107 protein-coding genes and 8 pseudogenes (1 of these 115 only partly in view) are annotated in these 112,732 nt (G+C 70.3%); 36 read left to right on the forward strand and 79 right to left on the reverse strand.

The features are described 5' to 3' along the window. Positions 1–285: 285 nt before the first annotated feature. Together AC4IHM_RS07115 and AC4IHM_RS07120 are read right to left on the reverse strand one after the other, a co-directional pair. The gene (locus AC4IHM_RS07115) at positions 286–606 is read right to left on the reverse strand and encodes a hypothetical protein (protein ID WP_490866241.1); all 321 of its coding nucleotides are present in this window, start codon (positions 604–606) and stop codon (positions 286–288) included. After that, positions 570–851 carry a hypothetical protein gene (locus AC4IHM_RS07120; protein WP_490866242.1) on the reverse strand — a complete coding sequence of 94 codons (282 nt, stop codon included), beginning with the start codon at positions 849–851 and terminating at the stop codon, positions 570–572. Before AC4IHM_RS07120 ends, AC4IHM_RS07115 begins: the two co-directional genes overlap by 37 nt. A 331-nt stretch (positions 852–1,182) precedes the next feature. On the opposite strand from AC4IHM_RS07120, the gene AC4IHM_RS07125 reads away from it, so the two are divergent. The 3 genes from AC4IHM_RS07125 to AC4IHM_RS07135 all read left to right on the forward strand — a co-directional run bounded on the left by AC4IHM_RS07125 (position 1,183) and on the right by AC4IHM_RS07135 (position 6,830). Next, the gene (locus tag AC4IHM_RS07125; RefSeq protein WP_490866243.1) at positions 1,183–3,123 is read left to right on the forward strand and encodes an ATP-binding cassette domain-containing protein; all 1,941 of its coding nucleotides are present in this window, start codon (positions 1,183–1,185) and stop codon (positions 3,121–3,123) included. Between the two features lie 47 nt (positions 3,124–3,170). Next, positions 3,171–5,891, forward strand: coding sequence for an NUDIX domain-containing protein (locus AC4IHM_RS07130; RefSeq protein ID WP_490866244.1), 2,721 nt, complete (start codon positions 3,171–3,173; stop codon positions 5,889–5,891). A 267-nt stretch (positions 5,892–6,158) separates the two neighbouring features. Then, positions 6,159–6,830, forward strand: coding sequence for a response regulator transcription factor (locus AC4IHM_RS07135; RefSeq protein WP_490866245.1), 672 nt, complete (start codon positions 6,159–6,161; stop codon positions 6,828–6,830). Between the two features lie 63 nt (positions 6,831–6,893). Here the strand turns inward: AC4IHM_RS07135 and AC4IHM_RS07140 are convergent, their stop codons facing one another. From AC4IHM_RS07140 to fabD, 16 genes and pseudogenes are all read right to left on the reverse strand, one after another. Beyond that, positions 6,894–7,475: an NADPH-dependent FMN reductase gene (locus tag AC4IHM_RS07140; RefSeq protein WP_490866246.1), complete on the reverse strand. Its 582-nt coding sequence runs from the start codon at positions 7,473–7,475 to the stop codon at positions 6,894–6,896. Positions 7,476–7,570: 95 nt separating this feature from the next. Beyond that, positions 7,571–8,509 carry an alpha/beta fold hydrolase gene (locus tag AC4IHM_RS07145; RefSeq protein WP_490866247.1) on the reverse strand — a complete coding sequence of 313 codons (939 nt, stop codon included), beginning with the start codon at positions 8,507–8,509 and terminating at the stop codon, positions 7,571–7,573. Positions 8,510–8,547: 38 nt separating this feature from the next. Then, positions 8,548–8,706, reverse strand: coding sequence for a hypothetical protein (locus tag AC4IHM_RS07150; protein WP_490866248.1), 159 nt, complete (start codon positions 8,704–8,706; stop codon positions 8,548–8,550). Between the two features lie 23 nt (positions 8,707–8,729). Continuing rightward, positions 8,730–8,972: an acyl-CoA carboxylase subunit epsilon gene (locus tag AC4IHM_RS07155; protein WP_490866249.1), complete on the reverse strand. Its 243-nt coding sequence runs from the start codon at positions 8,970–8,972 to the stop codon at positions 8,730–8,732. Positions 8,973–9,025: 53 nt separating this feature from the next. Then, a pseudogene (locus AC4IHM_RS07160) lies at positions 9,026–10,616 on the reverse strand (acyl-CoA carboxylase subunit beta). A gap of 65 nt (positions 10,617–10,681) precedes the next feature. Then, the gene (locus AC4IHM_RS07165) at positions 10,682–12,160 is read right to left on the reverse strand and encodes an MFS transporter (protein WP_490866250.1); all 1,479 of its coding nucleotides are present in this window, start codon (positions 12,158–12,160) and stop codon (positions 10,682–10,684) included. A 49-nt stretch (positions 12,161–12,209) separates the two neighbouring features. Next, positions 12,210–14,543 carry an SDR family oxidoreductase gene (locus AC4IHM_RS07170; RefSeq protein ID WP_490866251.1) on the reverse strand — a complete coding sequence of 778 codons (2,334 nt, stop codon included), beginning with the start codon at positions 14,541–14,543 and terminating at the stop codon, positions 12,210–12,212. 2 nt (positions 14,544–14,545) lie between these two features. Further along, positions 14,546–15,481, reverse strand: a complete 936-nt coding sequence (locus AC4IHM_RS07175) for an aromatase/cyclase (RefSeq protein ID WP_490866252.1) — start codon at positions 15,479–15,481, stop codon at positions 14,546–14,548. 36 nt (positions 15,482–15,517) lie between these two features. Next, complete coding sequence (fabG, locus tag AC4IHM_RS07180; RefSeq protein WP_490866253.1) at positions 15,518–16,303, reverse strand: 3-oxoacyl-ACP reductase FabG; 786 nt, start codon at positions 16,301–16,303, stop codon at positions 15,518–15,520. A gap of 40 nt (positions 16,304–16,343) precedes the next feature. Next, positions 16,344–16,604, reverse strand: coding sequence for an acyl carrier protein (locus AC4IHM_RS07185; protein ID WP_490866254.1), 261 nt, complete (start codon positions 16,602–16,604; stop codon positions 16,344–16,346). A gap of 53 nt (positions 16,605–16,657) precedes the next feature. Next, positions 16,658–17,869, reverse strand: coding sequence for a ketosynthase chain-length factor (locus AC4IHM_RS07190; RefSeq protein WP_490866255.1), 1,212 nt, complete (start codon positions 17,867–17,869; stop codon positions 16,658–16,660). After that, positions 17,866–19,137 (reverse strand): beta-ketoacyl-[acyl-carrier-protein] synthase family protein, encoded by a 1,272-nt coding sequence (locus AC4IHM_RS07195; protein WP_490866256.1) that lies wholly within the window; start codon positions 19,135–19,137, stop codon positions 17,866–17,868. Before AC4IHM_RS07195 ends, AC4IHM_RS07190 begins: the two co-directional genes overlap by 4 nt. After that, positions 19,134–19,463, reverse strand: coding sequence for a TcmI family type II polyketide cyclase (locus tag AC4IHM_RS07200; RefSeq protein WP_490866257.1), 330 nt, complete (start codon positions 19,461–19,463; stop codon positions 19,134–19,136). The genes AC4IHM_RS07195 and AC4IHM_RS07200 overlap by 4 nt, the downstream gene beginning before the upstream one ends. Before the next feature lie 78 nt (positions 19,464–19,541). Beyond that, positions 19,542–21,011: an FAD-dependent monooxygenase gene (locus AC4IHM_RS07205; protein ID WP_490866258.1), complete on the reverse strand. Its 1,470-nt coding sequence runs from the start codon at positions 21,009–21,011 to the stop codon at positions 19,542–19,544. A 233-nt stretch (positions 21,012–21,244) separates the two neighbouring features. Then, a complete protein-coding gene (locus tag AC4IHM_RS07210; RefSeq protein ID WP_490870781.1) occupies positions 21,245–23,023 on the reverse strand; it encodes an acetyl/propionyl/methylcrotonyl-CoA carboxylase subunit alpha in 1,779 nt (592 codons plus the stop codon). A 151-nt stretch (positions 23,024–23,174) separates the two neighbouring features. After that, the gene (gene fabD / locus AC4IHM_RS07215; protein WP_490866259.1) at positions 23,175–24,167 is read right to left on the reverse strand and encodes an ACP S-malonyltransferase; all 993 of its coding nucleotides are present in this window, start codon (positions 24,165–24,167) and stop codon (positions 23,175–23,177) included. Between the two features lie 376 nt (positions 24,168–24,543). On the opposite strand from fabD, the gene AC4IHM_RS07220 reads away from it, so the two are divergent. Continuing rightward, entirely contained in the window at positions 24,544–25,272 is a 729-nt protein-coding gene (locus AC4IHM_RS07220) for a response regulator transcription factor (RefSeq protein WP_490866260.1), read from the forward strand. Between the two features lie 111 nt (positions 25,273–25,383). On the opposite strand, the gene AC4IHM_RS07225 is transcribed toward AC4IHM_RS07220, so the two are convergent. Further along, positions 25,384–25,812 carry a winged helix-turn-helix transcriptional regulator gene (locus AC4IHM_RS07225; protein ID WP_490866261.1) on the reverse strand — a complete coding sequence of 143 codons (429 nt, stop codon included), beginning with the start codon at positions 25,810–25,812 and terminating at the stop codon, positions 25,384–25,386. A 62-nt stretch (positions 25,813–25,874) separates the two neighbouring features. On the opposite strand from AC4IHM_RS07225, the gene AC4IHM_RS07230 reads away from it, so the two are divergent. Continuing rightward, the gene (locus AC4IHM_RS07230; protein WP_490866262.1) at positions 25,875–26,531 is read left to right on the forward strand and encodes a DsbA family oxidoreductase; all 657 of its coding nucleotides are present in this window, start codon (positions 25,875–25,877) and stop codon (positions 26,529–26,531) included. 26 nt (positions 26,532–26,557) lie between these two features. Here the strand turns inward: AC4IHM_RS07230 and AC4IHM_RS07235 are convergent, their stop codons facing one another. From AC4IHM_RS07235 to AC4IHM_RS07275, 9 genes and pseudogenes are all read right to left on the reverse strand, one after another. Continuing rightward, positions 26,558–27,691, reverse strand: coding sequence for a nucleotide disphospho-sugar-binding domain-containing protein (locus AC4IHM_RS07235; RefSeq protein ID WP_490866263.1), 1,134 nt, complete (start codon positions 27,689–27,691; stop codon positions 26,558–26,560). A gap of 72 nt (positions 27,692–27,763) precedes the next feature. Further along, positions 27,764–28,279: a MarR family winged helix-turn-helix transcriptional regulator gene (locus AC4IHM_RS07240; protein ID WP_490866264.1), complete on the reverse strand. Its 516-nt coding sequence runs from the start codon at positions 28,277–28,279 to the stop codon at positions 27,764–27,766. Between the two features lie 36 nt (positions 28,280–28,315). Then, positions 28,316–29,326 (reverse strand): Gfo/Idh/MocA family protein, encoded by a 1,011-nt coding sequence (locus tag AC4IHM_RS07245; protein ID WP_490866265.1) that lies wholly within the window; start codon positions 29,324–29,326, stop codon positions 28,316–28,318. Beyond that, positions 29,314–30,724 (reverse strand): annotated as a pseudogene (locus AC4IHM_RS07250) (NDP-hexose 2,3-dehydratase family protein). The gene AC4IHM_RS07245 and the pseudogene AC4IHM_RS07250 overlap by 13 nt, the downstream one beginning before the upstream one ends. Then, a complete protein-coding gene (rfbB, locus tag AC4IHM_RS07255; RefSeq protein WP_490866266.1) occupies positions 30,721–31,701 on the reverse strand; it encodes a dTDP-glucose 4,6-dehydratase in 981 nt (326 codons plus the stop codon). Before rfbB (AC4IHM_RS07255) ends, AC4IHM_RS07250 begins: the two are co-directional and overlap by 4 nt. After that, positions 31,698–32,765 carry a glucose-1-phosphate thymidylyltransferase gene (locus tag AC4IHM_RS07260; protein WP_490866267.1) on the reverse strand — a complete coding sequence of 356 codons (1,068 nt, stop codon included), beginning with the start codon at positions 32,763–32,765 and terminating at the stop codon, positions 31,698–31,700. Before AC4IHM_RS07260 ends, rfbB (AC4IHM_RS07255) begins: the two co-directional genes overlap by 4 nt. A gap of 340 nt (positions 32,766–33,105) precedes the next feature. Next, entirely contained in the window at positions 33,106–34,077 is a 972-nt protein-coding gene (locus AC4IHM_RS07265) for a zinc-binding dehydrogenase (RefSeq protein WP_490866268.1), read from the reverse strand. A gap of 52 nt (positions 34,078–34,129) precedes the next feature. Beyond that, on the reverse strand, positions 34,130–34,678 hold the full coding sequence (locus AC4IHM_RS07270) for a nuclear transport factor 2 family protein (protein ID WP_490866269.1): 549 nt from the start codon (positions 34,676–34,678) through the stop codon (positions 34,130–34,132). Between the two features lie 126 nt (positions 34,679–34,804). Beyond that, positions 34,805–36,358, reverse strand: a complete 1,554-nt coding sequence (locus tag AC4IHM_RS07275; protein WP_490866270.1) for an MFS transporter — start codon at positions 36,356–36,358, stop codon at positions 34,805–34,807. A gap of 138 nt (positions 36,359–36,496) precedes the next feature. Between AC4IHM_RS07275 and AC4IHM_RS07280 the strand changes: the two genes are divergently transcribed. Next, positions 36,497–37,204 (forward strand): TetR/AcrR family transcriptional regulator, encoded by a 708-nt coding sequence (locus AC4IHM_RS07280; protein WP_490866271.1) that lies wholly within the window; start codon positions 36,497–36,499, stop codon positions 37,202–37,204. An 87-nt stretch (positions 37,205–37,291) separates the two neighbouring features. On the opposite strand, the gene AC4IHM_RS07285 is transcribed toward AC4IHM_RS07280, so the two are convergent. Next, on the reverse strand, positions 37,292–37,417 hold the full coding sequence (locus AC4IHM_RS07285; protein ID WP_490871016.1) for a hypothetical protein: 126 nt from the start codon (positions 37,415–37,417) through the stop codon (positions 37,292–37,294). Between the two features lie 79 nt (positions 37,418–37,496). After that, a pseudogene (locus tag AC4IHM_RS07290) lies at positions 37,497–37,787 on the reverse strand (VOC family protein); the annotation flags it as partial. 1,090 nt (positions 37,788–38,877) lie between these two features. Here AC4IHM_RS07290 and AC4IHM_RS07295 point away from each other — a divergent pair. The 8 genes and pseudogenes from AC4IHM_RS07295 to AC4IHM_RS07330 all read left to right on the forward strand — a co-directional run. Further along, the gene (locus tag AC4IHM_RS07295) at positions 38,878–39,120 is read left to right on the forward strand and encodes a helix-turn-helix domain-containing protein (RefSeq protein ID WP_490866272.1); all 243 of its coding nucleotides are present in this window, start codon (positions 38,878–38,880) and stop codon (positions 39,118–39,120) included. A 160-nt stretch (positions 39,121–39,280) separates the two neighbouring features. Further along, complete coding sequence (locus tag AC4IHM_RS07300; protein ID WP_490866273.1) at positions 39,281–39,514, forward strand: hypothetical protein; 234 nt, start codon at positions 39,281–39,283, stop codon at positions 39,512–39,514. A gap of 108 nt (positions 39,515–39,622) precedes the next feature. After that, entirely contained in the window at positions 39,623–40,339 is a 717-nt protein-coding gene (locus AC4IHM_RS07305; protein ID WP_490866274.1) for an ATP-binding cassette domain-containing protein, read from the forward strand. Beyond that, the gene (locus AC4IHM_RS07310) at positions 40,336–41,868 is read left to right on the forward strand and encodes a hypothetical protein (RefSeq protein WP_490866275.1); all 1,533 of its coding nucleotides are present in this window, start codon (positions 40,336–40,338) and stop codon (positions 41,866–41,868) included. The genes AC4IHM_RS07305 and AC4IHM_RS07310 overlap by 4 nt, the downstream gene beginning before the upstream one ends. Beyond that, positions 41,849–42,085: a hypothetical protein gene (locus tag AC4IHM_RS07315; RefSeq protein WP_490866276.1), complete on the forward strand. Its 237-nt coding sequence runs from the start codon at positions 41,849–41,851 to the stop codon at positions 42,083–42,085. The genes AC4IHM_RS07310 and AC4IHM_RS07315 overlap by 20 nt, the downstream gene beginning before the upstream one ends. Positions 42,086–42,113: 28 nt before the next feature. Further along, entirely contained in the window at positions 42,114–42,587 is a 474-nt protein-coding gene (locus AC4IHM_RS07320) for a hypothetical protein (protein ID WP_490866277.1), read from the forward strand. 227 nt (positions 42,588–42,814) lie between these two features. Beyond that, a pseudogene (locus tag AC4IHM_RS07325) lies at positions 42,815–43,207 on the forward strand (MDR/zinc-dependent alcohol dehydrogenase-like family protein); the annotation flags it as partial. A 184-nt stretch (positions 43,208–43,391) separates the two neighbouring features. Beyond that, a pseudogene (locus AC4IHM_RS07330) lies at positions 43,392–43,505 on the forward strand (IS5/IS1182 family transposase); the annotation flags it as partial. Between the two features lie 96 nt (positions 43,506–43,601). On the opposite strand, the gene AC4IHM_RS07335 reads toward AC4IHM_RS07330, so the two are convergent. The 5 genes from AC4IHM_RS07335 to AC4IHM_RS07355 all read right to left on the reverse strand — a co-directional run bounded on the left by AC4IHM_RS07335 (position 43,602) and on the right by AC4IHM_RS07355 (position 52,860). Continuing rightward, positions 43,602–44,036 carry a VOC family protein gene (locus tag AC4IHM_RS07335; RefSeq protein ID WP_490866278.1) on the reverse strand — a complete coding sequence of 145 codons (435 nt, stop codon included), beginning with the start codon at positions 44,034–44,036 and terminating at the stop codon, positions 43,602–43,604. A 237-nt stretch (positions 44,037–44,273) separates the two neighbouring features. Further along, positions 44,274–50,291, reverse strand: a complete 6,018-nt coding sequence (locus tag AC4IHM_RS07340; protein WP_490866279.1) for a hypothetical protein — start codon at positions 50,289–50,291, stop codon at positions 44,274–44,276. Positions 50,292–50,610: 319 nt separating this feature from the next. Then, positions 50,611–51,243, reverse strand: coding sequence for a hypothetical protein (locus AC4IHM_RS07345; RefSeq protein ID WP_490866280.1), 633 nt, complete (start codon positions 51,241–51,243; stop codon positions 50,611–50,613). A gap of 377 nt (positions 51,244–51,620) precedes the next feature. After that, complete coding sequence (locus AC4IHM_RS07350; RefSeq protein WP_490866281.1) at positions 51,621–52,235, reverse strand: hypothetical protein; 615 nt, start codon at positions 52,233–52,235, stop codon at positions 51,621–51,623. Positions 52,236–52,239: 4 nt separating this feature from the next. Then, on the reverse strand, positions 52,240–52,860 hold the full coding sequence (locus AC4IHM_RS07355) for a hypothetical protein (RefSeq protein ID WP_490866282.1): 621 nt from the start codon (positions 52,858–52,860) through the stop codon (positions 52,240–52,242). Between the two features lie 403 nt (positions 52,861–53,263). Between AC4IHM_RS07355 and AC4IHM_RS07360 the strand changes: the two genes are divergently transcribed. Both AC4IHM_RS07360 and AC4IHM_RS07365 read left to right on the forward strand, forming a co-directional pair. Continuing rightward, positions 53,264–53,677, forward strand: a complete 414-nt coding sequence (locus AC4IHM_RS07360; protein WP_490866283.1) for a hypothetical protein — start codon at positions 53,264–53,266, stop codon at positions 53,675–53,677. A gap of 63 nt (positions 53,678–53,740) precedes the next feature. Continuing rightward, a protein-coding gene (locus AC4IHM_RS07365) for an IS3 family transposase (protein WP_490866284.1) occupies positions 53,741–54,885 on the forward strand; the annotation gives its coding sequence in 2 pieces (ribosomal slippage) (positions 53,741–54,002 and positions 54,002–54,885; 1,146 coding nt in all). 98 nt (positions 54,886–54,983) lie between these two features. Here the strand turns inward: AC4IHM_RS07365 and AC4IHM_RS07370 are convergent. Next, positions 54,984–55,700 (reverse strand): DUF4839 domain-containing protein, encoded by a 717-nt coding sequence (locus tag AC4IHM_RS07370; RefSeq protein WP_490866285.1) that lies wholly within the window; start codon positions 55,698–55,700, stop codon positions 54,984–54,986. A 691-nt stretch (positions 55,701–56,391) separates the two neighbouring features. On the opposite strand from AC4IHM_RS07370, the gene AC4IHM_RS07375 reads away from it, so the two are divergent. From AC4IHM_RS07375 to AC4IHM_RS07415, 9 genes and pseudogenes are all read left to right on the forward strand, one after another. Then, the gene (locus tag AC4IHM_RS07375; RefSeq protein WP_490866286.1) at positions 56,392–57,180 is read left to right on the forward strand and encodes a hypothetical protein; all 789 of its coding nucleotides are present in this window, start codon (positions 56,392–56,394) and stop codon (positions 57,178–57,180) included. After that, a complete protein-coding gene (locus AC4IHM_RS07380; protein WP_490866287.1) occupies positions 57,086–57,325 on the forward strand; it encodes a BBE domain-containing protein in 240 nt (79 codons plus the stop codon). Before AC4IHM_RS07375 ends, AC4IHM_RS07380 begins: the two co-directional genes overlap by 95 nt. A gap of 141 nt (positions 57,326–57,466) precedes the next feature. Further along, positions 57,467–57,997: pseudogene (locus AC4IHM_RS07385) on the forward strand (MFS transporter); the annotation flags it as partial. A 241-nt stretch (positions 57,998–58,238) separates the two neighbouring features. After that, positions 58,239–58,796, forward strand: coding sequence for a hypothetical protein (locus AC4IHM_RS07390; protein WP_490866288.1), 558 nt, complete (start codon positions 58,239–58,241; stop codon positions 58,794–58,796). A gap of 96 nt (positions 58,797–58,892) precedes the next feature. Continuing rightward, positions 58,893–59,654 carry an SDR family NAD(P)-dependent oxidoreductase gene (locus AC4IHM_RS07395; RefSeq protein WP_490866289.1) on the forward strand — a complete coding sequence of 254 codons (762 nt, stop codon included), beginning with the start codon at positions 58,893–58,895 and terminating at the stop codon, positions 59,652–59,654. A gap of 232 nt (positions 59,655–59,886) precedes the next feature. Continuing rightward, the gene (locus AC4IHM_RS07400; RefSeq protein ID WP_490866290.1) at positions 59,887–60,042 is read left to right on the forward strand and encodes a hypothetical protein; all 156 of its coding nucleotides are present in this window, start codon (positions 59,887–59,889) and stop codon (positions 60,040–60,042) included. 8 nt (positions 60,043–60,050) lie between these two features. Beyond that, positions 60,051–60,179, forward strand: coding sequence for a 3-deoxy-7-phosphoheptulonate synthase (locus AC4IHM_RS07405; protein WP_490866291.1), 129 nt, complete (start codon positions 60,051–60,053; stop codon positions 60,177–60,179). Beyond that, positions 60,173–60,469, forward strand: a complete 297-nt coding sequence (locus AC4IHM_RS07410) for a 3-deoxy-7-phosphoheptulonate synthase (RefSeq protein WP_490866292.1) — start codon at positions 60,173–60,175, stop codon at positions 60,467–60,469. The genes AC4IHM_RS07405 and AC4IHM_RS07410 overlap by 7 nt, the downstream gene beginning before the upstream one ends. A 165-nt stretch (positions 60,470–60,634) precedes the next feature. After that, a complete protein-coding gene (locus AC4IHM_RS07415; RefSeq protein WP_490866293.1) occupies positions 60,635–60,814 on the forward strand; it encodes a hypothetical protein in 180 nt (59 codons plus the stop codon). A gap of 667 nt (positions 60,815–61,481) precedes the next feature. Here AC4IHM_RS07415 and AC4IHM_RS07420 read toward each other — a convergent pair. From AC4IHM_RS07420 to AC4IHM_RS07520, 21 genes are all read right to left on the reverse strand, one after another. Next, the gene (locus AC4IHM_RS07420; RefSeq protein ID WP_490866294.1) at positions 61,482–61,793 is read right to left on the reverse strand and encodes a hypothetical protein; all 312 of its coding nucleotides are present in this window, start codon (positions 61,791–61,793) and stop codon (positions 61,482–61,484) included. A gap of 745 nt (positions 61,794–62,538) precedes the next feature. Continuing rightward, positions 62,539–63,765: a cytochrome P450 family protein gene (locus tag AC4IHM_RS07425; RefSeq protein WP_490866295.1), complete on the reverse strand. Its 1,227-nt coding sequence runs from the start codon at positions 63,763–63,765 to the stop codon at positions 62,539–62,541. Positions 63,766–63,784: 19 nt separating this feature from the next. Beyond that, positions 63,785–64,978, reverse strand: coding sequence for a hypothetical protein (locus tag AC4IHM_RS07430; protein WP_490866296.1), 1,194 nt, complete (start codon positions 64,976–64,978; stop codon positions 63,785–63,787). Beyond that, entirely contained in the window at positions 64,975–65,601 is a 627-nt protein-coding gene (locus tag AC4IHM_RS07435; RefSeq protein ID WP_490866297.1) for a dTDP-4-dehydrorhamnose 3,5-epimerase family protein, read from the reverse strand. The genes AC4IHM_RS07430 and AC4IHM_RS07435 overlap by 4 nt, the downstream gene beginning before the upstream one ends. Beyond that, on the reverse strand, positions 65,561–66,463 hold the full coding sequence (rfbD, locus tag AC4IHM_RS07440; RefSeq protein ID WP_490866298.1) for a dTDP-4-dehydrorhamnose reductase: 903 nt from the start codon (positions 66,461–66,463) through the stop codon (positions 65,561–65,563). The genes AC4IHM_RS07435 and rfbD overlap by 41 nt, the downstream gene beginning before the upstream one ends. Beyond that, complete coding sequence (gene rfbB, locus AC4IHM_RS07445) at positions 66,460–67,437, reverse strand: dTDP-glucose 4,6-dehydratase (protein WP_490866299.1); 978 nt, start codon at positions 67,435–67,437, stop codon at positions 66,460–66,462. The genes rfbD and rfbB (AC4IHM_RS07445) overlap by 4 nt, the downstream gene beginning before the upstream one ends. Further along, positions 67,434–68,504, reverse strand: a complete 1,071-nt coding sequence (locus AC4IHM_RS07450; protein ID WP_161255728.1) for a glucose-1-phosphate thymidylyltransferase — start codon at positions 68,502–68,504, stop codon at positions 67,434–67,436. Before AC4IHM_RS07450 ends, rfbB (AC4IHM_RS07445) begins: the two co-directional genes overlap by 4 nt. Beyond that, positions 68,501–69,958: a hypothetical protein gene (locus AC4IHM_RS07455; RefSeq protein ID WP_490866300.1), complete on the reverse strand. Its 1,458-nt coding sequence runs from the start codon at positions 69,956–69,958 to the stop codon at positions 68,501–68,503. The genes AC4IHM_RS07450 and AC4IHM_RS07455 overlap by 4 nt, the downstream gene beginning before the upstream one ends. Continuing rightward, a complete protein-coding gene (locus AC4IHM_RS07460) occupies positions 69,955–70,956 on the reverse strand; it encodes an LLM class flavin-dependent oxidoreductase (protein WP_490866301.1) in 1,002 nt (333 codons plus the stop codon). The genes AC4IHM_RS07455 and AC4IHM_RS07460 overlap by 4 nt, the downstream gene beginning before the upstream one ends. Further along, on the reverse strand, positions 70,949–71,812 hold the full coding sequence (locus AC4IHM_RS07465) for a phytanoyl-CoA dioxygenase family protein (protein WP_490866302.1): 864 nt from the start codon (positions 71,810–71,812) through the stop codon (positions 70,949–70,951). Before AC4IHM_RS07465 ends, AC4IHM_RS07460 begins: the two co-directional genes overlap by 8 nt. Before the next feature lie 5 nt (positions 71,813–71,817). Continuing rightward, complete coding sequence (locus tag AC4IHM_RS07470; protein WP_490866303.1) at positions 71,818–73,476, reverse strand: nucleotide disphospho-sugar-binding domain-containing protein; 1,659 nt, start codon at positions 73,474–73,476, stop codon at positions 71,818–71,820. After that, positions 73,473–74,303: a methyltransferase domain-containing protein gene (locus AC4IHM_RS07475; protein ID WP_490866304.1), complete on the reverse strand. Its 831-nt coding sequence runs from the start codon at positions 74,301–74,303 to the stop codon at positions 73,473–73,475. Before AC4IHM_RS07475 ends, AC4IHM_RS07470 begins: the two co-directional genes overlap by 4 nt. 7 nt (positions 74,304–74,310) lie before the next feature. Next, positions 74,311–75,387 (reverse strand): quinone oxidoreductase family protein, encoded by a 1,077-nt coding sequence (locus AC4IHM_RS07480; RefSeq protein WP_490866305.1) that lies wholly within the window; start codon positions 75,385–75,387, stop codon positions 74,311–74,313. Between the two features lie 11 nt (positions 75,388–75,398). Further along, the gene (locus AC4IHM_RS07485; RefSeq protein WP_490866306.1) at positions 75,399–76,328 is read right to left on the reverse strand and encodes a 3-oxoacyl-ACP synthase III family protein; all 930 of its coding nucleotides are present in this window, start codon (positions 76,326–76,328) and stop codon (positions 75,399–75,401) included. Next, complete coding sequence (locus tag AC4IHM_RS07490; protein WP_490866307.1) at positions 76,325–76,780, reverse strand: ester cyclase; 456 nt, start codon at positions 76,778–76,780, stop codon at positions 76,325–76,327. Before AC4IHM_RS07490 ends, AC4IHM_RS07485 begins: the two co-directional genes overlap by 4 nt. Next, positions 76,777–77,358: a GNAT family N-acetyltransferase gene (locus AC4IHM_RS07495; protein WP_490866308.1), complete on the reverse strand. Its 582-nt coding sequence runs from the start codon at positions 77,356–77,358 to the stop codon at positions 76,777–76,779. The genes AC4IHM_RS07490 and AC4IHM_RS07495 overlap by 4 nt, the downstream gene beginning before the upstream one ends. Beyond that, entirely contained in the window at positions 77,294–77,983 is a 690-nt protein-coding gene (locus AC4IHM_RS07500; RefSeq protein WP_490866309.1) for a flavoprotein, read from the reverse strand. Before AC4IHM_RS07500 ends, AC4IHM_RS07495 begins: the two co-directional genes overlap by 65 nt. Continuing rightward, positions 77,980–78,876 (reverse strand): T3SS effector HopA1 family protein, encoded by an 897-nt coding sequence (locus AC4IHM_RS07505; RefSeq protein ID WP_490866310.1) that lies wholly within the window; start codon positions 78,874–78,876, stop codon positions 77,980–77,982. Before AC4IHM_RS07505 ends, AC4IHM_RS07500 begins: the two co-directional genes overlap by 4 nt. Positions 78,877–78,898: 22 nt before the next feature. After that, positions 78,899–79,741, reverse strand: a complete 843-nt coding sequence (locus AC4IHM_RS07510) for a phosphotransferase (RefSeq protein WP_490866311.1) — start codon at positions 79,739–79,741, stop codon at positions 78,899–78,901. Positions 79,742–79,954: 213 nt separating this feature from the next. Further along, entirely contained in the window at positions 79,955–80,104 is a 150-nt protein-coding gene (locus tag AC4IHM_RS07515; protein WP_161255683.1) for a hypothetical protein, read from the reverse strand. Between the two features lie 532 nt (positions 80,105–80,636). Further along, positions 80,637–81,164 carry a GntR family transcriptional regulator gene (locus tag AC4IHM_RS07520; RefSeq protein WP_490866312.1) on the reverse strand — a complete coding sequence of 176 codons (528 nt, stop codon included), beginning with the start codon at positions 81,162–81,164 and terminating at the stop codon, positions 80,637–80,639. Positions 81,165–81,729: 565 nt separating this feature from the next. Here AC4IHM_RS07520 and AC4IHM_RS07525 point away from each other — a divergent pair. From AC4IHM_RS07525 to AC4IHM_RS07540, 4 genes are all read left to right on the forward strand, one after another. Further along, positions 81,730–82,191: a helix-turn-helix domain-containing protein gene (locus AC4IHM_RS07525; protein WP_161251675.1), complete on the forward strand. Its 462-nt coding sequence runs from the start codon at positions 81,730–81,732 to the stop codon at positions 82,189–82,191. A gap of 220 nt (positions 82,192–82,411) precedes the next feature. Next, positions 82,412–82,801, forward strand: a complete 390-nt coding sequence (locus AC4IHM_RS07530; protein ID WP_237533472.1) for a hypothetical protein — start codon at positions 82,412–82,414, stop codon at positions 82,799–82,801. Further along, positions 82,792–83,955, forward strand: a complete 1,164-nt coding sequence (locus tag AC4IHM_RS07535) for an MAB_1171c family putative transporter (protein WP_490866313.1) — start codon at positions 82,792–82,794, stop codon at positions 83,953–83,955. The genes AC4IHM_RS07530 and AC4IHM_RS07535 overlap by 10 nt, the downstream gene beginning before the upstream one ends. Before the next feature lie 6 nt (positions 83,956–83,961). Beyond that, complete coding sequence (locus tag AC4IHM_RS07540; RefSeq protein ID WP_490866314.1) at positions 83,962–85,197, forward strand: amidohydrolase family protein; 1,236 nt, start codon at positions 83,962–83,964, stop codon at positions 85,195–85,197. 50 nt (positions 85,198–85,247) lie between these two features. Here AC4IHM_RS07540 and AC4IHM_RS07545 read toward each other — a convergent pair whose 3' ends face one another. From AC4IHM_RS07545 to AC4IHM_RS07580, 8 genes and pseudogenes are all read right to left on the reverse strand, one after another. Beyond that, on the reverse strand, positions 85,248–86,012 hold the full coding sequence (locus tag AC4IHM_RS07545) for an SDR family NAD(P)-dependent oxidoreductase (RefSeq protein ID WP_324942362.1): 765 nt from the start codon (positions 86,010–86,012) through the stop codon (positions 85,248–85,250). A gap of 491 nt (positions 86,013–86,503) precedes the next feature. Continuing rightward, the gene (locus AC4IHM_RS07550; protein ID WP_490866315.1) at positions 86,504–86,956 is read right to left on the reverse strand and encodes a hypothetical protein; all 453 of its coding nucleotides are present in this window, start codon (positions 86,954–86,956) and stop codon (positions 86,504–86,506) included. A 3-nt stretch (positions 86,957–86,959) separates the two neighbouring features. Then, positions 86,960–87,136: a hypothetical protein gene (locus tag AC4IHM_RS07555; protein ID WP_490866316.1), complete on the reverse strand. Its 177-nt coding sequence runs from the start codon at positions 87,134–87,136 to the stop codon at positions 86,960–86,962. 490 nt (positions 87,137–87,626) lie between these two features. Continuing rightward, positions 87,627–88,310, reverse strand: coding sequence for a hypothetical protein (locus AC4IHM_RS07560; RefSeq protein WP_490866317.1), 684 nt, complete (start codon positions 88,308–88,310; stop codon positions 87,627–87,629). A gap of 25 nt (positions 88,311–88,335) precedes the next feature. Beyond that, a pseudogene (locus tag AC4IHM_RS07565) lies at positions 88,336–88,979 on the reverse strand (hypothetical protein); the annotation flags it as partial. Between the two features lie 113 nt (positions 88,980–89,092). Further along, entirely contained in the window at positions 89,093–89,671 is a 579-nt protein-coding gene (locus AC4IHM_RS07570) for a helix-turn-helix domain-containing protein (protein ID WP_490866318.1), read from the reverse strand. 467 nt (positions 89,672–90,138) lie between these two features. Next, positions 90,139–91,503 carry a class I SAM-dependent RNA methyltransferase gene (locus AC4IHM_RS07575; protein ID WP_490866319.1) on the reverse strand — a complete coding sequence of 455 codons (1,365 nt, stop codon included), beginning with the start codon at positions 91,501–91,503 and terminating at the stop codon, positions 90,139–90,141. 79 nt (positions 91,504–91,582) lie between these two features. After that, on the reverse strand, positions 91,583–93,646 hold the full coding sequence (locus AC4IHM_RS07580; RefSeq protein WP_490866320.1) for an APC family permease: 2,064 nt from the start codon (positions 93,644–93,646) through the stop codon (positions 91,583–91,585). Between the two features lie 572 nt (positions 93,647–94,218). Between AC4IHM_RS07580 and AC4IHM_RS07585 the strand changes: the two genes are divergently transcribed. Together AC4IHM_RS07585 and AC4IHM_RS07590 are read left to right on the forward strand one after the other, a co-directional pair. After that, positions 94,219–94,890 carry a potassium channel family protein gene (locus AC4IHM_RS07585; protein WP_490866321.1) on the forward strand — a complete coding sequence of 224 codons (672 nt, stop codon included), beginning with the start codon at positions 94,219–94,221 and terminating at the stop codon, positions 94,888–94,890. Further along, positions 94,890–95,567, forward strand: coding sequence for a potassium channel family protein (locus tag AC4IHM_RS07590; protein WP_490866322.1), 678 nt, complete (start codon positions 94,890–94,892; stop codon positions 95,565–95,567). The genes AC4IHM_RS07585 and AC4IHM_RS07590 overlap by 1 nt, the downstream gene beginning before the upstream one ends. A 126-nt stretch (positions 95,568–95,693) precedes the next feature. On the opposite strand, the gene AC4IHM_RS07595 is transcribed toward AC4IHM_RS07590, so the two are convergent. The 7 genes and pseudogenes from AC4IHM_RS07595 to AC4IHM_RS07625 all read right to left on the reverse strand — a co-directional run bounded on the left by AC4IHM_RS07595 (position 95,694) and on the right by AC4IHM_RS07625 (position 100,269). Beyond that, positions 95,694–96,560 carry a DUF3159 domain-containing protein gene (locus AC4IHM_RS07595; protein ID WP_490866323.1) on the reverse strand — a complete coding sequence of 289 codons (867 nt, stop codon included), beginning with the start codon at positions 96,558–96,560 and terminating at the stop codon, positions 95,694–95,696. A 3-nt stretch (positions 96,561–96,563) separates the two neighbouring features. Beyond that, on the reverse strand, positions 96,564–96,962 hold the full coding sequence (locus tag AC4IHM_RS07600) for an OB-fold nucleic acid binding domain-containing protein (RefSeq protein ID WP_490866324.1): 399 nt from the start codon (positions 96,960–96,962) through the stop codon (positions 96,564–96,566). An 81-nt stretch (positions 96,963–97,043) separates the two neighbouring features. Continuing rightward, the gene (locus AC4IHM_RS07605) at positions 97,044–97,754 is read right to left on the reverse strand and encodes a response regulator (protein WP_490866325.1); all 711 of its coding nucleotides are present in this window, start codon (positions 97,752–97,754) and stop codon (positions 97,044–97,046) included. Between the two features lie 227 nt (positions 97,755–97,981). After that, a pseudogene (locus tag AC4IHM_RS07610) lies at positions 97,982–98,203 on the reverse strand (histidine kinase); the annotation flags it as partial. 151 nt (positions 98,204–98,354) lie between these two features. Further along, positions 98,355–99,113: a DUF3710 domain-containing protein gene (locus tag AC4IHM_RS07615; protein WP_490866326.1), complete on the reverse strand. Its 759-nt coding sequence runs from the start codon at positions 99,111–99,113 to the stop codon at positions 98,355–98,357. Then, positions 99,110–99,688 carry a dUTP diphosphatase gene (gene dut, locus AC4IHM_RS07620; protein WP_490866327.1) on the reverse strand — a complete coding sequence of 193 codons (579 nt, stop codon included), beginning with the start codon at positions 99,686–99,688 and terminating at the stop codon, positions 99,110–99,112. Before dut ends, AC4IHM_RS07615 begins: the two co-directional genes overlap by 4 nt. Further along, positions 99,685–100,269 (reverse strand): PaaI family thioesterase, encoded by a 585-nt coding sequence (locus AC4IHM_RS07625; protein WP_490866328.1) that lies wholly within the window; start codon positions 100,267–100,269, stop codon positions 99,685–99,687. The genes dut and AC4IHM_RS07625 overlap by 4 nt, the downstream gene beginning before the upstream one ends. A 57-nt stretch (positions 100,270–100,326) precedes the next feature. Here AC4IHM_RS07625 and AC4IHM_RS07630 point away from each other — a divergent pair, with 57 nt between their 5' ends. Beyond that, positions 100,327–100,791, forward strand: a complete 465-nt coding sequence (locus tag AC4IHM_RS07630) for a DUF3093 domain-containing protein (RefSeq protein ID WP_490866329.1) — start codon at positions 100,327–100,329, stop codon at positions 100,789–100,791. 22 nt (positions 100,792–100,813) lie between these two features. Here AC4IHM_RS07630 and AC4IHM_RS07635 read toward each other — a convergent pair whose 3' ends face one another. The 4 genes from AC4IHM_RS07635 to AC4IHM_RS07650 all read right to left on the reverse strand — a co-directional run bounded on the left by AC4IHM_RS07635 (position 100,814) and on the right by AC4IHM_RS07650 (position 104,396). Continuing rightward, complete coding sequence (locus AC4IHM_RS07635) at positions 100,814–101,776, reverse strand: hypothetical protein (RefSeq protein ID WP_490866330.1); 963 nt, start codon at positions 101,774–101,776, stop codon at positions 100,814–100,816. A 13-nt stretch (positions 101,777–101,789) separates the two neighbouring features. Continuing rightward, entirely contained in the window at positions 101,790–102,086 is a 297-nt protein-coding gene (locus AC4IHM_RS07640) for a DUF4193 domain-containing protein (RefSeq protein ID WP_003993510.1), read from the reverse strand. 405 nt (positions 102,087–102,491) lie between these two features. After that, complete coding sequence (locus AC4IHM_RS07645; protein ID WP_490866331.1) at positions 102,492–103,736, reverse strand: sensor histidine kinase; 1,245 nt, start codon at positions 103,734–103,736, stop codon at positions 102,492–102,494. A 6-nt stretch (positions 103,737–103,742) separates the two neighbouring features. After that, complete coding sequence (locus AC4IHM_RS07650) at positions 103,743–104,396, reverse strand: response regulator transcription factor (RefSeq protein ID WP_365258727.1); 654 nt, start codon at positions 104,394–104,396, stop codon at positions 103,743–103,745. Positions 104,397–104,845: 449 nt separating this feature from the next. On the opposite strand from AC4IHM_RS07650, the gene AC4IHM_RS07655 reads away from it, so the two are divergent. Continuing rightward, positions 104,846–105,019, forward strand: a complete 174-nt coding sequence (locus AC4IHM_RS07655) for a hypothetical protein (protein ID WP_279564697.1) — start codon at positions 104,846–104,848, stop codon at positions 105,017–105,019. 862 nt (positions 105,020–105,881) lie between these two features. Here the strand turns inward: AC4IHM_RS07655 and AC4IHM_RS07660 are convergent. Together AC4IHM_RS07660 and AC4IHM_RS07665 are read right to left on the reverse strand one after the other, a co-directional pair. Next, entirely contained in the window at positions 105,882–106,700 is an 819-nt protein-coding gene (locus AC4IHM_RS07660) for an inositol monophosphatase family protein (RefSeq protein WP_490866332.1), read from the reverse strand. 8 nt (positions 106,701–106,708) lie between these two features. Continuing rightward, a complete protein-coding gene (locus AC4IHM_RS07665; RefSeq protein WP_490866333.1) occupies positions 106,709–107,836 on the reverse strand; it encodes a ferrochelatase in 1,128 nt (375 codons plus the stop codon). Between the two features lie 152 nt (positions 107,837–107,988). Here AC4IHM_RS07665 and AC4IHM_RS07670 point away from each other — a divergent pair, with 152 nt between their 5' ends. Then, positions 107,989–109,245 carry an MFS transporter gene (locus AC4IHM_RS07670; RefSeq protein ID WP_490866334.1) on the forward strand — a complete coding sequence of 419 codons (1,257 nt, stop codon included), beginning with the start codon at positions 107,989–107,991 and terminating at the stop codon, positions 109,243–109,245. Beyond that, positions 109,187–110,524: a D-arabinono-1,4-lactone oxidase gene (locus tag AC4IHM_RS07675; protein WP_490866335.1), complete on the forward strand. Its 1,338-nt coding sequence runs from the start codon at positions 109,187–109,189 to the stop codon at positions 110,522–110,524. The genes AC4IHM_RS07670 and AC4IHM_RS07675 overlap by 59 nt, the downstream gene beginning before the upstream one ends. Here AC4IHM_RS07675 and AC4IHM_RS07680 read toward each other — a convergent pair. Continuing rightward, positions 110,448–111,278 carry a hypothetical protein gene (locus AC4IHM_RS07680; RefSeq protein ID WP_490866336.1) on the reverse strand — a complete coding sequence of 277 codons (831 nt, stop codon included), beginning with the start codon at positions 111,276–111,278 and terminating at the stop codon, positions 110,448–110,450. The two genes, AC4IHM_RS07675 and AC4IHM_RS07680, sit on opposite strands and share 77 nt — an antisense overlap. Before the next feature lie 472 nt (positions 111,279–111,750). On the opposite strand from AC4IHM_RS07680, the gene sepH reads away from it, so the two are divergent. Beyond that, positions 111,751–112,732: the 5' portion of a septation protein SepH gene (gene sepH / locus AC4IHM_RS07685; RefSeq protein ID WP_490866337.1), read on the forward strand. The gene runs 62 nt beyond the window's last position; 982 of the gene's 1,044 nt are visible here — the first part of the coding sequence; it begins with the start codon at positions 111,751–111,753; the stop codon falls past the right edge of the window.

The raw sequence follows: 112,732 nt of genomic DNA on the forward strand, positions 1-112,732 counted from the left end.
GCCCAGGGGCGGCGAAGGTCCGTACAGATGTAGACGTGGCTGCCCCACTCGCCGGAACCCCACCACCAGTCAATGCTGTGAGCGCTCACAGCGGTGGGTACCCCGGTTCCGTGGCCGGGTTCGTTGAGTGCGCCGGCCTCGCCGTGGTCGGCCGCGAAGATCACCGCGTTGGCGCACTGCTCGGGCGGGGCGGGAGTGCGGCCACCCGTCGAGCCCGGCGGCTCCGGCCGCCAGTAGACACACGTACAGGCCGCCCGGGTAGTACACCCACCTGCGCACCGGTGTTCACCGCGAACAGCACGGCGTACGAGGTCGGCCGGACCGCCACAGGAGCCGTAGACCCGCCGCCCACAGCACCGTCATCGCCAAGCAGGACATGCCGAGTTGCCCCGCGATCCAGGTGGGGATGTTCGCCGGACCTCCGTTCTCCCCGTTCAGCGCCCGGGGCATCTCGTGCATCGCCCGGCCGAGCCGCGCCTGCCACCACAGGTCGGGCAGCATGAGCAGCACGGCTGTCGCGGCGCCCGCGAACAGTCGGCGGTCGGCCGCGAGGTGGTTGGATTCCGCGCCTACGCCGACCAGCGCTCCCGCGAGGCGAGCGACCACCGCGTGTCGCCGGTGCGGCCGATCGGTACGACCACGAGCGCGATCGGCGCCCACGCCAGTACCTCGTACGAGGTGGTGTTGGCGACGTGCGCGCCGCCCAGCAGCACGGGCATGGTGGCGGTCGCGACCGCCGCGAGGGATTGGACCCGCCGAGTGCCGCCGAACTCCCGCGCAGTCATCGCGCCCACCACCACCGCGCCCGCGGCGACCAACGCGGGCCACAGCCTCAGCCCCGCCTCCGACACACCGAACCGGGACGGCGCACACGGCTCCTGGACCGCTCGTACGAACGGCCCCGGGGCGGACCTCCCCGGCTTCGGGTCGCTTCCGGCGTGACACCGCGGGTTCACTCCGGCGGTGTCACGGACCAGTGTTTGGCGGTATAGGCGTTTCGGCCATTTCCTGCCCGCGGCCGCTCCAAGCAGGACCAGGGATCCCGCGCCCGCCGAGTTCCCTGACGCAGGAAACAGCGGGCTCCCCAGCACGACCGAAGCACGACCGAATGACGTGTGTTCGATATCGCAGCCATGTCGTTAGGCCTCACGACTCTGCCGCAGCGACCGTCCAGGGGGAACGATGACCTCGGCCATTGAGCAGGACCAGCCGCCGCAACCGCCAAAGGGGACCGCGCCGGACGAGGAACGGCAGGAGGCCGGTGTTCGAGGGGAGGAATACCTCTACCGCGACGAGTCGAGGCTCCGGGCCGGCTCGCTGCTGACCTCCCGCACCATGGCGCGGCGCCTGCCCGCGCTCGTGCGGCGCTCGGTGCGGATGGCCTGGCGCGTGGACCGCGGCGCGACCATCGGCCTGCTGGTGTGCCAGATCGGGACCGGGGTCCTGGCGGCCCTCGGCCTCCTGGCCGTCACGGGCACGATCACCGCGCTGATCTCCTCGGGCGACATCACCGAGCGGCTGTGGGACGCCGCCCCGCAACTGGCCGTGATCGCCGCCGCCACCGGCCTGCGCGCGCTGCTGGGCATCACCGTGGTCTGGCTGACCGGCCGTCTGCGCCCGGTGCTCGGCCGGGCGGCGGAGCTGACGATGATCGAGGCCGCGCTCGGCGCGGAACTGGCCGCCAACAACAAGCCCGGCTACAACGACGCCTACGACATCGCCGACCGCGGCGCACAGGTCACCCCCGACCTTGTCGAAGAGGCGCAGGACGTCCTCGCGGCTACCGCCACGCTCTCGGCCGGCGCCGCCGTCCTGACCGTCCTGCACCCCCTGCTCCTTCCCCTTCTCTTCCTCGCCTGCCTGCCGCAGGCCGCCGCCTACGTGCGCTCCGCACGCGTGATCTACCTCGCCGGGCTTGAGACCTCCGGGCGGCGCAGGATGTTGGGCAAGCTGCGTTGGCACATGGCCTACCAGGAGTCCAGTGAGGAGATGCGCGCCTGCCTGGCCGGCCCCTTCCTGATCGGCCGGTACCGGCGGCTGGCCGCCTCGGTCAACGCCGCCGAACGCAAGGCCGCGACCACCGGTGCCTGGATGGGGCTGGCCGGAGCCGTGGCCGGCGGGATCGCCTCGGCCGCGGTGTGGGCGGCGCTGCTGTGGCTCCTGGCCTCCGGGCGGTTGAGCCTGGCGGCGGGCGGCGGCGCCGTCTTCGCCCTCCAGACCGCCACCGGTTCGGTGCGCGGCATCATCAACGGCGGGGCCCGCCTGGTGCGCACCGGCTGGTACGTGCAGGACTGGCAGAACTTCCTCGACAACGCCCACGGCCAGGCCATGACCGACTCCCGCGGCACCGCGCCCGTGACCGCGCCCCCGGAGCGCTTCGAGGTCCGTGACGTCACCTACCGCTACGACGGCGCCCCGAAGGACAGCCTGAGCAACGTCTCCCTGCACGTGCGGCGCGGGGAGATCGTGGCGCTGGTCGGGGAGAACGGCTCCGGCAAGACGACCCTCTCGCGCCTGCTGTGCGGGCTGCTGCTGCCCACCGCGGGCGACGTGGCCTGGGACCACGCCTCCACCGCGGACCTGGACCCGTGGGGGGCGTGGGGGCATGTCGCGCTGGTGCCGCAGAAGTTCACGTACCTGCCGCTGACCATGCGCGACAACATCACGTTCGGGCAGGGCGACACCGGCGACGCGGCCCTGCTCGCCGCATGCGAGGCGTCCGGCGCCGCGGAGCTGCTGCCGGGCCTCCGCTCCGGCCTGAACACCCTGCTGACCAGCGAGTGGTTCGGCGGACAGCAGCTCTCCGGCGGGCAGTGGCAACGCCTGGTCCTCACCCGCGCCTTCCACCGGCAGGCGGCGCTGCTGGTGATGGACGAACCCACGGCCGCCCTCGACGCCCGCGCCGAGCACCGCATCTTCGCCGGCCTGCGCGAACTGGCCAAGGACCGCGCCGTCCTGCTGATCACCCACCGCCTCACCAACGTGGCCGTCGCCGACCGGATCGTGGTCCTGGACGAAGGGCGGATCGTCCAGGAGGGCACCTACACCCAACTCACCCAGGAGCCGGGCCTCTTCCGGACCCTGTGGGAACTGCAACGCCGGATGAGCGGCGACACCCCTTGATCACGCCCCTCGACTCCTCCCGCTCCGCCTACCAACGAGGTAACCCCATGCCGTTGCCGTACGACCACATCCGCACCACCGTCGAGACCTACTCCGCTCGCCACCCCGACGAGAGCGAGCGGCTCGGCGGCCTCCTGGACGCCCTCGGCCGTCCCACCGACATCACCAGCCGCTCCACCTTCACCGGGCACGTGACCTGCGGCGCGATCGTCGTCGACCCGCTCGGCCGCGTCCTGCACGTGCTGCACCTGACGAGTGGGAAGGTCCTCGCCCCCGGCGGACACACCGAGCCCGCCGACGAGTCCCTGGCAGGGGCGGCGCTGCGGGAGTTGCACGAGGAGACCGGGATCCCGCCCCGGGCCGTGGTGCCGTGGCCCGGCTACGAGACCGTGCCGTTCGACATCGACATCCACGACGTTGACGCCCACCCGGGCAAAGGCGAACCCGGCCACCAGCACTTCGACTTCCGCTTCCTCTTCCGCCTGCGCACCGCGACCGAGGCGCCGGTGGTGTTGCAGGAAGAAGAGGTCGGCGGCATCGAATGGCGGCCCATGGACAGGGTGACCTCCCCCTGCCTGCGCGAGAAGCTGCTCAAACTCCCGCCGGAGACCGAACCGGAGACCGTCAACGCCTCCGCCCTGATCCACAACGACCGCGGCGAGTACCTGCTCCACCTGCGCGACCACTTCCCCGGCCGGATCTGGGAGCCGGGCATGTGGTCCCTGCTGGGCGGCGGCCGAGAGCCCCAGGACGCCACCCTGGAACACACCGTGCGGCGCGAACTGGCCGAGGAGGCCGGCCTCCACATCGCCGACCTGACCCCGTTCGGCACCGAGGAGGCGACCGACGACGCCGGCAGGACCGTGCCCATCGCCGTCTACGCCGGCCGGTGGAACGGCGACCCGCGTGAACTCCACCTGACGGAAGGGGTGATGCTGGCCTGGTTCGCCCCCGCCGACCTCCACCGCCTGCGTATCGCGGACACCACCGGCGACCTCGTACGGCGCCACGCCGCCGGCACCGCGCCGTACGACGAGCGCCGCCCGCCCACACCGCACGGCACCGTCCCCAACATCATCGGCGTCCACCTCTACCTGGAGCGGCCCGACGGGACGGTGCTGCTCGGGCTGCGCCACCCCGACTCCACGTTCGCGCCCTCCACCTGGCACGTCCTGGCCGGCCACTGCGAGCGGGAGAGCGCCGTCAGCTGTCTGATCAGGGAGGCACGGGAGGAGGCCGGCCTGCACATCGAGCGCCGGGACGTTCGAACTCGTCCACGTCGTCCACCACACCGACCGCGCCGGGGACCGGCCCCGCATGGGCCTGTTCTTCCGCGCCCGCGCCCGGAGCGGCGAGCCGGAGCCGCGCGAGCCGGACAAGTGCACCCAGTGGAAATTCTGGGACCCCGCCGCGCTGCCCGACAACCTCGTCCCCTACGCCCGCCAAGCCATCGCAAAGGTCCAGGACGGGGACCTGTACAGCGAGACAGGCCGGCCCGCATGACCGGCACACACCGTCCTCTGTCCACCGCGACCGCGACCGGCCGTGAGGACACCCGCCTCGTGGTGATTCGCGGCAACTCGGCGTCGGGCAAGTCAAGCGTGGCCCAGGGGCTGCGAGATCACTGCGGCCGCGGTGTCGCGATCGTGGGCCAGGACGTGACCCGCCGGAAGGTGCTCGGGGAACACGACACCGCGCGCGGCGCCAACATCGCCCTGCTGGGCAGGATCACGCGCGACGCGCTGGACGCCGGCTTTCACGTGGTGCTCGAAGGGATCCTGTACGCCGATCGCTACAGCCACATGATCACGTCCCTGGTACGGGACCACCGCGGCGTCTCCTGCTGCTACTACCTGGACGTGCCGCTGGAGACGACCTTCGTCCGGCACGCGTCGAAGGCGGACGCCGCGTACCTGGCGGGGGTCACCGACAGCCATCTCGCCTCCTGGTACCGCACGCTGGATCTGCTGCCCGGGGGTCTGGAGACCGTGATCCCGGCCGACAGCACACTGCCGGACACCGTCGCGCGCATCCTGCGCGAAACCGGTCTGGCCCCTGCCTCCTCCATCCCGCCGCCGCAGTGCAAGCCGTCACAGGGAGACCCGATGAACCCTCTGGTGTTGATGTCCGATCCGCGGGTCGCCGCGATCCCGGTGCGCGAGTGCGGGGAGCCGCTCGTCGACGTGCGTGACCACAGCCTCCGCGTCGATCCCCGCAAGCAAGATCCGCGGGGCGCGTTCGCCCACGTCCGCGAGGGCGTCCTCGCCCGGCTGGAGCACGCCCGCTCGCTCCTGCCCGCCGGCACCGACCTGCTGTTCGTCGAGGGCTACCGGCCGCCGGCCCTGCAGCGGCGCTACTTCACCAAGTACCGGGACGAGCTGGCCGCCGCTCACCCCGACTGGACGGCTGAGCAACTGCACCACGCCGCCAGCCGGTACGTGTCACCGCCGGAGATCGCGCCCCACTCCGCGGGCGCGGCCGTGGACGTGACCCTCGCCGACCAGGACGGCCACGAACTCGACCTCGGCACCCGCGTCAATGCCTCCCCCGAGAAGAGCGACGGCGCCTGCTTCACCCACGCCCCGCACCTCGGCGATCGCGCGCGCCACCACCGCACGCTGCTGCTCGACGCCATGGCGAACGCGGGTTTCACCAACTATGCGACCGAGTTCTGGCACTTCTCGGTAGCGGACCGGTACGACGCGCTGATGCGGCTGAAGCCGCACGCGCGCTATGGACCGATCGAACTTCCTTTTCACTCACTGTGAAGACGGCCGGGACAACTTCACGCACAGCTACGCCGAGAGCCCATAACTCCTGACTGATTTCAGACAGTTGACGCAACCACGGGTAGCGTTCTTAAGCTGGGTACACGTAATGAGTCAGCCATCTTTCAGTGGCCGGCCGCACGAAAGACAGATACGTGGGATGCGGCGGTGATTTCGCGTCGTCCCGGCTGCCAGGTTCCTGAGTGACGAAGAGCGATCGATGAAGCCCCAACCCCTACCACTCCACTCATCGAAAGGTATTTCGCCATGTGGGTGCTCATAGTCGACCACGACACCACATCGGCCCGAAATGCCGTGCATCTTTTGCGCCGCAGCGGCTATGACGCCTGGAGCGTCGCCACGGGGGAGGAAGCGCTGCGCCAGCACCCGCAGGCGGACCTGGTGCTGCTCGAACTGGGCCTGCCCGACCGCGACGGCCTCCAGGTCTGTGCGGAGATCCGGGCCACGTCGGACACCCCGATCATCGGCGTCACCGAGCGGTCCACCGAACTGGAACGCGTGCTGGGACTGCAGGCCGGCTGTGACGACTGCGTCAACAAGCCCTACGGAGCACAGGAGTTGCTGGCCCGCGTGGAGTCCGTGCTGCGCCGCGCCCATCCCACGTCCGCCGCCCGGAGCATCGTGCGCGGGCCACTGCGCATCGACGCGGCCGTGCGTGAGGCGTTCCTGGGCGAGAGCCCGCTGACGCTCACCCGCAAGGAGTTCGACCTCCTCCTGCTGCTCGCCTCCCACCCGGAGACCATTTTCAGCCGCAAGGAACTCATGGCGCGGGTCTGGCCCAACGGGCACGGGGCCACCGGGCGCACCATCAACACACACGTCAACAGCCTGCGCAACAAGCTCGGTCACAACGACTGGATCGTCACCGTGCGCGCGGTGGGGTTCCGCTTCGGCCGGGGCATCAGCGTCGCGGCCTGAACAGCGCCGCACTCCCCCGAACGTCCGGCTCCCCCGAGCGTCCCGCTCCCCCGTACGTCCCGCTCAGCCGACGTAGGGCGTCCTCTCGCGCGCCTCGCGCAGGGCCTCGCCCCACCACGCGAGCTGGCCGAGCAGCTTCTTGACGGCGGTCTCGGCGCCCTCGGCGTCCGTCGGCCCGTTCTCGTCGAAGTTGCCCCAGGGCATGTGGAAGCTCACCTGTTCGCGGATCGTCACGGCGTGCAACTCGGCGAAGACCTGTCGCAGATGCTCGGCCGCCCGCAGGCCGCCGGCCAGGCCTCCGTAGGACACCAGCCCGATCGGCTTGGCCTGCCACTGCGTGTAGTGCCAGTCGATCAGGGTCTTCAGCGAGGCCGGGTAACTGTGGTTGTACTCGGGTGTCACCACGATGAACGCGTCCGCGCTGTCCAGCCTCGGTGACACCTTGGAGAGCACCTCGGTCACCTCGGGCGACGGGGATTCCGACAGCCTGGTGGGCAGCGGATGGTCGGCGAGGTCCACGTAGTCGACCTCGAACTCCTCGCGCCGGCGGGCCTGCTCGCTGATCCACTGGGCCGGGGTCGGACCGAACCTGCCCTCCCTGACGCTGGCACAGATGACGGCGAGACGCAGCGGGGCTGTGAACATGTTTCTCCTCGGGGAGGCGGGCGGCACCGTCCACGGGACGCGGACGGGGAGGGACCGGAAGGTTTGTCACTGTATGACCTCAAGTCGGGTTGAGGTCAACGACCGGCGTCCCAGGCGGCGAGGCACTCCTCCAGAAAGGCCAGCGCCCGCAGGTGGTAGGGGCGCGCCGCCCAACCGAGGCTGATGTTGTGCCCGGCGCGCGGCAGCCGGTCCGTCAGCACCGTGCGGGAGGCGAGGAGTCCGGTCAGGTCGTGCAGCGATTCCTCGTCGTGCCGCCACCAGCGTTCGTGCTCGGCGTAGGTGAACCGGACCGGGACCGTCACCCGTCGCGCGAGGTCCGGGAAGCGGTCCGGCCACTGCCGTGCCTCGCGCCGTTCCTGCTCGGGCATCGGGCACACCAGCGGCGCGGCGAGGCGGAAGGTGTGCGCCGGATAGAGCCCGAGCGGCCCCCAGTGCAGCGCCGCGGCGCCTCGGTCGTGCGCGGAGCCGACCCGTCGCGGGTCGACCGCGTAACGGTGCCCGAGGCCCGAGACGTCCAGGCCGATCAGTCCGGTGCCCTCGGCGGCCAGGGACAGAGCGAGCTTCCCGCCGTAGGAGTGGGCCACGACGAACAGTCCGGCGCCGGTACGGTGGCGCAGGCCGAAGTCGGTCAGCGCCGCCCGCACCGTGGCCGTCTGCTCGGTCAGCGGCTGGCCGCGCGGCAGCCGGCCGGCGGACAGGCCGTAACCGGGCCGGTCGAGGGCCAGCACGCTGAAGCCGAGCCGGGTGCCGAGGGTGAGCAGCGACAGACTCGGATGTGCCAGTCCGTGGAAGTAGCCCGCCCGCATCCCGCCCCCGTGCACGGCGACCACGACGGCACGGGGATCGTCCTTGGCCGGTTCGGCGAGCAGGGCCGAGAGGGGGATGCCGGCTCCGTCCAGGGCGATCTCCCGTACGGACGCGGCGGGTTGCCGGGTGGTGGACGGCGCTTCGAGGGCTGTGCCGCCGTCCGGTGGCGATGGCGGTGGCGTCGTGGTGGTCCGGTGCTGTGGCATGTTCCCGTCTCCGTGGGGGGGGCGGCGCCGGCCGGCCGTCAGTCGGTTCCGCGGACGATGTGCGACTCGTCGGGATCGGTGTCGTCCGCTCCGGCCGGCCCGGGGGACGGAGGCGGCTGCGTGCCGTGCTGGCCGCTTTCCGCCGGGTGCCGGTCCGCGGGCGCGGCGGCGGTGGCGTCGGTGCCGAGTACCTTCATGGCGAGGCCTCCTGGAGTCGTCGTCATGCCCTGACCTGCCGGCGCGGTCCGAGGCGCCGGGACTCGTCACGCCAGCTGCGGGCGCCCCGGTGGTTCAGCGCCCGGTCCAGGCGGCGCCAGGTGGCCCTGCCGTGGTCGTGGGCGAAGGGGTGTCCGGCCGTGCCACGGTCCTCCCCGGACCTGGCGAGCAGGATCACGGTGAGCGCGGCGAGTTCCTCGGGGCTCGCCCGGCCCCTGACTACGCGGATGACGGGTGCGGTGTCCATGGTCTCCTCCATCAGGTGCGCGACCGGCCGGTGACCGCGGTGCTCCGGCCGGGTCACTGCGGGGGGTTGCCGTGCTTGCGCGACGGCAGTTCGGCGTGCTTCTCGCGCAGCATCGCCAGGGAGCCGATGAGGATCTCCCGGGTGCTCCTCGGATCGATCACGTCGTCCACCAGGCCGCGCTCGGCCGCGTAGTACGCGTGCATGAGCTGGGTCCGGTACTCCTTGATCTTCTGCTGCCGTACGGCCTCGGGGTCGTCGGCCGCCTGGATCTCACGGCGGAAGATGACGTTCGCGGCGCCCTCGGCGCCCATCACCGCGATCTCGTTGCCGGGCCAGGCGAGGGCCAGGTCGGCGCCGATGGAACGCGAGTCCATCACGATGTACGCGCCGCCGTACGCCTTGCGCAGGACGACCGAGATCCGGGGCACGGTGGCGTTGCAGTACGCGTACAGGAGTTTGGCGCCGTGCCGGATGATGCCGCCGTGCTCCTGGTCCACGCCGGGCAGGAAGCCGGGTACGTCGACCAGGGTGACGAGCGGGATGTTGAAGGCGTCGCAGAACTGGACGAAGCGCGCCGCCTTCTCACTGGCGTGGATGTCGAGGACCCCGGCGGAGAAGGCGGGCTGGTTGGCGACGACGCCGACGACCTCGCCGCCGAGTCTGGTCAGCGCGCAGACGACGTTGCGCGCCCAGCCGGAATGCACCTCGAAGTACTCGCCGTGGTCGGCGATCTCCTCGACGACGGCGCGGATGTCGTAGCTGCGCCCCGGTTCGTCCGGGACCAGGTCCAGCAGGGCGTCGCCGGCGCGGTCGCGGGGGTCGTCGCTCGGCACGGAGGGCGGCAGGGAACGGTTGTTGGAGGGCAGCAGGGACAGCAGGAAGCGCACGTCCTCCAGGCAGCCGCGCTCGTCGTCGTAGGCGAAGTGGGCGACTCCGGAACGTCTCGGCGTGCACATCGGCTCCGCCGAGACCGTTGTGGCTGATCTCCTCGCCGGTCACGGTCTGGACCACGTCGGGGCCGGTGATGAACATCTGGGACGTGTCGCGGACCATGAAGACGAAGTCGGTGAGTGCGGGCGAGTACGCCGCGCCGCCCGCGCACGGTCCGAGCATGACGCTGAGCTGCGGGATGACCCCGGAGGCCCGGGTGTTCCGCTCGAAGATGCCGCCGTACCCGGCCAGCGCCGAGACGCCCTCCTGGATACGGGCTCCGGCACCGTCGTTGAGCGACACGAGGGGCGCTCCGGCCGAGATCGCCATGTCCATGATTTTGTGGATCTTGGCGGCGTGCGCCTCTCCGAGCGCGCCGCCGAAGATACGGAAGTCGTGCGCGTACACGAACACCGTGCGGTCCTGCACGGTGCCCCAGCCGGTGATGACGCCGTCGCTGTAGGGCCGCTTGTTCTCCAGGCCGAAGCCCGTGGCCCGGTGCCGGCGCAGGGGTTCCACCTCGTGGAAGGACCCGGGATCCAGCAGCAGATCGATGCGTTCGCGTGCGGTGAGCTTGCCCTTCGCGTGCTGGCGCTCGGTGGCCGCCGGATCGGGGCCGTCGGTGGCCCGCTCCTTGACGCGTACGAGTTCCTCCAGGCCCTGGTGCGCGGCCGGCCCGTCGTCGACGGCGCCGGGGGGCGTGGCTGTGGTCATGGACTCAACTCCTGTGTTCTGGACGGGCGGGATGCGGTGCCGGACCGTCCGGGGGCCGGTGCGGCTCATGACCGGACGGGGGCCCGTGCGTCGGGGGAGCCCGGCGTGCCGGGCCCGGCGGCCGGCGCGGACGCCGGGCGCCGGGCGAGTCCGGCCGCGGCCACCACGAGGCCCAGCGCTCCCAGCGCGGTGATCAGCCGGACGGCGGGCCGGTACCCGGCCGCCAGGTCCGCGGCCGGAGCGCCTCCCGGGGCACCGTGCGCGATCGACAGGGCCATGACCAGCGCGGGGACCACCACGGCGGACAGCTGCACCGCCGACTGGTAGAGCCCGGTGGCCGTCGGCCGGTCCGCGGCCGGCACGCTCGCGGCGGCCTGCACGTTGAGCGCCCCGAAGCACAGCGCGAAGCCGACTCCGACCAGCAGCATCGTCGGCAGTACCTCGGTGACGTAGTCGGGGCGCGGGTGCAGCGCCCGCAGGTACAGGGCATAGCCGGCCGGCGGACCGACGGCGCCCAGGGCGATCAGCCGCCGGGCGCCGAACCGGCGGACCAGGCGGCTGGTGAAGGGTGCGCTCAGGGCCAGGGGCAGACTCGCGGGCAGAAAGGCCAGCCCGGTGTGCCAGGGCGACCAGTCCTCGACGGTCTGCAGTTGGAGGGTGGCCACGAGCAGCAGGCCGAGGTACGAACCGTTCAGCGCGGCCGCGCCCAGCATCGAACGCAGCAGGGCGCCGTTGGCGAGGGCCCGGAGGCGGAACAGCGGATCGGACGCGGTGCGCTCCACCAGTACGAAGGCACCGAGGAGGAGCGCGGCGGCCAGCAGCGGCCCGAGGGAGCGGGGGCTCGCCCAGCCGTGTCCCGGCACCGCGACGATGCCGTACACCAGCGCCGACAGGGCCGTGACGAGCGTGGCGGCTCCGGCGAGGTCGTAGCGGCGGCCGGCCGCGCCGGTGGGAGGGTCGGCCGGGATCAGCCGCACGCCGAGTGCGAACAGCACCAGGACCACCGGCGCCGGGAACAGGAACGTCCAGCGCCAGCTGACTCCGGTCAGCAGGCCCGACAGGACGAGCCCGCCCGCGAACCCGCCTGCCGCGACCAGGGTGTAGACCGAGATCGCCCGGTCGCGGTGGCGGCCCTCGCGGAAGGTGGTGGTGATGATGGCGAGACCGGTGGGTGCGGTGAGCGCCGCGCAGAAACCCTTGACCACGCGCGTGCCGATGAGGAGCGCGGGGCCGTCGGCGAGGGCGCCTGCCACGGACGCGGCGGCGAAGCCGAGGAGCGCGGCCAGGTAGACCCGCCGTCGGCCGAGGAGTTCCACGATCCGGCCGCCGAAGAGCATCAGGGCACCGAATCCCAGGGCGAAACCGGTCACGACCCCCTGGAGGACCGCCTGCGACAGGTGCAGTCCGCGCCCGACGGACGGCAGGGCGACGACGGCCGTCGACACCTCCAGGGAGTCGATGAGCATGTTGCCGGCCAGGACCAGCAGCAGGGCCCACTGCCCGGCGCTCCACTGCGCGGCCGACACACGCGGCGAGGGTTTCATCAGGCTGCTCCCGGGGCGGAAGGTGGCGGTCGTTCGGCGGTGCGGGCGCTCAGCCGAGCAGCGTCCCGCCGGTGGCGTCGAGGAACGCCCCGGTCACCCAGCGGCTGTCGTCGGAGGCGAGGAAGGCCACCACGTCGGCAACGTCCGCCGGCTCGCCGACCCGGCCGAACGCGGAGAGCTGCGCCATCTGCCGCACGGCCTCGGGGATGTCGAACACCGGGTTGCCGTTGCGGGTGATGCCGGGCGCGACGCTGTTGACGGTGATGCCACGGGGGGCGAGCAGCTTCGCGAAGTGCAGGGCGAGTTGTTCGACCGCGCCCTTGGTCATCGCGTACGCGATCTCGTCGGGGTTGGCGAAGTGCGTGAGGCCGGAGGAGATGTTGACGATCCGGCCGCCGGACGTGAGGTTCGACAGGGCGCGCTGGATGATGAAGAAGGGGGCCTTGGCGTTGACCGCGAAGAGCCGGTCGAACTGCTCGGGGGTCGTCGCGTCCATCGGGACGCCGCCCATCTGCCCGGCGTTGTTGACGAGGATGTCCAGGTCGGTCGACCCGGTGCGTTCCTTGAGACCGCTTTCGAGCCCGAGGAACAGGTCGTGGACGTCGCCGGGAACCCCCAGTTCCGCCCGCAGGGCGAAGGCACGGCCGCCGTCCTTCTCGATCGACGCGACGACCTCCTCCGCCGCGCTCTGGTTGGCGGTGTAGTGCACGGCGACCAGGGCTCCGTCGGCGGCCAGTCGTACGGCGATCGCGCGTCCGATGCCCCGGCTCGCGCCGGTGACCAGTGCCGTCCTGCCGGTGAACCTGCCCATGTCGTGGTCTCCTTCGGTGAGGTGTCGGTCGGTGGGATGCCGGGTGGTGGGCCGGGCCCGGGTCCCGTCCGCGAGCGTCACCGCGTCGGGGACGGAGCCCGCGGGCCCGAACCAGGCTTCGAGCGCGGCGGTCGGGTCGTCCGGGTCGTCGTCCGCCGTCCAGACGATGTGGCCGTCGGGGCGCACCAGGCGCACGTCGCTCCCCCGGGGCGGCCGGGCCCCGTCCGGCGTGCTCGCGGCGACCAGGTCGACCCGGTCGAGCCAGGGGCCGCAGGTCCGCCGGAGCAGTGCGTGCCGGGCGTCGTCGCCCGAGAGGTCGAGCAGCAGGCCGCGGCCGGGCCGCAGCAGTTCGGCCGTCGTCGTGGCGCCGCGGCCGGTGACCAGGCCGGTGGGCGGGAGGCGGGTGCCGAGCAACGGGTGGTTGCCCGAGCCGGTGTCGTAGCGCACGTCCAGGCCCGAGATGGTCCCGGCGAGCCGCCGGCGTACGCGCCGGTGTCCGGTCAGTTCGCGCAGGACGGCCCTGGTGGCCTCGACCTCGGGGCCGCCGAGCAGGAGCGTCGACTGGGCCTCGATGTTGCCGAGGACCCGGGCTCCCACGGCGCGCCGTTCGCGGTCGTAGGTGTCGAGGAGGCCGTCGGGTGCCCGGCCGCGGACGACGGCGGCCAGTTTCCAGCCGAGGTTGAGGGCGTCCTGGAGGCCCAGGTTGAGTGCCTGGCCGCCGACCGGCAGCTGCCGGTGTGCGGCGTCGCCGGCCAGGAGGACCCGGCCGCGCCGGTAGTGTGCGGCGAGCCGGGAGGCGTCGCCGAAGCGGTTGACCCACAGCGGGGTGCCGTCGCCGATGTCCTCCCCCGTGACGTGCCGCCACACCTCGCACACCTCGGCGAACTCCGGTTCGCCGGAGCCCTGTTCAGGTGCGCGGCCGTAGGCGTGCACCATCACCCGGGTGATGCCGGCGGGGTTCCGCGCGGAGATCGCGAGTCCTTTCGGCAGCCGTTCGAAGCGCCGGGCCGGGATGTCGATGCCGTCCACGTCCGCCCGGATCAGTTCCCGTCCGGCGTCGTGCCCGGGGAAGCCGATCTGGGCCAGGCGGCGCACCGTGCTGTCCTCGCCGTCGCATCCGACGACGTACCGGGCGCGCAGCCGGACCGCCCCGCCGGGCCCGGTCGCCCCGACCTCCACGCCTTCCCGGTGTGCGGTCACCTCCGTCACCCGGTGGCCGCGCCGTACGTCCGCCCCCAGGGAGAGGGCCCACGCGTGGAGGATCGCCTCGGTGCGGGTCTGGGGGACCTTCCACTGCCCCGGGTGGGATCCGGGCAGTGTCAGGTCCAGCGGGATGCCGCCGAAGTGGCCCATGCGGTCGTTCGGCGGTTCACCGAAGCGGTCCAGCAGCCCCCGGGAGTCGAGGAGTTCCATGGTGCGGGCGTGCAGGGTCGAGGCGCGGGACTCGGTGGTGGGTGCGTCCAGCCGTTCCAGTACGGTCACCCGTGCCCCGCCGGTCCGCAGCTCTCCGGCGAGCATCAGCCCGACCGGGCCCGCGCCGACGACGATGACATCGCTGTCCGGGTCGGCCATGGTCAACGCTTGTTCTCGGCGTGGTCCTTGGCGTGGCCCAGGGTGGCACGGCTGTTGGTGCTCAGGGCACCGCGCACGTACTCGCGGGCGTCCTCGACGCTCGCGTCGGGACCCAGGACCTTGGCGATGTTGGCGGTGTTGAGCACCACGGTGTGCTGCGAGGAGGCGGCGACACCGCCCTCGTTCTCCGCGAAGGTCCAGTAGCCGGTGTGCAGGGTCATCAGCGCGGGCAGGGTGACCTGCTTGTAGGCGATCCTGTGGTGCGGGAAGGCGACCCGGTACGACTTGGTGGTGTGTGTGGAGCCGTCCTTGGCGCGGGTGTCCATCTCCAGGGTCTGAAGTCCGGGAACGTCCTCGCTGAACCTGACGGACGCCACATGGGGCAGCCGTTCCACCCACAGGCCGGCCTCGTTGACGAAGTCGTAGGCGTCCTTGGCGGAACCGTCGATCTGCACGGTGTCCTCGAAGGAGAAGGTCAGCTCCTCCGCGGCGTGGGCGAACTCCACGTTGGTCTTCAGCGCGGCCAGTTCCGAGCGCGAGTTGCGGTCGACGGCCTCGTCGATCCACTTCAGGCCCTCGGGGTCGTCGTCGACCGCCCGGTAGTCGTGCAGCAGGCGGACCCGGGACAGTTCCTCGGACAGGGGCTCGATGATCCAGGTGCCGCCCATCGCGGCGACGGGCGGGGTGGACACCTCCTGGCGGAACGTGATCCGCAGGCTGTCCGGGTCGAGGGTGCGGCGGGAGGTCCAGTTCTTCGCCTCGCCGTTGGCGGTGGCCCAGATCCGGATGCGCTCCTCGCCCTCGCCCCGCTCGACGTGGTCGACGTAGATGGTGGGTGGGAAGATCCGCGGCCAGTTCTCCACCTCGGCTATCAGCCGGTAGACGGCAAGGGCGGGGGCACCGACGCTGATCTCGTGCTCGACCTGACGGGTCGTCATGACTTCCTCTCCTAGCGTTCTCCCTGCCGGCGGGGGTCAGAAGTTGCCCAGGCCGCCGCAGACGTTGAGGGCCTGTGAGGTGATGGAGGCGGCGGTGTCGGAGGCCAGATAGGCGACCAGTCCGGAGACCTCCTCGGGCGTCGAGTAGCGGCCGAGCGGGATCTTCGCCTGGAACTTCTCCAGGATCGCGTCCTCGCTGGTGCCGTAGGCGGAGGCGTAGCCCTCGCGGACCCGCTGGGCCATCGGGGTCTCGACGTAACCCGGGCACACGGCGTTGACGGTGATGCCGGTCGGTGCCAGTTCGTTGCCGAGCGCCTTGGTGAAGCCGACCACTCCGTGCTTGGAGGCGGAGTACGGCGCGCCGAGCACGACGCCCTGCTTGCCCGCGGTGGAGGCCACGTTGATGATGCGGCCCCACTCCTTGTCGCGCAGGCCGCCGGTGGTCAGCACCTCGCGGGTCATGCGGAAGACGCTGTTGAGGTTGGTGTCGATGACGTCCTCCCACAGCTCGTCCGCGATGTCCGCGGTGACACCGCCTCCGCTGCGGCCGGCGTTGTTGACCAGGATGTCCACCGTGCCGAAGCGCTCCACGGCGGCCTGGACGAACCTCTTAACGTCGGCGCCGGACCGTACGTCCAGCGTGGTGCCGTCGGCGTCGACGCCCTCCTCCTGGAGCTGCTTGACGGTTGAGGTGACGTTGTCGGCACTCCGGGCACCGATGAACACCCGGTGTCCGCGGCCGCCCAGTGTCCTGGCGACGGCCAGACCGATTCCGCTGGTGGCACCGGTGACGAGGACGACTCGCCGGTCCTGCTGAGACATGACTGCTCCTGTGTGTACGCGTCGGATCGGTGGCGGCCGGTCAGGCGGCGGAGGCGGCCGTCAGGTGGGCGTTGACGACCTCCGTCAGCGCGCGCGGCGTGCCGGCGTCGGCGACCGCCGACTCGTCCAGCGTGATGCCGTACTCCCGCTCGATGCGGCTGGCGGTCTCCAGCAGGGCGAGCGATTCGTAGCCGAGTTCGTCGAAGGACCGGTCGAGGATGTCGCCGTCGAGGTCGACCTCCTCGTCGGCGCCGGCGCCTTCCAGCAGGATCCGCTTCAGGTCGTCGAGGGTGAACTGCACGGTGTGGTCTCCGTTTCGGTGAGGGTGGGCGGCGGGGGGTGTCGCCCCGCGGATCAGGCGGCGCGGACGACCATGGCCGAGTTGAACCCGCCGTGGCCGCGGGCGAGTACGAGTGCCGTGCGCACCCCGGCGGCGCGCGGGACGCCCGTCACCAGGTCGAGGCAGTAGCCGGGATCCGGTTCGACGTTGACCGTCGGCGGGATCTGGCTCTCGGCGATGGCCAGTACGGCGGCCGCCAGGTCGAGCGGGGCCGCCCCCGAGTACAGGCGTCCGGTCATCGTCTTGGGAGCGGTGACGGGGACACCGCGCGGCCCGAAGACCGCGGTGATCGCCTCGGCCTCGGCGCGGTCCTCCTCGGGCAGCCCCGCGGCGTCCGCGAACACGACATCGATGTCGCCCGCCTGGGTGCCGGCGTCGGTCAGCGCGACCTCGATCGCACGCCGCAGACCGCGCTCGCGCCCGCCGCCGGGCCTCGGGTCGAAGGTGGAGCCGTAGCCGGCGATGACTCCGTAGGGCCGCGCGCCGCGTTCGCGTGCCGCCGCCGCGTCCTCCACCACGAGGATGGCCCCGCCCTCGCCGGCCACATGGCCCGAGGCCCCCGCGTCGAACGGCACATAGGCGCGCTCGGGAATGTCGCTGGTGCTCAGCCGGCCACCGGCCAGCTGGGCCACCCAGCCCCAGGGGCAGATGGAGGCGTCGATGCTGCCGGAGATGATCAGCGGGGTGCCCCGGCGGACCTGACGGCGGGCATGGGCCACGGCGTCCAGGCCACCCGCCTGGTCGCTGACCACCACGCCGCTCGGCCCTTTCATGCCGTTGCGGATGGAGATCTGGCCGCTGTTGACCGCGTAGAACCAGGCGAAGGACTGGTACGCGCTCACGTGCCGGCTGCCCTTGCTCCACAGTTTCCGCAACTCGTTCTGGCCGAACTCGAAACCGCCCGACGAGCTGGCGGTGACGACCCCCATGCCGTACTCGGGCAGTTCCGCGGGATTGACCCCGGCGTCCGCGAGGGCCCAGTCGGCGGCGACGAGCGCGAGCCGGGTCATGCGGTCCGTCTGGGGCAGCAGCCGGCCGGGGAGGTGCTCCTCGGCGGCGAAGCCCCGTACTTCCCCGGCGAGCCGCGCCGGGTAGCCGGACGGGTCGAACCGGCTGACAGGGCCGATACCGCTCTCGCCCCGGAGCGTGGCGGCCCAGAACTCCTTGGTACCGAGTCCGTTGGGCGAGGCGACGCCCAGGCCCGTGATCACCACCTCGGCCGTCATGTCGCGCTCCCTGCCGGCCGGGTGAGGACCATCGCCGTCTGGAACCCGCCGAAACCGCTGCCGACGGTGAGCACCGAGTCCGTACGGTGTTCCCGCGCGGTCAGCGGCACGTAGTCCAGGTCGCACTCGGGGTCGACGGTGTGCAGGTTGGCCGTGGGCGGCACCACGTGGTGCTCCATGGCCAGCACGGAGGCGGCGATCTCTATCGAGCCGATCGCGCCCAGCGAGTGGCCGACCATCGACTTGATGGAACTGACGGGTGTCTCGTACGCGTGCTGCCCGAGGCTCCGTTTGAACGCCGCGGTCTCGTGCCGGTCGTTCTGCTTGGTGCCCGAACCGTGCGCGTTGATGTAGTCGATCTGCCCGGGACTCACCCGCGCCTCGTCGAGCGCCACCCGGATGGCCTCGGCCATCTCCGCGCCGTCGGGGCGCAGCCCCGTCATGTGGAAGGCGTTGCAGCGCGAGGCGTAGCCGGCGATCTCGGCGTAGATGTGGGCGTCGCGTCGTCGCGCGCTCTCCAGTTCCTCCAGGACGAACACCGCCGAACCCTCGCCGAGGACGAAGCCGTTGCGGCTGCCGTCGAAGGGGCGCGACGCGTGCTCGGGGTCGTCGTTGCGGGGCGTGGTCGCCTTGATCGCGTCGAAGCACGCCATGGTGATCGGTGAGATGGGTGCGTCCGTCGCTCCGGCGATCATGATGTCGGCGGAGCCCTCCCTCAGCAGTTCCACCGCGTAGCCGACGGAGTCGAGACCCGAGGTGCAGCCGGTGGAAACCACCGAACTCGGCCCTTCGCAGCCCACCGCCCAGGCGACCTCGGCCGCGAAGGAGCTGGGCACGAAGTGGTTGTAGAGGTGCGGTACGACGTACTCGTGGTCGACGAGGTCGAGGCGTCCGCCGTCGCTGACCACCCGGTACTCCTGGTCGAGCCCCATCGTCGCGCCCACCGCGCTGCCGATGGCGACCCCGGTCCGGTGCGGGGCCCACTGCTCCGGTTCGAGACCGCTGTCGGCCAGCGCCTCCCGCGTGGCTATCACCGCGAGCTGCGCCGCCCTGTCCATGCGGCGGACCTCCTGGGGGCCGAGGCCGTGCTCCTCGGGATCCAGGTCGATCTCGGCGGCCACCCGCGAGCGGAACTGGGACGGGTCGAAGAAGGTGATGCCCCGGGTCGCCGTGCGCCCCTCGCTGAGCAGGTTCCAGAAGTTCTTCGCACCGATGCCGCCCGGGGCGACGACACCGAGCCCCGTGATGACCACCCGGCGCGCGGTCACGCGGACGCCTCCCAGTGGTAGAAGCGCGTGGCCATCGCGTCCGAGGGGGAACGCCAGGTCGCGGGGTCGTAGGCCTGGATGAGGGGCTTGAGGTCCTCGCTGATGCCGATGAAGCGCGGGTCGAGCTTGGCCTCCTCGATCCGCTCGCCGCCGTTGTCGGCGTCGAAGTCCTGGAGGTGGAAGTAGAGCCCGCGGTACGAGAACAGTTGGCGGCGACGGGTGCCCATCGTGTGGGGCATCTCCGTCTCGTCGAACGCGCCGAAGAGACGAGCCACGTCGGGGTGTGATCCGGGTTCCATCCGGGCCACGATCAACGTACTGTGCATGTTCTTTCTCCTCATGAGCGGTGCGATCATCGAATGGGCCCCGGCCCGGCCGCGCCGGGCGGACGCCCGGTACCGCCCTCAGCGGGCCGGGCCGAACCAGCGCTCGAGCGCCATGGGCAGGTCGCCCCGGCTGCCGGGTGCGGCCCAGGCCACGTAGCCGTCGGGGCGTATCAGGACGGCCGAGCTGCCGGACAGCCGCTCCTTCGCCGTCGGTCCCTGCGGTGTTCCGGTGACGATGTCGACCCGGTCCCGCCAGCCGGCGACCCGGCGGCGCAGGACGGCGTTGTCCTCCAGGTCCAGGAGCAGTCCGCGTCCGCCGCGCAGGGCACGCGCGCTGCTCGTCACGCCGTTGTCCCCGGCCAGTTCGACATGGGGCATGCGCCGGCCGAGCAGGGGGGCGGTGCCGCCGCCGACGTCGTACCGGATCTCCAGGCCGCTCACCATGCCGGCCAGGTGGCGGCCGACCTCCGGGTACCCGATGAGTTCCGTCACCACGTCGCGCAGCGGCTGCACCTCGGGGCCGCTGAGGAACAGCAGTCCCTGGGCCTGGGTGTTCATCAGCAGCCGCTTGCCGACCGGGTGGCGCTCGCCGTGGTAGGTGTCGAGGAGGCCCTCGGGCGCCCGTCCCCGGACCACGGAGGCCAGCTTCCAGCCGAGGTTGAACGCGTCCTGGATGCTGGTGTTCATGCCCTGGCCGCCGGCCGGCAGGTGGATGTGCGCGGAGTCGCCCGCGAGCAGCACCCGGCCGCGCCGGTACTCGGTGACCTGGCGGGTGGCGTCGCCGAAGGAGCTGATCCAGACCGGTTCACCGTGCGAGATGTCGTCCCCGGTCAGCCGCTTCCAGGCGGCGGCCACCTCGTCGTACTCGGGTGGCGCCGTGCGCCGTTGCGGAGGGGTGCCGCGTTCGCAGACGATCAGCCGGCTGATCCCGCCGGGCAGCGGTCCGACCATGACCATGCCGCCGGGCAGTGTCTCGCCGATCATGCGCGGTTCGAGATCGAGGCCCTTGACGTCGGCGAGGAACATCTCCATCGTCGCCGCCGTGCCCGGGAAGTCGAAGCCGACGGCCTTGCGTACGAGGCTGCGGCCACCGTCGCAGCCGACCAGGTACGGTGCCGTGAGCCGCTCGACGCCCTCGGGACCCCGCACGTCGACCGTGACCGAGGACTCCTCGTTCTCCAGGGCGACGACCTCGTGACCACGCCGGATGTCGGCGCCCAGGTCGGTGGCCCACTCCTCCAGCACCGTCTCGGTCTGCGACTGGGGGATCGTCTTGGCGGCCTGCAGCGCCCCGTCGAGCAGGCTGAAGTCGACGGGCAGACCGCCGAAATGGCCCTGGGAGCTGACCTCGACCTCTCCGAAACGCGACAGCAGCCCGCGCTGTTCGAAGACCTCCATGGTGCGTGCGGTGAATCCCAGGCCCCGGGACTCTCCGGTCCGCCGGTCGAGACGTTCCAGGACGATGACATCGACTCCGGCCAGGCGTAATTCCCCGGCCAGCATCATACCGGCCGGTCCGGCGCCCACGACTATCACTTCGGCGTCCATGTACCTCTCCTTGGCCATAGTCATTTTTCACGGACATTCCCTGGGCCCTCCGGCACGGGCCGAGGAGGAATCCGGCCGCTGCACGTGCATTGCCGTGAATTGACTCCCGGGAATTCCCTGGGCTGCATTAAGCATTGGGGACGGAACTCGGGGCCGTCAACGGCCCCATAGGCAGAGGACTGTGAGGATGCTCCAGAATTGCAAAGTCACCGTCGACGTGTCGCCCATTCCCCTCACCTGTCGGTCCTGATCTCGCAGATTGTGGCGCCGGAAGTCACGGAGGCCCCGACCAGCGCGTTCAGATCTACGACGGTGCCCGCCTTGTGGGCATTCAGCGGCTGTTCCATCTTCATGGCTTCGAGTACGACGACGAGGTCGCCCTCCCGGACTTCCTGGCCCTCTTCGACGGCCACCTTGACGATGGTGCCCTGCATGGGCGAGGCGAGGGTGTCGCAGGAGGCCGCGGGGCCGGACTTCCTCGCCGCCCGGCGCTTGGGGCGGGCACCGGCGGCAGGGCCGGTCCGAGCCGCGGCCACGCCCAGTGTGGAAGGCAACAGCACTTCGAGGCGTTTGCCGCCGACCTCGACGACGACCGTCTCGCGGCCCGGCTCGTCGTCGGTGCCGGAGTCCGCGGGGGTGGGGAAGGCGGGGATCTCGTTGGCGAACTCGGTTTCGATCCAGCGGGTGTGGACCGTGAAGGGGTCACTGGATCCGGTGAGTTCGGGGGCGAAGGCGGGGTCGGTGACGACTGCGCGGTGGAAGGGGAGGGCGGTGGCCATGCCCTCGACGGTGAACTCCTCCAGGGCGCGGGCGGCGCGCTGGAGGGCTTCCTTGCGGGTGCGGCCGGTGATGATGAGTTTGGCCAGCAGGGAGTCCCAGGCCGGGCCGATGACGCTGCCGGATTCCACGCCGGCGTCCAGGCGGACGCCCGGTCCGGAGGGCGGGGCGAAGAGGGTGACGGTGCCGGGGGCGGGCAGGAAGCCGCGGCCGGGGTCCTCGCCGTTGATGCGGAACTCGAAGGAGTGGCCGCGCAGGGCGGGGTCGTCGTAGCCGAGTTCTTCGCCGTCGGCGATGCGGAACATCTCGCGGACCAGGTCGATGCCGGTGACTTCCTCGGTGACCGGGTGTTCGACCTGGAGGCGGGTGTTGACCTCCAGGAAGGAGACGGTGCCGTCGGCGCCGACCAGGAACTCCACGGTGCCGGCGCCGACGTAGCCGGCCTCTTTGAGGATGGCCTTGGAGGCGGCGTACAGCTGGTCTGTCTGGGCCCGGGACAGGAAGGGGGCGGGGGCTTCCTCGACGAGTTTTTGGTGGCGGCGCTGCAGGGAGCAGTCGCGGGTGGAGACGACGGCCACGTTGCCGTGGGTGTCGGCCAGGCACTGGGTCTCCACGTGGCGGGGCTTGTCGAGGTAGCGCTCGACGAAGCATTCGCCGCGGCCGAAGGCGGCGACGGCCTCGCGGACGGCGGAGTCGTAGAGTTCGGGGATTTCTTCGAGGGTGCGGGCGACCTTGAGGCCGCGTCCGCCGCCGCCGAAGGCGGCCTTGATCGCGATGGGCAGGCCGTGCTGCCCGGCGAAGGCGACGACCTCGTCCGCGCCGGAGACCGGGTCGGGGGTGCCCGCGACCAGCGGGGCGCCGGCCCGCTGGGCGATGTGCCGGGCGGCGACCTTGTCGCCGAGGTCGCGGATGGCCTGCGGGGGCGGGCCGATCCAGGTCAGGCCCGCGTCCAGGACGGCCTGGGCGAAGTCGGCGTTCTCCGAGAGGAAGCCGTAGCCGGGGTGGACGGCGTCCGCTGCGGAGTCCTCGGCGGCCTGGAGCACCTTGCCGATGTCCAGGTAGCTGGTGGCGGGGGTGTCACCGCCCAGGGCGAACGCCTCGTCAGCGGCGCGGACATGCAATGCGTCCCGGTCCGGGTCCGCGTATACGGCCACGCTCGCGATCCCCGCGTCCCGGCAGGCTCGGGCCACGCGGACAGCGATTTCGCCACGATTGGCGATGAGCACCTTGCGCAGCATGACGCGAATACCTCCAGGAAGCGGTCGGGAACGAGCCCCCGGAACCAGGGACTCGGAAACGGTGCTCGGACACGGCGTCGGGGCACGGCGAACCCGCGGCGGCGATGAGGACGAAGGAGCAACCGGCGGCACCAGGGCCACGGGTCGATCAGCGTGCGCTGCCCGACACGGCGTCGGGCAGCACCGCGTCCACCGTCGCGGCCAGTTCGGCGACGGTGCCCGCGGGGTGCGCGCGGGCGGCGGGCACCGTCTTGCGGCACAGCCTGGTGAGGACATGGCCGGGGCCCGCCTCGATGAACCGGTCCACTCCCCGGTCCGCCATCGCGGTCACGGTCTCGGTCCAGCGCACGGGCGCCGTCAACTGCCTGCGGAACGTCGCGGCGACATCGTCGGCGCCGGCCAGCGGAGCGGCCGTCACGCTGGAGATCATCGGGACCACCGGGTCCCGGAAGTCGGCCGCCACCAGGGCCTCGGCGAACTCTGCCTCGATCCCGCGCATCAGGGAGCAGTGGAAGGGCGCTCCCACTCTCAGGGGCACCACCCGCCGGGCGCCCGCCTGCGTCGCCGCCCCGGAGGCCGCGCGGACCGCGTCCGCCTCGCCGGAGATCACGATCTGCCCCGGCGCGTTCTCGTTGGCGACCTCGACCACCTGGCCGGTGGCCGCCGTCGTCTGCCCGCAGATCGTCCGCACGCTGGCCGGGTCGAGGCCGAGGACGGCCGCCATGCCGCCCGGCACCCGCTCGTTGACCGCGCCCATCAGCCGGCCCCGCAGTGCCACCAGCCGCAGGGCCTCCTCCCACGGCAGCACGCCGGCGCAGACGGCGGCGGTGTACTCACCGAGGCTGTGTCCGGCGACGACGTCGGGCTCGACGTTGTGGGCACGGAGGACGTCGAGGACGACGAGGCCCGTCAGGAACAGCGCCGGCTGGGTGACCGCCGTGTCGCGCAGCGCCTCCTCCGGCCCCTGCCAGCACAGCCTGGACAGCGGAAAGCCCAGGATCTCGTCGGCAGCCCGGTAGTAGCGGTCGCCCAGGTCGGGGCGCCGCCGCAGGAAGTCGGCGCCCATACCGACACGCTGCGAGCCCTGACCGGGGAAGACAAACGCCGTATATGCCATGTCTGCCTGCTTCCTCTGCTCCATGAGGTGCAAATATCAGACGTACGCGAAATTGGGGCGCGGCGGAGTGAGAATCCGGCCGACACCCCTGAGCTTCACCATGGGAAGACCAGGCAGTCAAGCTTCTTGAGAGCGGTGAAAAGGTTTGTCAGGAGAACGCAAAGTTTCATCCACAACCGGCGCGGCGTGATTCACGATGAACCCCATGAGCATCACTCTGGGCGTGCGGCGGGCGTTCGCCTGACTGTGGGCCCTGCACAGCGAACGCCTGATTTAACCACACGCCACTTTTTCTTAATCCCTCGGAAACAGGACGCTTCCGACAGGAAGCAATAGAAATATGTGCGACGAGGCACTCGCCGGTGAGTGCCTCTCATGTCCAACAGCAGGGGGCACAGGCATGCGCATACTTCTCGTCGACAGCGATGAGAACGCGTCCGAGTGCACCGCCACGGAACTGCGGCGGCACAACTACGAAGTCGACCAGGTGGCGACGGGCGGTGAGGCCCTGAGCGCGCACCAGCAGGCAGATCTGATCCTCATCGACCTGGCGCTCCCCGACGTCAGCGGTCTGCGGATCTGTCAGGACATCCGCGCCCGCGGCGGCGCACCCATCCTGGCGCTCAGCCGGTGCGGCAGCGAGGTGACCAGAGTGCAGGCCCTGCGTGCCGGGGCCGACGACTGCCTCGACAAGCCGTTCGGATCCCGCGAACTGATCGCGCGCATCATCGCGATCACCCGCCGCACCCCCTCCGCGCCACGGCGGCCCCAGCAGCCGGCCCCGGTCTCCGGGGAGCTGCTGTGCATCGACCCCGTCGTCCGCGAGGCCCAGGTCGGCGACCGCACACTCGGCCTGACCGAGAAGGAGTTCGACCTGCTCCAACTCCTGGTGTCGCGCTCGGGAAACGTTGTCACCCGGGAGGAGTTGATGGCGAAGGTCTGGCGTGACACCTGGAACAAGCGGAGCCGCACGATCGACACCCACATCAGCAGCCTGCGCCGCAAGCTGGGCCATGAGGAGTGGATCATCACCGTGCGCGGTGTGGGCTTCCGGTTCGCCCGCCGACGGCGCACCGTCCCGTCCGCACGCCGGGCGGGTGCGCCACGCCGTCAGCTGACCGGCACATGACGCACCGCCGTCCAGCCGTCTGGTGACGGGCTCGGCCCTGGTCTTCGGGACGGCCGTCGACCACCGCATCCTGCCCGGCAGCCACCCGGACTGCCGGGCAGGATGACGGCCTCACACGTGAGGAGTTCCGGCCGACCGGCGACTGGCGTCCTCCTCGTCGAACCGGCGCTGGGCCTCGATGATGCCGGGAACGTGAGAGGCGACCCACTCCACGAGTCCGAGCATCTGCCGGGCGAGCCCCCTGCCGAGCGATGTCAGCTCGTACGAGACCTGCGGAGGGCTGGCGGGCTCGACGATCCGCAGGACCAGGCCGTCCCTGGCGAGGATGCGCAGGTTCTGGGCGAGCATCTTCTCGCTGATGCCGCCGATCCGGTCGCGCAGCATGTGGAAGCGCAGCGGCTTCTCGTGCAGTGCGCTGAGAATCAGCACACCCCAGCGGTTGGTGACGTGGTTGAGGACCTGCCGGCCCGGACAGTCGCTGTTGAATGCGTCACTCGACAACGACGGCACTCCGTCGGGGACCTCCACTCCTACCCGCATGTCAGGAGCTTACCAAGAGGTATGAGCTTACTGAGAGGTAGTTTCCTGTCTACGGTGGAGAGATGACGGAGATCACCGTAGATATCTGGTCCGACATCGTGTGCCTGTGGTGCCCGGTCGGAAAGGCCCAGTTCGACGCGGCCCTCGCGCAGTTCGAGCATCGTGACGCCGTGGTCGTACGGCATCACTCCTTCGAGATCGACGTGACGCTGCCCCGCGACGGCTCCGAGCCCATCGTCGAACGCGCCTCGCGGGACATGGGTGCCACCGTGCCCCGCGCCCGGCAGATCCTCGGTCAGCTCGCCGCGCTGGGCGCCGAGTTCGGTCTGGAGTACCGGCTCGACAGGATCCGTGCGACCAACTCCTTCGACGCTCACCGGCTGGTGCACTTCGCCACCGAGCACGGCCGTACCGAGGAGATGCGCGGCCGGCTCATGGCGGCGTACACCGCGGAGGGGGCGGTGGTCTCCGACCGCGACACCCTGATCGGCCTGGCCGTGGACGCGGGACTCGACCGCGCCGAGACGGCGGCCGTGCTGGACGGGGGCGCGTACGCGGACGCGGTGGAGAACGACAAGGCCCTCGCGCGGCGGATCGGCGTCCGCGGGGTGCCCGGCTATCTGGTGAACGAACGGTATCTGACGTCGGGTTCGCAGTCCCCGGACGACCTCACGGACCTGCTGCGCCGGGCCTGGGAGGAGACCGCGGCCGACGGCTAGGGGGTGTCGGACGGTCTCAGGACCGGTCAGCGGGACGCCAGTTGCTCCAGCATGCCGGCCACTCGGGCGGGCGACGGCAGGGCCGCGATCTCCCGTGACACGGCTCGCGCCTCCTGCGCGTACCCGGGGTTCGACAGAAGTTCCTGGCAGGCCTTGCCGACGGCCTCCGGCGAGCCCTCCCCGACCGGCAGTGTGAGCCCCGCCCCGCGCGCGGCGACCACTTCCACGGAGTCGGCGAGGATGGCCCACTGGGGGACGCAGAGCTGGGGCTTGCCCGCGTTCAGGGCCGTCATGCTGGTGACGCCGCCACCGTGGTGGACGACGAGGTCGCAGCTGGCGGCGGCGACGTCCAGCGGGAGCCAGCCGGCGTGCACATCGGGCAGCTGCCCGTTGAGTTCGGCGGCCACCTCCTCCGGCACGGCGACGAGAACTTCCACGTCGAGCGCCGAGATGCCTTCCACCAGGCCGCGCAGGAAGTCGGTGCTCCTGGTCAGGGCCACCCGGTTGCCGGCGGTGACGCAGACGCGCTGCCGCCCCCGCCTGGTGTACATCCACGGCTCCAGCCCGCGCTGGCGGTTGCCCGGTACCCATCGCATCGGCTGGACCGGGCCCGGCAGCGGCGGACGCAGGCTCGCCGGCAGGGTCTCGACGAACATGTCGGGCCCCGGGAGCCGGTCGAGACCGAGTCGTTCCAGCTCCGGCCGCAGTTCCTCGCCCGCGTGACGGTCCACGGGGGCGGGATCGACCCCGTCCCAGGCGTGCCGCACGTACGGGACCGATAGATGGGCGGCGAGCAGCGACGCCGCGTAGCAGTGGGTACCGCCGACCACGAGGTCCGGGCGCCAGGCGTCCGCCAGTTCCAGGAGGGCGTCGAGGCTGGCGGCGGCCAGCCTCCCCCACCAGCCGCCGGAGTAGCTGATCTGTTCCTCGATGCCCCGGGGCAGGTCCACCGGCCGGCCCGCGCGGTCCGTGTAGAGGAAGTCGCTCAACGTCCGGTCAGTGACGGGGAAGGCCGGGAAACCGGCACCCGCGACGGCGGGGACCATCTCCTCGGAGGCGGCCATGAAGACCTCATGGCCCTCGTTGCGCAGCGCCGTTGCCAGGGGGGCGAGAGCGAACACCGTCGCCGGACTGGGGCCGGCCAGGAACAAGACCTTCATGATTCTCCCTGTTCTCGCTTCGGTTTCGGCGGCGCGGCCGTGGGAGGGGCCGCCCGGTTGCCCGGCGGTCCGTCAGCGGTCCTCGGGCGGCCGGACGGTCTCGGAGTCGGCGTGCTCGATGTTGGCGACCATCCGTTCGAGGCCGTGGATGACGGAGGCGTACTGCTCCTCCGTCAGGCCCTCGGTGAGCAGTTCACGGTTCCGCGCCTGGGTGCGGCGCGCCTCCTGGTAGACGGTCAGGCCCTCGTCGGTCAGCGTGAGCCGCACGGCGCCGTCGGAGCCGTCGGCGCTCACCCAGCCGCGCGAGATCAGCTCCTGGACGAGTCCGGTGAAACGCTCCTCGTCGTAGAAGACCCTGCCGCCCTCGCCTATGACCCGGGCCTCGATGCCGGGGGTGTCGTACACGGTGTTGAGGATCTGCCACTCGTAGCGGCTCATACCGTGCCGCTCCTTCAGTGTGCGGTCGACGTAGGCGGTCAGTTTGCCGTCGAGCCCGGTCAGCAGCAGCCCGATCGGGGTGAGCCGGTTGAAGGGCACGTCACTCGGGGTCTCGTCGTCGCTGCGGCGGTCGTCGACAGGTCGGGGCATGGCGGACCTCCACTGAAGCGGATACTTCATATCAACTTATTGATTCAGTGTAGCGGCTCGGTGCGCCGTGGAAACGGACAGGCATGATCCGCTCGCCCTGCGGATCTCCTCCAGCAGCCGTGCCTGGGCCACCACCTCCTCCCTCGCCACCGGACCCGCGGTCCTGACCGCCGCGGCGAAGGCCGCCAGGGTGCCGGCCACCTGGTCGTCCGCGTCCAGCGCGATCTGCCGCGCACCGCCGGATCGCGCACTCAGCCGGATCACCGGCCGGTGGTCGGCGGGCGGGGTGAAAGCGCGGTCGACGGCGATCTCCCCCTCGGTTCCGCGCACCTCGTACGACGACCGGTAGGCGTTCTCCATGCCGAAGGTCAGCTGGGCGGCCACTCCGGCGGACGTGCGCAGCAGCGCCGCGCCGTGCGTCTCGACCTCCTGGCCCGGACCGCGGGTCAGGTCGGCTCCGACCACCTGGAGGTCGGGTCCGAGCAGACGCACGGCCGCCCGTACCGGGTACACCCCGACATCCCACAGCGCGCCGCCGCCGAGGTCCGCGCGAAGCCGGATGTCTCCGGGCAAAAACCCGGGCACGCAGAAGGCCGCGTGCAGCGACACCGGCCGCCCGATCGCCCCGGAGGCCAGCAACTCCCGTACCCGGGCGTGCTGGTGGTGGTGGACGAACATGACGTTCTCCATCAGCGCCAGGCCCCGCGACTGCGCCAGGTCGAGCAGCGCCACGGTGTCGGCCAGGGACGTGGTGAGGGGCTTCTCCGCGAGCACGTGCCGGCCCGCCCGCAGCGCGGCCTCCACCCACGGTGCGTGCAGCGCGGCGGGCAGCGGCACGTACACCGCGTCCACGTCGTCCAGTTCCAGCAGTCCGGCGTATCCGCGCACCGCCCGGCAGCCGTACTGCCGTGCCAGTTCCCCGGCCGCGCCGCCGTCGCGTCCCGCGATGGCGGCGATGTCGACGCCGGGCGCGGCGGCCATCGCCGGCAGCATCCGCCGCCGGGCGATGTCCGCGCATCCCATCACGCCGATTCTCAGGTTCGGCATGCCTGCCTGGCCTCCATCGCGTTGAGGCAGGCGAGCAGGGTGCGCGCCTGGACGTTGACGTAGTGACTGTGCCGCGCGAGGGCGGAGAGCTGATTGACCGTCACCCAGCGGTGGTCGGCGGGGGTGTTCAGCGGTGCCTGGCTCTCGTCGGCCTCCACCACGAGGTAGCGGCTCACCGCGTTGCGGAACCGGCCGCCCTCCTCGGAGTGCAGGGCCTCGTAGCGGATGCGGGACGGGTCGGTGCCGAGCACCGTGTCGAGGAACGCGGGCCGCTCGCAGACGGGCAGGTGCGCGTAGTTGGAGGGGGTGCACTGCACGGTGGGCGCCAGTTCCAGGAACGTCCAGCAGGCCCCCCTCCACGCGGGCGTGCGCCAGCACGTGCGTCACACCCTCGATCCGGCGGGTCAGGAAGGCGGTGACCCCTTCGCCGCGCGGCTCGAACAGCGGCTGCGTCCAGCCGCTCACCTCGCGGCTGGGCGCGTGCACGGCGACCGGGACTACGTCGAAGTACCGTCCCTCGACATGTCCGAGGGACGACTCGTCGCGCACCCAGCCGGTCACCTCGCGAAGCGGCATGCGCTCGGCCCTTATGTCGTGCCGGGCCCGCCGGTCCGTGATCCACGACAGGAGCCCGGTGTCGGACATCAGCGCGTGGGGCTCCTCCGCCAGGGCGGGCAGCGAGGCGAGGACGGTGCGCGAATCCATGTTCACCACGTTGTCCCGGTGGAGCAGTTCGGCGATCTGCCCGAGCGTCAGCCAGCAGAAGTCCTCGTGCGGCGGGATGTCCCCGGTCACCTCGACGACCATGTTGCGGTTGCGCTTGCGGAAGAACCACGCCCCGTGCTCGGACTGCAGGACGTCGACGACGACCCTGCCGAGCCCCGGCTCGGTGAAGTACTCGATGTAGCGTACGTCGGCGCCCTGATGCGCCTTGGTGTAGTTGCTGCGGGTCGCCTGCACGGTCGGCGAGAGCTGGAGCAGATTGGGGTTGCCCGGCTCCATCTTCGCCTGCATCAGAAAATGAAGCACACCGTCGAACTCCTTGACGACGATGCCGAGCACACCGATCTCCGGCTGGTGGATGACCGGCTGCTGCCAGTCGCGCGGGCCACCGCCGTCCACGGTGACGCGCATGCCCTCGACGGTGAAGAAGCGGCCGGTGCGGTGCACCAGGTTCCCGGTGCGCTCGTCGAACGACCAGCCGTTCAGGTCGGCGAAGGGGATCCGGTCCACCCGGAACGCGTGGGTGCGGGCGCGCTCGGCGAGCCATCGGCCGAAGTCCTCGGTACGCAGCCACGCCCCCTGCCCGCTCGCCGCGGAGCGTGCGAGCCGCCGGACCGTCTCCGTGTCCTCGCGCGGGCCCAGCACCCGGCCCGGCGGCGGCACGGTCGAGGTCATCGGCGCTCTCCCGGGTACTTGGCCGACTTCCACCAGTCGGGATGGTCCCGGTACCAGGCGACGGTCTCGGCGAGGCCCCGGTCGAAGCCGACGCGCGGCGCGTAACCCAGCTCGGTCCGGATCTTCGTCTCGTCAAGCGAGTAGCGCAGGTCGTGCCCCTTGCGGTCGGCGACCCTGCGGATCATGGAGCGGTCCGCGCCGCACGCCTCGATGAGCCGCTCGGTGATGGCCAGGTTGGTCTGTTCGTTGCCGCCGCCGACGTTGTAGACCTCTCCGGCCCGGCCGCGCGTCAGCACCAGCTGGACGGCGCGGCAGTGGTCGTCGACGTGCAGCCACTCGCGGACGTTGCGGCCGTCCCCGTACAGCGGGACGGGTCTGCCTTCGAGGAGGTTGGTGACGAAGAGCGGGATGAGCTTCTCGGGGTGCTGACGGGGGCCGTAGTTGTTGGAGCACCGGGTGATCGACACGTCGAGGCCGAAGGTGCGCCAGTAGGCACGGGCCACCAGGTCGGAGCCCGCCTTGGAGGCGGCGTACGGGGAGTTGGGCAGCAGGGGGGAGTCCTCGGTCCAGGAGCCCTCGTCGATCGTCCCGTACACCTCGTCGGTCGACACGTGCACGACCCGCTCCACGCCGGCGCGCAGGCATTCCTCCAGGAGGTTCTGGGTGCCTTCGACATTGGTCCGGAAGAACTCCCCCGCGCCGGTCACCGAGCGGTCGACGTGCGACTCTGCGGCGAAGTGCACGACCGCGTCGTGCCCCGGCAGCACCTCGCGCAGCAGTTTCGCGTCCAGGACGTCACCGCGCACGAAATCCAGCGCGGGGGCGTCGAACGGCAGGTTGGCCCGGTTCCCCGCGTACGTCAGCTTGTCCAGGACGGTGACCCGGGCACCCGCTCCGCCCGGCAGCGTCCCGGCGAGGAGGCCCCGGACGTACGCCGAGCCGATGAAACCCGCGCCTCCGGTGACCAGCAGCCTCACGCCGCCACCTCCACCTGGGAGTGGTCACCTATCACCAGCCGGTGCCGGCGGACGCCGGCGGCGGCCGTGCCGACGGACGCGTTGCGGCCGATGATCGAGCCGTGCAGGCCGATCACCTGGTCAAGCGTCGCGCCGTCCAGCGTGATGCTGTTGTCGATGGAGGTGCCGCGCAGCTCGCAGCCGCGGCCGATGGAGGTGTGCGGTCCCAGGTGGCTGTCCTCCACGACGCTTCCCGCCCCGACGACGGCCGGGCCCTCCACGCGTGAGCGCACCACCCGGGCGCCGGGTTCCACCACCACGTCGCCGATCAGCACGCTGTGCTCGTCGACCTCGCCCGCGACAAAGGACTTGATGCCCTCCAGCACCCTGCGGTTGCAGTCCAGCACGTCCTCGATCTTCCCGGCGTCCTTCCAGTAACCGCCGTACTCGCTCGCCGTGACCGCGGCCCCCCTGTCCTTCAGCCACTGGATGGCGTCGGTGATCTCCAGTTCGCCCCGCGGACTGGGCGCGATGGCGGCGACGGCCTCGTGGACGGCCGGGGTGAAGAAGTAGACGCCGGTCAGGGCGAGATCGCTGCGCGGGTTCTGCGGCTTCTCCACCAGGCGCACCAGGGAGCCGCTCTCGTCCAGCTCCGCGACCCCGAACTCACGGGGATCGGGCACCTTGTGGACGACCACCTGGGCGGCGGGGCGGGCCACGGCGAAGTCCTTCGCCATCTCCCCCACGCCGTCCATGAGCATGTTGTCGCCCAGGTACATGACGAAATCGTCGTCCCCGAGGAAGTCCCGGGCGACCAGTACGCAGTGCGCCAGCCCCAGCGGCCGGTCCTGCCGTATGTAGGTGATGCGGACCCCCAGCCGGGAGCCGTCCCCGATCACCGCCGCGATCTCGGCGGCCCAGTCGCCGACCACCACACCGATCTCGGTGACGCCCAGGTCCTTGATGCTCTCCACCACGTGCTGAAGTACGGGCTTGTTCGCGATAGGGATGAGTTGCTTCGGCATGGAGTGGCTGAACGGCCTGAGGCGGGTTCCCATCCCGCCGGACAGCACAAGGGCCTTCATCGGGCTCTCCTCACGTCGAAATACAGGATTCGAAATACGGACCTGCCAGCGGGAGCAGCGGGCGGATAATTACGATGCCACCCTTTTCCATTCCGAATTTGACATCCGACGTACAGTCTCTTCTAATGGCCGAACCCAAGTCAACGACGCCCCATTCCAGGCGTGCAAGGATTTATCAATTGACTGCAAAGCACGGATACACCGCGAGGGGGGTTGCGCGGACGGGCGCCCGGCGCCGTGACCGAGGCGCGCACGCGCGGTCACGGGGCGGCGGCAGCACCGAGCAGGCGCCCACCGTGTGGACGCCTGCCGGTCGTTCCTCGTCGCGCCTGCCGACCCGTCAGACGAGCAGGACGGTCTTGCCGACAGCCGTGCGGGCCGCGATGGCCGCGTGGGCGTCGGCCGCCCTTTCCAGCGGGAAGGTCTGTCCGATCAGCGGGCGCAGACGACCCGCGACCGCCGCGGCCATGGCGTGCCCGGCCCCGCGCCGCCGCTCCTGGTCCGAGAGCTGTACGTCCTGGATCCCGCGCACCACGATCCCGCGGCGCTCCGCCTCCTCGGGGTCGATCTCGGCGAACCCCCCGCTCGGTGCCCCGTGCGCGGAGAACCGTCCGCCGGGCGCCGTGACGGCGAAGGCCGCGCGGCCGATGTCGCCCCCCACGCCGTCGAGCACAACGTCGGCTCCGGCCCCACCGGTCGCCGCCAGGACCTGGTCGGTCCACCCGGCCTCCGCGTAGTCGACGACCAGGTCGGCGCCGCGGTCGCGGACCGAATCGAGTTTGCGTTCACCGCGTGCGGCACCGATGACCTGTCCACCGGCGCGGTGCGCCAGTTGGACCAGCAGGCTGCCCATGCCGCCGGCCGCGGCCAGTACGAGCACCACGTCCTGTGCGGTCACCTTGGCCGCCTCGAAGATCGTCAACGCCGCCGGGCCGTCGTTGAGGAGCGCGACCGCCTCCGGCAGGCCCAGTCCGTCCGGGACCGCGAGCAGCGCCTCGGCCGGGACCACGACGGACTCGGCATAGCCTCCGTACCCGCCGGTGTGGGCGACGACCGGCCGGCCCACCCATCCCGCGTCGACTCCCTCGCCGACCGAGAGCACCCGTCCGGCGACCCCGTCACCCGGCACGTAGGGCGGCTTCACCGGGAAGAAGTCTCCGCCCAGGCCCGCGCGCACCTGGGTCTCCAGGAACAGGATGTCCGCAGCGGAGACCCCGATCACTGCCTGTCCGGGCCCGGCGACGGGATCGGGCACCTCGGCCGTGGCGAGGACCTCGGGTGGCCCGAAACGTTCCACCTGTACCACTCGCATGATGATCAGTCTCCTCGTCGCTCGTGGGGTCGGTCATGGCTCGTGCGGCCGGTCACGGCCCGCCGGCGGGCGTCGGTGCGTCGGCCTCCCCGGCGGTGCCGAGCACGCCCGGGTCGCCCTCGGACCAGGCGGTGTCGACCACCACCCGGGCGAAGCGCCAGGTGTCGCCCCGGCGGACCAGTTCGCCCTCGAAGAGGTTCATGGACACGAACTGGCGGTCGTGGTTCGGGCGCGTCCCCTCGCCCGGCGGGAAGTGCCTGGCCAGGACATGGGCCGCGAGGGTGGCGGTGTCGCCCTCCACCGTGACCCGGAGGTTGCTCACCGAGTGCGTGGTGTCCAGCGGACCCGTGGACGCGAGGAACCCCTGCACCACGACATCGCGCCCCTCGATCGGGGGAAAGTCGAGGCCGTTCTTCCCGCCGACCTTGCTGAAGTCGACGACAACGTCCTCGGTGACCGCCGAACCGAACAGTTCGGCGTCGTTGGTGTCGATGCCGAGGGCCCAGCGGTGCAGGGCGTCGGCGGCCTCCTGCCGGTCGTGGGCGATACGGCCGTAATCGGCCGGCCCGGAGGTCTCGGGGGACACGGGAGCGGAGTTCACGTTTTCTCTCCAGGGGTGCGCGTGGGCGGAACGGCGAGGCGGGGCGGCGGGGGTACGAGGAGGCGCCTGGCGGGGAGGGGACAGGGCCCGCGGCACGCACCGGACCGCGGTCACGGCCGGGCTGCGTCAGACGGAGACCGTGGTGACGCCCCCGGACCCGGTCTCGGACCCGGTCTCGGTCTCGGGTTCGGACCCGGTGTCCCCGCCGGCCGGGGTGAGCCGGCCGCGCCGGTAGAGGAGGACGCTGACGACCAGTCCGGCCGTGAAGATCCCGGCGGACCACCAGTAGGCGGTGTGGTAGCTCTCCATGGCGGACTGCGCGACGGCCTCCGGAGTACGCCTCCGGCCGGCCAGGTAGCTCGCGGCCGCGCTGGTGGCGACGGTGTTGAGCAGCGCCGTACCGAGGGAACCACCGATCTGCTGCACGGTGTTGACGGACGCGGAGGCCACACCAACGTCCTCCGGGTCGACCCGGTAGGTGGCCATGCTGATGGCCGGCGCGCTGATCGCGCCCAGACCGACGCCCATGACCAGCAACGGCCACAGCAGGCTCACGAAGCTCGTGTCCAGGTCGGTGCCGGTCATCCAGACCAGGCTGACCGCGGTGAGCCCCATGCCGACGGGAATGATGGGCTTCGGGCCGAACCTGGGCAGGAGCACCCCTGCGGACACGGTCGAGCCGATCACCATCGCGGCGACCAGCGGCAGGAACGCCAGACCGGTCTGGACCGGCGTGTAGCCGAGACTCTGCTGCAGGTAGTACGTGAGGAACAGGGAGGAACCGAACTGCCCGACACCGGCGATGAGCAGCGACAGGAACGACGCCCCGCGAGTACGGTCCAGCAGCAGGCGCAAGGGCAGGAGGGGCTGCTTGGCCCTGGTCTGCCAGCCGGTGAAGGCGATCAGCAGGACCACGCCCGCGGCGAGGGTCCCCCAGGTGGCGGGCGAGTCCCAGCCGCGGCTCTCGGCGTTGGAGAACCCGTACACCAGGCCGAACAGGCCGACCGAGACCAGGACGGTCCCGACCAGGTCGAGCTTCTGGCGCCGGCCTCGAATGCCGCCGCCCAGCAGCGCGGAGGCGCCTGCGAAGGCCACGGCGGCGAAGAGCAGGTTGACGTACATGCACCAGCGCCAGTTCAGGTACTCGGTGATCAGCCCGCCGGCCAGCAGGCCGATCGCACCGCCGGCTCCGGCCACGGCACCGAAGATGCCGAACGCCTTGCCCCGCTCCCCGTCGTCCGTGAAGGTCGTGGCCAGCAGCGACAGGGCGGCGGGCGCGAGCAGCGCGCCGAACAGCCCCTGCGCGGCACGGGCGGTGACCAGCATCTCGAAGCTCGTCGCGGCACCGCCGGCGGCGGAGGCCAGCGCGAAGCCGACGAGCCCGGCCAGGAAGGCCCGCTTCTGGCCGAAGAGGTCGGCCACCCGGCCTCCCAGCAGCAGGAGGCTTCCGAAGGCCAGGGCGTAGGCGGTGATGATCCACTGCCGGTTGCCGTCCGAGAAACCGAGGTCCGCCTGGGCCGAGGGCAGAGCGATGTTCACGATGGACGTGTCCAGGATGACCATCAGCTGGGCGATGCCGATCACGACGAGGATCCACCATCGCATCTGGTGCATCCGTCCGCCGGGCGACTGACCAGGGTCTTCACCCGGTGGCGTGTCGACCGCGTCCTGAGTGCTCATGGGTTCTCCGAAGTAAGTGGATACCGGACATCAACTTACGGCGATCGTAGCGGCAAACCTGATGCGCCGCATCCACTTAGCTCCGGTCAGCCTCTCGGAGCGCAGTTGTTCGAGCGTTCGGCGCCTTACAGTGGTGCCATGACCTCGACCGCCGAGCCGGGCATCGAAACCGTCAACGTCGGGCGGCCCCTGCGCCGTGACGCCGAGCGCAACCGCCGCCGCATCCTGCAAGCAGCCCGCCAGGTGTTCGCGGCACGCGGTCTCGAAGCGACCCTGAACGACATCGCCCACCACGCGGAGCTGGGCGTCGGCACGGTCTATCGGCGCTTCCCCAACAAGGAAGCCCTGGTCGAGGCGCTCTTTGTGGCACGCCTCCAGGAGATCCAGTCGAAGGCCGAGGCCGCCCTGACCACGCCGAACGCCTGGGACGGGCTGCTCGACTTCATGGAGTGGATGACCGCGTCACTCGCCGAGGACCGGGGTCTGTACGAGGTCTCGGTGAGCGGCTCGTACGGGCACAGACTGGTCGCCGAGGCGCGCGACGACATGTGCCGCTGCGTCGCCCGGCTGATCGAACGGGGCGAGCGGGAAGGCGATCTGCGCTCCGGGGCGAGCGGGACCGACGTGCTGGCCTTCATGGTCATGCTGGGGGCCGTCATCGACTACGCCCGCGGTGTCCGGCCGGAGTTGTGGCGTCGCTACCTGGGCATCTTCCTCGACGGTCTGCGCAACTCCCCGGACCGGCGGAACTCGTTGCCCGTTCCCGCGCTCAGCGACGCGGAACTGAACCGCGCCGTCTACGGGTCGGACGAACCCGGGCAGGCCGAGGGCAAGCCACCCGCCTGAGCCGCCGGGCACGCGTCTTCGCGAGCCGCCCGGCGGGCCCGCCCCGACTCGCCCTCACCGCTCCCGGTTCCCGGGCGCGCAGGCTTTCTAACCTGGGGTTATGGCCCGCAAGAAGGCGGGAAAGTCCGGCATGACGCTCCGGTCGACGATCTCGATCCGCACCCCCGAGGGGTCCAGCAGATAGGCGAAGATCGCCGGCTCTCCGTCGATCACCGCGCAGGCCTCCAGCGTGAAGCCCGCCTTCCGCAGTCGATCGGAACGTCGCCGGGAGGTCGTCGCAGAAGTAGCCGATGTGATGCGTCGCCCGCTGCGGCGACGCCGTCCACAGGGTCCCCGGTATCTCCTGCACGAGTTCGATGTGCGGGGCGTCGAGCGAGTAGACGTAGGACAGATGGAAGACCCGGTCGCCGTCGGGCAGACGGATCGGCAGGTCGGCGGAGGTCGTCCCGGTCCACCGGTATCCCGCGATCTCGGTCAACGCGGACTTCGACGCCTCCAGGTCCGGCACCACGATGCCGGTGTGGTAGAGGTCCGCGGCACGGAGGGGACGCGTCCCCTCCGTCTCGGACCGCGGCCCGGTCACCGCCCCCGCCCCAGGGACTTGGCGCCGCAGGTCTCGCCGTGGCCGTCTCCTGAGCAGGCTGCGGGCACGTTCTCGTGGTCTCGGTCGGGTTCGAGGGTCGTACTCGTCACGGCTTCTCTCCTGGTTCTCGTCACAAGTCCCTGCCCTCCAGCGGTTGGCGTCGGGCCGTCGCACGACATTCGATCCGCGATGTCGAGCCCGCACGAATTGCGGCTCAGCCAAAGGTAAGCGCGACACCACGAGAAAGGAAGGCTTTTCTCGATCGCCCGGTCCGGCACCCTATTTGCCGGCCACGCCATGTCCCTCCTGCCTCCACCGGGAAAAACCCCGCTGAAACAGCGACGAAAGAACGGCGACACACGACTTGCTCCAACAGGTGGCTTTCAGGGGCCACGGAGGTCATCGAATTTGCAGAAGTGACACACTCGGTCTCTCTTCGCTCCAGGGCCGGCGCCCTCGTGCCCCACTCCGCCCGGGAGGCGGCACGCGCGATGGATCGTCGGCTTCCGCCGTGGGCAGGCCGGGGGCGAGCACCGTGTCCGGGCCGATTACCACCAGTTGCTCCGCGCGCCACTCGGCCCGCTTCGGGTACTTGCCGAGGCCACCGCTCCTGCGCGGGTTGGCCATGTGCCGGCCGACGTGCACCATCGCCTCGTCTTGTTTCATGGACTCCCGGGCTACGACGGCGAGTTGGGGCCATCGCCGCGGCTCGCCCGGACGGTCGCGAGCCGCAGCCATGGACCCATCGCGTTTCGGCCACCGGCCGCACACTCAACACGGCTCTCAGCCATTCCGCTCCACGGGGACTCCGCATGATTGACTCACCCGCATGCAGTCCCTCTGTGGTTCCGTCGGGCCGAACCTGCCCAGCCGCGTTGACACCGGCCCAACATCGTTCCCTTGCTCCGCTGTTCACGCCGCGCCTACAGTGACCGCTGCGACTAGCCAGCGGTTCTGACCAAACCGCCCGGGTCATGTGCAGTCGGAGGAACGGGCGAATGACCATCGTCACGGGGGATCGACATTGAGGCTGTCATCGGACAGAAGTAATGATCAGGAAGAGGCTCGCGCCTGCCGCAGAGGGTTCGACATGCCGTCATGGGTACGTGACGTAGACCTGTCCGTTCTGACGGCGCGCGAGCGCGAGGTTCTCGCCGCGCTGGGTGACTGCCAGCCGAACACGGTGATAGCGGACCGTCTCAGCATCACGGAACGGACCGTGAAGAAGCACGTCACCAGCGTCTTCAACAAGCTGGAGATCACGTCGCGGACGGAAGCGGCCGTCATCGCGATACTCAGGAAGTGCTCAGCGGGGTGCCCTTCAGGACACTAGTCCTCTCGTCAGGTCCATGACACCTTCACGGAGTCAACATCGACCACAGGGGAGAACAACTGTGTCTGCGTCAACTCTGGTACGAGGACCCGTATCCGCCGACGAATCGGTACAGGCGAAGGCCGTCAGTGCCTACACGAACGCGTCGATCGGCGCATACGTGGCCGCGACCACGGCGCCCGCCCGTGCCATCGCGTCGATCAGAGCGAAGGTCGACAAGGGACTCGTCCGCTACGACGCCTGGTTCCTGATCTTCACCGCTGTCATCCTCGGCCTGGGCGCCACCATCTTCGCCGGCCTGGTCGTGTGGTGTGTGGTGAAGCAGGGCAAGAAGTTCAGCGGCAGCTGGTCCTTCAAGAACTTCGGCCTGAAGGTCAGCGCCGAATGCGTGTAGCCGCCTGACGGCTGTGTGCGCCAGGTGCCCAGGAAGCTCCCCGGAAGTACCGGGCTTCCTGGGCACCGCCCTGGTTTGTGACGGACTCGGTAAAGGATCAACGCGACAGTGTCTCTCCTGAATGTCAACAACGTCACCTACTCGTACGACGGTGTCGTCAACGTACTCCTGGATGTGTCCTTCACAGTCGAGGAAGGCACGATCGTCGGCCTCGTCGGCCCCAACGGCTCCGGCAAGTCCACACTGATCAGGAACATCTTCGACCTCGTACGCCTTCAGTCCGGGGCCATCCGTATCGGCGGCCATGAGCACGCCCGGCCCGAGGCCAAGCAGTTGGGCATGTATCTGTCCAGCAACGACTATCTGCCCGAGTTCCTCACCGCCCGCGAGTACATCACCATGATGGGCAAACTGTTCGACCTCGATGTCGACCACGATGAGGCCGCCGGCCTGTTCCGCAGGTTCTCCATGGAGGGCCGCTACGACGATCTCATCGAGGACTACTCGCACGGCATGCGCAAGAAGACGCAGTTGGTGTCCGCGCTCGTCATGCGCCGGCCGCTCACCGTCATCGACGAAACCCTCAACGGCATCGACCTCGAAGCGCTGCACCTCGCCGAGAAGGAGTTCCGGCGGGTCCGCGACGCGGGCCGCTCGATCCTTCTGTGTACGCACGACTTCGCCGTGCTGGAACGCCTGGCCGACCGGACCCTCCTCCTCGACCTGGGCCACGTGGTGTACGACGAGCCGACGAAGGATCTGGTCGAAGAACACGGTTCGCTGGCGGCCATGGTGTTCGACTACCTCGAAACGTCCGAGCGATGACGGCGGTACGGCTGAAGCAGTCCGCCGTCCTGGCCCGGATGCTCCTCGTCTTCTTCCGCCGCCGGGTACTGCGGGCCGGAGTCCTGAAGTCCGCCCCGGTCAGAGTGTTCGTCATGGTGGCGGCCGTTCTGCTCGTGGGCGTCATGTGCACCGCCGCCTACTTCTTCCTGCGCCCCCTGGCCGACGAGGCCGCGGTGTGGCGGCTGATGTTCAACACCTCGACGGTGTCCCTCCTGCTGTGGGTGCAGATCGCGTTCCTGCTGGTGAAGGTGTTGTTCATCAACGCCGAGGGGATGCTCCAGCTCAGCTACCAGCTACCGGTCACCAACCGGGAACGCTCGGCGGCGTTCCTCATGTACGAGGCGGCGATGACCGCCGTCGTGGCCGCCGCCGGCCTGGTCTCCCTCTGTGTCAGCGCGCTGATCCTCCTCGGCCCGTCCGCGACCGGATACATCACGGCATCGGTCGTCCTGCCGGTCGCCCTCACCTATCTGGTGCTGTCCGTTCTGTACCAGATGCTGACCCGGATGTGGATGCTGATGGGGCTCAGCCGGATGGCGGGCATCCTCAACGTGCTCGTCCTGTTCGCCGTGCTGGCCTACTACTCCGCGCGGATGACACGGATGATCCAGGACATCTCCGGGGCGTATCTGAGCAGGCGGACCGAGTACACGTGGGTCACGTCGGTGTCCTGGGCGTGGAACGAGCACGGGCCCTGGCTGACCCTGGCCGCCGTGGTGGCGTTGTCGGCCGTACTCATGGCCCTGGCCTTCGCGCTCGCCCCGAACCAGCACGTACGCCAGTCCCGTTACCTGAAACTCCCCGGAAGTGTGCGGCTGCGAGGCGTTCTGGGACCTTACGACTGGTGTCTGCTGCGCAGCGCGCAGACCGTCGCCGCCGCCGCGATGGCGGTCGCGGTGTTCGTCTATCTGCTGCTGGCCAAGCCGTCGATGAACCCCATGTGGGGCCTCGCGGCCCTGTCCTTCGGCGGCCTCTATCAGTTCACCGCCACCCAGCCGTTGCGGATGCTGCCCGGCGCTCGGGCGTCGGCCTGGGCGGTCTACGGACGGCTCATCAGGGCGCAGTCGGTCCTGCTCTCGGTGTTCGCCGTGCCCGCGCTCGCGATCACGACGGCGATCCACCCGGACCGGCTTCTGTCCAGCGCGGTGGCGCTGGCGTCCTGTCTGGGCGGCTCGATCATGACCACCTGCATCAGCATCGTGTTCCCGGCGGAGAAGGACAATCCGTTCTCCGTTTTCCTGGGGCTGTCCGTGGTCGTCGTCGTCCTGGGCCTGTCGGTGATCGGGCTCGGCATGCTCAGTCTCCCGCCCTGGGCGGTGGTGGCCTGCCTTGCCGCAGCGGCCGTCGCGTTCGTCTGGTACGCGGTACAAGGAATTCACACAAGCGAGTCGAGGAGAAGGAATGCTCAAGGCACGGTCGGTCGTGAAGGCCGCCATCGGGGCCGCGCTGCTCACGCTGGTCACGGTGGCGGCGACCCTGCTCGCCCTCATGTTCTCAACGGGCAGTGACGAGTTCGGTGAACGGAAGGCGTTCTTCGGGTCGATGGTCTTCGAGACGGTGGAGAAGGACAACGGGGCAACGGGCATCACCCTCGGCATCGACAACCCGATCCCGATCGTCCTCCTGTTCCTCGTACTCACCGTCGTCCTGACGATGATCCAGATCATCTACCGGGGGTTGAAGCAGCGCCGTGAACAGCTCCTCAGCCAGATGCCCGGCAACTGACCTGAAGATCCGCACCGTTGGCTGGGCGGTGGCCGCCCAGGTGTGGCCACTGCTGGCGTTCGCCGGTGTCCTCCTGGCCACGGCGCTGGTCTGGATGGCGCGCTCCGGTGACGGGGTACCGGCCGAGATGGCGTGGGTACTGCTGGTCAAGCCGGCCACCCTGGGCCTCGTGGTCCCGTTCGCCCTGCACGAGTCGGCACACGCCCTCGTCCTCAAACGGATCCGTACGGTCACTCACATCACGATCGAGCGGACGGCGTGGCGCACCTCGGTGATCCCGGAAGGGACCATGACCGCACGTCAGACGGCCGTGGTGGCCCTGGCCGGGCCGACTGCCTGCGTCGCGGTGGGCGCCTTCCTGTGGCTCCCCGGCCTCGACCGGCCCCTGGCCTGGTGGTACCTCGCGCACATCGTGTTTCTGATGCCGTTCTTCGGCGACGGCCGGGCCCTTTGGCACAGCTACCGCGCGACACGGAGTCAGCCGACCGAGGACGCGGGGTGAGGGCGGCGCCTACGAGTGCTCCGAGCAGGAGGACGAGGGCTGCGCCCCAGGCTGAATTCACGTCGACGCCGTGGGCACCCCCACCGGCAGTTCCTCCGTCGGAGGTGCTGCCAAGTCCCGCATCGGCCGGAGGAGTGTTCTGGACCTCGGCCGGGGGTGTTCATGGCCTGCGGCGCCCTGACCGCACTCCTGTTCCGCGGCGGTCCCTCCACCTCGAAACCAACGTCGCCCGCGTGGCCGACGAGATCGGCGAAGGCGTGACCGACGCAGGCGTCGCAGACCGCGTCTTCGGAGTCTGCGACAACGCCGCAGGCGCGGCCGAGCCGGCACTGCTCACCTTCCGGGCGCCCATCCCCGGCGCCCTCGGATTCATCGACGCCGCGGGGCTGCCCGCCGCGCTGGAGACCGCCACCCGGGCCCTCGATCAACTCGGCGTCACCGGAGGCATGTCGCTGTTCATCAACGGCGCCTCCGGAGGCGTCGGCAGCACGGCCACCCAACTGGCCGTCGCCCGCGGCGCCCGTGTCATCGGCGCCGCCAACCAGAACTACCTCCGCCTGCTCGGCGCGGAGCCCGCCACCTACGGCGACGGCATGACCGAACGCGCTCGCACCCTCGCCGACATCGCGAACAGGGCCGAGTCCGCGGCAGACTGGTCCCGCTCGTCAACCGACACCCTGGCCCCGGGGGCGGCGTGGAGGCTGTCGCTGCGAACTTGACAATGGGGCAACTGACCCCGGTGTCAGGGGTATCGAAGTCGGCCGTGGACCAAGTGACCGAGAACATCGGCGGAGGCCTGCCAGGGTGGTGGTCGGCCGGCCACTGCCGGGCCATCGCAACGACCGCCGGGCCTGGGCGGAGTCCGGCGCCAAAGCCGCCGTAGGCAACACGATGACCATCGCCGACGACGGCTACCCGCCCGCCCGCGCAACCTCGCTCTCACGGGATGACCGCGCCGCATGCGGAACCTGCGAGGCCCACCGGAGATGGCCGCCTCGCAGTCTCGGAGGAGACTCAGTCGAGGCAGAACTCGTTGCCCTCAACGTCCTGCATCACAATGCAGGACTCGTTCTCGCCGTCGGCACGCATCGTTCGCACATGTACCGCGCCGAGCGCGACCAGACGTGCGCACTCGGCCTCAAGTGCGGCAAGGCGCTCCTCACCCACGAGCCCGATACCGGCCCGCACATCGAGATGCAGCCGGTTCTTGACCACCTTGCCTTCGGGAACCCGCTGGAAGAGCAGACGCGGCCCCAAACCCGAGGGATCAGTGCACGCGAAGTAGATCACCTGCTCCTCGGGCGGCAGCGAGCGGTGGTACTCCTCCCACGTGGCAAAGCCCTCCGGGACCGTCGGTACGACGTACCCCAGCACCTCACACCAGAAAGCGGCGAGGCGCGCAGGTTCCGCGCAGTCGAAGGTCACTTGGAACTGCTTGATCGTGGACATCGGCGCACCCTACCAAGGGTGCGCCGCTGCCCCTCTCCTCACGTGGATCCCCAAAACTGGTCCGGGCCGGACACCAGGTGATCAAACCGAACAGCTCAGGGGCTGCGGCGGGATCGTGCCTCTCCGGCCCCGGCCCCGTCCGCTCGGGCCTCTGCCTTGTCCCTCCGGGCCCTGCTCCTCTGTTGCTCTGCTCCTCCTCCGCCCCGGGCCGGACGCGGCTCGGCCGCGGTCACGGCCTCATGCGTGGAGTGTGATGCACTCCCGCAGGAGCGGTTCCAGTCGAAGCTGTCCGTCCTCCCGATCGAAGACCTGAAGGGCGTCGAGGCAGGAGACGATCCATCGAGCCTCCTCCTCGTCCTCCAGCCCCACCACCGCGAGTGCCACAGCGGTCACCGCGCTCACCTGGTCGAACCGGTCCTCCTTGAACTCGGCGGCGAGCGCCTGACAACCGGCGGCGAGCACGGGGTCCGCATGGACCCCGGTCGCCTCGGTGAAGGCGCGGGCGTCCGCCCGGTCCATGCGGATGTCGGCGAGTTGGCGGAGCACCTCGTCGGCGTCGCCCAGTTCGCCGTGCAGCCGGTGCGCCCGGTCGACCAGGAGCGGCCAGCCTCCGGTCCGCTCGTGGAGTCGGTCCAGACGGTCCTCGGTGTGAAACATCTCGACGCGCTGAGCCCAGCCCCGCAGACTGCGGCGATCGTGGCGGCGCAGCACGACCGGGGCCGCAGAGGTGTGCTCAGCGCCGGTCAACAGCGTTCGCCACAGGCCCAGTTGGTCGACATTGGTGACGAGGACGACCGCTCGAGTCACGCCGGGCGTGCCGGGCAGTAGCGTCTCCGCCTGGTCGACGGCCTCCCGGCACGCCTCTGGACGGGCCGGATAGTTGGCGAAGTCGCTGATGACGACCCTCCGTTCCCGCGGCGTTCCGCCCGTGAGTTCCTGCCGGTACACGCGTCCGTTGCCGACGGCCGGCAGCTTCCAGTCGGCGATGCGTCCTGCGACCCTGCGCAGGGTGTCGCCGACGTCGGTGACACCCGTCGCGGCGCTGCCCAGGACGACCCGCGCCTGGTTGGACCGCTCCCCGAGCAGGTCGTCGAGCTGGGTGATGGTAAGCGGGGCGGGGCGGCCGTCCGGCAGCTCGGGACGGCCCTCCAGCACGATGCTCTCCTGGAGTTCGCAGTCCTCTTCGGCCCTGAGCAGTCGGGCCTCCACCTCGTGGGAGCTGCCGATCATCCGCAGGGCGCTGGGACCTCGCAGGTGCCAGCCGAGACCGTCGTGGTTGGGGGCGAGGATGCCCAGGCCGACCATCTCGGAGAGGTAGGCGCGGAAACCCTCGGTGTCGAGCCGTTCGAAGCCCTTGCGCCAGTAGGTCTCGCACTCCTCACGCAGTTCGGTGTCGCTCAGCCGCACCTCCAGGCCGCGGTGCCGGGCGTGATAGGCCAGCACGTTGGCGATCACGTCGTAGCGGTGGTCGAGGCTCAGCGTGTCCTTGAAGGCGGCCGAGATGCTGTCCCGCAACCCGGTGTCCGACTCCACGACCTCGATGTCCGCCAGTTCGACCTTGTACAACGGCCCAGCCGGTCCGCTGGGCCCACGCCGTGCCCGCTTGCGGTGCATCACCTCCACCAGCCGGTGCCCGAACATCTGAAGCAGGAACGGCTGGTAGGAGCAGTATCCGAGCACCCGGTTGACCAGGTCCAGGTCGAGGAACTCGAAGCCGAGGGCCCGCATCGGTTCGACCAGCAGCTCGGCGGCGAACTGCGGAGCGAGCGGACCGATCACCTTGGGGGTCTGCGCGAGATGGCCGAACGGTCCGTTGCTCGCCATCTTGGAGAACCGCTGCACGGAGTGCAGGCCGGCGAAGACGACCTTGGCCCTGTCCTTGGTGTCATCCCCCAGCCCCTTGAGCTTCTTGGTCTGGTTGAACCGGGGAGCGTCCGCCTCGAAGAACTGGTCGCATTCGTCGAGCAGGACAAGCAGCCGCCGACGTGAGTCACCGTCGGTCCATGCCTGGATCCCCGCGCGCACCCGCTCGGAGATGTCCTTCACGGGCTTACGCCCCTGGGGAGGGCCGAGCACCTGCGCCTCGGTCAGTTTGCGGTCCAGGACGCTCCACAGCGTCTCCGGGCCCAGCGAGCTGCCCTTGCCGATGTTCTCCTGGTCAAGGTTCACGTACACCGACAGGTGGTAATCGGGGTACTGCTCCATGAACTTGTCCCCGGCGTCGGCGAGCAGCGCCGACTTGCCGAGGCCCCGGCCGCCGAAGATGACCTGGGTGCCGCGCGGGTCAAGGATGCTCTTGCGTTCGGCGTCCCGGCCGTAGAACATCTCGCCGCCGATCCGGCCCCGCTTCTCCCTGATGTACGGGTTGACGCCGGAGAACGGCAGCAAGGTCTGGGTGGCGATGCTGACCTGGCGATTGCCGTGCGCCGCGAGGTAGGCGAGTGCGGCGTCGTCCACGACCAGCAGCGGTTGGGACAGCCGCCCCGAGCCCACAGCCAACTCGATGCGCGCCTCCCGGCCGAGGGTGCCGAAGTAGAGCACGACCAGGCTTGTTCCACTGGTGTCGCGCTCGGCCCAGCTCATTACAACCTTGGCGGGCGGCCGGCCCCACACCATCATCACCCGCAGGTTCCCGCCATGCTCGCGGATCTGGGAGCCGAACGCCGGTGCCTTGGCCCTGCCGTTGATCACCACGTCGGTCGCCTCGACGAGCCGGTACTCGCGCCGGTGCTGGGACCGCTCGTCGAGCTGCCGCGCACTCTTGGCGTCGTAGCCGAGCAGCTTGAGGAGCGGCGGCACCCGCCGCGTGTGCGCCACGTGCAGCCTGTCCTTCGGCTCGGTGGTGCCCATGAGCCGCCACTCATCGAGGGCGTCGGCCGCGAGGGCCGCCTCATCGGTGGACAGCGCACTGTAGTCCAGCACCGGAACGGCGGGATGCGTGCCGCAGGACCGCACGATGCCTACCAGGTCGCGGTCGATGCCGCCACGCAGTCCGTCGGGCACCGCCGGGAAGAACTCCGCCAGATGGGACTCGTCGTTCTCGATCTCGGGGACGTCCTCACCGATCTCCAGGAAGTAGACAAGGTCGGCGGCGGTTGCCAGGTCGTCGGTCTCCAGGCACCGCAGCACCCGCGCCCGCTGGTCTGCGTTGCTGTCCAGCACATCGAGCCGGGCCCGGATTCGGTCGGCCGCCTCCTGCCGAAAGTCGGGGAGGCTGCTCCGTACCGTGTCGAGACCACGGCGTACGGCGACCAGGTCGAGCGCCTCAGTCTTGTCGAGCCGCTCCCCCGCATCCGCGAGCAGCTCCTGGAGGCGCAGATCCTGATCGTCGGTCACAGCGCCGTCCGCCTGCGCACGATGCAGTTCGGCCACTAGTTCGTCGTGCTGCCCGCGCAGCTCCACACGGCGGACACTCTCCCGCTCCTCGACCTCGGTGAGCGACGGCGGCAGGAACTCCCCGGCCTGGGCGGCGGGCAGCATCCCGCGTCCGGCCAGTTCCACGATGTAACGGACCGCAGTGAAGGCATCGTGGTCCAGGCGCTCGGCGACGGCTTCCGGCCAGCCTCGGTCGACCGCGGCGAGCAGCAAGGCCGACGACGGCCGCTCCTCCACCGAGTCGCACACCTTGAGCAGTTCCGCGTCCAGCACGACTTCGACAGGGATCGGACCGCCCGTCCGTATGGTCGCGTTGTCCCCGGTCAGCAGAGCGTACAGCTCCTCCATCGAGGCACGGGCCGCCCACGCCTTCGCGGCGGCGAGACCTGCCGAGCGGCCGGCGAGCTGCTTCAGTTCCCCCAGTACGCCGTCCTTGCCGTCCAGGAGCGACTGCCGAAGGGAGGAGATTTCCTTCACCGCACGGTTGCGGTCGGAACGGTCGCCGCCCCGGCGGGTGCCGTCGACCACCAGACACCACTCCTTGGCCGGGCCGACGGCGCGCTCCACGAGGTGCACCAGGTCCTGCCGTCCGGACCCCTGAAGGGGTTTGCCGCTCGACGAGCGATACTTACGGTCCATCCGGTCGATCTCGCTGTTGACCTCGGCCAGTTTCGACAGGCGTTCCGCCTGCTCCCGCACGTGCTGGATCGCGGCCCTGTCGTCCAGCGCGACGGCCGTCAGAAGCGAGCCGAGCAGCCCGCCCTCGGGTGCCAGCCATCGCTTGGCGATCTCCGTCGCCCGCGCGAACCGCAGCCGCTGGGGCGCCAGCAGCGTGTTGCAGTGGTCACGCAACTCCGCAAGGCGTGCATCGCGTTCGGCGTCATCGGCGATGACCACCAGCGGCGACGCGATCAGGGCACCGCTGAGCGCACGGTCGGCGACCGCGGTCGCCGCGCCGCCGAGCTGGTCGGGCAGACGGGGTACCAGCGCCTTGAGCTGAGCACCCGCCAGATGGTCTCCGGTGATCAGCGCTATCCGCAACAGGGCTGGCAATAACAGGAGTTCGCTGCCCTCGGTGTCGCGGCCCGCGTAACCCCCATAGCTCTCCAAAAGGTTGGTGGTAAGCCGCGCGCCGCGGTTGTCGCCGGAACTGAGCAGCGCGGCGGCACCGGCCAGCCGGAGCGCCGCCGCCTGCGGCTCGGGACGACCCGCGGCGCGCGCCATTTGATGGGCGAGCCCGAAGCGCCGCTCAACGATCAGGCGCGCGAGGACCCGCTCGGCACTCTCCTCATCCGGCTCTCCGTCCGCGAAAGGACCGTCGTCGTGCCGGGACGGTTCCTCGGCGTGGGCCGTCCCAGGGGAGGGCACGCGATCGCCGGGCATGTCCGCGGCCACGCTCGCGGACGCCGCGGTGGACGCGTTCGAACTCGCGATCGCGCCGGTGGGCATGGACGTGGAGACGGTGTCGAGAGTGGTCGCCGGGGTGCTGTCCGCGGATGCCGTGGGCTGCTGGTCGACGAGACCGAAGGGTTCGGGAACTGTCTCCGCGGGCGGGGCGGTCCGCTTCATGGAGGCGGAGTCGGACGTGGCCTTGCGGGGGTGAGTGGCGGCGTCGTCCACCGGGGCCAGATCTGCCGATGCGGGAGGCAGTCCCGGCGCAGGTTCCTCGTCCGTCGCGCCAACCTGTGCCTCGTCGGCCTCCGCCTTCGCTGCCGCCCCGGCCGTCGTGCGGAGAGACGCCTCGGGCTGCGGGAACGACAGATCGGTGACCATGACGGCGGCCATCGCACACGCAGGCAGTACCCGTACGACCTGTTCCTGAAGAGCGAGGATCTCCGCCGCCGCGTCCGCCTGGCGCCCCAGTCCGACGATCCGCGCCAGCGCAAGGAGGGCCGTGCTCTCCTCGCGCTGTTCCTCACCCCACATCTGCTCCCTCAACAGGCCCCGCGCTGCTTCCCGCGCGGCCTCGGTGGCCGAGGCCGCAGTACTGCCGGGGCGACATACGACATCCAGCAGTGACCGCAGGGTCTCCCGCGCCAGAACGTCGTGCTCGCTCGCCGCCCGGTGCGCGTCCGCGGCCCGGACCATGTCCTCCAGCCGGCGGGAGAACCCTTTGATCCCGGCCGCGTCGAACACCGCCTCCGCACGGTCGAACAGGGCGTTCAGCGCGGTCAGCCGCAGCAGGTCCTCGCGCTGCGGCGGGCTTCCGTCCGCGACCGTGACCATCACCTTCTCAGCGGCCTGCCGGGCGAGGGCAAGGCCCGACTCCAGTTCTCGGCAAATCTCGTCCGGCTCCGGCTCCGGCTCCTTGCCTGCTCCTGGTGCCTCGGCGGCGACGATGTCCGCAGCCGTTGGCGGCATCCCTCGGTGCGCGGTGTCCTCGGGCGTGGTTCCCCCCTCTCCGGACACGCCGGGCCGGAAGGTGGGGTAGGCAGCCGCGATCTCCCTGGCCAGCTCGCCAACCCTGTCGAAGCGTGCCTTCTCGTCCTCGCCCGCGTTCCCGGCGAACCAGTCCTGGTCCGCGGCCCAGGCGAGAATGTGGGCGCCGCCGACCGAGGCGTTGCACCATACGAAGACCGTGGCCCTGATCAGCGGCTCTCCCCACCGGGACACCGGGTCGGACGCAGCGTCCCCCGAGGGGGCACAGGCGTGCTGGTTGACCTGGTTCATCACGGTGTGCGTGAGCGTCTTGACCGCGCAGGTGCACGCATGCTGCCGCGCCTCACGCTGAAGCCTGCCGAGCACATCCCGGCACAGGGACTTGCTCGCCCGTCGTGGTGCCGCGATGCGGATGCCCAAGCCGTCCAGCAGATGCTGGCGCTCCTTGGGCAGGAGAGAGTTGAACGCCAGCTCCACCGCGCTGACGGGGAGTTCCTGCACAGCGACTACAGCTGGCGACGCCAACGCCCTGAGCGCCTCGGCCAGACCTTCGAGTTCCTCGGCGGGGATGCCTTGCGGGGGCAACGGTGGCCCCGCAACGACGTGGTGGCGATCTCTCATACGGGGTACTCCGTTTCCTCGTGCTTCTGAACGGTGTGCGGACTGGACCTGACAGATGCGGGCCCGCCCTGGCAGGTGCGGTGTCTATGGGGCGCGGGCGGGGCTCGGCCGACGGTGCGGGTGGGTGGCGCTCGGGCGATCGACCGAGGTCGCACAATCGGTGTGGACCTCCGGGATCGACCGGGGATGCGCGGACCTCTCAGTGTCCGCGCGTGTGCTCGGTGACGAATGTGTAGCCGAAGGGCAGTTCCCAACCGTCCGCCTTACCGAGACGGCGGCAGTAGTCGCGGAAGGCCGCGCGCTGGACCTCGCTGGGAGAGCACCCCGGGCGCAGGCGGCGAAGATGACCGGGAACGAAACGAAATTGGACGCCGAGCAGCGCAGCGCCCTCGGCCGTACCGCCCCAGGGGCGTATCACTCGTCGTTCCAGCGGTCGGTAGCCGATCAGCGCGATGACCGGCTGTCCGTCGCGCGCCGGGTGGTGGGGGCGCCCCATGGCATCCCGACTACCGAGGGCTGGTTCCAGCACCCGCTCCTCAAACAGTTCCACAACCGCCGACTCGAGGGAAGCGGTCTGTGCGCCGGCCGGACGGTGCCCGTAGGCGGCCGTCGGCAGCGCGGCACGGTCCATGAGGGCGTGCCCGTCGGGAGTGAGCAGGCCACAACGCCGCACGGTGCGGATGACCAACTGCCGTGGGCCGAGTCCGGCCGCGCTGTCTCCGTGGCGGTCGCTGCCCGGGACGTCTTCGCGGGTGAGCACACGCGGGTCGTAGCAGTTGCCGGTCTCGCGGTCGCCGATCAGCACCCGCTCGGGGAGAAGCCTGGTGGTCATGCGGATTGTGGCGCCGCCGAGAACGTCGGTGGACCTCGATCATCACCCCGGGGAAGAAGTCGAGCGGCCAAAGGATCCCGGTCAGCCGTGGCGCCTCGTGGCCGAGGTCCACGGTGACGTCCTGTTCTGCCTCCTTCTCGTTCACCGTCTGCCCCGGGTGGCCCAGTTCCAGACGCAGATTCGGGTACCGGTCGTGGGACCGACAGAGGTCGCGTACGGCCTCCGAGGGCAGGGGGAACCAGCCATCGATAAGGTGGGCCAGCCGCAGGGGCGCCCGCCAGACGACGTCGGTGCCGTCGCTGTGCAGAAGCTCACCGGAGCCGAGAGAGGTGTCGTCGGCGAGCGGCAGATCGACCGGCTCCAGATCCACGCCGAACTCAGCCTCGGACTCCGTCTCCGGGGGGGAGGGTCGAGGCCCAGCCGCGTCCGGCCGGTATGAGGGGGTTCCCCAAGGGCTCCGGCGAACTGGGGTGGTGGGACCGCCAGATGCCTCCGCCTTCGAAGGCGTCGTCGAGGGTGATCAGGGATCCGCTCGCAAACAGGCCCTGTTCGCTGTCCCGTTGGACGACATCGGCGAGCGCCACGTTCGCCCGGCACACCGCGGCAGCGTATCCGGTTCCGGTGAGCAGATCCGCCGCCCCGGAGAAGGCGCGCAGTCTCGGGCCGACGGCGGTGTATACGGGGTGCGCGGAAGTGTGCATGTAGCGCCGTTTCACCGGCACGGCCGCGTGCTCCAGCGCCGCCGCCAGGGATCTGAGGTCGTCGCCGCCCAGCGGGCCGGTGTCCCGCCAGCACTCGGCCAGGGAGGTCCTGGTCATGGCGTACTGGCCCCATGTGCGCAGCAGTTCGCCGGAGTCGAGGACACCCCGGATGGTGTCGAAGATGCCGGCCAGCCCTGCCCGCAGATCCTCGTCACGCGTCCCGCCGACCAGTTCGACGAGGGAGACGGGGACGAACGGGCTGAGTAGCTGATCCCGGGCGGTGCTCAGCAAATGGTCAGCGTACGCGGACAGTTCGTCGCGCCGGGCGGCCTCCTGGGAGGGGTAGCAGAACGTCGACCACCAGATGTCCGTCCGCGTTGATCCATCGCTGACGGGTACGCAAGCGGTGGAGCTGGGCCGGCGAAAGACGCAGGGCCGGTCCGAAGGCGTCGAGGTCGGGCACCAGCAGTTCCCTGCGTCTCGGCGCGGCCGCCTCCCCCGGTTCGCCCGGCCCTTTGGCCCCCGCGGGCGCTCCTGACACCCACGCCGGCACGTCACCGTGCGCGCTCGCCTCCAAGTGAGCACCCTCCCGGTAAACGATCTCCGCGAAGAGCGGATCCGATCCTGATGTCACGCACACCATCGCGCCGACCGGCAGCACCGGAGCGCACTCACCGAGGGTGATCACGGGAAAGCCCTCGGGGCGCAAGGGGCTCGCACCGTACCCCTCGCCGCCGAGGTCGTACCCGAAATACGCGGCGTTGAAGGCGACCGCAGTGTGCACAGGCGCCCGACGGGCCGTCACGACAGCCTGGAGGTAACTTCGCAGCCGCTCCCGCTCCTTCTCGGGCACCGCGTCGTGCCCTGCCGTCATGGCGGGCGTCAGCAGCGCCCGTTCCCCATACGGATCGGGCACCTCCGTTCCCCCACGCTGACTGTCTGTAGCCGACTCATACGGGTCCCCACCCATGGCACCTCCGCCCCCACCACGAGCCCGCCCCGGCTCGTCTGCGGTGATTCCGCAGACTATGCCCACTCCTGGCGTCTCTGTGGCACATTCATCGCTTTGCTGAGCACACAGCGGACGCCCCTGCATTTCCTGTCACGGCCGAATTGATCCAAACCGAACAAGCGGAGCGTTTTGCCGCTGTGCCAGATGGCGCGTACGAGACCACGTTGACGACGCACACGTACATATGCCGCGCGCGTCGCATCAATATGCGGAGGCGCGATCGACCCTCCGTCCATATCCGCTGGTCCTCACCGGCGGATACGCCAGGACCTCGATGTCGCCACCGAGAACCCGGTACCCATGGCCGATGGCCGCGCAGGTCGGCACCCACGGCGTCCGGCCTGCGGGCTGGGCACCTGATCACCCCGCCCCACGAGGACGCGCGGAAACTCGGCGAGTTCGGCGCATCCTCGCCGACGTGCTGACCCGGCATGTCAAGGTCACGGGCATCGACGACGAGACGACATCCTTCAGCACCTTCGAGGACGAGATGCGCAAGGCCCGCCCCTCGGTCTGGCTGTGGGCGCCGTGGGTCGCGGACCGGGTGCGCGGCATCCTGCCCCTGCTGCACGAGGCGGCCGGCAGCGACGTGCGCTTGACCGTGTTCACCCGCGACGACAGGACCAGCTCCAGGCCCGCTGCGCTGTCTGCGACTCGTCCCCCCGGGACGCGGCTGCGGGGACTGAATAGTTACGGGTTCGGTAGAGACTCGATTCCGTGAAAGGTTTGAGTCGTGGCAGGTCCCTCCTCCTATCCCGTTGAGCTGCGCAAACGAGCGGTCCGTATGGTTGCCGAGGTCCGTGGTGACTGTCCGAACGAGTCGGCCGCGCTGCGGGCGGTCGCTCAGAAGCTGGGTATCGGTTCGGCCGAGACCCTGCGGAACCGGGTGAAGCGCGATGAGATCGACTCCGGGAAGCGTCCGGGGACGACCACGGAGGAGTCCGCGCAGATCAAGGCGATGAAGAAGGAGATCGCCGAGCTGAAGCGGGCGAACGGCATCTTGAAGGCGGCGGCGTCTTTCTTCGCGGCCGGGCTCAAGCGGCCACACACACGCTCGTAGCGTTCATCGACGAGCACCGGGCCCGCTTCGGCGGTGTCGAGCCGGTCTGCCGCGTACTCACCGGGCACGAATGCAAGATCGCCCCCTCCACCTGTTACGCCCACCGCAAGCGTCTCCAGGCCCCGTCCGCCCGCACTGTCCGCGACGCCGGGCTGAAGCCACTCATCCAGCAGATCTTCGACGTCAACTACCGTTTCTGCGGGGCCAGGAAGGTCTGGCGCGGGCTGCACCGCCAAGGCCACGCCGTGGCCCGGTGCACCGTCGGACGCCTCATGCGAGAACTCGGCGTCACCAGTGCCGTCCGCGGAAAGAAGATCATCACCACGATCCCGGACAGTTCCGTCGAGCGGGCACCGGACCTGCTGGACCGCAGCTTCGTCGCGCCGGCCCCGAACCGCTGCCGGGTTGCCGACTTCACTCACATCAGCACCTGGTCAGGAGTGGTATACGTCGCCTTCGTCGTGGACACCTTCTCCCGCCGGACCGTCGGCTGGGCCGCCGCCACGTCGAAGGAGACCACGCTCGTCCTGGACGCCCTGGACATGGCTCTGCGGCAACGCGACCGCGACGAAAACCCCTACCAGGCAGGCGAGTTGATACATCACTCCGATGCCGGGTCGCCATATACGAGTTTCCGGCTCGCCGGGCATCTGGACGCCGCCGGTATCGCGGCCCCGATCGGCTCGGTCGGTGACGCCTACGACAACGCCCTCATGGAGTCCACGACCGGTCTGTTCAAGACCGGGCTGATCAAGCCCGGTCGGCCCTGGCGAACGCTTTCCCAGGTTGAACTCGCCACCGCCGGGTGGATCGACTGGTACTGCCACCGTCGGCTCCACGGTGAAATAGGGCACATCCCACCCGTCTAATACGAGACCAACTACTACCGCGTAACCACCAAACCCCAGGTCACAACCACAATCTGAAGTCTCTACCGAACCCGGAACGTTCAGGATGCCCATTTCGGCTACCGGGTCTCCGTCGAGACCGGGGCGAGGCGGAAGACGCACTGGACCGTGTTGAACTCGATCACCTGGGCGACGAAGCGGAACTTGTCGCCAACTGCAACGTTGGCAGGGACCTGCTTGCCGGTCAGGTGCAGGTTGCCGGTGCTGACGTCCTCGTACTTAAAGTTCGGGCCGTCCGTCGTCTGCGGTCCCTTGTCACCCGGGCCGAGCAGGAAGTCGTAGCGCGTCTGGTCATCCCCGTTGGACGCCATGTACCTGATTGACCCGTCGAAGGCGACTGTCCGCCTCTCGTACTTGGTTGCGAAGTTCACGTTCGCTTCGTCACACGTGTCCGCCTTCAACAACGCTGCGAACTCGCGATTATTCTGCGCCGTGATCACCTCAGCGGCAGTCGGCTCGTTTGCGGGCGGCGTAACGGAAGGCTTCTCGCTGCTGGCTGACGAACTGGCTGACGCGCCCTTCTCGTCGTCTCCGTCGCCGAGCACAACGCCAGTGCCGATGATGGCGGCCAAGACCACGAGGACGGCAGCCCCCGCCCCAATCAGACGCCACGGTAGTGGCCTCTTCGGCCGACGGAAGTTGAGGGTGGTGCGAAGTCTGCCTGGGAGCTGTTCCACGAACTCCCATCCGTCCTTCTGCATCTTCGAGATCACCAAGCCGTCGGTGCCCCGAACCGTCTGCACGGCCTTGTACTCGTACTTGATCTCATCGGCCATGCGGCTCCCCGCCCCCTGAAGCGAACTGGTCATAGCAACTGGGCGCGAGCATAAATGATTCCACGAGGAGCCCGGCGTCACGAACTGTCGCCTCATCACCGGCATCCGCAGCACGCTGAACGCGTGTAACGGGAGACCTGAGTCGGCATGCACTACCGAGGGCACACCTCGGGCAACGAGTTGATCACCGTTGGTAGCCTCACGAGAGGCGCAAGTGTTCGCCCAGCTCAATGGCCTTGCTGATGCAGTTGGAGGGGCAGATGGAGGACCGTATAGCTCCAGCATGTCGGCCTGTGTCATCGGCATACAGAGCATGAAGACTTCCACCAGCCTCCCCACCCGGAGCCAGGGAAGCGACGCCGACAAGACGATCGTGGGGCCTTAAGCTCAGTTCAAGGGCCCTCGACCACCAGCTTCGTCAACTGCGCCAGCAGGCCGCCCTCAACTGCCGACTCACTCGCACGCGTATTCTGCTTCGTGCTGCTCTTCCCCGGGAGACTCACCAGTTCTAACTGATGCTCCCTGTTGGCGAGTTACACGAGGACTCCCGCACAGACCCTGCCTCGAACCTGGGTGAGCGCACGACCGTGCTGCGGTCCGCTGCGGGACGCTCACACCGAACGGGCCCGGCCCTCCTGCTGCATTTTCCGTGCTCTCCGCCGCCGCGACAGCATGCTTTAGCGTGTGCGGCATGAGGGTGCAGATCATTGGTGGCAGCGGGTTCTTAGAGGCCGTTGTCGTTCCGAACCTGAGGGCGGCGTCTTCGCTGGTCAGGCATAGGGTCGGTGATTCGGCGGGAGTGGTGACGTGTCGTGTCGTCACTCCCCGGGAGAAGCTGCGCAGGGAGGCCGCGGAGGAGTCGGCGGAGCCGTTGATGATGAATCACAAGGCGAACGGCGGCATTGGCCTTCTCACCCAGATCGACGCCACCGTCCCCGACGCGGAGAAGGTGCTCGACGGCTTCCTCACCGAGGTCACCTCCGCCGCGGCAGTACGCCCGATGTCCGAACCCCTCGGCGAACTGGGCCCGTTGCCCGATCTGTTCACTCCTCGGCGCCTTCCGTGGCTGCACTCGGTCAGACTGCTGGGCACGAGCAACCCGACCCTGACCAATCCGACGCTGCGCGGCCACCACAAGTCCGCCCACCTGCGCAAGAACGTTACCGAGGCGCAGGCCACGGCGATGTACCGGCATCTGACGCGCACCGATCGCGAGAACCCCGCGTCCACGGTGGTCCTGCTGTCGTACCGCGGGAAGATCAACACGGTGGGCTCTGGCGACACCGCGTCGGCGCAGCGGGACTCGGTCTTCCAGGGGCTGCTCCAGAGCTTCTGGTCGAGTGCCGAGGACGACGCCGCGAACATCGGCTGGACGCGTGACGTGTATGGCAGAGGTCTTCTCGGCCGGCGGTGGACATCCCGTATCAGGCGCGGCCACGGACGGCCGCTACAGCAATTACCCCGACGCCGACATCACTGACACGAAGGTCAACACCACCGGCGTGCCCCGGTACACGCTCCACTACAAGGGCAACTACCCGCGGCTGCAGCGAATCAAGGCCGCGTGCGGCCCTCGGAACACCTTCAGGTACTCGCAGTACATCACCCTTCCCGACCACACGTGAGGCGAGCTGTTGCAGCAGCATGACGTCACCGCGGCTGAGCGGACGAAGCCGGCCGCGACGGCCGCCGAAGCGGTAGGCGACAGGAGAAGAGGAGTGGCCTTCGCTCTGCTGGCGTCGGTCCAGTTCGTGCTCATCCTCGCCATGAGCGTGCTCAACGTCGTACTCCCCGACATTCAGCGCGAGTTCGGCCTCGACCGCGCCGAACTCGCCCTGCTCGGGGCCTCATACCCCATGTCGTTCAGCGGGCTGCTGCTTCTGGGCGGTCGGCTGTTCGACCTGTACGGAAACCGTCGGGTTTTCTTCCTCGGCACCCTCGTGTTCGGCGCGAGTTCGGCGCTGGCGGGCGTGTCCACGGGGCTGTGGATGCTGCTGGTGGCGCGCTTCGTCCAGGGCGTCGGTGCGGCACTGGCCGTACCGACCGCGATGGCGCTGGTGAGCGTCGTCCACCCGGAGCCCGCGCGGTACGCCCGTGCCATGGCGGTCTGGGGCGGGCTCGCGGCTTCCGGCGGGACCGCCGGGATGCTGCTGTCCGGGGTGGTGGCCTCGTGGAACTCCTGGCGCTGGGCGCTCGTCGTGCCGGTCGCGGTGGCGGTGGTGACCCTCGCCGCCGCGCGCCGGCTGGTCCCCGAAGGGACGCCGCCCCGGGATGGCCGACTGGACGTCCTCGGAGCCGTCCTGGTCACCACCGGGATCGCCCTGCTCAGCTACGGCCTCGTGGAGACGCCGGAGCGCGGCTGGACCTCCCCGGTGGCGCTCGGCACGCTGCTCGGCGGCGGTGCGCTGCTGGTGGGCTTCGTCGTCACCGAGGCACGGGGGGAGCAACCGCTGTTGCCGTTGTCGTTCCCTGCCGCGCCGGGCCGTGGCGCTGCTCGCGGTCTTCCTGGGTACCGCCGGGATCACCACGATCTTTTTCATGCTCGCGATGTACTTCCAGGAGGTTCGGGGCTACTCCGCGCTGGAGACGTTGGCGGCGTTCCTGCCCTTCGGGCTGACCCTGGTCGTCAGCGGCGGGTCCGTGGGCAGGCCGGTGCAGCGCTTCGGGCCTCGCGTGGTCCTGGTCGCGGGACTGGCGATCGCCGGTCTGGAGCTCGCGGCGCTGGGTCTGATCGGCACGGGCCCGCCGCACGTCGGCGCGCTGCTGGTCGGTCTTGAGCTCTTCCCCGCCGGGACGGCGCTGGTCTTCGCCGGATCCTCCGTCTCCGCGACCACCGATGTCCCGCGGGACCAGGCGGGCCTCGCCGGCGCCGTGGTCAACACCGCGCTGGAGGCGGGCCCCCGCGATCGGCCTCGCCGTACTGGTCACTCCGGCCACGGGACACACCGCAGAACTGGAACGCACCGGCACGGGTCCGGCGGCCGCCCTGACCTCCGGCTACGGCTTCGCTTTCACGGTCGCCGCGGTGGCCTTGCCGCCGCAGCGGTGTGCGCGCTCTTCCTGCTGCGACCTCGCTCGCCCGAGAACGGCGTCTGAAGCCCCGCCGCCCCGAGCACGGCGGCCCCCGGTCTCCCGCCGCCTCGCGGCACCCTGAATTCCCGTCCGCAACGACACATGTCAAGGAGCACTCCCATGACCGCCCGATTCAAGGACAAGGTCGTCATCGTCACCGGGGCCGGGTCCGGCATCGGCCGGGCCAGCGCCAGGGCCTTCGCGCGTGAGGGCGCCACCGTGGTCGCCGCCGGAGCCCGGCCGGAGTCCATCGAGGAGACCGTGCGACTCGTCGGCGAGGACGGCGGCACCGCCGACGCCCTCGTGGCCGACGTCACCCGGCCCGAAGACATGGCCCGCCTGGTGCGCACCACGGTCGAGCGCCACGGTGGCCTGCACGTCGCGCACAACAACGCGGGCATCTTCGGCAAGCCCACCCCGGTCGGAGACCTGGACCTGTCCGTGTGGCAGTCCGTCCTCGACGTCAACCTCAACGGCGTCCTGATCGGCATGCAGCAGGAGATCGCACACATGAGGGCGCACGGCGGCGGCGCCATCGTCAACACCGCGTCCAACATCGGCTACCACGGGCGCCGCCCCGGCATGGCCGCCTACGCCGCGTCCAAGGCCGCCGTGAGCACCCTCACCCGCGTCGCTGCCCTGGACCACATCAAGGACAACGTGCGCATCAACGCGGTGAGCCCCGGCGCCACGGACACCAGCATGTCGCTGCGCCGAGGGGAGACCGACGCCGACCGTGCGGCCCGGCTGGCCACGACGGTGCCGATCGCCCGCGTCGCCACGACCGACGAGATCGTGGCCGCGGTGCTGTGGCTGGCGTCCGACGAGTCGAGCTTCGTCGTGGGCCACGACCTCGTCGTCGATGGCGGCGTCACCAGCTGATCAGCCGCCCCCGTCCGACGCACGGCGTCCTGGTCCTGTGGCTCGAATGGCCACAGGACCAGGACGCGTTTTCTTTCGAATTCATCCCGGGCCGCCGGAACATGAAGCGGCGGAACATGACGAAGTCACAATTCCTCCCTCCACGAAGATTCCTCAAATCCGCAGAATCGATGAAAGCAACTCACGAGTTCAGCCGAAGAAATCCTTCTTCACCCCCACGAGAGGAACCGTGTTGAACAGCAAGCTCGCTCACATCGAATCGCTGCCTGCTCTCCAGCAGCCCGACTGGCAGGGCCATCCCGAGCGGGAGCGGGTGCGGCGGGAACTGAGCGCGCTGCCGCCGCTCGTCGTGACGTTGCCCGCAACGCGGCCGTACTCGACCTCCTGACGGGTGTCATGCGCGTCAACGCGGGCATGCCCGTGGTGCGCGTGGGCCGGCTCGCCGGTCAGTACGCCAAGCCGCGCTCCAAGCCACCGAAACGGTCCAGGGCGTCGAACCGCCTGTCTTCCGCGGGCACATGGTGAACGACCCGAACCCCGACCCGGTGATGCGGCAGCCCGAGCACGAGGTCATGGAGCACCTCGGCTGGGCCGCCGGTGCCCCACGCGCCCAGGCCCCCGTGTGGACCAGCCACGAGGCCCTTCTGCCCCACTGCGAACTGCCCCTGCCTCGGAGGCAGGACGACGGCGGCCTCCTGCTCACCCCGACGCACTGGCCGTGGATCGGCGAGCGCACTCGGCAGGTGGACGGCGCCCACGTGGCGCTCCTGGCGACCGTACGCGATCCGTGGCCTGCAAGGCCGGACCGAGCATGACGCCCGAGGAACCGCTGCGCCGGTGCGAGCGGCTGGACCCCGGCCGCGTCCCGGGCGGCTGACGCTCATCGCGCGTATGGGAGCCGGTACAGCACCCGGCGTGCTCCCGGCCCTGGTCGCCGCCGTACGCGACGCCGGGCACCCGGCGATCGGTTGTCCGACCCGATGCACTGCAGCACCGAGGCCGGGCCCGACGGCCTGAAGACCCGTTTCGTGAAGACCGTCGTACGTGAGGTCGACGAATTCCAGAAATCTGTGGCACCGGCCGGCAGAATTCTCGGCGGTCTGCATCTGGAACCACCCCGGACGAGGTCACGGAATGCGTTACCGACCCCACTTTCCTGAGTTCTGTCGGAGACAAGTACCTGCTCCCTCAAGAGCACCCCATGCCCGCTTTTCGCCTCAGTGCTCATCGTCCCCCTCGCCGCTCGGGCCGGTGCGAACTCCAGCCCTTCAGATACGGCTGAAGCTCATCCGACGTCGGATCACGCCGAGTCGGCATGCCCGGAAGGTCCAGCAGGGGGTCGATCTCCCGCGCATACGATCGTGCCCACTCCAACGGGTCGATTGCCCGGCCTGCTCGCTCAAGTCCCCGTCCAGTTCAGCGAGACGACGCTCCAGGACATCGCAGTACTCGCCGATCACGAAAGATTCCCGCCGGCGCCCGGCCTCCTCGCGTAGCACCTCGGCGAACTGCTCTCGGACGGCCTGCGCCTTTGCTTCCTCCATCGCGGCACGCCAGCGAGCCCTACGCTCTTCTCTCGCGCGTTCCGCCCCCTCTCTGCGCCGGGCGTCCTCCACCGCCCGCGCCTCGATCTCCCCGAGAACCAACCCCAGAGACCGTTCAAGGGTCCGGTTCCTACGATCCCGCCAGCGGCCCGGCCTGCCGGTCAGCCCATGGGCGACCTCCACGACGAGACGCGCGGACCGCTCCGGATCCATGGACTCGGGAAACTCCAGCCTGATGGTGACCGGATACGCGAAGCCATCGACAACAACGTCCAGCCCACCCTCACGCGAAGAGCAGTCCGACCCGACCTTGCGTTACCTCGCGCCCTCGCCGCACCGCCTCGGCGGCCGGCCCCTGCAGCATCAGAAGGGATCTGCGGCGAAGCGCAGGCGGCATCACCAGCTGCCCCCCGGCGGCCTTGAGGTCAGCCACAACCGGATGAAGGGACACCAACTGCGTGGGGACTCGGACCGCCGGAGCACCCGTCTTCGGTCGCTGGCTGCGGGCATGGGGATGCGGGCCTTCCGCGAGGAAGAACTCCAGCCAGAGCCCGCCATACGGCACCTTCTCGATGCGTTTTCCCTCCGGCTCCATGCCATGGCGCTTCCCGTTAGTTGACGACCCGCCGCCATTCCGCAGTCTCCTCGTCATCGGCATGGGCGAACCGGACGTGTCCTACGGCGAAGAGCCGGTCGTCGGGACGGCCGCCGTGACGGAGGTGGAACCGTCCGGCCTCAGTGACCTCCGCACGGGCAGCGGCGCCGCCCTTGTCCGACGTCAAAAGTCCACGGGCACGCAGGGCATACGCCGAGCGCCACTCCCCCGGCACCCGGGCGCCGGGTCCTCCCCAGCCGCGATCCGCTCAAGAAGTGCGCGCTGCCGTTCGTTCGGAGCAGACCGTCGTTCCACAGCCTCCAGCCCGCACCGCGCATAATGCACACGGACAAAACCCGGGTCAGGCGCCCTTGCCCACGGGCTCCAAAATCGCCACGCACTCCACATGATGAGTCATCGGAAACATGTTGCCCTGGACGTAGGCGGTAGAGCAGCAGGCCAGAGAGGCTTTCGGGTCCCGAATGAGGGCCGGCAGGCGCCCGGAGCGTCACGGCCGTACGTCGGTTCGGCACGAGCTCCTCGCTCTGCTCCAGCGCCCGTTCGACCTGAGTGGCGTTCATCCAGCCGGCCGGCTTGGCCGCGGGCACTGTGGTCCCGGCGACTCCGTCGTCCCAGTGGGCGGCGGGCGAGCCGCGGAAGGGCTCGGTGAGGGCGTGGCGCAGAGCCGGCTCTGCGCCGGGGCCGTGGTCGGACGTTCCGTCGCGGCGGCCGCGGGTCAACGCCGTCACCGGCCCTCGAAGATCAAGGGAAGGGCCAGCGGTCCTCTGATCATCGCGCCGCGCTGCCATTCGATGGATTCCGCCGGTACGGCGGGCGAGAAGTCCGGGAAGCGGGCCAGTACGGCGCGCAGCGCCGCGACCGTCTCCATCTTCGCCAGCTGCGCGCCCAGGCAGAAGTGGATTCCCCGCCCGAAGGAGAGGTGCCGGGCCGCTTCCGCCCTGCGGATGTCCAGGCGCCCCGGGTCGGGGAAGGTGTCCGGGTCCATGTTCGCCGCCGCCACCCCCACCATCACGCCCTCGCCCTCGCGGATGTCCGTGCCGGCGAGCTCCAGGTCGTGGGCGGCGTACCGCCAGGGTGCGAGCTTGACCGGGGAGGTGTAACGCAGCAGCTCCTCCGCAGCGTTGGGGAGCAGCTCGGGGTGGTCGGCCAGGTCCCGGCGCAGCTCCGGGTTCAGGGCCAGTCCGAGCAGCGACATGCTCAGCAGGTGGGCGGTCGACTCGTGCCCCGCGAGGATCAGCATGAAGAGCGTGCCGATGATCTCCTCCAGGCTCAGGCCGTCCTCCTCGTCCTGGGAGGCGACCATGGCGCTGGCCAGGTCGTCGCCGGGCTCACGTCGTTTGAGGGCGACCAGGTCCTCCAGGTGTTCCATGGCCTCCTGCGCGCACTGGACGTACGCGTCGCCGTCGGCGGCGTGGCCGGCGTTGAGCACCCGGGCCCAGCGCTGCACCCGCAGTCGGCTCTCCTCGCTGTCCGGCACCCCAAGCAGGTCGCAGACGATGCGCAAGGGGTACGGGGAGCAGAACGCGCTCACGATGTCCACGGGCTCGCGCGAGGGCAGCGCGTCCACCATCGCGACCGCACGGCTCTCCACGTCCGCCAGCCTGCGGCCGATGCGGGCGGCACTGAAGGGACGCGCCACCAGCCTTCGTACCCGGGTGTGCTCGGGCGGGTCCATCTCCAGGATGTTGCGGAACAACACCGTCCGAAGCCGGTCGGGCAATCGGGAGAGGATGCCGCGGGAGCGCTTGCCGAACCGGAGCGGGTCCTTGATCAGCGAAGGGTTCGCCAGTGCCGCCACGGCGTCCTCGTACCGCGTCACGAGCCATGCCTGCGATCCGCTCGGCAGCGTGATCCGGTGGATGGAGCCGTCGGCGTGCAGTTGCCGGTAGGTGGGCCTGGGATCGCTCTCCCATTCCCGGGAGAACAGCGGGGAAACCTGTGCTGCCGTCACGTGCCTCATCCCTTTCGATTCACCGGAGGCCTTCGACTCCGAGAAGTTCCGGAGCCTCGCGCAGCACAGAGGCGATCGGGCTTCCCTCCTCGTTCCGACCTTTGTCGATAAAAGCGAGATTGTGGTAGAAGTGAATTCCCTTGATCGACCGGTCGGTCGGCTTGGGAACCCGCGTCTCGCTCCTGAGAAATTCTTCGTGATTGAGCCCGTCCACCATTTCCTTGAGGAATCCCACGGTGAACTCGGGAGCGTTCAGATCGTCTTCCGATCCCTCGAAGAGCTGCGGCCAGTACGATCCGTGAAGATCCTCGACGACATAGATGCCGTCCTCGGCGAGACAGGGGAAGAGCGTCTTGAAAGCGGTGATGACATGCGGGCTCATATGACTGCCGTCGTCGATGACGATGTCGAAGGGGCCGTATTTTTCGGCCATCGAGCGGAGTGCTTCGGGGTCGGACTGGTCCGCCTGGATCGTGGTGATGCGGGGCCGGTCGAGCGCCCGCTTGTCGGCGATGTCCACGCCATACATGAGTCCGCGCGGAAAGAATTCCTTCCACATGCTCAGCGAGCCGCCGCCCGCTTCGGTGTCGCCGTATCCGCCGACGCCGATCTCGCATATTTTCAGGCGCCGGTCACGCAGGGGACCGAAGTGGCGCTGGTAGTGCTGCGTGTACTGGTGCAGGAAACTCCATTTGTCCGTACCGTGCCGGACCGCGAGTTCCGTCAGACGGGCCGGCTGGTCGCGGTCGAGTACCTGCACGACACGCTGCACCACCGCATGGAAAAGACGGGGGACGGCCGGGCCGTTCACCAGTCGGGGAACCATCGTGCGCGGACTCGGCCAGCGGATTTCCCGGCCGGCCGAGGACACGCGCTCACGCGGCCCGTACAGGGCGAGCGCCGTCTCGCACACGTCCTGGACGATCACCGTCGGGGGAAGGTCGGCAGGGTGGGCGGCCCTGGCGATCTCCACGCCCTTGGGTCCCACGGAGACGAGTACGGACGTCTCCTGGCCACCGTGCGTCAGCGTGATGACGAGGGAACCCTCCCCGGCGCCCTCCGCCGCGGCGAGCTCGTCGAGGTGCGCGCGGAACAGCACCTCGTTGATCAGAGTCGCGGCCACGGTGCGCAGGCCGGCCGCTTCCACCGTCGCGGCCACGTCGGCCCGGCCGCGGTCCGCCGCTTCGATGAGGGCGTCTGTCATGTCGGTCATGCCGGCCTCCGTGTCCCGGTGGTGAGTGACCCGGTCGTGAGCGTCCCGGCACCCGGTGTCCCGGTCGGCAGCAGCCCCTGCGCCCGTGCCTCGGCGAGGGCGGGGGCGAAGCGGTCCTGATCGGACAGGACAGGCGTCAGGGGCCAGTCGATGCCCAGCCACGGATCGAGCGGATTGATGGCGCGCGCCCGCCCCGGCTCATACTCGGTGGAGGACAGGTAGACGACGACGGCGTTGTCGCTGAGCGCCATGAACGCGTGGCCGAGGTCCTCGGACAGATGGACGGTCGCCGGGCTCTCGCTGTCCAGCCGCACCGCGTGCCACTGCCCGTACGTGCGAGAGCCGGTCCGGATGTCGACGGCCACGTCGAGCACCGCCCCGTGCACACACGCGACGCTCTTGGCCTGGCCCGGGGCGGCGAAATGGATGCCCCGGATACTGCCGCGCCTGGAGACCGTGCAATTCGCCTGGGCGACGGAAGGGGCATGTCCGGTCAACTGCCGGAAACGCGAGGCGCGGAACCATTCGCGGAGGCTGCCCCTGTCGTCCGGGTGGACGGAAGACCTCTCGATCCGAAGGCCCTCAATTCCCGATGGATTCACGCGTTCTTCCTTTCTGCGCATGGGCCTCCTGAAGGAGGGGGAAGGCGGCGTGCAGGGCGCTGCGCCAGTGCCGCAGCGGAGGGATCCCCGCCTGGTCCCAGCGGCCGTGGCCCAGCGCGCTGTAGCCGGGGCGCGCGGCCGGGAGCCCGAATTCGCCGCTGGTGACGGGCAGCACCCGCGAGGGGTCCGCGCCCAGGAGCCGGAAGACCTCCTGGGCGAGACCGTGCCACGAGACCTCCCCGCTGCTGGTGCCGTGGTAGATGCCCGGCGGGGCGGTGCCGGCCTCGGCGGCGCCGGCGAGGCGGGTGAGGAGTCCGGCCAGGTCGTCGGCCCAGGTGGGCTGGCCCGTCTGGTCGTTGACGACCCGCACGCTCTCGCGCGTGCGCTCCAGGCCGATCATCGTGTCCACGAAGTTGCGGCCGCCGACGCCGTACAGCCAGGCCGCGCGCACCACGTACCCGGTGTCGGGGAGCGTGTCCAGCACCGCGCTCTCCGCGGCGGCCTTGGTGCGCCCGTACGTGTTGATCGGATCCGTCGGAGCGTCCTCGGGGTACAGGGTGCGGGAGAGGCCGGAGAAGACGTAGTCGCTGGACAACTGCAGAAGGATCGCCCCGTTCCGGCGGCACGCCCGAGCGAGGTTGCGCGTGCCCGTCGCATTGACGCGCCACGCCGGGTCGGGGTCCTTCTCCGCGGCGTCGGTGGCCGTCCAGGCCGCGCAGTTGATGACCACCCGGGGCCGGTGGTGCGCGATCGCCCCGTCCACCGCGTCCGCGTCCCTGATGTCCAGGTCCCGGCGGTCGAGTGCGACCACGTGCTCGTCCTCGCAGTGGCGGACGAGGTGCCGGCCCAGCATCCCGCCCGCCCCGGTCACCAGCCGGCTCATCGGGCGACTGCTTCCGTGAGCGGCTTCCACCAGTGCGGGTGATCGCGGTACCAGCGCACCGTCTCCTCCAGCGCGGTGGTGAGGTCCCTGGCCGTCCGGTAGCCCAGCTCGGCCCGGATCTTGCCGTCGTCGACGGCGTACCGCTGGTCATGTCCCCTGCGGTCCGGCACCTGGTCGACCATCTCCCAGCCGTAGCCGCAGCACTCCAGAAGCCGCCCGGTGAGTTCCTTGTTGGTCAGGGCGGTACCACCCCCGATGTTGTAGATCTCGCCGGGAGCACCTTGGGTGCGCACCAGTTCGATGCCGCGGACGTGGTCCTCGACGTGCAGCCAGTCCCGCACGTGGCTGCCGTCCCCGAACAGCGGAACCGTGCGGCCGCTCAACAGGCGGGTGACGAAACGGGGAATGAGCTTCTCGGGGTGCTGGTGGGTGCCGTAGTTGTTGCTGCAGCGGGTGACGCGTACATCCAGCCCATAGGTGCGGTGGTACGCGAGCGCCATCAGGTCGGACGCGGCCTTGGACGCGGCGTACGGGGACGAGGGCCGCAGCGGAGCGGTCTCGCTCGCCGCGCCCGACGGGAGGGAGCCGTACACCTCGTCGGTGGAGATGTGCACGAAGCGTTCCACACCATGGCGCCGCGCCGCGTCGAGCAGTGTCTGGGTGCCGACGACGTTGGTCTCGGTGAAGTCCCTGCCGTCGGCGATCGACCGGTCCACGTGCGACTCGGCCGCGAAGTGGACGATCTGGTCGCTCTCGGCCACCAGCCGGTCCACGACGGCGACATCGCGTATGTCTCCGTGGACGAACCGGAACCCCCGGTGGGCTTCCGCCGGCTGGAGGTTGTCCCGGTTGCCCGCGTATGTCAGCGCGTCCAGCACGGTGAAGCACGCGGCCGGGTCCCGCAGCAACGTGCGCGTGTAGTGGGAGCCGATGAAGCCGGCGCCCCCGGTCACCAGAATCCTGGGCGGCGTCATGACGGTATCTGCACTCTGCTGTTGTCGCCCAGGACGAGCCGGTGCACCGCGGGCGTGCGCGGGGACCGCCCGACCTCCACGTCCCGGCCGATCAGTGACTCCTCGATCCGCCGCACGCCTGTCACCAGGCAGCCCCGGAGCACGATGGAGTAACTGATCTCGCTGTCCTCGACGCGGCAGTCCTCGGAGACGGAGGTGTACGGGCCGATGTAGGAGCCGATGACCTCGGTTCCCGGTCCGATGACGGCGGGGCCGACGACCCGGCTGGCGATGACCTTGGCCCCGGCCTCGATCCGGACGCGGCCGATGACCGTGCTGGCCTCGTCCACGTATCCCTCCTGGACGGCGTCGACGGTCTCCAGGACGGAACGGTTGGCCTCCAGCATGTCCGGCACGTTCCCGGTGTCCTTCCAGTAGCCGGAGATGACGGACGAGTGAACCCTCCTGCCGTGGTCGATGAGCCACTGGATGGCGTCGGTGATCTCCAGTTCTCCGCGCGCGGACGGCCGGATCGATTCCACGGCCTCGTGGATGAGCGGTGTGAACAGGTAGATCCCTGCCAGCGCCAGCTCGCTCTTCGGATGCCGTGGTTTCTCCTCCAGCCCGACGACGCGGCCGGTCTCGTCCAGTTCGGCCACGCCGAAGGCGGTCGGATCGGCCACCCGGCTCAGCAGGATCTGCGCATCGCGGTCTCCGCACGTACGGAAGTCGTCGACGACCTCGGTGATGCCGCCGAGCAGGAAATTGTCGCCCAGATACATCACGAAGTCGTCGTCGGCGAGGAAGTCCCTGGCCACGGCGACCGCGTGGGCCAGCCCCAGCGGACGGTCCTGGTGGATGTACGTGAAGTGCAGACCGAAGAGAGATCCGTCGCCGATGGCGGCGGTGATGGCGTCGGCCGTGTCCCCGACGATCACACCGACGTCGGTGATGCCGGCCGCGGCGATGGCTTCCAGCCCGTAGAACAGCACCGGTTTGCCGGCGACGGGGACGAGTTGTTTGGCGGACGTGTGCGTGATGGGACGCATGCGGGTGCCGGATCCGCCTGCGAGGACAAGGGCCTTCACTGTGCCTCCTCAACCTGATGGGCCTCGATGAGGGCGTGGGCGGCCGCGGGGTCCGCGAGGGGCACCACGATGGTGGTGACCGGCCGCAGGACGCCCATGCGGGCGGGCACCTCGACCGGTTCACCGAGATGGAGTTCGAGGGCGCCCGACGCCCGGCCCGGTACGCGGAATGCGTCCTCGGCCGGCCGGTGGTCGGGCTGCTCCGCCGCCCGGACCCGGCTGACGGCCGTGAGAGGGATCCGCGTGCTGTGGTGCAGGCCCCAGCGCAGGACGACGTCGTCCCGGCCCAGGGTGTGCGGTCGCACCCTGCCCGCCACGGCGAAGGCGGCAGCCGCGGCGGCCGCGTACAGCAGGGCGATGGTCCCGGCGATGGTGAGCGCGCTCACCCCTGCCAGGGTGAGCAGCGATACCCCGCCCGCCGCGAGCAGGACCGCCAGGGCACCGGACTGCCAGGCGAAGCCGACCCGGCCCAGGGGGGTGTCGCGGGGCCCGGCCTGGGTACGGAAGGTGACGGCCCGGGCGAGGATTCCCCATACGGAGACCTCGTGGCGCACCATCTCCGCGATCGGCGGCGGCATCAGGGAGTAGAACGCCTCGCCGAGGGCGGCCCGCCGCCCGAGGCCGGTCCGCCGGAGCCCGCGGTACTGGTTGATGAACGCAACGCCGAAGACCAGGCCCAGCACGGACAGGGTGCCTTCGGTGACCACGAGGATGCCGGCGGCGATGCGCCAGTCCAGCAGCCCGGTCGTCACCAGGACGATCTCGATCAGCAGCACGAGGAGTCCGGCCCACCGCAGGCGGCGCAGCCACGTCGGCACCTGGCCGGGGGCCTTGGTCGGCGGCCGGGCGGTCTCCTGCTCCTGTGCTTGCTCGTTGCCCTCCAGTGCGTTGCGGATCGAGGTCACGGCGGCGGGAGGATCGGTCACGTGAATGCGGATCTCCCGCACCTCTCCGACGGTCTTGCCCGCTTCGAGCCGGGCGGGCTCGTGCAGTTTCAGCACCAGGTTGGTGGTGGACATGACCGGGACCGATAACACGCCCTCGTTGATCGCGGCCGTCCGCTGCTGGTCGGAGACGGTGCGCCGCACGACCACCTCCTCGATCAGGCTGAGCGGCACGCGCGCGTGGAAGGAGGCCCCGTAGGAAACCGTGAGCACCCCGCCCCCCACCCGGTGCGGGTAGGCCCTCAGCGCGACGGCGAAGCCGGTCATCAGGTAGGCGGCGGCGAGCCCGGCGGCCAGCGCCACCACGCGGGCCCACGGGGCGGACAGCATCAGGTCGACCAGGACGATTTCCACGGCGGACAGGAAGAGGATCACGCCCACGCCGACGGCGCTGTCATCTTGGCTGGGAATCGCCGTTCCAGCCTCACCCCTGCCCAGTGCCTTCCACGGCGCCCGTGCGGCCGCGCCGATGCTCGCCCCTCCCCCGGTGATCAATTTCGCGTCGCTCACGGTGTTTCCTCCATCCGAGGCTCCGCCGCCACCCGGCACGCCGCGGTGATCTCCAGCAGGTCCCGCAGAGCTTCCGCAGGGCCCTCTGCCACGAGCACACAGGGGTTGAGCACCACCTCGTCGATGCCAACGGCCCAGTACTTGCCGACATTTGAAGCGATTTCGTCAGCAGTACCCACAAGTACCACACCGTGATCGACGAGCTTCCGGGCGATGTCCTGATCGTTTCCGGTCAGCGACAGCCCCGCCGCGGCCAGTGCCCCCTGGTAATGAGGGCTGCTCAGATGGTTGCCGGTGGCCAGCCGGACGGCACGCGCCACGTCCCGGCCGGGCCGCCGTACGACGACGTGGACGACACTGACCACACTGGGGCCCGGTTCCCCTCCGCCGAGCACCGGCAGCAGGGTGTCCCGTACGTACGACAGCGGGGTCATCCAGGTGAGCGCCACGTCCGCGTGCTCCGCCGCCAGCCGGGCCATCCCGGACCGGAGCACGCCAAGACCCGTCTCCACCGCGGGGACGTCGGCCAGCGAGGGGTCGAGCCGGGTGGCGGCGGTGGCGTCCGCTTCCCGCTCCTCCCCGGGCGCACCCTTGAGCAGCCGAGAGACCGTGGTGAGGTACTCCCGCGCGGCCTTCAACGGGCTGTCGTAGGGCACGCCGTTCAACGCCCGCTGGAACGCCGGCGTACCGGTGCCGAAGACCGCGGTGAGCGGTTTGCCCGACAGCGCCGCCAGCGACCGGGCCGCGACCGCCGCCTGGTAGGGGTGGGCCAGCGGCATGAGGGACAGGCCCACGCCGAGGGCCGGGCTGATGCCCTGTCCGAGCAGGTAGGCGAGTGTCTGGTGGGTGTCCAGGGTGAGGGACTGGCCCATCCAGAGCCGATTCGCCTGCTGGGCGGCGAGCCGGGCGAAGGGTGCGAGATGCCGGGGGGCGCGCGGCTGGAGCGGGTAGTAGACGCCCACCCGCCCCCCGCGCGGCCGGTCGGCCGGGTCAGCCATGGGTCAGGGCCCCCGACTTCTTGCGCTCCTCCTCCGCCGCCTGGAGACGGACCATGCGCATCCGGACGGCGTCGCTGCACAGGGCCAGGGCCTGGTCGCCCAGGTCGTCCTGCGGGGCCTGTTCGAGGACGAAGTGCCCGTGGGTGTCCTCCCCCTGGACCAGCAGCGCCGAGTCCTGGCCGCGGCTGGGGCGCACCGAGGGCGCCAGGTAGTCGATGGCGAAGGCCACCCGGGTCTCGTCGGTCCTGTTCAGACCGGATCCGTGCACCACCAGCATGTTGTGCAGCGAGCACTGTCCCGGCCTCAGCACCACGTCGTGCCGTTCGAACTCCGACTCGTCGAAGGCGGCTTCGTCGCCGCGCATCATGCCCTTGAGTCCGGACGTCCTGCGGTGCGTGCGTATGCCGTCGCGGTGCGTTCCCGCGGCGAAGCGCAGGGTGCCGTTCTCCACGGACGTGGGTGTCAGGGCGAGCCAGACCCGGAAGGCCGCCAGCCGGCCGTCGGAGTCCAGGTCGTAGGTGAGCGCGTCCTGGTGCCAGGCGAGGTCGGTCGCGCCGCCGGGTTCCTTGACGAAGATCTGGGTTGCCCACACCAGGATGTCGGGGCCGAGCATGCTCTCGGCGATCTCCAGCAGCGCCGGGTGCCGCACCAGGCGGTGCGCCCACCGTGCCAGCAGATGGACCTTCGGCCCGAAGGCGAGTGCGGCCCGCGCGCCACCCAGGCGCCGGCAATCGGCCAGGTGCTGGAGCACGGTGTCCCGCAGCTCGGCGGCCTCACTCTCCGTAAGGGCTTCCACGGGAAAGAAGAAGCCGTTCTTCTCGAACCCCTCGGTCTGTCGCTGTGTCAGCGTCGGCATTGCTTTCACCTTTCACCCATGGTGCGCAGCAGCTGTTCGGCGGCGCGGGCGGGGGCCGGCGCCGCGTCGTTCTCGTCCCGCAGGACGGCCGCCGACTTCGCGTACCGGGGGTCGCCGAGAACGTCCTCGACGGCCCGGACGAGCTCTCCGTCACCCGCCAGGGCCGCGGGCACGGGGACCAGTCGCCCCGCCCCCAGCTCTTCGAGCCGCCGTGCGTTGTCCGTCTGGTCCAGGACCGAGGGGCAGACCACCTGCGGGACTCCGTGCGCCAGCGCGGCCATCGTGGTGCCCGATCCGCCGTGGTGGACGATCAGGTCGCAGTGCTGCACGGCCAGTCCGATGGGCAGCCACCGCACCGCTTTCGCCCGCTGGGCGAGTTCCTGCGGCACGGTCCCCGGGCGGGCCGCCACCACCACTTCGACGTCCGGCCGTGCCGTCGCGTCGAGCGTCCGCTCCAGCAACTGGTGGGCCTCGGGCCCCTGCGACACGATGGTGCCCAGCGTGATGAGCACCCGCCGGGGCCGGTCCCTGTCCGTCAGCCAGGCCGGCACCGCCGAGGGCCCGTTGTACGGGACGTAGCGCGTACGTATCCCGGACGGCGCCCCGGCGCTCTGGAACCCCGGCGGACACGGGTCGATCACCACGTCCGGCACCGATCCCATCCCCGGCCACGCCTCGTGCCACGCGCCGAAGACATGCCGTGCGGCGCTCGTCCGGGGTTCCGTCGGCAGGAATCCGCCGATCCAGTGCTCCGCGTGGGCCAGCCCGTGTTCGGCCGCGGCGCGCCGCCCGGTGAAGTCCATCGGGTCGGAGATCACCAGGTGCGGCCGCCACCCGTCAACGATCCTTTCGACGTCCCCCGCCATGGCGTTCGCGATGCGCGCGAGTCGCCGGTACGTGCCGGTCGTGTGGTCGTCGTCAATGTCGTCGCGCGCGTCGAGGGCCTGTTCCTCCGACACCGGAGCGGTGGCGACGGCGGCCAGCCCGGCCTGCAGCACCGTGTTCACGAAGAACGCCGGCACCACGACCCGTACGTCGTGCCCGGCACTGCGCAGGGCCCACAGCATCGGCACCATGGGGAAGAAGTGGCCGACGGCCGGGCTCGGGGTGGCCATGATCCGCAAGGGCTTCACGGGCGCTCCTCCAGAGACGTCTTCCCCGCCGGCGACCTCGACGAGCCGCCGCTCGAAGACGTCCAGCGGCTCCAGTCCCACCCGCCGGCGGCGGTCGTCGAGCGTTTCCGGGTCCTCCACCGGCAGCCGCCGGTACTGCCCCCGCTCGTTACGGGTGTACTGGGTGCCGTAGCGCAGGGGCACTTTGGCGTGCAGGTGGATGCGGTCGGTCAGGTAGGCGACATGTGCGGGGTCCGCGTCACCGGCGTCGACGGCTTCGACGAGACAGCCGAGGGCGAAGCGCTGGAGCTTCCGGTCACGCGTGGCGTGCTGGACGATGACCATCGCGTCGGCGGATCCCTTCTCGCCGACGAGGGTGTGGCCCGGCCAGCCGTGGGCTTGCAGGACGTCCCACAGGAAGCGCTCGTTGTCGGCCGCGACCCGCATCCAGCGGTCAACGTCCTGTGCCGTCTTGCCCGGGACCTTGGCCAGCTCCTGGTCGCGCACGGCGCATTCCCGCAACCGTGCGGCGAGGGCGGGGTCGGCGGTCACCGGAGTGTCTCGGCGACGATGAATTCCCGCATGGTGGCGGGCGACGTGGTGTCGCGGGCTTCCGGGTCCCGGTGGGCCGCGGCCACGGTCAGACCGTGCCGGCCCAGTTCCGCCGTGACGCTCTCGGTGCTGTCGATCCAGAACCTGAATCCGGTCAGATGGCGCGTGGTACGCCCTTCGCCGTCCGTCAACTCGGCGCTCATGTTGGTGAACTGGGTCCGGTCGGCGGGCCGGCGCAACATCCCGACCAGCACGAAGCCGGAGCGCTCACGCAGCCGGATCGGCACCGTGAACACCTTCTCGGACTCCTGCTCGTCCGGCTGGGCCGGGGCGTGGTCGAACAACAACCGCCCGCCCGGGGCGAGATGACGTGTCACCGCGCGCAGCAGAGCCGTGCGCGCTTCACCGTCGAACAGCGTCACGCTCAGCCCGCCGATCACCACCGCGTCGAAGACCCGGTCGAGGTCGAGGGTGGTCACATCCGCGTGTACGAAGGTCATCCGGTCGGTGACGCCGAACTCCGCGGCCCGCTTCTGGGCCGCGGCCAGCTGTATGGGCGAGATGTCCACGGCGGTGACCTCGTGTCTCGCGCGGGCGAGTTCGACCGCCGACCGGCCACCGCCGCAGCACAGGTCGAGCACCCTGCCCGGACCGGCGGGCACCGCCTGTTCGGCGAACCAGGTGTTGTCCTGTTCGGCCTGGTTGACGATCTTCGTGTAGAACATGCCCAGAATTCCGTCGAAGGGGTCGACGAGCTTCGTGTTCGGCAGATCGAGTGCGCCGATTCCCGCGAACGGGCCGAAGAGGTCCTTGGAAATGTCCGCCATGTCTTTCTCACTCCTCCGTGAAGGCATAGATGACCCCGCCGGTCCGGTGCGGATCGAGGCTGCTGAGAACGAAGGGGCCGACGTCGGCTCCCCGGAAGTGTGCGTCGACGGGCATCTCCAGCCGGCCGGCCGTCAAGTCGTCCACGGCCGCCTGGAGATCGTCGCGGGTGCCCAGGCGCTGCCCGGCGAACGACGCGTTCTTCGCCACGAGGCTTGCCGTGGCCGCGACCCAGTCCGCGGCCGCGTCCTCTCCCGAGGGGTCGTGTCCCGCGACGTACCGGCCGGAGAACCCCAGGAACTTCACGGCGGTCCGGAAGTTGCTGCGCCACAGCGGGTCGATGATCACGTCGAAGCCCCGAAGGCGCCGAGCCAGCTCCGCGCACTCCGCCAGGTCTTCCAGTTCGGCGGAGGAGAAGGACCGGGTGACGCCCAGCTTCTCCAGCACGGTGGCCGCCGCGCCACTTAACGACAGGGCGTACACCTGGGCGCCGGCGAGCCGGGCCGCCTGGACAGCGGCCAGAGACGTCGCCGAACCGGCCGCCGTGACCAGCACCGAGTCGCCCGGCGCAACGGCGGCACGCCGCACCATGGCGTACGCGGTGGCGCCCGCGGTCGGCAGGCACGCTGCCTCGGCGTCACCGAGGCCGGACGGCAGGCGCAGCAGCCGGGCGTGGTGGACGCGCTGCACCTGTCGTGACGCCCGGCCGGGATTCTCCAGGGCCGACACGGGGTCGGGCCGTACGGGTGGCCACCGCAGCACGGGAACGACCCGGTCCCCCGGCGCCAGGGCGGTGACGGCGGACCCCACGGCGAGGACGTCGGCGACGAAGTCGGACCCGAACTCCACCCACCGTGACGCTGCGGGGCCGGACTCCGGCGACCCGGGAAGGCCCTCGCCGAGCGAGAACGCGCGCACCCGGATGAGCACGTACGCGCGATTGTGGTCGGCGGCCCGGTCGAAGGCCGTGTCGGGCCGCTTCGCAAGGCCGAACCGCACGCGCTCGCCGCGCACCTCGATGTCGGCCACCTGCTCGCCGCCCGCGGGCGGCGTACTGCTGCCGCCACCTGCGACTAGGACGTTCACTTTCGCTCCTCTTAGTACCAGCGCAGCACTGCGGCGCCCGCTGTCATGCCGGCGCCCACAGCCACCAGCGCCACGAGATCCCCCCGGCGGAAGGGCCGTTCACGGTCGGCCATGGCGAGCGCGACGGGGATCGACGCGGACGCCGTGTTGCCGGTGACCGACCCGTAGGCCGGTGCCGTGCTCTCGTCCAGCCCGACGTGGTCCGCGAGCCGCCGCACCAGGCGCGGGTTGGCCTGGTGCACGATGACGCGGTCCAGTTGGTCAAGCCGTACCCCGGCCCGGTCCAGCGCGCCCTGCAGAATCTTGGGGCCCATGTCCATGACGACGCCGGAGACGCTCCGCCCGTCCATGGCGAACCAACCCTCGCGGGGGACGGTCGCGTACATGGCCTGGGAGCCCTCCGCCCACAGTTCGACCGCGAGGATTCCGTAGCCGTCCGGGACGGGGCCGAGTTGGACCGCCCCGGCGCCGTCGCCGAACAGGGGCGCGGTACGCCGGTCGGTGGGGTCGACGACATGGGTGAAGGTGTCCGCGCCGATCACCAGCGGGGTACGGACGTGGCCCGTCAGCGTCATCCCGTAGGCACAGGAGAGGGCGTAGACGAAACCCGAGCAGGCCGCGTTCACGTCGAAGGCCGGTACGCCCGCCAGTCCGAGGCGGTCCTGGACGAAGCAGGCGGTGGAGGGTACGGGGCGCTCGGCGGTCACCGTGGCCACAACGATGAGGTCGGGGGTGACCCCTTCGCCCGCCAGCGCGTTCTCGGCGGCTCCGACGGCGAGGTCCGTCGCCGTCTGCGGCCGGGGCGCGTGGTGCCGCGCCCGGATGCCGATCCGGTCCTCCATCCACGCCGGATCCGCCCCGCTGGCCGCCGCGATGCTCCCGTTGCCCACGGGGGTGCCGGGCAGGTGCAGACCCAGCGACACGACGCCCGTCGCGGTCATGTCCACCACCCCAGCTGCTGGCTCATGGCGGTGCTGTCGGCCTCGGTCCACTCCTCGAGGATCATTCCGTCCTCGAGGTGGGCGATGCTCAGTCCCCGATGACTGATCAGCCGTATGTCCGGGATGTGCCGCTCGATCGCCTGGAGCGCGGGGGTCAGGAGCTTGGCGTCGGAGATGCGGCCGGTCAACTCCCACCGGTACGCCACCATGTCCTGGCCGGAGATCAGGTGGCTGACGTTCATCCGGGGCTCGTCGAACAGGCCCCGGAACGCGGCGACCGTCTCGGTGAACGCCTCCCGGCCGCGCAGCCTGACCTCGGCCCGCTCGTCCAGCATCGTGTAGTCCGGGTGGATGAAGCGGGACACCGCCTCGAAGTGGCCCAGCGTCCAGATCTCGTGCAGCATGCCGGTGACGATGCCGCCCGCCGCGCCGGTGGAGACGGCGGCGCTCATGACTCCGCCAGGAGCTGCTGTTCCACGGCGGCCGCGCCGGCCCATTCCGCGCGGAGCAGACCCATCATCACGGCGTCGACCCGCTCGCCCGCGGGCGTCACCATGTGGGAGCGGGCCAGGCCCTCCCTGGTGAAGCCCATCCGGTCGCACACGGCCAGGGCGGCGGGGTTGATGACCGCGACCTGCCCGGAGAGGCGCTGTACAGACTCGTCGGCGAAGAGCGCGTCGAGGGCCACCGCCATGCAGGCGGTGCCGATGCCTCGGCAGCCGAGTGTCTCGACGCCCGGGGCGGTGACCGTGTCGCCGCTCCAGGTGCCGTCGAAGCCGGTCGGCGCGTAGAACTGCGCGGACAGTACGCCGAACCCCGGCAGCTCGATGAACCAGCCCTTCATCACCCCCTGCTCCATCAGGGTCAGCAGTTGCCCCCGGGCCTGCTCGTAGCCTTGCGGGAAGGCGGTCTCGCCCATCGCGGCGAGCCGCTCGTCGGAAAAGATCTCGTCGACCAGGGGCTGGTCAGCCGGCGTCGTGGGGCGTGCCTTCAGCTCGCTCGGCAGCAGACGGGATGGGGTGCCGGACATCGATCACACTCTCCTCTGTGGCAGTTACGGACGTTGCTGGGCGGAGGCGTGCCATCAGCTCTGCGACGACGGCTTCCGGGGGCGCGCATGCCCCCGGCGACAGCTCCCCGGTGGACACCGCGTGCCCGATGACCGGCCCGACGACCCCGTGCCCGTCCTGCCGGAGGATCCGCAGGGCGCGGCGGAGCGGCCCGCCCTGAGCCGCGCCGGCCGCGACGGACGGCGCGAAGACCACCGGGGCCGTGGTGGAGAGGACGATGGCGGCAGGCAGGCTGTCGGCCAGGCCGAACGCGCACCGGGACAAGAAGTCCAATGTGGCGGGCCAGACGATGACTCCCTGGGCCCACTCGGCCCACTCCACGTGCTCGGGGCCACTCTCGGCGGGCCAGACGGGCGACACCACCGGCCGTCCCGTCAGGGTGGCCAGGGCCCGCGGGGAGACGAAGTCGCGTCCGGCCGCGGTCAGGCACACGGCGACGTCAAAGCCGTAGTCGAACTTCAACAGACCGATGAAGGACGGAACTTGAGACACACCGATCGCTCCGGTGCCGATCAGCAGAATGCGTTCGATTCCGGGCGGTCTGGACCGGCGCCCGGGCGGGGGAAGGGCAGGCCCGGCAGTCATACCGCCTCCGGAACCCGCAGCTGCCGCCGCGTCCGCTCCCAGGACCGGGCCAGCCGCGTGAGCACCGCGTCCAGACCCGGGGTGCCGTTGGCGTCCCACGCCTCGACCAGGGTCCGGGCCCAGTAGTAGCCGATGCTCATGGCCACTTCGCCCGTGTCCGCCTCGGGGGTGAGCGCGACACCGACACCGGGGTACAGCGCCACACTGAATCCGGGTACGGACTCGACCGGGTCCGCGCAGTTCGCCGCGGCCGCCGAGGCGACCCGCGCCAGGTCGTCCGCCGCGCAATACAGGACGACGCAGTCCGTCCGGTCGAGCATCGCGGCCGATCCGCCAACCTTGGCCGCGAACTCGATGCCGGCACCGTGCAGGGTGCGGACGGCGCCGGACCACGCGTCGAGCGCGTCGTCGGGCCGGGCGTGCAGATAGACCCGCGCGTCCATGGCGTCGCCGGACTGGGGCGGTGTCCAGTACACCCAGCGGGCACCCACCTGGGTGGAGAGCCCACTGGCGGTGACCGTCACGTCACCCGCGGCGGAGAGGCGTACGTGACGCTCGTCGAGCGCCACGTCGACGCCGTCGGGGCAGGACACGACGGTCCGCCCGGCGTCGCGCGAGACGAGGGTGAAGCCGGTGCGCTCATGGGTCAGGTCGCCGAGCCGCCGCTCGGCCTCGGCGACCATGGCGGCGTAGGCCACCCGGTCCGAGGCGAACACGTCGCCGCGTCGGCCCGGTACCGCGTGGACCATCCGATAGATCCGGTCGGCGAGGCTTTCGCGCAGGGTTTCGGACATGCCCCGGTGTGCGTCCTCGTCCAGCAACCGGCCGACGGTACGGCGGATGCGGGCGAGCCTGTCGGCGTCGTGCGGGTGCGTCGGTTCAGGCGTGCCCATCGGTTCAGGCGTCCGCGTCGGTTCAGGCGTGTGCATCGATGGCCCTCCAGCGTGCGGGGTCGAGCAGCAGTCCGCGGCCGATGCCGGCGAGAACCGTGACGACCCGGTCCAGGCGGGTCTGCGAGGCACGCATCAACGCACGGGACAGCAGGCTGCCGCCCACGGCGCCTCCGAGCAGCGCCGGGTCGAGCCGCCGATCACTGTGGGACCGGTAGGCCGCCAGGACGACCCGTATGTGCCCCGTCGCCCGGCCCAGCGACGCCCGGAGTTCCGCCTGGGCCTCGGCTCCCACGGGGGCATCCATCGGATTGAGCTCATCGAACATCAGCGAGCCGCACAGGGAGCCCAGGTCCGCCTCGGGGCGGCCGAGCCCCGAGCACTCCCAGTCGATGAACATCGGGGTGTCGCCCGCCACGACGATGTTGTTCGTCCTGGCGTCGCCGTGGCACCAAACGTCCCCCGCCGTCAGGTCAGCCTGGACGGTACGGCCCCGGTTCCGCAGCACCTCTTCGCGGTGGAGCGTTGCGGTCAACTGGCGCTGCGCGCCGGTCAGTCCCGCCCAGACCCGCAGGGGAAGGGGCTCCCAGGGCAGGGACTCCAGGACAACGGGGCTGTCGCCCGGCGGCTCCGCCGCGTGGAGCACCGCCAACGCCCGGCCGACGTGGCGTAGATGATGGCCCGTCAAGCTGCCGTCTCGGACGCGTGCGTCGAAACGAGGACCAGGGACCTCGGTCAGGACGGGACGCCCGCTTCCAGCGGATGCGACCTGAGGGGAGAGCGAGGCCCCTGGAGATACCTCGACGCCGGCGGCCCAGCGCACGACCTCTTCCTCGGACAGGGGAACCGAGGATTCGGTGACCGTCATGACGCGTGGCCTCCAGAGATACCGGTAGCATGCGGGCGTAGTGCTGGACAGCTGCGTTCCGGGGTTTGTTCCGGGCAGTTGTTCGCTGTGCAAGGGGCGGCCCCCCTCCAGGCAATGGGCAGGGACCGCCGCCTCGTACTGGTTGAACGGTGTTGTCGGCAAGCGGCAGCGTTGGTTCCTGTCGCCTGCCGACCACCTACCACTGACTCAGAATCAGCAGTGGATCATGACGGTGTAGATGACCGAGCCGACGGCGGTCGGCATGAGCGACGGGTCCGTCTCCAGCTCGGTCAGGGCCGCGACGTCGTCGCCGTCCAGCAGCTCGGCCAGAACATCCTCGACCACGATCTCGGTGGCGCTCATAGGAGAACTCCTTCTTAAATTTCGCGCGTTTAGCACAGAACGCGCGGAGTGCGATGAGAACTCTTGCAGAAACAAACCCGGCGTCATTCGAACGATCCGCGCTTGCCTCGACCATCTTTGGTCGTACGCCTCTCGTGATTCAAGTGCGATCCTGTTCCCAGCACGTTCCGTGACCCGCTCCGGACTTGAGTCCGGATGCCCGTACCGGATCTCCCGACCTGCGAGAACCCACCCTCGGGCAGCCGGTTTTCCGGACTTTCACGACCCCCGCCGCCAGGAAAACGGTCTGGCTCCACTAGCACTTTTCTCACCCTCTGTACTAGCTCCAGTCGTCATTTTCCCGGGCCGGCGATCCGCGGGCCCCGCCGACAACTCCCGGGAGAACGCAGCGATGCCCGCCGGGCCCCGGCAACCAACTGGTCACCGACACCCGACGGGCATCAGGAAGGACTGGTACGGATCGCTGACTGCGTCCGCACCGGAGATATGCGGCGCCGCGGACCACGGAGTTACGGTCGAGCCGCCCCCGAGTTCAGGTGAGGGCGGCGCGGACCCCGTGGCCCACCACGGCGCGCGCGGACGTCGCCCGTGGTATGCGCTGTACGGCAGAGATGATCATTGAGCGGGGTATGCCCGAGGCGTCCGCAAGGTTGACCACCGCTTGGAGCTGTTCAGAGATATCGGCCAGATCCACGGGGCGTGCCGAGTGGGTGACGACCGCTCCTCGCCCCCGGCCGAAATCAATCATTCCCTCACTGCGCAGCATGCGCAGGGCCCGAAGTATCGTGTTCTTGTTCGCCCCGTAGGTGTTCCCCAGCTCACCCGCCGATGGAAGATGACTCCCTTCCACGTACGTACCAGTCAGGATTTCCCACCGCAGTCTGTTCTTTATTTTGACGTATACCGGCAATTCCGCGAACGGGTCGGCCTGGTGCGTGAGGAACGGGGAGTCACGGCAAGAACTCGGCGCCCCGTCCGTGCGTAACGCAGGTGGCACTTTCCTATCGGTACGTCGAAGGTGTCCCGCCTTGGCCTCGGTCTGCCCCAGTGTCGATTTCATCCGCACCTTCCCTCTCACGCCGTTCCCCCGGGGCCCTCACCAGGAGACGAACCACCAGGCGTCTTCCCCCGGGGCGCAGGCCCTGCCTCGCACCGCCGCGATGAGTCAGTCGCGACCCGAGGCATGATTCGTGCGATGCCCCAGCATCAACTCACGTACCAGATACAGATGTCAACGGTCTTCACGACAGTGGAAGATCCGGACGTTGCGGCACCCTACTCCACCTGGTCAGCGTCTCAAATGGGCCTAGTTCGATGACCAGTTGAGGAACCATACTGAACGGCGACACAGGACTCACCGCTGCCGTCCGGCCTCCGCTCGTCCCCACTCGGGGAGACCGGCCTCGGGTTCCAGGGCGCGATTGCGGCGTGCCGCACGGCTCCAACCGCACAGGGATCCTCGTACCACGACGACCGGGCCGGCCGGCGCTCGGCGCACGCCGTGGCGCAGGGCTTGGCTGACGCATCCGTATCCGTGGAGTTGACGGGCCTCAACCTTCTTGAGGACACTCCCAGACACACGAATTCACCAGAGTGGAAGCCGCAGTTGCGGCGGAGTGGGTGCCATGTCACAGGTTGCGGGCCATAGCCTCGCCGACAAGCTCAACCAACTCTTCGCGACCGTCCGCCCCGACGCGAGCCACGAGTACAGCAACGAGCGGGTCGCTGCGGCCATCCGGGAGACCGGCATCTCCATCTCCCAAAGCTATATCTGGCAGTTGCGCAAGGGCAAGAAGACTAACCCCAGCCTCAAGCACCTCGAGGCGCTGGCCGACTTCTTCGGCGTGCCCGCCGCCTACTTTTTCGAGGATCAGACGACCGCTCGCATCACGGCCCAGCTGGAGCTCCTCGCCGCGGAGCAGGCTCGGCTGGAGCAGGCGTCCGACGGCGATGACGTCAGGCTGATGGCGATGCGGGCGGGGCAGCTCTCCCCGGAGCACCGCAAACAGGTCATGGACCTCCTCGACATCGTCTACCGGCTGGAGCAGGCCGAGCGTCTCGACGGTCAGAGGCGAAGTCAGGAGTGAATGGCCAGATTCCTGCTGGCATCCCGGGCACCGCCGGATGTTGACTCCACGGTGAACACCAGACAGGACGCGCGTGTGTCGGCGGAGAGGTTCCTTGAAAGAGCGAGAATTACGACGGCACTGCAAGCGCACTCTCCGCTCCCTGGGCATCCGGCCACCCTTGCAGGTGCATGTCCTCTGTCGGCTGCTGGGGGAACACCGTGGCCGGCCCATTCATCTGATGCCCTACTCGCTGCCGGTCCCCGGCCCGTTCGGCCTCTGGATCGCCACGAAGAAGGCCGACTACATCTTCTTCCAGAGCGAGACGAGCAAAGCCCACCAAGATCACATCATCCTGCACGAAGTGGGCCACATCCTGGCCGGCCACCAAAGTGATGAGACGGACCAGGAGTTCTGGCAGAACATGCTGCCCGACATCTCCCTGAAGGTCATCATGAGCACGCTGCGGCGCACGTCGTACGACGAGGAACGTGAGCGCGAGGCCGAGCTCGTCGCCACCATCATCCTGGAGTGGGCGTCCGTGCTCGATCTCGTCAGCCCGCGGAAGTCGGCGGACCCCATGACGGATCTGGTGCAGTCGGCCCTGGTGGACCGGCGAGGGTGGATGTGACGGTGCTGTCCTTCGTACTCGGGGCCGTCCTGTGCCTGACCCTGGTCTGGAAGATCAGCCAGCTCGTCAAAGCCCCCTCCGACAAGCTGCTCCATGCATTGACCCTGTGCATCGTCTGCGCGTCCCTGTCCTTCCCCCTGGGGACGAAGGGCGGCACGCGACGGCTCGACGCGCTCATCGGAACCGGAACCGCCAAGCTGCTGCAGAACGTCTTCCTGCTCATCGCTCTCTACTGCCTGAGCTGGTTCTTCCTCCAGTCCGCGGCGGACCGCGACACCGGAAGCAGGCGCGCCCGGAGGGAACTGATCCCGCTGGGAGTCACCGTCGTCGTCATCACTCTGGCGATGGTGGCGACGCCGCGGGGCGAACGCGGCCATGTGTACGCCACGGCGAACATGCAGCTGACCGGAGTCTTCGTCTTCTACCTGGCGGCCGGGCTCTACCTCGTCTACGCGCTCACCATGAGCCTGTGGTGGACGGTGCGTCACCTGCGCTCGGCCACCGCCCCGTTGGCCACGGGGCTGCGGATCGTGGCCGTCGCACTGGCCGGCATGGTGATGGCCGGTTCCGTCCGCGCCGCGCTCAACGTGGTCCGCCGGCTCGGCAGTGAGGTTCCTTCACCCGTGCTCATGGGCGCCAAGCTCGTGCTCGACCTGACGATCCCCCTCTTCGTCCTGGGGCTGATCTACCCGCCGATGGCGGTCAAGTGGGCGAGCGCGCGCCTGTGGTACCACCGCTACCGCACCTACCACCGCCTGACTCCGCTGTGGGCCGCGCTGCACCAGACGTTTCCCGAGGATTCCCTCGGCAAGGCGCCGACCGGCACCTGGCGCGACGCCCTGCGGCTCACCGGGGTGCACCGCCGCTGCTACCGGCGCGTCATCGAGTGCCGGGACGGCCTGGTGCGGGTGAGCCCGTACATCGCGCAACTGGCGGCGCAGCAGGAGCCCTTGGACGAGGTCGGACTCGACGTGGCCGCACGGCACCTGCCCGCGGCCCTGAGCGCGTACGCCGCCGGTGACCCCGCGCCCTCCCAGGCGGTCCCGGTGGTCCTGCCCGGCAGTGACGACTTCGAGGACGACCTGCGTCAGCTCACGGCACTCTCCGACGCCCTGAAAGCCGCCCCACGGACGCTCACGCACAACGGGAGTTGACCTCTGATGGATGCCCTCATCACTGCGGGCCGGGTGGTGACCGGCCCCCTCGGCCGGCATGTCGTCGACGGAGCGGTCCTGGTCCGGCAGGGCGTCATCACCGACGTCGGGCCCCGCGCGGAGGTCGAGCGCAGGGCATCCGAGGACGTTCCCCGCATCGCACACCCGGACGCCACCCTGCTTCCCGGCCTGATCGACTGCCATGTCCATCTGGCATTCGACGCCGGAACGGACCCGGTGTCCACGCTCGGCAAGGCGGAGGACGCCGATCTGCTGCCCGCCATGGCCGACAGGGCGATGCGGGCGCTGAACACCGGCGTCACCACGGTGCGCGACCTGGGCGACCGCAACGGACTCACGCTGCGACTGCGCGACGCCTTCGCGGCCGGCACCACCCCCGGGCCGCGTATCCTGGCCGCGGGCACTCCCCTCACCAGGCCGGGTGGACACTGCTGGTTCCTCGGCGGCGAGGTCGACGGGAAGAACGCCATCCGGGACTTGGCCCGCCGCAACGCCGAGAGCGGCGTGGACGTCATCAAGGTGATGGCCACCGGCGGAGGCATCACCAAAGGCGGTCCTCCCATCTGGGAGGCCCAGTTCACCACCGAGGAACTGCTCGTCGTGGTCGAGGAGGCGAAGCGGGCCGGGCTGCCCGTCGCCACTCACGCCCACGGCACCGCGGGCATCGCCGCGGCGGTGGCCGCCGGTGTGGACACGCTGGAGCACTGCACCTGGATCACCAAGGACGGCTTCGACGTACGGGAGGACCTGGTCGCCGAGATCGCGGCCAAGGGGATTCGGGTGTGCCCGGCGGCCAGCCCCGACTGGCGCGGCTTCGCCGAACGTTTCGGCGCCGAGCGGGCCGAGGAGATGTTCACCGGCCTTCGCCGGATGAGCCGACAGGGGGTACGCCTCATCGCCGGCACGGACGCGGGCGTGTCCGGTGCCGTCTTCGACGACTTCGTTTCGAGCCTCGAGTTCTTCGAGCACATCGGCTTCTCCGCCACCGAGGTCGTCGACCTGGCCACGTGCGGAGCCGCTGACGCCGTGGGCATCGGCCACGACACCGGGCTGATCGCGCCCGGGTACCGCGCCGATCTCCTCGTCGTGGGCGGCGATCCGTTCGCCGATCTCCAGGCTCTACGTGCCGTCCGACTCGTCATGGCGGCCGGTCGCCTGCACGTACCCCCGGGAGCGGCGTCGGACGCCCCTGTCCCGCCCCGGGCGGCACCGCGCTGTTGAGGGGGACCGGACCGGGGCCCCCGGGCTCTCTCCCTGCCGTTGCCCGCCTGCTATCGGGTCGATCCCATCCGAACGGCACCGTCCAGACGGATCGTTTCTGCGTTGAGCATCGGGTTCGTCGCGATGTGCAGGGCCAGATCCGCGTACTCCTCCGGACGCCCGAACCGCGCGGGGTGGGCCACCTGGTCGCCGAGCGCGGCGAGGGCCTTCTCGGGAACGCCGGCGAGCAACGGGGTCCGGAAGAGCCCTGGCGCGATGGTGACGACACGAATCATCAGGGGCGCGAGGTCGCGCGCGGCTGGCAGGGTCATGCCCACGATGCCGCCCTTGGAAGCGGCGTAGGCGGTCTGCCCGGACTGCCCGTCGAACGCGGCGATGGACGCCGTGTTGATGATGACGCCCCGCTCCCCGTCGACCTCCTCAGCCTCGCTGATACGCTCCGCCGCCAGCCGAAGCACATTGAACGTGCCCACCAGGTTGATCTGGATGACCTGGTTGAAGTCGGCGAGCGGGAAGGGCCCGCGCCTGCTCACCGTCCTCACCGCACTGCCCACCCCGGCGCAGTTCACCGCGGCCCGCAGGGTTCCGAGCTCCCGCCCGGCGTTCAGCGCGGCGGTGACCTGTGCCTCGCTCGTCACATCGGTGGCCTGGAAAACGACTCGTCCCCCGAGCTCGGCCGCGATTTCCTCGCCCCGGGAGGAGGGTAGGTCCGCGATGACGACTCCGGCACCGGCCCGTAAGAACTTCTTCACCGTGGCCAGTCCGAGCCCCGAGGCACCCCCGGTCACGAGGACCACGCTCTCTGCGACGTTCACGCTGCTCCTCTTCCACGAAGGTCCGATCCGGACGACGCCCCGGCCTGACGCACCGCCAGGCCGAACGGAGCAGACTTCGCATCCGCCTACGAATTCGAGACGACCAGGCTACTGGGAAGCAAGGTCGGCCTGCTCGTCCGCGAGGGGCATCGGCTCACGCAAGACGTCATCGACGATCAGCCGTCATCGTTCCCGGTCGCAGCGGGCACATTCATTCGCGAGCTGGACACCGACAAATTTTTCTCGGGGCTCGCGGTACACGGCCCGGTAATCGAGATGGACAATGACGACCTTCCCGCTCGACTCGCTCTGAAGACAGATTTCGTGTTGCTCTGCGGCGTGGTCTTGCCGACGGTCCGCGCCGACCTGGGACTCGTGGCGGGTACCCGGCTCCGAATGCCGGGACCGTCTCTCGACTGGGGTCTCGTCTGGTCGGCCAAGCTACAAGAAGTCGAGTACTGCGCGACGCATCACCGGCACGATCCCCACGCTCACGACCGAGGTGGTCTCCGACGAGAAGAGCCCGAACCCGCTGTGGGTCGGCTTCCTGGCGAGCCGACCAGCGATGGGGCCACGAGGTGCGGCATTGCCGGGCAGCTGACATCCCGGCAGAACGAGCGTCGGACCAGCGTCAACTGCCTGCGCCATCTCCGCGAAGACCGGAGGACCGTACTTGCCAGTCTCCGGTCGTCATTCTCACCGAAGCCGACACCGGAAACCTCGCCAGGAAGGGGGACGTTCTGCGGCTTGAGGTCACGGTGCGACAGCTGTTCCTGATGCACGGAGGTGATTCCTCCGGCCAGCAGCGCACCGAGGCCGGCGGTCTCCACCAGCGGCAGGACACCGTGGTCGCGCACGTGCCGGAGCAGGTCGGGATCGGGCACGTAGTCGACGGCGAGCCACGGCTGGTCCGCCACCGGATCGGTGCCGACGAAGGCAGCCACGCGCTACCCGAAGCCCTCCTTCATGTTCTCTACCTCGAGGGCGAACCTGCTGCGGGTCTCGGCATCCAGGAGGGACGACTTGATCACCTTGACCGCCGCCTGCTGACCGGCGGGCGATTCACGGAGATACACCCTGCCCATGCCGCCGGAGCCGATCCGGCCACGCAGGGGCGGTTCCACGGCGACCTCGCTCCCCCTCAGTGTCCAGCTCGCGGCCCACGGGGCATCTGCACAGACGGCCGAGCACAGTGCAGGTCGGCGGCTCTGATCCTCCGTCCTTCGCTTCGGTCCACCGGCTGGAATTCGCCGTACCGGCGGGCGCCTGCGGAATCACCCCTGGCAACCACTGTGCAGGGTCGCGTACGGGCCTGCACGATGAGGATCTCTGAGCATGACCGGAAAAGTGGGCGACGCGGGTGGGCGGCGCGAGGAGATCGCCGCGGCTCTGGACGACTGGATGAGCTGACGAAATCCGCACGGCCCGCACCTCGATCCGGCTGTGGGCATCCCTGGGCCGCCAACTGGACGGGGCGTCCTGCTGCTGCGCGAGGCGGCTGCGCGCGGCGGGCATGCGCCGCTCGTCCGTGGCGGACCGCCTACGCCAGTCGGCCCCTCCTCCGGGCAGAGGAAGGGCCCGCCTGATCACGGTCGTTTCCGCATACGCCGACGGCTACGCGGGATCCAGCACGGGCTTCTCCGGGAGCCCGCCGTTCTTCTCACAGCCCAGTTCCCTGGCCATGGCCAGCGAGAAGGAATGGGCCACGGTCGCGTAGGCGTCCTTCAACGCCTCGGTGTCACCCTTGGGCTCCGTCGGCGTGCCCCAGCGTTCCACGCCGATGCCGACGTGAGCCGCCTCATTCGTGGAGTCGGGGAACTTGTCGCTCCGGCACTCGAACCGGACCGACGCCCTATTCGCCGCCGCCAGGGTGCGCTCCCCCATGTTCAGCACGGTGAATTCCGGGGCCGGCGTTTCCGTCGGGGAGTCGCCGTACAGCCCCCAGGTGACTCGGATCGCGAAATCCGCCTTACCGCCGACCGGGTAGATGCGGCAGACGTCGTCGCGCCCTCCGGTGGCGGCCGGAAACGCCGCGACCAGGTTCGTCGCGGCCCGCGCGATGGTGGACTTCTCCGCCGTCGTGCCGAACCGCGATGTCCCCGTGATCACCTTCAGCGCCTTGGACGCCTGGGCGGACACGGCGTCACCACCGCACACTTGCGTTCCCGCCAAGGCCTTGTCGGCCAGCTCCTCTTCTCCGTCCCCGCCACAACCGGTGCCCGCGAGACCCAACAAGCCGGTCACAGCCGTGGCAAGGAGTCCAACGCGTACCGACCTACGACTGATCACTATCCGCATCCTTACGTGTCCTCGGCCGCCGGCCTCAGCCCGTCTCCGGGCTATTGCCCTGCTGTTTAGCCCGGTCGTTGCCCACCCCGTAGCCCAGCAGCATCGATTCGCGAAGGTCCTGCGCGAACGTGCTGCCCTCGGGGTCCGGGACGTGCCGCAGCAGGAATTCCTCCATCGGTGCCTCGGCCAGGGCCTCACCGGCGGAGAAGATCTCCATTCTCTCCTCGTCGGTGAGCTCCTCCATTTCTCCTTGTGCTTGTCCGCAGACTCCTCGGTGAAGTCGCCGACCATCTGGCTGATGACCTGTTCGGCTGCGCCACTGGCGGTATCGGTCGCCAGCGGGACGAGTACAGCGGCCGTGCCCGCGGCCGACGTCACGGGCAGGAAGGCGACGCCCGCCGCGATGCCCACCGTGGCCCCGAACTCGACCCAGCCCGCCCGCTTGGCCACCGCCTTCTCGTAGTCCTGGTGGGTCTTGAGGTTCGTCGCTTCGACCTGGTCGGCGCGGGACTGGTCGAGCATGCCCTGCACCTCCGCGCCCCCGCGCACGGCCGCCCTGGCCCTGCCCTCGACCTCGTCGGTGATCTTTCCGTCCGGGCCCACTGTCCCTTCCAGCACGCTGCGTGTGTAGACCTGCTCCGCGGTCGAGAGCGTCGCATAGGCGTCCGACCTCGTCCCATCCGGGGACCCGGCCCTGCTCAGGCAACCGGAGGTGGCGTAAGCCTCTGCTCGGTGCGGTGCGTCGGACGGGCGGGAGCCGCACCTCCGCGCCGGGTGCCGGGGGCGCGTCCCTACCTGGAGGCCCGACCGCAGGGAGGTGAAGCAGTCGCCCGCTCGATGGAGTGAAAGGTGGTCCAGCCGGGCTTCACGACCTCGCCGTCCGCGTCTCGGGCAGGAGGCGTCCACACCCTGAAGTCGACTACCGCGGTGGCGATGCCCGCGATCAGTAGCATCACCCCTGAGACGGCAACACCGGCCACCGCAAGCCCTTTGCTCCGCTGCGCCCTCCGGGATATCTGGCGAGAACGTCCCGGACGTTGACGGCCAGGTCGTCGTCGATCTCGACGGCGTCCCCCGAGGACGTCGTGCACGCCCTCCATGAGCGGCATCGCGGCGTCCCGTAGGGACAGCGCGGGCGTAGCCCGGACGGCGAGTTCCCAGAGCCGGACACCGATCCGCTCCCGGCGATCGTCGTCCCGGCCCAGGAAACGATGGGCGACCAGCTCGCCCTCGAGCCGGGAGGCCGTGGCCACGTGCAGCCCCGTACGGCGCGCGACCTCGGAGACGGTCAGCGCCAGCTCCTCCTGGCTGAACGCCTCCAGGATGCGAGCGGCACGGGAGAGGACCAACTCCTGGTGAGGTGCCTTCATCGTCTCACTCCTCGCCTGTGCAGGGCAGTCGTACCCCGGCCCGTGCGGCTGGTTCGAATGCCGGGTGTGGGGCCCGCGTCGTGGTTGTGGCCCCGCTGCCACCGCAGAGCCACCCGCAGCGGCACCGCCTCGCAGGACGGTTCCATCGTGGCGCGGAGGTGATCGGCGCCAGCATCGTGCCAATCGTGCCCGGGTCAAGGCGATGGGCGGCGGGCTGGCCCGCCGGCTCCCTGCACACCCCCGCAAGGAGCCCTGCCAAGCCGTCAGAATGAGCGTCGGCCGAGCGTCAAGACCACTTGCCACCGCGGAGAGCCTGGACCGGACGGGGCGCGTCCAGCGCTCGGCGCGACTCGCGAAACACCAGGTCAGTGCCCTGCACGGCGCATCTGCCGTGGTTCACCTGGTGCACTTCGGGAAACAGGTCGAGCGCACCCGGCCCTTCCCGAGCAACCCAGGGAAACCGCAGGTCACAGCGCCTTTGCTGCGGGCTCCAAAATCGCCACGCACTCCACGTGCAACGTCATCGGAAACAAATCAAACACCCGCAACATCCGCACCCGATACCCCCCGTCCCGGAAGTACCCCAAGTCCCGGGCCAGCGCAGCCGGATCGCAGGCCACGTAGGCGATTCTGCGGGCGGCCAGCGACGCGAGGTGTTCCACTGTTTTGCGGCCCGCGCCCGCGCGTGGGGGGTCCAGGACGATGAGGTCGACCTCGTCGATGCCCGTGCGTGGGAGGACGGATTCGACCTTGCCCTGTTCGATGCGGACGCGGTCGAACGCGGCGAGGTTGTGGCGGGCGTCCTCGACGGCTCGCTTGCCGGACTCGATGCCGAGGACCGCGCCCTTGTCACCGACCCGGTCGGCCAGGGCGCCCGCGAACAGCCCGACGCCGCAGTAGAGGTCGAGGGCCATGTCGCCCTTGCGCGGGAGCAGGCCCTGCATGACGGCGAGGACCAGGGTGTCGGCGGCCTTGGGGTGGACCTGCCAGAAACCTCCGCTGCCCACACGGTAGGTACGGTCGTCGGCGCGCTCGCGGACGAAGGGGCGGCCGTGGACCCGGTGGACGCCGCCGTCCTTCTCGCCGACCCGCATCACGGAGACCGGGCGGTCGAGTTCGACGATGGGCAGGCGGGCACCGGGCCGGGGGGTGAGGATCACCTGGCGGTCCTGGGAACCGGTCGCCGCGATCGCCTCGACCGACTCCATGCCCGTCCAGTCCCGCTGCTCGATGCCCAGCTCGCTGACGCCCTCCGCGGCGATCATGCAGTGGTCGATCGGCTGGACCTCGTGCGAGCGGTGCTTGCGCAGGCCCGCGCGGCCCTCCGCGTCCACCGCGTACTGCACGCGCGTGCGCCACGACGGGACCTGGCCTGCGGGCAGCTTGTCGCCCTCGGCCGGCATCACCGTGCCGTCCCAGCCGGCCTCCTCGGGGGTGAGGCCCGCGAGGCGCTTCAACTGCTCGGTGACGACCTCGCCCTTCAGCCGGCGCTGCGCTCCCGGCTTGGCGTGCTGCCAGTCGCAGCCTCCGCAGCGGCCGGGGCCCGCGAAGGGGCAGGGGGCCTCGATGCGGTCCTTGGACGCGTCCAGGATCTCGACCGCGTCCGCGCGCAGGAAGCGCGCCCCCTCCTCGCCCTCGGTCACCCGGGCCACGACCCGCTCGCCGGGCAGCGCGTGCCGCACGAACAGCACCTGCCCCTCGGACGTACGGGCGATGCAGTGGCCGCCGTGCGCGACGGGGCCGATCTCGACCTCGTACTCCTGCCCGACCAGCGACACCGGCTGCGCCACCGCCCGGGACTCCGCCTGCGACTTCTTCGGTTCTGCCTGCATGGCGGGGTGACTCCAGAGAACGGGGACGACGAACGACGTACGCCGGAGGGCGAACGACAAAGGACAACAGCCGTCCAGTCTACGTGGACGGCGAGGAGTCCTTCGCCCGGTCGTGGTGCGCCGGACCGCGGCGTACCGCGCCGGGCGCGCTCCAGTTCTGCCGCCTGCGGGCCCGCCGCCTGGCGGCCTCGGAGGACTGCAACTGGTAGGGCACGGAGGTGACCATGACGCCGGGCGTGAAGAGCAGGCGGCCCTTGAGGCGCAGCGCGCTCTGGTTGTGCAGCAGGTGCTCGTACCAGTGGCCGACCACGTACTCCGGGATGATCACGGAGACCGCGTCGCGCGGCGCCTCCTTGCGCAGGTTCTTGACGTACTCGATGACCGGCCGGGTGATCTCGCGGTACGGCGAGTCCAGCACCTTCAGCGGTACGGCGATGCCGCGCCGCTCCCACTCCTCGCGCAGCGCCTTGGTCTCCACCGGGTCGACGTTGACGCTGAGCGCCTCCAGCGTGTCGGAGCGCATCAGCTTGGCGTAGGCGAGGGCGCGCAGGGTGGGGCGGTGGATCCTGGAGACCAGGACGACCGAGTGGACGCGGGAGGGCCGCACCACGTCGTCGCTCCGGGTGTCCTCGGGGGCCTCGGGGGCGGCGATCTCCTCGGCGACCCGGTCGTAGTACTTGCGGATCGCCGTCATCGTCGCGAAGAAGATGCACATGCCGAGCACGGCGACCCAGGCGCCGTGCGTGAATTTCGTGGCCAGGACCACGACCAGGACGAGTCCGGTGAAGAAGGCGCCGAAGGCGTTGATCACACGGGAGCGGATCATGCGGCGGCGGGCGGCCTGGTCCCGTTCCTTGGCCAGGTGGCGGTTCCAGTGGCGGACCATGCCGATCTGGCTGAGCGTGAAGGACACGAACACGCCGACGATGTAGAGCTGGATCAGCCGGGTGGAGTCGGCGCCGTAGACCACGACGAGGAGCATGGCCGCGCCGGCCAGCAGGACGATGCCGTTGGAGAAGGCCAGGCGATCGCCGCGGGTGTGCAGTTGGCGCGGCAGATAGCGGTCCTGGGCGAGGATCGAGCCGAGCAGCGGGAAGCCGTTGTACGCGGTGTTCGCGGCGAGCAGGAGGACCAGTGCGGTGGCCGCCGCCAGGACGACGAACAGGAAGCTGCCCTCGCCGAACACGGCCTCGGCGACCTGTGAGATGACCGGGTGCTGGACGTAGTCCGGGCCGACCGGGACGCCGTTGTGGAAGAGGTCGGTGGCCGGGTTCTCGGACATGCGGACGTTGGTCGAGGCGGCCAGCACGATAATGCCGCAGAACATGGTGACGGCGAGCAGGCCCATCATCGCGAGGGTGTTCCCCGCGTTCTTCGCCTTGGGCCTGCGAAAGGCCGGGACGCCGTTGGAGATCGCCTCGACGCCGGTGAGCGCGGCGCATCCGGAGGAGAAGGCCCGAAGAAGCAGGAAGACGAGCGCGAAGCCGGCCAGGCCCTGGTGCTCGGGCTTGATCTCGTAGTCCGCCGTGGGCGCGCGCATGGTGTCGTCGAGCACCAGCCCGCGGAACGCGCCCCACGCGATCATGGTGAAGACGCCCGTGACGAAGACGTACGTCGGAATCGCGAACAGCGTGCCCGACTCCCTGACCCCGCGCAGGTTCATCAGCGTCAGCAGCAGGATCACGGCGACCGCGCAGAGGACCTTGTGCTCGACGACGAAGGGGATCGCGGAGCCGAGGTTCTCGATGCCGGAGGAGATGGAGACGGCGACGGTCAGGACGTAGTCGACCAGCAGTGCGCTCGCCACCGTCAGGCCCGCCCTGGGGCCGAGGTTGGTGTTGGCCACCTCGTAGTCGCCGCCGCCGCTCGGGTAGGCGTGCACGTTCTGCCGGTAGGAGGCGACCACGGTGAACATGAGGAGGACGACCGCGACCGCGATCCAGGGGCTGAAGTGGTACGCCGACACGCCCGCGATGGACAGGACCAGCAGCACCTCGCCGGGCGCGTACGCCACCGACGACAGCGGGTCGGAGGCGAAGACGGGGAGGGCGATGCGCTTCGGCAGGAGTGTTTCCCCCAGCCGGTCACTGCGCAGTGCGCGCCCGATGAGGATCCGCTTGGGCACGTCGGTCAGTTTGGACACAACAGAGGATCGTAAGCGTTCGCACGGGCACCCTCCCATCCGCCACCCCAACGGCGCCGGCCGTCTGCTCTACGGGTGAATTCGGGAGGTGGTGCGGCTGCGGATTCCCCGGGTCGCGGGGTTCGCGTGCCTATATGGCTGCCTGTCGACCGCCTATTGGCTGCCTGTATGACAAGCATCGTCCGGTTCCCGGCCGTTGCCTCCCCCTGGAGGAACCATGCATCTGAGCGCAGAGCTGATCGGCGGCGCCGCCACGCTCGTCGGCCTCGGCATCCTGACCCTCGCCAGCGTCCGCAGCATCGGCAGGCGGGGGTCGTCGGCCGGAGGGTGAGACGGCTCCTGCGGGTCCCGCGGGCTTGCGGATACGTTGGGGGCGGACAGGGGAACCCGATCCTGACGCGCGGGGAGCCCGGGTTCCCGGGCCCTGGCGGCGTCAGTGCCGGTACACACCGGCATGATGTTCCCTGCGGTCCGCACACTGGCCGCGTTGTGTCGCCAGGCAAGCCGAAAGAGAGACATGAGCACGACATTCACCAAGGCCGGCGGGTCCGCAGGAAGCGCGGTGTGAGGCGATGCACATTGTCATCATGGGCTGCGGACGCGTGGGCTCGGCGCTCGCCCAGAACCTGGAACAGCAGGGTCACACGGTCGCCGTGATCGACCAGGACCCCACCGCCTTCCGCCGCCTGGGTTCCTCCTTCGGCGGCCGCAGGGTGACCGGCGTCGGCTTCGACCAGGACACCCTGCGCGAGGCGGGCATCGAGGAGGCCGGCGCCTTCGCCGCCGTCTCCAGCGGTGACAACTCGAACATCATCGCGGCCCGCGTGGCCCGCGAGATGTTCGGCGTGGACCATGTCGCCGCCCGCATCTACGACCCCCGGCGCGCCGAGGTCTACCAGCGCCTGGGCATCCCCACGGTCGCCACCGTCCGCTGGACCGCCGATCAGATGCTGCGCCGGCTGCTGCCCTCGGGCGCCGAACCGCTGTGGCGCGACCCCACCGGCGGCGTCCAGCTCGCCGAGGTGCACACCTCGGCGTCCTGGGTCGGACACAAGATCAGCCGGCTTCAGGAGGAGACCGGGGTGCGGGTGGCGTTCCTCACCCGGCTCGGGGAGGCGATCCTGCCCACCTCGCAGACGGTGTTGCAGGACGGCGACCTGGTGCACGTGATGATGCGCACCGACGAGGTCGACAAGGTCGAGGCGGCGTTCGCCAAGGGTCCCGAAGAGGAGGGCGGTCACTGATGAGGGTCGCCATTGCCGGAGCCGGTGCGGTCGGCCGTTCGATCGCGGGCGAGCTGCTGGAGAACGGCCACGAGGTCCTGCTCGTCGACAAGGCGCCGACCGCCATCTCGGTCGAACGCGTCCCGATGGCGGAGTGGCTGCTCGCCGACGCGTGCGAGATCACGTCCCTGGACGAGGCCGCGTTGCAGCGCTGCAACGTCGTCATCGCCGCGACCGGCGACGACAAGGTCAACCTGGTCGTCTCCCTGCTCGCCAAGACGGAGTACGGCGTCCCGCGCGTCGTCGCCCGGGTGAACAACCCGAAGAACGAGTGGCTGTTCAACGAGTCCTGGGGCGTGGACGTCGCCGTCTCCACCCCGCGGCTGATGTCGGCCCTGGTGGAGGAGGCGGTGAGCGTCGGCGACCTGGTCCGGCTGCTGCGCTTCAGCCACGGCGACGCCAACCTCGTCGAGCTGACGCTGCCGGAGGAGTCGGCCCTGGCCGGCACCCAGGTCGGCGACGTCCAGTGGCCCGAGGACACCTCCCTGGTCACGATCATCCGGGGCACCCGGGTGCTGACCCCGTCCCGGGAGGACTCCCTGGAAGCGGGCGACGAGCTGCTGTTCGTCGCGGCACAGGCCCGCGAGGAGCAGTTGGAGGACCTGCTGTCGGCCCGCCGCGGCGATACCGCGCGCTGACGACCGGCGCCGGGCACGGTCCCGGGTCCCGAGTACGGCGGTGGGGGCGCCCGGAGATCTCCGGGCGCCCCCACCGCCGTATGCCGCAGGCCCTCGCCGTATGCCGCAAGCCCTCGGCGTTCGCCGTCAGCCCTTGCGGTGCCTGCCGCCGCGCGGGTCGGCGGCGTCGCCCTCGCCGTCCGCCGGCCGGCGGAGCATCTCGTCGACGACCGGCTCCATGCTCTCGCCGAACAGCTCGGCGGTGCGCCGGCGCTCGTCCAGCTCCCTGGCCTCGCGCTCGGCCTTCTGGCGCTCCGCCTTCTCCTCCTCGGCCTTCTCCGCCGCCTCCATCTCCGCGAACACGTCGATGGGGGCCGGCGCCTTGGCCAGGAACACCCAGGTCAGCCAGACGGCGAGCAGGAACGGCGGGATCTTGAGGGTTACCAGGACCCAGCCGAGCTGCGCGGTGTCCGCCCACCAGTACAGCGGGAAGAGGATCGCGCACTTGGCGAGCAGGATCAGGCCCCAGGCGTAGCTGGCCTTCGTGTAGGCCCTCTTGCGGCCCGGGTTCCGGGTGCGCCAGGAGAGGTTCTCCTTGAAGACCGGGCCGAGGATCAGGCCGATGAGCGGCACTCCGGCCAGCGAGGTGACGATGTACGCCAGGGCCAGGCCGAGGGTGTAGAGCATGCCCGGCAGATAGAAGTTCTTGGCGTTGCCGGTCATCATCGCGAAGACCACGCCGAAGGCGACACCGAAGACGCCGCTGAAGGCGTGCTTGACGGTGTCCTTCATCGCCAGCCGGACCACGACCAGCACCACCGACACGGCCAGGGCCGCGATCGCCGACATGTGCAGATTGCTGTTGAGCGTGAAGATGGTGACGAAGAGCAGGCCCGGCAGCACCGTCTCGACCATGCCCCGCACGCCGCCGAACGCCTCGAACAGCGCGGCCTCCGTCACCGCCCGGGTGTCGTCCGCTTCCGTCTCTTCGGTCGGCTTGTCGAGCGACGTCACCGGCTACTCCCGTCCGAGGGGTCTCAGTTCGTATTTCGGGTTGAAGAGCACCCGGCGGCCGTGGCTCATCGAGACCCGGCCCGATGCGATGAGCTTGCGTCCGGGCTCTATGCCCACGATGGAGCGTCTGCCCAGCCACACCACGTCCAGGGCGGCGGAGCCGTCGAACAGCTCGGCCTCCAGGGCCGGGACGCCCGCGCGCGGTCGCAGGGTGACCGTGCGCAAGGTACCAGTAACGGATACGACCTGCCGGTCCTGGCAGTCACCGATACGGGTGCAACCGGCGGTGTCGGCGTCCTCGCGCAGTTCCCGCGACTCCAGGTCCTCCTGGGACGAGGAGAGCCGGTCGAACATGCGCCGGAACCGGCCCACCGGCTTGTCGGAACGCGGAGCAGCACTCATATCTGAAGCGTACCGGGGTGCGCCGACAGCCATGCACAGCCTCCGCCCGCTGTTGGAATGCCCACGTCACGCGGCGGGCACTCACTTCTCGAAGCGGTAGCCCATGCCCGGCTCCGTGATGAAGTGCCGCGGACGCGCGGGGTCGGCCTCCAGCTTGCGGCGCAGCTGGGCCATGTAGACCCGCAGATAGTTCGTCTCCGTCCCGTACGACGGCCCCCACACCTCCTGCAACAGCTGCTTCTGGCCGACCAGGCGCCCGGTATGGCGCACCAGCGCCTCCAGCAGGCGCCACTCGGTGGGTGTCAGACGTACGGCCCTCCCGCCCCGGTCGACCTTCCTCGCGGCCAGGTCGACGGTGAAATCGGCGGTGTCGACCACCACGCCGCCCTCGCCGCCCTCGCTGCCCTCGCCGCCCTCATTGCCCGGGACCGGCTCGGCCCGGCGGACGGCGGCGCGCAGCCGGGCCAGCAGGTCGTCCACGCCGAAGGGCTTGGTGAGGCAGTCGTCGGCGCCCGCCTCCAGCACCTCGGCCTTCTCGTCGGAGGAGTGCCGGGCGGACAGCGCCAGGATCGGCACCCGGGTCCGGCCGCGCAGTCGCCTGATCACCTCGACACCGGCCATGTCGGGAAGGTCCAGGTCCAGCACCACCACGTCGGGGTGCCGGTCGGCGGCCAGCCGCAGGGCGGTGGCGCCGTCGTGGGCGGTGTCGACCTCGTAGTGGCGCGCCTCAAGGTTGATCACGAGGGCACGCACGATCTGCGGCTCGTCGTCGATCACGAGCACCCGGGTCATGGGACGGCCCGCCTTTCTGCGGTCACGGGGCGGGGGACCGGGAGTTTCGGCCACGATTCCGCCGCGCGGAGGGTGCGGACCACCGCCTCCTGGCCGGCGGGCTCGAAGACGCGGTCCTCGGTCCTGTCAGGCACTCCCGGCCCCCGGTCGACGCCCCGCACCTCGACACGGCCCGCGAGGGCGCCGACGGCGACCAGGACGCTTCCCGACCCGGCCCGCCCGGCACAGGTCTCCCGCCGGCGAACGCCGGTGATCGACTCCACGACAGTGCGGAGCGGCACTCGCCACCGCCCGGCGTCGCGGATGCCGGGGATGCGGGGGATACCGGTGTGGGCCGCCACGCGGTCGGTGCCCCGTTCGACGCGCCGGTGCGCCTCGGACAGCACGGCGTACGTCCTGCCGGCGCACGGCGCCGCGCCGAGGCGGATCCGTAGCCTGCCGCGTCCCATGACCTCATTGTCTTCCGGCCGCCCGCCGAGTGCGCGGCGTCGGCCTCACGGGCCGCGAACGTGACCGAGCCACCCGCACGGCGAAGGGCCGCATCCGTCTGGGGACGCGGCCCTCGTAGTGCGGGTACGGAAATCCGTACGGAGTTTTTACCTACCGGACCTCGGTGATCTCCGGGCCGCGCTGGAGTTGGCCCATGCCGCCGGAGAAGCGGGAGCCCTCCTCCTGCTGGACACCCTCGGGGACCATCTGCGCGTCGTTCGGCAGCTTGAGGACGATCGGGTCCCGGGGGGCCATCGGACCGTCACCGCGGACCACGACCGTGTCCCGGAAGATCTGCTCAAGCAGACCGGCGGCCTGCGGCTGCACCGCACCCTGGCCCGAGATCACTCCGCGCAGGAACCAGCGGGGTCCGTCCACACCGACGAACCGCACGACCTGGAAGCCGCCCGTGCCGTCCGGCAGTTGCACCGGGACCTGGGCCCGCAGCTCCCAGCCCAGCGGGCCTTCGGCCTCGTCGACGATGCCGCCCTGCTGGGTGATGCCGGAGCCGATCTCCTCACGCACCTCGCCCCAGATGCCCTCGCGCTTGGGCGCGGCGAAGCCCTGCAACTGGATGGCGCTGTCGCGCAGCACGACGGTCGCGGCGACGATCGCGTCACCCGCGACCTCGACCCGCAGTTCCATGCCGTCGACCCCGGGAATGAACAGGCCGCCCAGGTCCACCCGGCCCTCGCTCGGGTCGTGGACCTCGGTGCTGTCCCAGGGCCCGTCGGGCCGCGGTCCGGGCTCGAGCCGCACACGCTCGCGCGCTTCGTCCGCCTCGGTGTCGACGCTGTCGACGACCTGCTCGGTCTCGCCGGCCGCGTCCTCGGCGGCATCCCTCTTCTTGCAACGTTCCGAACACGTCACTGTCCTTCCCGGTCGGATACGACCGAAGCGTATCGATTCCCACCCGTCGGGCCGCCCTCGGCGACCTGACCCCTTGTGCCGCTTGCACGGTCCGTCCCGGCGTGTCCGCCGGTGGACCCGAAGCCCCCCTCGGCCCGTGCCGAGCCGGGAAGCTCCGCGACCTGACGGAAGCGGACCCTCTCGACCTGCTGGACGACCAGTTGGGCAACCCGGTCGAAGCGCTCGAACCTCACCGTCTCGCGCGGGTCGAGATTCACCACGATCACCTTGATCTCCCCACGGTACCCGGCATCAATCGTCCCCGGGGCATTCACGAGGGCGACACCGAAGCGGGCCGCCAGCCCGGAACGCGGGTGCACGAAGGCCGCGTACCCCTCCGGGAGCGCGACAGACACTCCCGTGGGCAGTACGGCACGCTCGCCGGGCGCGAGCGCGCAGTCGATGGTGGTGCGCAGATCGGCTCCCGCGTCGCCGGGCCGCGCGTACGTCGGCAGGGGCACGTCGGGGTCGACGCGGCGGATCAGGACGTCCAGAGGGTCCCGGCCCGCGGGGCTCGTGGGGCTCGTGGAAGTCACGGGTTCACCTCGAAGGCGCGGGCGCGGCGGATCTGGTCGGGATCGTCCATGGCGGCGCGGATCTCCTCCTGGCGGCCGTGCTCCACGAAGTGCTCGACCTCGACCTCGATGAAGAGGGCGTCGGCGCGGACGGCCACGGGGCCGTCGGGGCCGCCGATCCGTCCGGTGGCGGTGGAGTAGATCTTCCGGCCGGCCACCGCGGTCACCTCGGCCTCAAGGTACAGCGTCGTGCCGACGGGCACCGGCCGCCGGAAGTCGGTCTCCAGCCGTCCGGTCACCGCGATCGTGCGCAGCAGCCAGTTCAGCGAGCCGAGGGTCTCGTCGAGGGCGGCGGTCAGCACGCCGCCGTGCGCCAGGCCGGGAGCGCCCTGGTGGGCGGGCCGCACGACGAACTCGGCCGTGATCGACACGCCTTCGCCGGCCCGTGCCTGGAGGTGCAGTCCGTGGGGCTGGTCGCCGCCGCAGCCGAAGCACTGCCCGTAGTGGGCGCCGAGCAGCTCGCCGGGGGCGGGCGCGTCCGGGTGCCGTACGGGTTTCACGGCGTCGGAGGGAGGCTGAAGACCTGGGGAAGTACCACTCACAGCCGCAGACCTTACCCGCGCGTCGGCCGAACACCGATACCGTGCCAAGCTTGTTCCATGCAGCTCTCCGCCACCCCGTACGAAGAACGCCTCACCGCGCCCCGCTCCTGGTGGCTGGTCTCCTTCCTGGTGGGGGTCTCCTTCGCCCTGATCCTGCTGCCCTTCGGCACGCTGCCGATGCTGGGCGGCCTGGCGGGCGGGACGGCGGTCGCGGCGGTGGCCGCCAGTTCGTACGGCGCGGTCCGTATCCGCGTCGTGGGCGACTCCCTGATCGCGGGCGAGGCGAGGGTGCCGGTCTCGGCGCTGGGCGAGGCGGAGATCCTCGACCCGGAGGAGGCCCGCGCCTGGCGCACGTACAAGGCCGACACCCGGGCCTTCCTGTTGCTGCGCGCCTACATTCCGCGGGCCGTGCGCGTGGTGGTCACCGACCCGCAGGACCCGACTCCGTATCTGTATCTGTCGACGCGCGAGCCGGAGCGGCTGATCGAGGCCCTGACGGCGGCGAAGGCCGCGGCGGCGTAGCGCACGCGCGGGGCCGGCGGGGTCAGCCGCCGTCGCCGTCGGATCTGCCGGAGGCGTCGGACCCGTCTGTACCGCCGCGTCCCAGCCCCTTGGCGAGGTCGCCCATCTCCAGGGCGTCCCGCGGCTGTTCCAGCGCCGGAAGGTCGGTGAGGGCGCTCCACGGGACCTGCCTCTTGCGCAGGTCGACGCGGATTCTGGCGGCCAGCTTTCTGGTGTCGCGGCGGTTCATGACGGCGCCCACGGCCGCGCCGACCATGAAGGGGATCAGGTTCGGCAGGTCGCGCACCGTCCGCTTCATGATCTGGTGGCGCAGCTGGCGCTTCATGTGGCTGTTCATCGCCGAGCCGAGGGTCGACGGCTCGGACACGACGACGCCACGCTCGTCCGACCAGGAGTTCAGATAGGCGGTGCTGCGCTGGGTGAGGCCGCCCGGCGGACGTACGCCGTAGACCTCGTGGAGTTCGGCGATCAGCTTCAGTTCGATCGCCGCGACGCCGGTGATCTCGGCGGCCAGCTCGGTGGGCATCGCGGGCGGTACCGGCAGCATGGCGGCCGCTCCGACCCCCGCGCCCACGGTCGCCGTGCCCTTGGCGGCGCCGGCCACCAGCCGGTCGGCCAGTTCCTCGGGCCCGAGGCCGGGGAACTGCCGGCGGAGCGTCGCCAGGTCCCGTACGGGAATACGCGGGGCCAGGTCGATGATCCGGTCGGCGAGATACGCCAGGGCGGCCCTGGCACGGGTGCCGCTGTTGCGGACGCCCTGCCCGGCCTTTTCGCGGAACGCCGCTGCCCTGCGCCGGGCAGCGGGTGCCGGCGTCGTCACGGTCGCCGGGAGGTCATTTCGGTCGACCACTGATTCGAGCGAGGCCGTTCCGCTGTCGGTCGGGCCTCGCTCGTCGTCACGCGCGCTGTAGGGACCGTCGGACGGCCCTTGGTCCGCTCCTGGTCGGGAGAAGCGGCGCTTCCAGGGAGGGGTCGAGCCGGTCACGGCCGACCCCTCCTCAGTCGCAGTCGCGGCAGATCGGCTGGCCGTTCTTCTCCCGGGCCAGCTGGCTGCGGTGGTGTACCAGGAAGCAGCTCATGCAGGTGAACTCGTCCTGCTGCTTCGGCAGTACACGGACGGCCAGTTCCTCGTTCGAGAGGTCGGCGCCGGGAAGTTCGAGGCCTTCCGCGGCCTCGAACTCGTCGACGTCGACTGCCGAGGCGGACTTGTCGTTCCGCCTGGCCTTCAGCTCTTCGAGGCTGTCCGAGTCGACATCGTCGTCGGTCTTGCGTGGAGTGTCGTAATCGGTTGCCATGGTCGCTCTCCCCCTCTGGGTGTCTGCGGTGTCTCCAGCGCACGTAACGCGTGAGAGGCCGGACTTGTGCCCGACCCGAGGCGGAGATTTTGCCTCACATCAAGGTCTGTTACTCAATCGACACCCAACCGGACCCCTCATGAGTGATCGGCTTGGATGGCGATGGGGACCGTACACGGTCCGAATGCCGCACTTCAAAGGCGTCTCACCCTGTACTTCCCGTGATCAGGACCCTCGAAAACCAGGATTTTCCCGGCTTTCCGCCAGGGTGCATGATCACGGAGGGTAGATGGTGAGAAAGCCCTGTCTGTGATCGATCACACACGCGACTCCGGGCCCGGTGGCCTGGAAATTCCGCTCAAAGCGAACATCCTCCGGTCTCGGTGAGATGTCGGGGTCATGATCTCAGACGGGCAGGGTGACTCGCATCACGAGCCCCCCGCCGTCGCGTGGCTGGGCGTAGATGTGCCCGCCGTGGGCTCGGGCGACGGAGCGGGCGATGGACAGACCGAGCCCCACGCCCTTGTCGCTGCCGGTGCGTTCGGTGCGCAGCCGCCGGAACGGCTCGAAGAGGTTGTCCACCTCGTACGCCGGCACGACCGGGCCCGTGTTGGTGACCACCAGGACCGCCTGGCCGCTCTCCACGGCCGTCGTGACCTCGACCCAGCCCTGTTCGGCCACGTTGTAGCGCACGGCGTTCTGTACGAGGTTCAGGGCGATCCGCTCCAGCAGGACGCCGTTGCCCTGCACCACCGCGGCATCGCGTGTGCCGCGGATCTCCACACCCTTGGCCTCCGCCTCGGCGTGCACCTGGTCGATGGCCTGGCCCGCCACCTCGGCGAGGTCCACCGGTTTGCGCTCGACGATCTGGTTGTCGCTGCGGGCGAGCAGCAGCAGGCCCTCGACAAGTTGCTCGCTGCGTTCGTTGGTGGCCAGCAGCGTCTTGCCGAGCTGCTGGAGTTCCACCGGGGCGTTCGGGTCGGACAGGTGCACTTCCAGGAGGGTGCGGTTGATCGCCAGTGGGGTGCGCAGCTCGTGGGAGGCGTTGCCGACGAAGCGCTGCTGGGCGGTGAAGGCCCGTTGCAACCGCTCCAGCATGTCGTCGAAGGTGTCGGCCAGCTCCTTCAGCTCGTCGTCCGGGCCGTCCAGCTCGATCCGGCGGGAGAGGTCGGAGCCCGCCACCGCGCGCGCGGTGCGGGTGATCCGGCCCAGCGGCGACAGGACGCGTCCGGCCATGGCGTAGCCGAAGGCGAAGGCGATCACGGCGAGGCCGAGCAGGGCCAGCAGGGACCGGCTGAGCAGGTTGTCCAGGGCGACCTTGCGCTGGTGGTCTATGCAGTCGCTGATCGCGGCGTTGAACTCGGACAACGACAGGTTGCCGTTGTCGACCACGGGGCAGTCGCTGCTGGTGACTCTGAGGTTGGTGAAGTCGACGATCTTGTACAGCGGCTCGTTGCCGGTGCGCACGGCCTGTGCGGCGAGCAGGTAGATGATCGAGAGCAGCAGGATGCCGGCGATCAGGAACATGCCGCCGTACAGCAGCGTGAGCCTTATCCGGATGGTGGGGCGCAGCCACGGCAGGGGGGTGGCCGAGCGCGGGTCCCAGGTGGGCTTCGGAGGCGCCCCGGGGGGCGCGGGTGTCGTCGCCACGGTCGATCAGATCCGGTAGCCGGAGCCGGGGACGGTGACGATGACGGGCGGCTCGCCCAGCTTGCGGCGCAGGGTCATGACGGTGACCCGCACGACGTTGGTGAACGGGTCGGTGTTCTCGTCCCAGGCCTTCTCCAGGAGTTGTTCCGCGGAGACCACGGCGCCCTCGCTGCGCATGAGCACCTCCAGTACGGCGAACTCCTTGGGGGCGAGCTGCACCTCCTTGCCGTCGCGGAAGACCTCGCGGCGGTTCGGGTCGAGCTTGATCCCGGCGCGCTCCAGGACGGGCGGCAGGGGCACGCTGGTGCGCCGGCCCAGGGCGCGCACGCGCGCGATCAGCTCGGTGAACGCGAAGGGCTTGGGCAGATAGTCGTCGGCGCCGATCTCCAGGCCCTCGACGCGGTCGCTGACGTCGCCGGAGGCCGTGAGCATCAGCACGCGTGTGGGCATGCCGAGTTCGACGATCTTGCGGCAGACGTCGTCGCCATGCACGAGCGGGAGGTCGCGGTCGAGGACGACCACGTCGTAGTCGTTGACGCCGATGCGCTCCAGAGCGGCCGCACCGTCGTACACGACGTCGACGGCCATGGCCTCCCGGCGCAGTCCGGTGGCCACCGCATCGGCGAGCAGTTGCTCGTCCTCGACGACGAGTACGCGCACGTCGCTTGTCCTTCCTGTGTCCACCCGCGTAGCGCTTCTCGGGCGCACGAGGGCAGGGGGCTGGTGGGTGTGTTGCCTCCATCCTGCCCTTTTCAGCCATAAGTCGGCTGTAAGGCGGGTGAGGGGACGGTGACGAACCGGGAGGGATCCGTCGCCGGGCAGGCGGCGAGGAAACTCGCGGAAGCGGGAATGCGAGATTTTCTCGCGCGGTTGAGGTTTCCGCGAAGGGGAGCTGGGGGAGGACCGGTTTACACCCCGCGATCACGCTCTGCCTGTACCGCGTTACCGCGCGGTACGTCGCGGTCCGCTTCCGCAGAGCGGGCGTGGGTGTCCGGCACCGCCGCGGCCCGCCAGGGCAGCGCCGGGCACTCCACCGGAGACGTGATCGTCCCTTCCGAACGGCACACCCCCGTGCCAATGACCCACGACCCAGGACGAGGGGGCGCAGCATGGACGCTTTCACCGCAGGACTTCTGCAGCGCATAAAGACGACCGAGTCCGATCTGTCCCGGGCCCGCGACGAGGGCGACGAGTTCCTTGTCGAGGTGGAGCTGGGCGAACTCGACGATCTGCGCCGTCTCGCAGCCGAGCACGGCGTGGAGGTCGGCGCGACCAGCGTCTGATCGGCCCGCGCACGAACCCGCGCACAAAGGGGCCCCGGCAAGATCCACGGCCGGGGCCCCTTCGCACGCGCCCTGCCGTACGGCGTCGGACACCGGGGCGACGTGAACCCGGCCGGGCGGAGGTCCTCCGGACGGACAACCGGCCGGGGCCGTCGGACGCCGGGGCAGCGTGAACCCTGCCGGGCCGAGCCCCACCGGGCGGACCACTGGCCGGGGACGTAGGAGACACCGTGCGTCGCCCGGCGCCGGGGTGGCGTGAACCCGGCCGGTGTGGAGGCCCGCCGGGCGAACCGCCGACAGGTGACGTGGGCGAGGAGCCGTTCGGGGAGCGCACGTTCGCCCTGTGCCCTCACGGCTTCACTCAACCCACTCAGGCGGGGCCGGTACGCCGCACCCAGGGGTCACACCCGCCCACGTCGATCGAACCCCAGCCGGTCTCCACCCAAGCCGATGGGCCCCGGCCGTCCTCCGGCCGTGCCGGACAAGCCCCGCCACCCTCCCGCCCACCTGCCCCGGCCCGCTGGGCAGACGGCTCTCGAACCCCACCGGCATCTCCCCTGCCGATTGCTGGACAGACAGCCGGTCGAGCCCCGTGTCGCCGACCCACCGGGCGAACCACCGGCCGAACCCCGGCCCCGGCCAAACACCACCGTCGTACCACCCGCCGACCCGCCGGGCAGACCGACGACCGCCCCGTTCTCCCACCAGCCAACCCTCCAGACGGACGCCAACGAACTCCGCCGCGCTCCCGCCCGTCAGCCCCTCGGGCCAACCGCCGGCCGAACCCCGCCGCCCTCCCCCACGCCGGCCCCGCCTCGGGCGACCGACTGAGTCTCACCGTCCTCCCACCCGCCGGGCAGGCCTACGCTCCGAAGTTCGTCAGGAGTTGTTGGAGGGGCTCGAAGACGGCCGGGGTGGCGGCGATGGTCAGGTCGCCGGACGGGCGCTCGCCGGGGCGTCCGCCGGTTACCGCGCCCGCCTCCCGGGCGATCAGGTCGCCGGCCGCGAGGTCCCAGGGGTGCAGACCGCGCTCGAAGTAGCCGTCGAGGCGCCCGGCGGCCACGTCGCACAGGTCGATCGCGGCCGAGCCGCCGCGCCGGATGTCGCGCACCAGCGGAATGAGCCGCCGCGCGATCTCGGCCTGCTCGGCGCGGACGTCGGCCACGTAGTTGAAGCCGGTGGAGACGAGTGCCTGGTCCAGCGGAGCCGCGGCCCGGCAGGCGAGCCTGCGCTCACCGTCCCAGGCTCCGGTCGCCCAGGCGCCGCCGCCCAGCACCGCGTGGAACGACTCGCCCCGCATCGGGGCCACGACCACGCCGGCCACCCGCTCGCCGTCCTGCTCGGCGGCGATGGAGACCGCCCAGGTGGGCAGCCCGTAGAGGTAGTTGACGGTGCCGTCGAGCGGGTCGATGACCCAGCGGACGCCACTCGTGCCCTGCGCGGCGGAACCCTCCTCGCCGAGGAAGCCGTCGTCCGGGCGGCGGTCGGCGATCAGCCCGGTGATCAGTTTCTCCGCCGCGATGTCCATCTCGGTGACCACGTCGATCGGGCTGGACTTGGTGGCGGCGACCGCGAGGTCGGCAGGGCGGCCGTCCCGCAGCAGCTCGCCCGCGCGGTGGGCGGCCTCCTGGGCGATCCTCAGCAGGTCGGTGTGGAGCGGGGCGGTCGTCACGTCGGTCACGGGAGTCCTCACGCGTAGGGGCTGTCGGCGCCCGCGGCGGCGGGGCGGGGGGCACGGGCGGGGCAGCAGCCGACCGGGCACAGGTCGTGGCTCGCGCCGAGCGTGCCGAGGGCGCACCGCGCGACCCCCTGCCCGCGCTCGCCGGCGGCCCGCTCGAGGACGAGGTCGCGCACCGCCGCGGCGAACCGCGGGTCGGCGCCGACGGTGGCCGACCGGCGCACCGGCAGCCCCAGTTCCCCGGCCTTGTCCGTGGCCTCCGTGTCGAGGTCGTACAGGACCTCCATGTGGTCGGAGACGAAGCCGATGGGGGCCATCACCACGGCGGGGACCCCGGCCGCGTGGCGCTCCTCCAGGTGGTCGCAGATGTCGGGCTCCAGCCACGGGATGTGCGGGGCGCCGGACCGGGACTGGTAGACGAGCTGCCAGGGGTGGTCGACTCCGGTGCGCTCGCGGACGGCGTCGGCGATCACCTGGGCCACGTCCAGGTGCTGGCGTACATACGCCCCGCCGTCACCGTGCTCCTCCACCGGGCCGGAGGTGTCCGCGGCGGAGGTGGGGATCGAGTGGGTCGAGAACGCGATGTGCGCGCCGTCCCGGACCTCCTCGGGGAGGTCGGCGAGGGACCGGACCACCCCGTCGGCCATGGGCTCGACGAAGCCGGGGTGGTTGAAGTAGTGCCGCAGCTTGTCGATCTTCGGCAGCTCCAGCCCCTCGGCCTCCAGGGCGGCCAGGGAGGTCGCGAGGTTCTCCCGGTACTGGCGGCAGCCCGAGTACGAGGCGTAGGCGCTGGTGGCGAGGACGAGGATGCGGCGGCGGCCGTCCTGGACCATCTCGCGCAGGGTGTCCGTCAGGTACGGCGCCCAGTTGCGGTTGCCCCAGTAGACCGGCAGGTCCAGGCCGTGCTCGGCGAAGTCCTTGCGGAGGGCGTCCAGCAGGGCGCGGTTCTGGTCGTTGATGGGGCTGACGCCGCCGAAGAGGAAGTAGTGCTGTCCGACTTCCTTGAGGCGTTCCTTGGGGATGCCTCGCCCGCGTGTCACGTTCTCCAGGAACGGGACCACGTCGTCCGGGCCCTCGGGGCCGCCGAACGAGAGCAGGAGCAGGGCGTCGTAGGGGCTGACATCGAGCACGTCTGGCATGTGTCGATCCTGCCACCCGGCACTGACAGCGGGGAAACGGCGGGTGCCGGCAGTGCGTTTCGCCAGGTCCGCGGGGGGTGTTTCCGGACGTTCCGGCGAGTAAGCTGTATCGACTGCGTTCGCACCTTACTGAGCCGTTCTCGGAGACCTCGTTGCCCAGCCCCTACCGCGCCCTGTTCGCCGTCCCCGGCACCAGGGGCTTCTCCGCCGCGGGCTTCCTCGGCCGGATGCCGCTGTCGATGATGGGCATCGGCGTGGTGACCATGATCTCGCAGCTCACCGGGCGGTACGGACTGGCCGGCGCCCTGTCGGCCACCATCGCGCTCGCCGCCGCCGTGGCAGGACCGCAGGTCTCCCGCCTGGTGGACCGGTACGGCCAGCGGCGGGTGCTGCGCCCGGCGACCCTGGTGTCGCTCACCGCGGCGGCGGTGCTGCTGCCCGCCGCGCACCACGGGTGGCCGGACTGGGTGCTGTTCGCGGCGTGCGCCGGCATCGGCTGCGTACCGAGCCTCGGCGCGATGGTCCGGGCCCGCTGGGCGGCCCTGTACCGGGGCACCCCGCGGCTGCACACCGCGTACTCCTTCGAGTCCGTGGTGGACGAGGTCTGCTTCATCTTCGGGCCGATCATCTCCATCGGACTGTCCACGGCCTGGTTCCCGGAGGCCGGGCCGCTGCTCGCCGCCTGCTTCCTGGCGACGGGCGTCTTCTGGCTGACCTCGCAGCGCGCCACCGAGCCGCGGCCGCACCCGCGCGAACACCGGGGCGGCGGCACCGCGCTGCGCTCCCGGGGGCTTCGGGTCCTGGTCGGCACGTTCGCGGCCACGGGAACGATCTTCGGCGCCATCGACGTGGTCACCGTGGCCTTCGCCGAGGAGGAGGGGCACAAGGCCGCGGCCAGTTTCGTACTCGCCCTGTACGCGGCCGGATCGTGCACGGCGGCCATGGTTTTCGGGCTGCTGCGCTTCGCCGGGCCGCCCGAACGCCGCTGGCTGATGGGCGTGTGTGCGATGGCCGTGAGTATGATCCCCCTCCTACTGGTCGGAAACCTGCTGTTTCTGGCCGCGGCACTGTTCGTTGCGGGTCTGTCCATCGCTCCCACGATGATCACGACGATGTCCCTCATCGAAGAGCACGTACCACGCGCACAGCTCACGGAGGGCATGACCTGGGTGAGCACCGGACTCGCGGTCGGGGTCGCCCTCGGCTCCTCCGCGGGCGGCTGGGTGATCGACGCCTCCGGGGCGCGTGCCGGGTACGGGGTTCCGGCGGTGGCCGGTGCCGTCGCGGTCGCGGTCGGTTTCCTCGGGTACCGCCGGCTCAAGCGGCCGGATCCGCGTCGGGGAGGAACCGTTGAGCAGCACACGCACAGCGAGCGGCAGGCCGGGCGGGAAGCGCGGCACGTGGCGTAACTGGGGCGGCAACATCTCCGCGCGCCCCGCGCGGGAGGTCACTCCGGCCTCCGTCGACGAGCTGGTCGCCGCCGTGCGCGGGGCCGCCGAGGACGGGCTGCGGGTCAAGGCGGTCGGCACCGGGCACTCGTTCACGTCCATCACCGCGACGGACGGCGTGTTGATCCGCCCTCAACTGTTGACGGGCATCCGCAGCATTGATCGCGACGCCATGACGGTCACGGTCGAGGCCGGTACTCCGCTCAAGAGGCTCAACATGGCCCTCGCACGTGAGGGACTGTCGCTGACGAACATGGGCGACATCATGGAGCAGACCGTCTCCGGGGCCACCAGTACCGGCACGCACGGCACGGGCCGCGACTCCGCGTCGATCGCCGCCCAGATCCGGGGCCTGGAACTGGTCACGGCCGACGGCTCGGTGCTGACCTGCTCAGAGCGGGAGAACCCCGAGGTCTTCGCCGCCGCCCGGATCGGCCTCGGCGCACTGGGCGTGGTCACCGCGATCACCTTCGCCGTGGAGCCGGTCTTCCTGCTCACGGCCCGTGAGGAACCGATGCCGTTCGACCGGGTCCTCGCCGACTTCGACGAACTGTGGGCCGAGAACGAACACTTCGAGTTCTACTGGTTCCCGCACACCAACAGCACCAACACCAAGCGCAACAACCGCAGCGCGGGACCGGAGCGGCCGGTGGGGCGGCTGCGGGGCTGGATCGACGACGAGTTCCTGTCCAACGGCGTCTTCCAGGCGGCCAACTGGGTCGGCCGCGCGGTGCCCGCCGCCGTCCCGGGGATCGCGCGGGTCTCCAGCCGGGCGCTCTCGGCGCGGACGTACACGGACGCCCCCTACAAGGTCTTCACCTCTCCGCGCCGGGTGCGGTTCGTGGAGATGGAGTACGCCGTCGCGCGCGAGGCCGTCGGCGAGACGCTGCGCGAGCTGAAGGCGATGATCGACCGGTCCCGGCTCCGGATCAGCTTCCCGGTCGAGGTGCGCACCGCGCCGGCCGACGACATCACGCTGTCCACCGCCTCGGGCCGCGACAGCGCGTACATCGCCGTGCACATGTTCCGGGGCACGCCCTACCGGGCGTACTTCACCGCCGCCGAGCGCATCTTCACCGCGCACGAGGGCCGGCCGCACTGGGGCAAGGTGCACACCCGGGACGCCGAGTACTTCTCCCGGGTGTATCCGCGCCTCGGTGAGTTCACGGCGCTGCGGGACCGTCTTGACCCTGACCGTCTGTTCCAGAACGACTACTTGCGCCGGGTGCTGGGGCCGTAGCGGAGGCGTCGGGCGCCGGGCCCGTGCTGTGCTCGGAGCCCTCGTCGCCGGTGGCGTCCGGAGCAGGGGCCGGGCTGGAGGCCGTACCGCCGTCCTCCGAGGAGGTGCCGCCCGACGACGAGCCGTCGCCGGTCGCGTCCGGGGTTCCGGAAGGAGTGGCCGCCGGGGCGTCGGTGCCGGAACCGGAGTCCCCCGGGCCACCCGAGTCCTGGCCGTCCCGGGAGTCGCCGGAGTCGCCGGAGTCGCCCGACTCCCCCGAATCCGACCCGGACTTGTTGTGGCCGGTGAGGGCGCGGCCGATGGTGGTGCTGTGGCCGCCGCTCAGATCCTTGCCGGAGACCAGCTCGTAGGTGGTGATCCCGGCCATGGCGACGGCGAAGACGAGGACCGCCGCGAGCACCGGGCGCTTCCAGCCCGTGGTCCGCGCGCGGTAGACGGTGCCCTCGGTGAACTCGCCCGGAGCCGGGGTCGTCCCCCCGTCGGTCCGCGCGGCGCCGAGGGCGCGCTTGACCCGGAGCTGTTCGGCGGTGCGCTTGAAGAAGTGCTGGAAGACCGAGCTTCCACAGGTGGCGACGACACTGATCAGGCCTGCTCCGAGGATCGTGCCGTACACGCCGAAGGAGGAGGCGAGTTTGGCGGCCACCACGGCCGCCAGAGCGCTGCCCGCGACCTGGGGCACGCTCAGGTCGATTCGCTTGGCCTCCCCCTTCGTATGTATGTCCGCCTCACCTGGACCATCGGACTTTTCACGCATCCTCGGACCTTGCCTGCCTTTCCCGTACGTGGTCGATCAACTGTACGAGAAAGGGACGTGGGGACGAAACCATTAGTTCCGTTTCTGGTGATTGCGTGAAGTACGCCACGTCCAAGATCGCGGAAATCGCGCCAGGGGCGGCCAAGTGTCACCTCTTGCCAGAAGTTGGACGGCGTGCCCATCCACGCACGTGGCCCGAATGGAGTACTGTGACGATCCCTGGGTCCGGCCTCCCGACAGGGGGTTCGGAGCCTTGAAGGACCGCCGGGAGGGGGCCAGTTGCACAGGGTGACGGAGTTGGTCACTTAGCGTTGCGAGTAGGTAACCGTGCCATAACGGCGATCCAGGGCCCGCGCCCGACACGCCGGGCAACTCGGCAAGGTTGTGGCAGGCTGCACCCGGGCAGGCCACACTCGACAGAGCGGAAGCAGCGACGCACGTGACGTCGGCAGGCACCACCCGGGAGGTCCCCATGCCCGAACTGCGTGTCGTGGCCGTCTCGAATGACGGCACACGGCTGGTGCTGAAGGCTGCGGACAGCACGGAGTACACGCTTCCGATCGATGAGCGGCTCCGGGCCGCCGTGCGCGGCGACCGTCCCCGCCTCGGCCAGATCGAGATCGAGGTGGAGAGCCATCTCCGCCCCCGCGACATCCAGGCACGTATACGGGCCGGCGCGACCGCGGAAGAGGTCGCCCAGATGGCCGGCATCCCCGTCGACCGCGTACGGCGGTTCGAGGGGCCCGTACTGGCCGAGCGAGCCTTCATGGCGGAGCGGGCCCGCAAGACCCCCGTCCGCCGTCCCGGCGAGAACTCCGGGCCGCCCCTCGGCGAGGCCGTCCAGGAGCGGCTGCTGCTGCGCGGCGCCGACAAGGACACCGTCCAGTGGGACTCCTGGCGCCGCGACGACGGCACCTGGGAAGTCCTGCTGGTCTACCTGGTCGCGGACGAACCGCACTCGGCGAGCTGGACGTACGACCCGCCCCGGCGGCTCGTCCAGGCCGTCGACGCGGAGGCGCGCGCGCTGATCGGCGAGTCCGACGACCTCGCCGCGCCCGAGCCCAGCTTCCCGTTCGTGCCGCGCATCGCCAGGCTGCCGCGCGACCGGCCGCTGGACCGCGCCCTCGACCGGGAGCGGCCGAGCCTGCCCCCGCCGCCGTCCGAGCCGGCCGAGGAGACCGCGGCCACCGCCTCGGCCGAACGCGACTCGCTCACCAGCCTGCTGGAGGCCGTCCCGAGCTTCCGGGGCGACCTGGTGGTTCCGGAACGCCCTGCGGAGCCGGTGGAGGAACCCGTCGAAGAGGCCGAGGTGGAGGAGCCTCCGGCCCCCGCCGCGTCGGCCGGTTCCGCCTACGCCGACGTACTCATGCCGCGCTCCGTGGCCAGCCACCGCGACCGGCTCACCGGATCCACCGACCGCCAGGCCGAGGCCGACGGCGTCCGTCCGGGCCGCC

This window comes from Streptomyces sp. SL06, assembly GCF_058244745.1.

Coding starts and splice junctions, on each gene's coding strand:
- AC4IHM_RS07125 (WP_490866243.1), top strand. CDS start 1,183: ATGACCTCGGCCATTGAGCAGGACCAGCCGCCGCAACCGCCAAAGGGG.
- AC4IHM_RS07130 (WP_490866244.1), top strand. CDS start 3,171: ATGCCGTTGCCGTACGACCACATCCGCACCACCGTCGAGACCTACTCC.
- AC4IHM_RS07135 (WP_490866245.1), top strand. CDS start 6,159: ATGTGGGTGCTCATAGTCGACCACGACACCACATCGGCCCGAAATGCC.
- AC4IHM_RS07140 (WP_490866246.1), bottom strand. CDS start 7,475: ATGTTCACAGCCCCGCTGCGTCTCGCCGTCATCTGTGCCAGCGTCAGG.
- AC4IHM_RS07145 (WP_490866247.1), bottom strand. CDS start 8,509: ATGCCACAGCACCGGACCACCACGACGCCACCGCCATCGCCACCGGAC.
- AC4IHM_RS07150 (WP_490866248.1), bottom strand. CDS start 8,706: ATGAAGGTACTCGGCACCGACGCCACCGCCGCCGCGCCCGCGGACCGG.
- AC4IHM_RS07155 (WP_490866249.1), bottom strand. CDS start 8,972: ATGGACACCGCACCCGTCATCCGCGTAGTCAGGGGCCGGGCGAGCCCC.
- AC4IHM_RS07165 (WP_490866250.1), bottom strand. CDS start 12,160: ATGAAACCCTCGCCGCGTGTGTCGGCCGCGCAGTGGAGCGCCGGGCAG.
- AC4IHM_RS07170 (WP_490866251.1), bottom strand. CDS start 14,543: ATGGCCGACCCGGACAGCGATGTCATCGTCGTCGGCGCGGGCCCGGTC.
- AC4IHM_RS07175 (WP_490866252.1), bottom strand. CDS start 15,481: ATGACGACCCGTCAGGTCGAGCACGAGATCAGCGTCGGTGCCCCCGCC.
- fabG (WP_490866253.1), bottom strand. CDS start 16,303: ATGTCTCAGCAGGACCGGCGAGTCGTCCTCGTCACCGGTGCCACCAGC.
- AC4IHM_RS07190 (WP_490866255.1), bottom strand. CDS start 17,869: ATGACGGCCGAGGTGGTGATCACGGGCCTGGGCGTCGCCTCGCCCAAC.
- AC4IHM_RS07200 (WP_490866257.1), bottom strand. CDS start 19,463: ATGCACAGTACGTTGATCGTGGCCCGGATGGAACCCGGATCACACCCC.
- AC4IHM_RS07205 (WP_490866258.1), bottom strand. CDS start 21,011: ATGGACGCCGAAGTGATAGTCGTGGGCGCCGGACCGGCCGGTATGATG.
- fabD (WP_490866259.1), bottom strand. CDS start 24,167: ATGGAGCAGAGGAAGCAGGCAGACATGGCATATACGGCGTTTGTCTTC.
- AC4IHM_RS07220 (WP_490866260.1), top strand. CDS start 24,544: ATGCGCATACTTCTCGTCGACAGCGATGAGAACGCGTCCGAGTGCACC.
- AC4IHM_RS07225 (WP_490866261.1), bottom strand. CDS start 25,812: ATGCGGGTAGGAGTGGAGGTCCCCGACGGAGTGCCGTCGTTGTCGAGT.
- AC4IHM_RS07230 (WP_490866262.1), top strand. CDS start 25,875: ATGACGGAGATCACCGTAGATATCTGGTCCGACATCGTGTGCCTGTGG.
- AC4IHM_RS07235 (WP_490866263.1), bottom strand. CDS start 27,691: ATGAAGGTCTTGTTCCTGGCCGGCCCCAGTCCGGCGACGGTGTTCGCT.
- AC4IHM_RS07240 (WP_490866264.1), bottom strand. CDS start 28,279: ATGCCCCGACCTGTCGACGACCGCCGCAGCGACGACGAGACCCCGAGT.
- AC4IHM_RS07245 (WP_490866265.1), bottom strand. CDS start 29,326: ATGCCGAACCTGAGAATCGGCGTGATGGGATGCGCGGACATCGCCCGG.
- AC4IHM_RS07260 (WP_490866267.1), bottom strand. CDS start 32,765: ATGAAGGCCCTTGTGCTGTCCGGCGGGATGGGAACCCGCCTCAGGCCG.
- AC4IHM_RS07265 (WP_490866268.1), bottom strand. CDS start 34,077: ATGCGAGTGGTACAGGTGGAACGTTTCGGGCCACCCGAGGTCCTCGCC.
- AC4IHM_RS07275 (WP_490866270.1), bottom strand. CDS start 36,358: ATGAGCACTCAGGACGCGGTCGACACGCCACCGGGTGAAGACCCTGGT.
- AC4IHM_RS07280 (WP_490866271.1), top strand. CDS start 36,497: ATGACCTCGACCGCCGAGCCGGGCATCGAAACCGTCAACGTCGGGCGG.
- AC4IHM_RS07295 (WP_490866272.1), top strand. CDS start 38,878: ATGCCGTCATGGGTACGTGACGTAGACCTGTCCGTTCTGACGGCGCGC.
- AC4IHM_RS07310 (WP_490866275.1), top strand. CDS start 40,336: ATGACGGCGGTACGGCTGAAGCAGTCCGCCGTCCTGGCCCGGATGCTC.
- AC4IHM_RS07315 (WP_490866276.1), top strand. CDS start 41,849: ATGTTCTCAACGGGCAGTGACGAGTTCGGTGAACGGAAGGCGTTCTTC.
- AC4IHM_RS07335 (WP_490866278.1), bottom strand. CDS start 44,036: ATGTCCACGATCAAGCAGTTCCAAGTGACCTTCGACTGCGCGGAACCT.
- AC4IHM_RS07345 (WP_490866280.1), bottom strand. CDS start 51,243: ATGACCACCAGGCTTCTCCCCGAGCGGGTGCTGATCGGCGACCGCGAG.
- AC4IHM_RS07360 (WP_490866283.1), top strand. CDS start 53,264: ATGGCCGCGCAGGTCGGCACCCACGGCGTCCGGCCTGCGGGCTGGGCA.
- AC4IHM_RS07370 (WP_490866285.1), bottom strand. CDS start 55,700: ATGGCCGATGAGATCAAGTACGAGTACAAGGCCGTGCAGACGGTTCGG.
- AC4IHM_RS07375 (WP_490866286.1), top strand. CDS start 56,392: ATGAGGGTGCAGATCATTGGTGGCAGCGGGTTCTTAGAGGCCGTTGTC.
- AC4IHM_RS07380 (WP_490866287.1), top strand. CDS start 57,086: ATGGCAGAGGTCTTCTCGGCCGGCGGTGGACATCCCGTATCAGGCGCG.
- AC4IHM_RS07390 (WP_490866288.1), top strand. CDS start 58,239: ATGCTCGCGATGTACTTCCAGGAGGTTCGGGGCTACTCCGCGCTGGAG.
- AC4IHM_RS07395 (WP_490866289.1), top strand. CDS start 58,893: ATGACCGCCCGATTCAAGGACAAGGTCGTCATCGTCACCGGGGCCGGG.
- AC4IHM_RS07405 (WP_490866291.1), top strand. CDS start 60,051: ATGCGCGTCAACGCGGGCATGCCCGTGGTGCGCGTGGGCCGGCTCGCC.
- AC4IHM_RS07410 (WP_490866292.1), top strand. CDS start 60,173: ATGGTGAACGACCCGAACCCCGACCCGGTGATGCGGCAGCCCGAGCAC.
- AC4IHM_RS07415 (WP_490866293.1), top strand. CDS start 60,635: ATGCACTGCAGCACCGAGGCCGGGCCCGACGGCCTGAAGACCCGTTTC.
- AC4IHM_RS07420 (WP_490866294.1), bottom strand. CDS start 61,793: ATGGAGCCGGAGGGAAAACGCATCGAGAAGGTGCCGTATGGCGGGCTC.
- AC4IHM_RS07430 (WP_490866296.1), bottom strand. CDS start 64,978: ATGACCGACATGACAGACGCCCTCATCGAAGCGGCGGACCGCGGCCGG.
- AC4IHM_RS07435 (WP_490866297.1), bottom strand. CDS start 65,601: ATGCGCAGAAAGGAAGAACGCGTGAATCCATCGGGAATTGAGGGCCTT.
- rfbD (WP_490866298.1), bottom strand. CDS start 66,463: ATGAGCCGGCTGGTGACCGGGGCGGGCGGGATGCTGGGCCGGCACCTC.
- rfbB (WP_490866299.1), bottom strand. CDS start 67,437: ATGACGCCGCCCAGGATTCTGGTGACCGGGGGCGCCGGCTTCATCGGC.
- AC4IHM_RS07460 (WP_490866301.1), bottom strand. CDS start 70,956: ATGGCTGACCCGGCCGACCGGCCGCGCGGGGGGCGGGTGGGCGTCTAC.
- AC4IHM_RS07465 (WP_490866302.1), bottom strand. CDS start 71,812: ATGCCGACGCTGACACAGCGACAGACCGAGGGGTTCGAGAAGAACGGC.
- AC4IHM_RS07475 (WP_490866304.1), bottom strand. CDS start 74,303: ATGGCGGACATTTCCAAGGACCTCTTCGGCCCGTTCGCGGGAATCGGC.
- AC4IHM_RS07485 (WP_490866306.1), bottom strand. CDS start 76,328: ATGACCGCGACGGGCGTCGTGTCGCTGGGTCTGCACCTGCCCGGCACC.
- AC4IHM_RS07490 (WP_490866307.1), bottom strand. CDS start 76,780: ATGAGCGCCGCCGTCTCCACCGGCGCGGCGGGCGGCATCGTCACCGGC.
- AC4IHM_RS07495 (WP_490866308.1), bottom strand. CDS start 77,358: ATGTCCGGCACCCCATCCCGTCTGCTGCCGAGCGAGCTGAAGGCACGC.
- AC4IHM_RS07500 (WP_490866309.1), bottom strand. CDS start 77,983: ATGACTGCCGGGCCTGCCCTTCCCCCGCCCGGGCGCCGGTCCAGACCG.
- AC4IHM_RS07505 (WP_490866310.1), bottom strand. CDS start 78,876: ATGGGCACGCCTGAACCGACGCACCCGCACGACGCCGACAGGCTCGCC.
- AC4IHM_RS07510 (WP_490866311.1), bottom strand. CDS start 79,741: ATGACGGTCACCGAATCCTCGGTTCCCCTGTCCGAGGAAGAGGTCGTG.
- AC4IHM_RS07515 (WP_161255683.1), bottom strand. CDS start 80,104: ATGAGCGCCACCGAGATCGTGGTCGAGGATGTTCTGGCCGAGCTGCTG.
- AC4IHM_RS07520 (WP_490866312.1), bottom strand. CDS start 81,164: ATGAAATCGACACTGGGGCAGACCGAGGCCAAGGCGGGACACCTTCGA.
- AC4IHM_RS07525 (WP_161251675.1), top strand. CDS start 81,730: ATGTCACAGGTTGCGGGCCATAGCCTCGCCGACAAGCTCAACCAACTC.
- AC4IHM_RS07530 (WP_237533472.1), top strand. CDS start 82,412: ATGCCCTACTCGCTGCCGGTCCCCGGCCCGTTCGGCCTCTGGATCGCC.
- AC4IHM_RS07540 (WP_490866314.1), top strand. CDS start 83,962: ATGGATGCCCTCATCACTGCGGGCCGGGTGGTGACCGGCCCCCTCGGC.
- AC4IHM_RS07560 (WP_490866317.1), bottom strand. CDS start 88,310: ATGCGGATAGTGATCAGTCGTAGGTCGGTACGCGTTGGACTCCTTGCC.
- AC4IHM_RS07570 (WP_490866318.1), bottom strand. CDS start 89,671: ATGAAGGCACCTCACCAGGAGTTGGTCCTCTCCCGTGCCGCTCGCATC.
- AC4IHM_RS07575 (WP_490866319.1), bottom strand. CDS start 91,503: ATGCAGGCAGAACCGAAGAAGTCGCAGGCGGAGTCCCGGGCGGTGGCG.
- AC4IHM_RS07585 (WP_490866321.1), top strand. CDS start 94,219: ATGCACATTGTCATCATGGGCTGCGGACGCGTGGGCTCGGCGCTCGCC.
- AC4IHM_RS07590 (WP_490866322.1), top strand. CDS start 94,890: ATGAGGGTCGCCATTGCCGGAGCCGGTGCGGTCGGCCGTTCGATCGCG.
- AC4IHM_RS07600 (WP_490866324.1), bottom strand. CDS start 96,962: ATGAGTGCTGCTCCGCGTTCCGACAAGCCGGTGGGCCGGTTCCGGCGC.
- AC4IHM_RS07605 (WP_490866325.1), bottom strand. CDS start 97,754: ATGACCCGGGTGCTCGTGATCGACGACGAGCCGCAGATCGTGCGTGCC.
- AC4IHM_RS07630 (WP_490866329.1), top strand. CDS start 100,327: ATGCAGCTCTCCGCCACCCCGTACGAAGAACGCCTCACCGCGCCCCGC.
- AC4IHM_RS07640 (WP_003993510.1), bottom strand. CDS start 102,086: ATGGCAACCGATTACGACACTCCACGCAAGACCGACGACGATGTCGAC.
- AC4IHM_RS07655 (WP_279564697.1), top strand. CDS start 104,846: ATGGACGCTTTCACCGCAGGACTTCTGCAGCGCATAAAGACGACCGAG.
- AC4IHM_RS07665 (WP_490866333.1), bottom strand. CDS start 107,836: ATGCCAGACGTGCTCGATGTCAGCCCCTACGACGCCCTGCTCCTGCTC.
- AC4IHM_RS07680 (WP_490866336.1), bottom strand. CDS start 111,278: ATGCGTGAAAAGTCCGATGGTCCAGGTGAGGCGGACATACATACGAAG.